This window comes from Pontixanthobacter aquaemixtae (assembly GCF_009827395.1).
GTDB lineage: Bacteria > Pseudomonadota > Alphaproteobacteria > Sphingomonadales > Sphingomonadaceae > Pontixanthobacter > Pontixanthobacter aquaemixtae.
Map to the genome: position 1 here is coordinate 795,390 of NZ_WTYX01000002.1, position 110,189 is coordinate 905,578.

Consider the following 110,189-nt stretch of genomic DNA (forward strand, 5'->3'; position numbering starts at 1 on the left):
TCAAATGGCTTACAGGATGGTTCCTGGTGACGACCCTTGATTACACGGTGAGCCGTAGGCTGAATTTCAGCGACTAGCGCCGCGCATAATCACAGCGAACTGTCATAGTTCGCGCGCGGATCGCCCTCTGCCAAGTCGGAGAATTTGGTGATCTTCGCTTCAAACTTCATGCGCACTTTGCCGGTCGAGCCGTGCCGCTGCTTGGCGACAACCAATTCGGCCAGACCGTATATGTTTTCCATCGTGTCTTTCCAACGCTGGTATTCGTCATGCACGCTTTGTTCGTCGGTTTCGGTCGGGAATTTCGGCTCTTTCGACGCGACGTAATAATCCTCGCGATAGATGAACCAGACCATGTCGGCGTCTTGCTCGATCGAACCGGATTCGCGCAGATCGGACAGCATCGGCGTCTTGTCTTCGCGCTGCTCCACCGCACGGCTGAGCTGCGACAGGGCAATCACCGGAACTTCCAGCTCTTTCGCAAGGGTTTTCAAACCGCGGCTGATTTCCGAAATTTCGTTGACGCGGTTGTCCTGCGCACGGCCAGAGCCTTGCAGCAGTTGCAGATAATCGACCACGATAAGCCCGATATTGTGCTTGCGTTTCAACCGCCGCGCGCGCGTGCGCAGCGCAGCGATGGTAAGAGCGGGCGTGTCGTCAATATAGAGCGGCAGATCGGCGAGACGCTGGCTCGCAAAGCTCAGCTTCTGGAAATCGTCGCGGCTGATTTTGCCCATCCGCAAGGCTTCGGAAGAAATCTCTGCCTGCTCTGAAAGGATACGCGTGGCGAGCTGGTCTGCGCTCATCTCCAGACTGAAAAAGGCAACACCGGCGCCGACCGATTCTTCGATCCCGTCGCGCTGATCGCGCAAAAAGCGATCGGCGCAATTGAACGCGATATTGGTAACCAGCGAGGTTTTGCCCATGCCCGGACGGCCCGCCAGAATGATCAAATCGGAATCGTGCAGCCCGCCGATCTTCTGGTTGAGGCTGGTCAGGCCGGTGGTCTTGCCGGAAATATTGCCGCCCGAATTGATCGCCAGTTCGATCATCCCCAGCGCCTTGTGCGAAGCGCTGCCGAAAGAGGATGCCTCTTTCTGGCCAGCGGCCCCCTCGGCCACTTTGAACAAAGCAGCTTCAGCGTCTTCGATTTGCTGCATCGGGGCAACATCTTCGGATGTGTCGAGCGCGTCTTCCACCAGTGTCCGCCCGACGGTCACCAGCTCGCGAAGCAAGGCGAGATCGTAAATCTGCTCGGACAATTCGCGCGGGGCGAGCAAGCCTTGCCCGTCAGCGGTCAGCTTGGCGAGATAAGTAATTCCGCCCAGTTCCCTGAGCGCTTCGTCGGCTTCGAAATAGGGTTTCAGAGTGACCGGTGTGACAACCGCATTGCGATCCAGCAATGTCAGAATGCGTTCGTAAACGCGCTGGTGGACCGGTTCGAAAAAATGCTCCGGCCGAATCGGTGTGGGCAGTTCTTCGATAACCCGGTTGTCGATCAATACCGCGCCAAGAAATGCGGCCTCTGCCTCGATATTGGCGGGAAGCTTGCGGCCTTCGGACGGGCCATTGTTCTGTTCGGAGGGCGTCATATCATCGGGGCGGACTAAAAGATCATCTTCGGACATCACACTCTAATGCGGAGATGGATGCGATGCGTAAAGCCGGTTTCCGGACAAGCGACGGGACAGCTTTGTGGAAACTGCATTATTTATTTTCGTTGCACAAAAGAAGCGCGTCTTCCGCTTTTGCGCGATCGGTGAAAGCGCGTGCTTGCGCAGTGCCCCATTGATCTGCGAAGGCGGAGTCCTGATGCCCGATTACCGTATCGCCCATATTGCACTCGATGAGGACACGATTCTGTGGCGCAATGCCGATATCGAGCAAGAACGCCGCGTGGCTATCTTTGACCTGATCGAAGAAAACAGCTTCAAACCCTTGCGGCTCGCGGCGAAAGGGCATGAAGGCCCCTATAATCTCAAACTCGCGGTGCAGGACGGGCGGCTTGCAATTGCAATGATGCAGCCCGGCGGGGATGGCGAAGAGGATACTATCCTTGAAACGCTGATTTTGGGGCTGGCCCGTTTCCGCCGCCCGATCCGCGAATATTTTGCGATTTGCGACAGCTATTATCAGGCGATCCGCAAGGCCACGCCTGCCGAAATCGAAACGATCGATATGGCGCGGCGCGGGGTCCATAATGGGGCAGCCGAATTGCTGATGGAGCGTCTGGAAGGGAAAGTCGAAACGGACTTTGCCACGGCGCGCAGGCTGTTCACGCTCATCTGCGTTTTGCATATCAAAGGGTGATCAAGGGCAATGGCGCGCAGAAGAAAATCGGCGGGTTGGGGGATTCGGATTGCCGGATTTCTGCTGCTTGCCGGGCTCGCTGCTGGCGCATGGTTCTGGTGGGACTTGCAGAAATGGACGCCTTCCGAGGATGCCTATCCCGATCAGGGCGTGTTGATCGGCCAAGGCAATGGCGCGGTCAATTTCAACACGCTGGCCGCGCTTGGGGCAAATTTTGTCTATCTCGAATCGAGCATTGGCAATCATGGCCTCGACCAACGCTTCGCTAAAAACTTTGCTGCGGCAAAGGAAGCGGGGCTGGAAGTTGGCGCTGTGCACCATTTTGATCCCTGTGCATTGGCCGACGGCCAGTCAGCCAATTTCTTCACCATAGTCCCGCGCGAAAGGGGCTTGATGCCACCGGTCATTGCTCTGGCAGAAACGGCGGAGAATTGTGAAAAGCGGGTCAGTGACGCGGCGGTTGAAAGCGAATTGATGACGCTGATCAACCAGATCGAAAATCACACCGGCAAGCCTGCGATTCTGAAAGTCGATCCTGCATTCGAGGCAGCTTACGAAATCTCTGCGCGGCTGGAGCGCAATCTGTGGGTCACCCGAACCCGCTTTGCGCCGACTTATGCGCGCAGGCCATGGCTGCTATGGTCGGCGAACGAGGCTTTGCGGAGCGAAGCGTCGGAACAGCCGGTGGAATGGGTGGTGGTGCAACCATGAGTAACGACAAAGATTCTGACCTGATTCAGGCCGCGCGCGATGCCGCGGGGCATTCCTATTCGCCCTATTCCAATTTTGCGGTCGGCGCTGCGCTTCGTTTCGCAGATGGCAGCGTGGTCACCGGAACCAATATCGAAAATGCGAGCTACGGCCTGGCGCTCTGTGCAGAGACCGTGGCCGTGTCCAAAGCGATGGCAGATGGCGTACGTGGCGGGCTCGAAGCGGTTGCCGTGACCGGTCCGGGAAGCGATCCGATTACACCATGCGGCAGATGCCGACAGGTCTTGAACGAATTGGCACAACTGGGCGGCACCGATCCCGAAATTCTCTGCGTCGGACCGGATGAAGTGAAGCGGGTAAAGCTTTCAGTGCTCCTGCCCGAAGCCTTCGGGCCGGCCAGCCTTGAATGACTGACCGCCGCAGCGTTCTTGCCGGAATTGGCCTTGCCGCCGCCGCCGGATTTATTCCCGCGACCGCTTTTGCTCGCGATCGCGCAAGGCCCGCCCGGCTGCGGCTCGGCGACACGGTTGGGCTGATTGCCCCGGCCAGTGCCGTGTCAGCCGAACAGGTCGAGTTTGCGCAGAACAATATTCGCGGGATGGGTTTGGTGCCGAAGATCGGCCGCCATGTCCGCGCCGTTCATGGCTATCTTGCCGGAACCGACGCGCAGCGTGCTGGCGACATCAACGAAATGTTTGCCGATCCGCAGATCCGCGCGGTTTTCTCCATTTCCGGCGGCTGGGGCTGCGCGCGATTGCTGTCGCTGATCGACTGGGAGATCATTAGATCCAACCCGAAACTGCTGATCGGATATAGCGATATCACCGCTCTGCACTGCGCCTTTGCCGCGCGGGCGGGCTTTGCCACCATCCATGCGCCCAATGCGGCAAACACATGGCAGGCGTCGAGTTGGAACAATCTGTGGTGGATGGCCTTCGCCGGGATCAAGCCGCTGCTTGGCGGGACAGAGGAAGAAGAGCAATCCGGCCGGATCGGGCGCACGATCCAAGGCGGGAAAGCGGTTGGCAGGTTGATTGGCGGAAATCTCACCGTTGTTTCGACGCTGATGGGAACGCCGTGGCTGCCCGATATGCAAGGCGCGATCCTGTTTCTCGAAGACGTCAACGAGGCGCCCTACCGTGTTGACCGGATGCTACAGCAGTTAAGCCTGTCGGGTATTCTCGGGTCGCTTGGCGGCGTGGTGTTCGGCCAATGCTCTCGCTGCAACAAGCCGACGCATGAAGGGGTGGAACTGGGTTTCGGGCTGGACGAGATCGTCGATCACCATTTCGGCCCGCTCGGCATACCGGCTTTCACCGGAGCCAATATCGGCCATGTCCGCAACCAGCTAAGCGTGCCGGTGGGCGCGACCGTCAAGCTGGATGCCGATGCGCGGACGATAAGATTGGCAGAAGCCTTGGTGGCCTAGCGACCGGCGATTACGCCGTTTCAAGAAACTCCAACAACGCCGCCAGGCAATCGCGGCCCAGGACCTTGCACCGTTCGGGTGACCAGTTCTGTTCCGGGTCGGGCAGGTCGTCATTGTCCTTATAGGGCATTTCCAGTGTCATCGCGGGGCAGCGGAAACGATGCGCGATCTGGGTCGTGCACATCGTCAGATTGGCTTTGCCGGGCGTCGCCTTGGGATAGCCCTTTGCCGTCTGGAAATCGGGCGTGCGGCGGTTGAGGATATCCTGATAGGTGGTGAAGCCGGCATAATGCTCCTCCGTCAAATCGGGGATGCCTTCATATCCGGCAAGGAATACCGCCGGGATCGCCTCGTCCCCATGGACATCCATGGCGAAGTCGACACCGGTTTCATCCATCTTGTTGCGGATCGCGAGCACTTCGGGAGAGCGTTCTGCGGTGGGGTTTTCCCATTCGCGGTTCAAATTGGCTCCGCATGCATTTGTCCGCAGATGCCCGCGGCGCGATCCATCGGGATTGCAATTGGGCACGACGTGGAAAGTGCATTTCTGGCGAAGCGCGCGGGCGACGGAATCGGACGGATCGGTGAGGCATTCAAGCGCCCCTTCCATCCACCATTCGGCCTGCGTTTCACCCGGGTGCTGGCGGCCTGTCAGCCACACTTGCGTATCGCCTTCACCGAAAGTGAGATAGTCGAGCGGCTGGCCATCAAGAGTTTCGCCAAGCCGTTGGTAAGTTACGCCTTCGCTGGCGGCGCATTCGGCGACCAGATCGTGGTGCCGTTCCATCGAATAGGGCGCGAAATAGGCGAAATAGGCAATGTCGGTCGACGGAGTGTAGCGGATCGTCAGCACGCCGTCGCTTTCCTCTGCATCGTAAGTCGACGCGGCGGTGCCCCAATATTCGCGGTCTTCGCTGACGCGGGCGTTATAGTCGGGCCAGCCCAGCGGATAGGCTGAATCTTTCAAGCGGTCGATTTTCAGCTCGATCTCGCGGCCCGCCATGCCGGAGACGCGAAAGTGGAACCATTGCTTAAATTCGGATTCGTTATCGTGGCGGATGGCCAGACGCGCGGTTGCGCCATCGATGGACAATATTTCGATATTGCCGCTGTCGAATGCGGCATCAATCTGGATGTTGGAACTCAATTGCTGACCCTTACTTCTACGGTTTCGCCATTATTGCCGGGAAACTCGCTGAATAATGCATCGGCGATTACCGACGCGTTGGCGCTGCTATCGGCATAATCTGAATTATCGCTTACCGAAATTGACGCGCGACCTTCCCAGATAACGTCGTTCGATGCCTTGTCGCGGATCATCACGCCCAGATCGGTGCCGATCATTTCGCGCTGACCGCCGCCAAGATTGATCCCGATGCCAAGCCCCAGTCCAGAACCATAGGTACCTGTCGATCCGCCGGCACCCACCGAAACGGGGCTGCGGCTGCGTTCGGGCTGGCTGACATAGCGTTGAACGCGCACTTGCGCGATTTGCGACGCCTCGCTGCGCGGAACTTCGCGATAGCCCAGTTCGGCCAATTCGCTCGCAATCGCGGCCTTGAAAACAGACAATTCGGCGGCATCGACTTCATCGCCCGGCGCATTCTCGACAAAGATTGTGCCCGACCCGAGTTGGGAAACAGCACCGCTTTGATGAAAGCGGGTAATTTCGACAGGGCTGACGCGCGGGCCGGCAACACAAGCTGACATCGCGCAGGCAAGACCCGCCGTGACTGCCAGCTTTGCTAAATTTGTGACTCTCATGGCCGTTTCCTCCTTGGCAAAGGTACAGCTAATGAACTGCGCGCGAAACCTAACGTTCCGGGATTGAATAGGCCAGAGGTAGTTTCACATAAAACCAACTCCGGCGTTAACCATTCTCTTGCGCGAAAATGATAGCGCGATAAGCATGCCCAATATGTCCAAACCATCCATTCTTGTTACCGGCGGTGCCGGCTATATCGGAAGCCATGCTGTGCTCGCTTTGCGCGACGCCGGGTGGCCAGTCGCGGTGATCGACAATCTGACGACAGGTTTCAAATTTGCGGTTCCCGATGATGTGCCGCTTTATGAAGGCGATATTGAGGACGGGGCACTGCTTGCCAGGATTTTCGCGGAGCAAGACACCAAGGCGATCATGCATTTCGCCGGATCGATCATCGTGCCGGAATCGGTCGAAGATCCGATGAAATATTATCATAACAACACCGCAAAAAGCCGCGCCTTGATCGATGCAGCGGTGAAAGCTGGCGTGCCGCATTTCATTTTCAGCTCGACCGCCGCGACCTATGGCGTACCCGAAGTCGAGGCGGTTACCGAAGACACACCCCAGCGCCCGATCAATCCCTATGGCTGGTCCAAGCTGATGACCGAACAAATGCTGTCGGACACCGCCTTTGCGCATGATTTCAACTTTTGCGCGCTGCGCTATTTCAACGTTGCCGGTGCCGATCCGGAGGCACGCAGCGGGCAATCGACGGCGGGCGCAACGCATTTGATCAAAGTCGCGGTGGAGGCAGCTCTCGGCAAACGCGATCATGTTGCGGTGTTCGGCACTGACTATGACACCAAGGATGGCACGGGCGTGCGCGATTACATCCATGTGTCCGATCTGGCGGCGGCGCATGTTCTGGCGCTGGAAGCCTTGATGGAGCAACCCGATCGCTCGCTAACGATGAATTGCGGATATGGCAGCGGGTTTTCCGTGCTCGAAGTTCTCGATGCGGTTGACCGCGTGACCAATCGCACGATTGATCGCCATTTCGAGCCGCGACGCGCAGGCGATCCCGGATCGCTGATTTCTGATCCGGCGAGAATTCGCTCGACATTGCCGTGGAAGCCCAAACATGCCGATCTGGACGATATAATTGCCCACGCGTTGCAGTGGGAACGCAAATTGGGCGAGATCAGGGGCGAGTAGGCGGCGAATCGCTTGACTTAGGCGCGCCGCGCGCCTAACCGCGCAGCTTGAAATTCCGGCATCGGAGACGCCTCCGGTGCCCTTATTTTTGGAAAAGAGACCGATGAAAGTTCGTAACAGCCTCAAGTCGCTGAAAAACCGTCACCGCGATTGCCGCGTGATCCGCCGTCGTGGCCGGACCTATGTGATCAACAAGACCAACCGTCGCTTCAAAGCCCGCCAAGGCTAAGCTGGCATTGACCAGAGCATGGGGCGGCCTGCGATCGGCCGCCTTTTGCGCTTCTGGTGCCCACGGCCGTCAAGGTCGCTGCGCTCCGGTTCTTAAAGTTGACTATTTGCAACTCGCCCAGCACCCGCTCGGGCGAGTTTTCTGTTTTGGAACGGAGACGGAGCGATGTCGCAGCCACAGGTAAAAGCCGCCGTGTTCGATGTTGGCCGGGTGATCGTCCAATGGGACATCCGCTTGCTTTATGCCAAGCTGATTGACGATGCAGACCGACTCGACTGGTTTCTCGCCAATGTTGTTACCGAGCCATGGCATATGCAGCATGATGCGGGGCGCCCGATCGCAGAGATGGTCGAAGAGCGCAAAGAGCTCTTTCCCGACTACGCGTCGCTGATCGATCTGTACCAGCACCGTTTTCTCGAAACCATTCCTGCCCGCGTTCCCGGCACGGCCTCTCTGATCGAGCGGCTGCATGAAAGCGGCATTCCGCTCTATGCCATTACCAATTTCGGTGCGGATTTCTGGGCTCAATTCCGACCGACCGAGCCGCTTTTTGACCTGTTCAGGGATATTGTCGTTTCTGGTCAGGAACATATGGTCAAGCCATCGCCGGAAATATTCAGGCTGGCCGAAGACCGCTTCGCCATGCCGGCGTCTGCGATGCTGTTTATCGACGACAATGTGGACAATATCGCAGCTGCGGACGCGCTTGGCTGGTGCACGCATCATTTCCGGAATGCCGCCTTGCTCGAGCGGGATCTGGAAGCGCGCGGACTGATTGGATAGCCAAACAAAAAAGGCCCCCGGACGGATCCGGAGGCCATCAAGTGCACCCAATCTGGAGATAAGAGGGTGTGGGTCTACTGTCAGCTCGGCCGGATCAACCGTTGCACTTTGCCAGTTTTTCGCCGACCAGCTCTTCGCCCTTGGCGGTGAAGGCGGTCACTTCGCCCAGCTTGTTGGCCAGGCGCTTGCACGTCATCACGGGGCGTGAATTGCCCTTGGCTGCGCGGCACGATGTGCCTTCACAATGCCACACCATGCCTTTGATGATCGTCCGCGCTTCTTTGGCGGGAGCGGCCAGTTCGGCGGTGTAGTAAACGGCTTTGCCGCGCGCCTCAGCGGGGGAAGGTACGGTCAGCGCACCGAAGGTCAGCACCGTATACAGCAGGGCAAGCGTCACTGCGCCTGCATTGCGGAAAAAGGAGGGGCGAAAGGATGAGGGGGAGAGGGTCATCTGTCTGTTCCTGTTTTTCAATCAACGTTGGGTTTCGCAATTCAGTTGCATTTGACAACCAGTTGCGAATCACTACCTAGTTAGATAGATTGCAAGTTGCAACTTAAAACTTGGTTTTAATTTTGAGTAGGCGGGGTTTTGCCGCTAGGTTGCGCGCTGAAAGAGGATAAATATGGGCGATCTAAGAGAACCGCTGAAAGAGCTGACAGAGTGCGGGCTGCCGCAAGCTTTGGAAGTCATGGGCGAACGTTGGTCATTTATGATCCTGCGTGCGAGCTTCAATGGGCTCCATCATTTCGAAGAGTTTTTGAACGAGCTCGGCATTGCGCGAAACATCCTTTCAAACCGCCTTGCCAAATTGGTGGAGCACGGAATTCTCAATCGGGAGCCATGCCCCGATGACAAGCGCCGGATCGAATATCGGCTGACCGAAAAAGGTTTCGATTTGCTGCCCGCAATGTTGGCGCTGCGCCAATGGGGCCAGAAATACGGGGTAGAGTTTGAAGAGAACCCGATTCTGGTCGACGAGAATGACCGATTGCCGATTGGTCCGGTATCGATATTGGCGCATGATGGCCGTATTCTTGATCATACCGATCTATGGCTAATCGCGCGGGAGAATGTCGGTATCCGCGCTGACGGTTCGCACGCTCAGCCGTCGAAGGCATTGGCACCCGGCGATCACGCCTTTCGCGGCGCCGATTCAAAACGGGCGGCAAACAGCTGAGCGCCATTTATACTCTGCGGAAATTCCAGACCGCGTTGAGAACGAACATGGCCAGCCCGGCGATTACCGAGACCACAATCCGCGCTGCCAGATAGTTAATCGGGGTGTGTTCCAGCAGCAGCGCCATCGATCCCATGGTAATCGCAAGGCCAATCCCGCCATTGATCAAAAAAAGCGCGTAACCGCTTGCCACACCGCGATCCGTGCCGCGAAAAATCCAAGTACGCCCGAAAATGTAATGCGCGGTGTTGGCCGCGACAAAGCTGATCCCGGTGGAAAGCACCGTATCCATCCCGCCTTGCTCTACCAGCAGCCATAACAGGCCCAGACCGAACACCACGAAAACGCCGGTGCTGACCACCGTATTGCGCAGCAGCATCCAGCCGACACGCGGCCTTAACAGGCGTGACACCAAGTTGCCGCCAGGGAGATTGTCATGTGCCACAGGCTCGCGCATCAGGCGGCGGCAATCCGCGGTCTGTTGCTATAACGGTCGGGGTCCACCTCCCCATCGTCGGCCCAATCGGTGCGCCGCTTGACGAAGGGATTGAGGAACAGCAGCGGCAGTTTCAGCGCCAGCAGTTCTGAATGGATGAAGGTGTCCACTGCGCGCTCCCACCATTTGTGCTCGCGCTTGGCATGGTCGCGCAGCCAGCCTTCATAGGGCGCCCAGTGGCTCGGTTCGTCCTTTTTGATGATCTCGAATATCTTGATCAGCGCCGGATCGCTTTTGACGAAGCGATGGGCGAGCAGCACCTCTACCTGCTTATAGCCGCGCTGTTCGGTTAGCGAGATTACCCGGCAAAGCCGTTCGAACAAATGGTCGTTGTCGATCACTTCCTGCGTGTCGAGCCGGTCGATGGTGCGGCGGAACATGATCTCGATAAACCGGTCAATATGGCCAAAATGCCGGTCGAGATGCATCGGGCGTTTGCCCTGCAATTCGAACCAGCGTTTGAACATGACATAATGTTTGCGCTCGTCCGCCCTGTGCTGTTCGATTGCCGCGATCAGGGCAGTGTCATCGGGGGAGCGCACCCGCACAGCTTCGAGAACCCGGTCGATCGCAGTATATCCGCGATGTTCGTTATAGATGTAAATCGAACCCAGCAGGTCGAGATAGCGATTGCGGAACCAAGTTAGCATGGCAGCCCTCCCGCTCCGCAGAATAGAACAGCTGCCGCAGGATTACCAATTCTTGCGGGGCCCCGCTCGTAGGTTAAAGAATACATGTTTGCGCGCCCCAAGAATTGCCGTTGCAAAAATTGCAAAGTGCAATTCCATTTGTGCGATGGCTTCGCCGGCCGCCCCGAACTACCGCGATTGAGTTCCTGGGCACCTCCCAGTTCAGGTGCGTGAACCTCTTCCAACAGGTTAGCTAGCCGGCGCCCCGAAACGGGCGTCGGCACTTTTTTAAGAGGGAACGGCGGTGCTTACCAGCTGGCGGGAGTCCTTGAGCGCTTCCTCCAGCACCCATTCGCGAAACCATCCCAACGCCCTGATGCTGCCAGAGGCGGGCTGTGTATCGAGGCAGTAGCTATAGGGCGTCGGCGCGCTTTCGCCGAAGGGGCGGGTGACTTTCGCGCGGTTGGGATAGAAATTCACCATGTCTTCCAGCACCACAGCAATCCCGAGCCCGTTTTCCGCTGCGGAAACCAGCATCGCGCCATCATCGTAATGCTCAATCCGTTTGATCTGCGGATTGTCGAGACCAATGCCCTGAAGCCAGCTCGGAAGCATTTCGGGCAAGCCGCGATGGAGCAACAACGTATGTTCCTGCAGCACTTTGCGCATACCCAGCCTGATGTCGACAAGGCCGGGCGCAGCGACTGCAAAGGCCCTTTGCGGTCGGAAAGCGTTTCCGCTTTCTGATTGCTGATCCTGATTGGCGAAGTAGATAATCGCATCAAGGCTCAGCCCCAGTTTCGCCTTTGGAGAGCCGGAGGAATCGAGGTGAAGCTCCACATTGGGAAATCGCGAGCGGAAGGCATGCAGGCGCGGCATCAGCCATGCGGTTGCGAATGAAGATGGCACCCCGATATGCAAATGGTGGTTGTTGGTGTCGGTCACTTCTTCCAGCAGCAGACTGAGCTGGTCGAATACCGGTTCCATCCCGGAGAAAAGCTGCTTTCCAGCCGCGGTGAGTTGGAATTCATGGTGGCGCCGCGCGAAGAGCGGTTGCCCGACATAGGCCTCGAGCGCCTGAATGCGGCGGCTGAGAGCGGATACGGACAAATTCAGGTCCTCTGACGCAATACGGAGCGTGCCGCCGCGAGCCGTGGCGAGAAACGCTTCGAGAGCGCCTGTCGGTGGCAGCCGCCTCATATCCGAAAACCCTGAAACATCTTGCAATCAATCCGTTCTGTTCAAGCCATGCCCCGCCCGATCGGAACCCATGCCACAAGTAATGCTGCAACGCACCATTGAAAGCTTCTCACCCGGGTGATTAAGAGAAATCGTCAGGCGAGTGGTCTTATTAAATATTTGAAATAACGCTCTATAATCATTCCATTGCAAAATACGCAATGCGAATTTCCAACGCTGCGATAGCCGAATGATCCGATTTAGCGATGCTGCACTGCGTCAACATCGAAAGGATTGGCCCATGAAGAAACTCACTCTCGCAATTCTCGCCGCCACATCGCTTGCCGTCATCGGCGCTCCTGCTGCGGCGCGCGCCGGTCACGCCGTGAAATTCACCTATAAGGAACAGGAACTCAAGACCGAGAAATCGCGCGCTGCGTTGCTTGCCCGCATGGAAGCGACAACCACCTCCGCATGCTCCGGCGCCAAAGCCAAAGCCTATCTTAGCGCGATGAAGTGCAGGGAAGATCTGGAAAGCCAATATCTGGCAGCGATCGACCACCCGCAACTTGCCTCCGAATATGAATATAAGATCGTACAGATCGCCGGCAATATTCGCTAAGAAATCGCAATCCGTGGCGGGGATCAGGGCAGCTGCTGGCTGTCTTGGTCCCCAATTGTATGTGCCGGCATCACGCCCTCGGTGCTTGCCGCCGATAGCTTAGCGCCTCGGCCACATGGATGCGGCCCACTCCTTTTGCTCCTGCCAGATCGGCAATCGTCCGCGCCACTCGCAGCATTCTTGTGTAACTGCGCGCTGACAGGCGCATGGCGTCTGCTGCTTGCAGCAGCAATTTGCGCCCTTCTTCATCGGGTGTGGCGTGGGCTTCCAGTGCATCGCCTTCAAGTTCGGCATTGGTTCTGGCCCCGGTTTCCGCTGCGCGCCCGGTCTGGATATCGCTGGCCCTTGCCACTCTTGCGGCAACTTCCGCGCTGCCCTCTGCGGGCGGCGGCAAAGCCAGGTCCATCGCGCTGACGGGATCGACTTCGACATGCAGATCTATCCGGTCGAGCATCGGTCCGCTGACTTTGCTTTGATAATCAGCCGCGCATTTGGGCGCTCGGCTGCACGCCAGGGATGGATCGCCCAGATGCCCGCAGCGGCACGGATTCATCGCCGCGATTAGCTGTACTCTGGCGGGAAAGCTGACATGCGCATTGGCGCGCGCAACATCGACTTTGCCAGTTTCCAACGGTTGCCGCAAAGAATCGAGCACGGCACGCTGGAATTCGGGCAGTTCGTCGAGGAAAAGCACACCCAGATGGGCGAGGCTGACTTCACCCGGTTTCACTTTCAATCCGCCGCCGGTCAGCGCGGCCATGCTTGCTGAATGGTGCGGTGCGCGAAACGGGCGCGCGCGGCTGATCCGCCCGCTTTCGAGCGTACCCGCAATGGACTGCACCATAGAGACTTCCAACGCTTCTGATGGCGTCAAGGCGGGCAAAATCCCGGGAAGGCAGGATGCGAGCAGACTTTTGCCCGCCCCTGGTGGGCCGTTCATCAGTAGATTGTGCCCGCCTGCCGCCGCGATTTCCAATGCCCGCTTGGCGGTTTCCTGCCCTTTGACCTGTTTCAGATCGGGGCCGTGATCGGGCTCTTCCACTTCGCCCTTTGGTGGCTCGGGCAGTTGAGATGTGCCTTTGAGATGGTTGAGCAAGCTAACCAGATCGGGCGCCGCGCACACGGGAATTCCACTGGCCCAGCGTGCCTCAGCCCCTTGCGAGGCCGGGCACATCAGGCCCGCCTCCTGCTCGCTCGCGTGAAGCGCGGCCAGCAGAACGCCGGGCGAGGCCACCACGCGCCCGTCGAGCGCCAATTCCCCCACGGCAATCCAGTCCCCCAATTGCTCCGCATCGGTCACTCCCATCACCGCAAGCAAGGCCAGCGCAATGGGCAAGTCATAATGCGACCCCTCTTTGGGGAGATCGGCGGGAGAAAGATTGATTGTGATCCGCTTGGGCGGCAGCGCCAGGCCCATGGACGACAGCGCAGCGCGCACACGCTCTTTGCTTTCGGCTACCGCCTTGTCTGCCAAACCGACCACATTGAATTTGGGAAGCCCCGGGGCAAGCGAGCATTGCACTTCGACTGCGCGTGCCTCCAGCCCGAGATAAGCAACCGTCCTGACCAATGCGACCACGCGCATCACCCCCCATTAGACTGGTCCTCACCACCTGCAGATGTGGCGGGTATTCGGCGCGATGTCGAGAGTGCTGTCGAATGCGGCCCTATCGAGTCCTAGCCATGGAGAAGGCTTCCGATTAGACAGAACCGCAAGGGGAGGCTGTGCGGAATGTTCAAAAAGACCGCAATTGTTGCTTTGGTGTTGGCGCTGATTGTCGGCGTTTGGGCGGCCAACGATTTGCGCACCGACCCCAAATTCCGAGGCTCGCTGGCGGACCATGTGGCGGATATAGAGCCGCAGCCTGGAACCGCCGGAATGATCGCAATGATCGCCGAAGTTGATGATCATCGCGGCGGTTCGGTGATTGGCGGCTGGTATGCGGAACTCGTCCGGTGGCTGAACGGAAACCGCGCCATTGAAAACGAAGCGGATGCGCGCAGGGCACTCAAAATCGCGCTTCGCCATTTGATGCATGGCGACACACAAGATGCGCTCGATGGGCTTCACGCAATCGAAGGTCAGGCGCAGAGTGGCGCGCTCCCGACCGAAGTTCAGGCCGAGATCGAGCAGTGGATTGCGCTCTCTTACCTGCGGCTTGGCGAACAGCAGAATTGCTTTTTCAATCCGCATGCCTCCGCCTGTATCATCCCGCTCGACACGCAAGCGATCCACCAGCTGCGCGAGGGGTCTACGAAAGCGATCGCATATTATGAAGACAAAGTGCTTGCTCGCGACCCTGAGGACTACAACGCCAAGTGGTTGCTCAATATTGCCTATATGACGCTGGGCGAATATCCCGAGGGCGTCCCGCAGGAGCATTTGATTGGCATGCCCGGCCTGATCGAAGCCTACGAAGGACCGGCTTTCGCCAATGTCGCGGACTTTGCGGGGGTTGATGACATGAACCTGTCGGGCGCGGCGGTGGTCGATGATTTCGACAATGACGGGCTGCTCGATCTGTTCACGACCGAATGGCAGAAAGACGGCCTGATCCATTTCTATCTGCGTGACGAAGACGGCACGTTTCGGGAAGCAACCGAGGAGGCCGGGCTTGCGGGCTTGCGGGGCGGCCTCAATGCCATCCATGCCGATTTCGACAATGACGGCCACACCGATATCTATCTGATGCGCGGCGCGTGGGGCGGTCCGTTTGGATTGGTCCCGAATTCGTTGCTGCGTAACAAGGGCGATGGCACTTTTGAAGATGTGACGGTTGATGCCGGATTGCTCGAGTTTGAGCCAACGATCACTTCTGCCTTTGCCGATCTCGACAATGATGGCTGGCTGGATCTGATTGTGGCCAATGAGAAGCAGGGCCAATTGCGCCCTGACGGCGTCATTGGCATTTTCATGAATAACCAGAAGGGCGGGTTCGCGCCGTTGCCCGAAGAGCGCGGCATCAGCATCGCTTGCAATCCCAAAGGCGTGGCGATTGGCGATTTTGACGCGGACAATGCGCAGGACATTTATATATCCTGCCAGAAACGCTCCAACTTGCTGATGCGCAATCTCGCAGCGGACAATGGAGGAATGGTCGCATTCGAAGACGTGACCGAGGCCGCAGGTGTCGGCCTGCCCGAATACAGCTTCTCGACCTGGTTCTTCGATTACGACAATGACGGGCGGCAGGATCTGTTCGTGGCGAGCTATGACTTTGCCGACAATGCCGGGTCTGCAGGCGCGATGGGGCGCAGCTATGCCGGGTTGGAGGGCAGCGACAGACGGCCGGCGCTCTTCCGCAATTTGGGGGGTGGTCGTTTCGAAGACGTTACCGGTCAGATGGGATTGAATTCTGCCAGCTACACCATGGGGGCGAGCTTCGGCGATTTCGACAATGATGGCTGGCTCGACATGTATTGGGGCACTGGCGCGCCGCCCTATGATGCGGTCTATCCCAATACCGCATTACTCAATCGCGGGGGGAAGAGCTTTCTCGATATCACTGCATCATCGGGTCTTGGCCATATCCAGAAGGGGCATGGCATTGCCTTTGCCGATTTTGACATGGATGGCGACGAAGACATTTTCGCGCAGATGGGTGGTGCGCAACCCGGCGATACGTTCCAGAATGCATTGTTTGAAAACCTTGGCGAAGATCGCAGCGCAGGCAATACATGGATCAAACTGCGGCTTGAGGGGAAGCGCAGCAATCGCAGCGCAATCGGCGCGCGCATCCGTGTCGACGTAACTGAGGAAGATGGATCGGAGCGTTCACTCTATCGTGTGGTCAATACCGGCGGGAGCTTTGGCAGCAATCCGCTGCTGCGGCATATCGGCCTCGGCTCCGCGGAATCGATCAAAAGAATTGTGATCGAATGGCCTGCTTCTGGAATCACCCAGCCGATGACCGGGTTTGAACCCAATTCGGCCTATCATATTGTTGAAGGGCGGACCCCGTTCGCCCGCCTTCCGGTAACCACCAAGAAGTTCACGCGGGCATCGAACCGCCGGGAGCACGATCACGCCGCTATGTGAGGCCAACCTGCAGGTGGGCCAGTCCGCAGATGTGCCAAACCGCGAGGAGGCGCGCGTTTGGTAACCTGAATTAAACTCTATCGCTTCGCACTTATCGAAGAAACTGTCTTGCATAGAGACACTATGCGAAGCGTCGTAAAAACCTTTATCCTGTTTCTCAGCCTGATTGCAGCGCCTGCCTCTGCGCAGCTGCTTTCGGTCGAGACCTATGTTGAGGAATGGAACGAAGCCCAGCAGAAATGGGTGCGGGTGGAAGACGGCGCCGATCGTCTTGCCTCCGGTGCCCTTTCCGCTCCCGCACACTCCGCGCCAGAGAGCGCAGCCATTGCCAGCTACGGCCCGTTTCGCGTGATCGATGATGCGCATGCGGAACTGGTCGGCGTGACTGACCGTTCCTCGCCAACCGATTTTGCAGCGATGTTGCGCGATTTTCCCGGTTTGAAAACTCTCAAACTTGTCGAGGCACCGGGCACCGATGATGACCGCGCCAATATGAAAGTCGGCCGGATGCTGCGCGCTGCGGGCATAGATACGCATGTGCCCAATGGCGGTTCGGTCCGCTCGGGCGCTGTCGAACTGTTTCTGGCCGGTGCGAATCGCCGCATCGATGACGGCGCTGAGTTTGCAGTCCATTCCTGGATCGACGGACAGGGCCGGCAGCCAAGCGACTTTGCGATGACTGCTGCTCCTAACCTGATGTATCTGAACTACTACCAAGAGATGGGCATGACGTCTGCCGAAGCGACCGCATTCTATGCCATGACCAACTCGGTTGATTTTGCGGATGCCAAGTGGCTGACCGCGCAGGATATGCGCGAGTGGCTGGGGCAGAAGGATCCGGCTTCAGCTGCTGTCCAGGCTGAGGTCACCACGATTGCAACCCAGGGCGAAAAACGCGCCGAACCGCGCATTGCCTATCTTGACTTGAGCGCATTGCTCCCGTAACTGGCCGCTCCATACAGGAGGCCGCCTCTTTTGGTGGCCCTTTTTTATTGATACCCGAGGTAATTATGAAGCGTACTTTCCAGCCAAGCAATCTCGTGCGTGCACGCCGTCACGGCTTCTTCGCACGTAAGAAGACTGTAGGTGGCCGCAAAGTTCTTCGCGCGCGCCGCGCACGTGGCCGCAAGAAGCTCAGCGCCTAATTCCAGAATCGATTGACGATTCGCGCCTCTCTCGCTAATTCGCGCGGCTTCTGGCAGACATCTGCCGTTTCCGAACGAACCAATTGAAGAACTCTGGCCGCAGGAAAGCGGTCTGACAAAGGATTAACATGGCTAATACACGGCAAGCCCGCAAGCGTATCCGCCGCAACAACCGCCGCGCTGAAATCAATGGCGCGCGCATGACCCGCATTCGCGGCTTCGTGAAGAAGGTCGAAGCTGCTGTTGAAGGCGGCGACAAGAAAGTTGCAGCCGAAGCTCTTAGAGCAGCACAGCCAGAACTCGCACGCGGCGTTGCGCGCGGCGTTCTGCACAAGAATACCGCTTCGCGGAAATTGTCGCGCCTCTCCAAACGAGTTGCTGCGCTCTGATTCGTTTTTCGGCGGAGCGATTCGCTCCGGCTTGAAGATCAAAAACAGCTAAGGGCCGGTGCCGATGGTGCCGGCCTTTTTTGTTGCAGCGCAGCGATTGCCCCGAATCCTCAACGTGGATTTCAGAAACCCTAGGATAGTCCACGATTCGCAAATGTTGCTTTGCAAAAATGTAAGAGAAACAGGCTGTTGAACGGACGCCTGCGGCATGCAGCGAGTCAACCATTTTATTTCAGATTTTTTACAGTTTTCCCCCTTGCTTCAAGCACCGACAAGTCCATAAATGGCTGCGTGCTCGGGGCTGGACAGCCTGGGCTTTTAGAAATTTGTGTTTGGGGGATGTCCCGGAAACTCGCTTCCGGGAGATGGCAGTGCTGTGCCTGATCTGAACCTGAAATTTGGGGCAGGAACAACCGGTTTGTGGGCCGGTTCATTTTTTGGGGTTTGGACGAGTCAGATGGCGACGAAGAAGGACGGCGTGGAAGATATCGAAGCGGTAAATCTGGCGGCAGACTGGTCTGACATCAGTCAGGGTTTGCGCAAGGATCTGGGGCACCAGCTTCACAGCCAGTGGATCAAGCCGATTCAAGTGGGCGGTTTCTGCAAAGACACCGGAACGCTCGATCTGTTTCTGCCGACCGAATTCTCTGCAAACTGGGTGCAGGATCGCTTTGCCGACCGCCTTTCGCTCGCCTGGAAGATTGCCAAGAGCGATATTCGCAATGTCCGCATTCAAGTTCATCCGGGACGCCGCAAAGTTCCCGATATGAATCTGGGCAGCGATTACGGAAGCGGGCCAAGCGCAGCCAATGATGGCGCCGATTCGTCGATGATCGCTGTCGCCGCCGGTACAATCGGCGAGCAGGGTTTTACCTCTTCGGTCGGGCTGGACCCCTCGCTGACCTTTGCCGCCTTTGTGACCGGCGAAACCAATATTCTCGGCTGCAATGCCGCGCAGCGTATGGCGGCTACCGAAACGCCGCAATTCAGCCCGCTTTATCTCAAAGCGGCTACCGGTCAGGGCAAGACCCACCTGATGCATGCGATTGGCCATGCCTATCTTGCCGCGCATCCGCGTTCGCGCATTTTCTACTGTTCTGCAGAACGCTTCATGGTCGAATTTGTCCAGGCGCTGAAACAGAATCAGATGATCGAATTCAAGGCCCGCCTGCGCAGCTTCGATCTGTTGCTGGTGGACGATATACAGTTCATCATCGGCAAGGCGAGCGCTCAGGAAGAGCTGCTCTATACGATCGACGCGCTGCTGGCCGAAGGCAAACGGCTGGTCTTTGCCGCGGATCGTGCGCCGCAAGCTCTGGACGGTGTTGAACCGCGCTTGCTCAGCCGTCTGTCGATGGGCCTTGTCGCAGATATCGCTGCAGCCGACATCGAACTGCGCCGCAAGATTCTCGAATCGAAACTAACGCGCTTTGCGCCGCTTGAAGTGCCTGCCGATGTGATTGAATTCCTCGCGCGCACTATCACGCGCAATGTTCGCGAATTGGTCGGCGGGCTTAACAAGCTGATCGCCTATGCGCAGCTCACCGGACAAACCGTGTCGCTGCAATTGGCCGAAGAACAATTGACCGATATTCTCTCGGCCAATCGCCGCCGGATCACGATTGACGAAATCCAGCGGACGGTATGCCAGTTCTATCGCATTGATCGCAGCGAGATGAGCAGCAAGCGCCGCGCGCGTGCTGTGGTTCGCCCGCGCCAGGTTGCGATGTATCTGTCAAAGGTCCTGACCCCGCGCAGCTATCCGGAGATCGGCCGCAAATTTGGTGGCCGTGACCACTCGACCGTGATTCACGCCGTGCGCCTTATCGAAGATTTGCGCACACGCGATGCGGATATGGATGGCGATGTGCGCAGTCTTCTGCGTCAGCTGGAGAGCTGATTCATTTGTTGAGTCCCTCAGTCGCCGGAGTCTTTTGTTTAGACCCTCAGTTGCCGGGCGCGAGCCATCCGGCTCGCTTGGCTACCTCGCATAAGCTCGGGCGGGCAGTTGCCCTTGCGGTTCGCTAGTGGCGAACCGGACTAGAGCGATACTGCAAAAGCCGGGAATGACTCGGTCCTGCACGCGCGTCGCCCGGTAGGGCGGTAGCCTAAGGGAGCGGGAAGCGAAGCTGAACCACCGAAGGTGGGACAACCGACCGCCGGCGCTTGAGGCAAAGCAAACAGCATCGACAGCCTCTCCACTTCCTGCCAACAGCTTTTCCATGACCCTATCCCCCGAACGCCTTGACCGTTTCGCGCGCCATATCGTGATCCCCGAAGTGGGCGGCGCGGGCCAGGTCGCCCTGGCCGAGGCGCAGGTCACGCTTGTCGGCCTTGGCGGTATTGGCAGCCCGGCGCTGCAATATCTCGCAGGTGCGGGGATCGGGCAGATCCGCTTGATCGATGATGGCGATGTCGAGCTGTCCAATCTGCAGCGTCAAACGATCTATACGCAGCGCGATATCGGCCATTCCAAAGCCGTCGCCGCGCGCCGGTGGTTGGCCAATTTTGACAGCGAGATCGCAGTCGATGTGCGCGATGACAGGGTAACGCGCGAAAATGCTGCGGACTTGCTCGAAGGATCGGGACTGGTCCTCGATGGAACCGATACATTTGCAACACGCCTCGCCGTTTCGGACAGCTGCGTCGCGCTGGGCATTCCGTTGCTCAGCGCTGCGGTCGGCCGCTTTCAGGGGCAGGTTGCCGCCTTTGCTGGCCATTTGCCCGAACACTCTTGTTACCGCTGCTATGTTGGCGATGCCTTCGATGCCGATGATTGTGACACTTGCGCCGATGACGGAATGCTGGGCGCGATGGCCGGATGGGCGGGCAGCTTTGCCGCGATGCAGGCGGTGCGGTTGTTGCTGGAAGGCAAAGCTGCGCTAGGCGATCCGGGCTGGGGCAAGCTGCACATGCTCGACGGACTGAAACCGGCGATGCGTACACTCAACATCGCGAAGGACCCTGAGTGCAGGGCGTGTTCTTAGTTTTGGGCGGAATAGTACCAAACACGGCGGATCAGCGCGTCTTCAAATTCATAAACCACGATTGATGACTGCGATTTCACCGTGCCATCGGCGGCTTGCCAATGCGCTGTTTCGCGCAGGGTCAGGAACCGGCCATTCTCGATCACATCGTCAAATGCGCTCCAAATTTTGGTTGGTGATGCAAAATAGCTTTGCATTTGTTCGGCCAGCGCATCGCGGCCATTGGCGACGATTTCCGAATTGCCGCCTTCGATTGCAATCCATTGGATTTCAGCATGCATCATGGAGCGCATGAGTTCGAGATCGCGGATATTATACGCCGCCACATATTTCGAAACGGTCGTCTCCTGAATGCTTGATTCGCGCGCTGTTGCACTTTCGCTGCCGTGTAGTGCGGAAACAACCAAAGCGGCGGCCAAGCCGAGGCTTACAAAATTGCGCATGTCGATACCTTCTCCAACTACCCCGCTAACACTTCAGCCACCCAGGCGGGAACAACCTCGCTTGCCTTGCCCAGCCGCGATTCTTCAAACCAATTTGAACCCTGGCTCCGTTCCAGATTGAGTTCCAGCGTTTGCATACCCAATTGCCGCGCATCGCGGACAAAGCCTGCTGCCGGATAAACAGCACCCGACGTTCCTATCGATACAAACAGGTCAGCCTGCCGGAGCGCGCCGTAAATCTCCTCCATCCGGTACGGCATCTCACCAAACCAGACGACATCGGGGCGCAGCGCCTTCGCGCCGCAAGCCGGGCAGTCCGGACGGTCGATCAACGGCCCGGTCCAGGGCGAGCGCTTGTCGCAGGCGATGCACCACGCATTCAGGTGCGTCCCATGCATATGCAGAACGTTCTTCGCTCCGGCGCGTTCGTGCAGATCATCGACATTCTGCGTGACAATCAGCACCTCTCCGCCCCATTCGCGTTCAAGCCGCGCCAATGCCTCATGCGCGGGATTGGGCTGCTTGGTCTGGATCGCCTCGCGCCGCATGTCGTAGAAGCGCAGCACCAGATCGGGGTCACGCTGGAACGCCTCGGGCGTGGCAACATCTTCGACTTTATGCTGTTCCCACAATCCACCGCCGTCGCGGAATGTGTCGATTCCGCTTTCCGCGCTGATCCCCGCACCGGTGAGAATCACGATATTGCCAATTTCAGTGCCCAAATGCCCTTCTCCGTTCGCCCTGAGCTTGTCGAAGGGCTGCTTTTCCTTTTACCACGCTAGAAGAAAGTGCAGGGCTTCGACAAGCTCAGCCCGAGCGGAGTTCTACTTATGACAAGGATTGGCATTATCGGCAGCAAAGGCCGCATGGGTGGTGCCCTACAGCAAGCGATTGCGGATGCAGGGCATGATTATGCGGGCGGGGCGGACCAAGGTGATGATGTCAGCGCGCTGGCCGCAAAGGCCGATGTGCTGGTGGATTTCTCTGCGCCCGCAGCACTGCAGGCGAATCTAGACGCTGCCATCGCGGCGGGCGTTCCCGTGGCCATTGGCACCACCGGACTGGATGACACGCATCATACCGCCATCGACAAGGCGGCTCAGCAGATCGCGGTTCTGCAAACCGGCAACACATCGCATGGCGTGACGCTGCTCGCGCATCTGGTCGAACAGGCTGCGTCCCGGCTGGGTGATGATTGGGATATCGAGATTGTCGAAATGCATCACCGGATGAAAGTCGATGCGCCTTCGGGCACCGCGCTGCTGCTGGGTGAAGCCGCCGCCAAGGGGCGGGGCATTGATCTGGCCGCAAACTCCGAACGCGGCAGAGACGGCCAAACCGGCGCGCGCGGGCAAGGTGCGATCGGCTTCGCCAGCTTGCGCGGCGGAACCGTCGCGGGTGATCACAGCGTCACTTTCGCAGGCAATGAGGAACGCCTCACTCTCACGCACAACGCGGAGAACCGGATGATCTTTGCTCGCGGTGCAGTGAAGGCGGCTGAGTGGTTGGTTGGACGCGCTGCTGGCCGTTACACAATGCCGCAGGTTCTCGACCTTTGACCAAGGACCAGATCTTCGAATTCTTCCGGCGTTTGGCAGAAGACAATCCCGAGCCGGAGACGGAGCTGGAATATGGCAACGCCTACCAGCTTGTGGTTGCGGTCGCCTTGTCGGCGCAGGCAACCGATGTCGGGGTCAACAAGGCAACGCGCCGGTTGTTCGCAGAAATTACGACGCCCGAACAAATGGTTGCGCTGGGCGAGGATGGGCTGAAAGAGCACATCAAGACAATCGGCCTGTTCAATTCGAAAGCAAAGAACGTGATCCTGCTCTCGCAGCGGCTGATTGATCATTATGGCAGCGAAGTGCCCGATGATCGCGACGAGTTGGTTACGCTCCCGGGTGTCGGGCGCAAAACCGCCAATGTCGTTCTCAATTGCTGGTTCAAGCAGGAAACCTTTGCGGTCGATACGCATATTCTGCGCGTCGGAAACCGGACCGGATTGGCCAAGGGCAAGACGCCCGATGCGGTCGAGAAGAAGCTCGATAAACGCGTTCCGCAACCTTTTCGCCTGCATGCGCATCACTGGTTGATCCTGCATGGCCGCTATGTCTGCAAAGCGCGCACGCCTGAATGCTGGCGCTGCCAGCTGACCGATCTGTGCAGCTTCCGCAAGAAGGTGCTGGAGAAGCCTAAGCGCTGAGCACGGCTTTCGCGATCCGTGCGTATATCCGCGCAAGGGTCTGCAAATCTTCCATCGCAACGGCCTCATCGCGCTTGTGCATGGTTGCATTGCACAGACCGAATTCGATCACTGGGCATACAGCGCGCAGGAAGCGGGCGTCGGACGTTCCGCCCGTCGTCGAAGGCTCTGGATCGAGGCCGGTTTCGGCTTTCACCGCTTCGGCGACTATCCGGCTGAAGTCCCCCGGCGGCGTCAGGAACGGTTCGCCCGAGATGATCGGCTTCGCTGCGCCCCCGTGCCTTTCCGCAATCGCGCCTACCAGTTCCGACAGAGACGCGCCGCTATGCGTATCGTTAAAGCGGATGGAAATGCGCGCGGTGGCTTTGGCCGGAATGACATTATGCGCGGGGTTGCCCACTTCGAGATCGGTGATTTCAAGGTTGGATGGCTGGAACCACTCGGTCCCCTCATCGAGCACAAGCGCATCGAGCTCCGCCAGGATCGCGACCAGTTTCGGCAGCGGGTTGTCGGCCAGATGCGGGTAGGCGACATGCCCCTGCGTCCCCTCAACCTCGATCCAGATATTGACCGAACCGCGCCGCCCGATTTTGATCATATCGCCAAGCTGGTTGACCGAAGTCGGCTCGCCCACAAGGCACAGATCGGGCGTATCGCCGCTTTCCTTCATGAAATCGATCAGCGCGCGTGTGCCATAGACTGCGGGGCCTTCTTCGTCGCCGGTGATGATGAAGCTGACTGTGCCTGCATCGGCAGGGACATCCGCCATCGCCGCGACCATCGATGCAATCGAGCCCTTCATATCCACCGCGCCGCGCCCATAGAGAAGATCGCCGCGCTGTTCGGGAGCGAAGGGGGCGCTGGTCCACCCTTCGCCGGGGGGAACCACGTCCAGATGCCCGGCAAAGGCAAAGTGTTTCGACCCTTCCGGCCCGCGCCGGATGGCGAACAGGTTTTCGACCGGACCATCGGGCTCTTCGCCTTTTACAAAGCGATGAACCTCAAAACCGAGCGGTTCCAGCATTGCTTCCATCACATCGAACACCAGCCCAGTCGCAGGTGTTACACTGGGCGCGGAGATCAGCTTTTCGGCAAGGTCTATGGCGTTGTTCATCACCGTCTGGTTAAACCACACCGCAACCCGTTACCAGCCGGAGAATCCTGCCATGCCCAAACTTGATCTTGAAGCGATCCCCCAGACCAACGCGACAGGCTATCCGTCGCCATTTGATAGAGAGGTCGAGGGACGCTGGTATCGCAGGCTTGCTCCGGCGGCGGGATTGACCAAGATGGGCGCGAGCCATGTCACGCTGAAACCCGGCGCTTGGTCGTCGCAGCGGCATTGGCACAGCGCGCAGGACGAGTTGCTGGTGATGATCAGCGGTGAAGCGCAGCTGGTCGAGGACGACGGCGAGATAACTGTCGGGCCGGGCGATGTGCTGAGCTGGGCGGCGGGCGCGAAGAACGGGCATCATCTGGTCAATCGTTCCTCCAGCGACTGCTGCTTTGTCGTGGTCAGCGCGGGGCCCCGCGAAGAGGATTCGGGCGAATATCCCGACATCGATATGATGTTCGATGCTGAAGGATATGCGCGCAAGGACGGCACGCGCTACCCCGCCGAGCGGATTCCCTAGCGGGAAGATTCTGGCTCCGGCAGCGGGCCGGGTGCAAAGGCCTGATCGAGCATTGCGGCCATCCTCAGCCCGGCTTGGCGGATCCGCCGCTGCGCCACCGGTATCGCCTCGACAATGTCCTCCTGCGTCAGCGCAGCCTCATCGGGCAAGTCACTGGCGCAGGGATCGGTATTGAAAGCGTTCGGATAGACAAAATCGCGCGCGGCCTGCCAGCTTTCGCGGCCCCAATCGGCCGGTTCGCCGCCGCCATAATCGGCGCGCTCTGCTGCGCTGTAGCGGCGCACCATGGGCCGCTCGGTCGAAGTGATCGCGCGCTCTGCCAAGGCACCGTCCCAGATCCAATGCAGGTTCATATCGGGCACGATGCCATACGCCGTTTTGCGGTCATTGCCGCCGCGATCATCCTTGTCGCCCGAATGCAGCGGCATGTGAATATCGCCCACAAAGTGCACCATAAAGGCGAGCGCTTCGAGGCGGATATGCGCGGGCAGGCTCTCGTCAGCCAGCAAACGCTGGTTGCGTTCGATTTGCGCGGTCACGCAATTGCCACCGCTACAATTCTTCCAAGGCTCATAGGCGTCGCAAACCGGTGTCGTGCGATAATGCCATGCCGCCGTATAGCCCCAACGCCAGCGGGTGCGCCTGACGCAATCGGGCCACACCGTCGCGTCTTCCAGCGTTTTCAATGCGCATTCGGGCGTGCCTAGCTGCTTCTCATATTTGAGCAATTGTTCGAGCGCGCGCCGCGTTTCCGGCTTGATATTGGCCAAGGCAATCTGGCCGGTCGTGCGATGTCCATAGCCGCCCCAGGCAAGCGCCGGTGGTGGCAGCACGCTGGCGCTGATGATCGCAATCGTGGCAACAAGCCGCGCGATTACGCCGAAGGATTGGTCTCGTACTGCTCTAATACCCACTGCTCGTCCTCTGCACTGGCTAGCCAGTGCTGCATCCATTCATGTTCCCACAGCGCTTGCATGTAGGTTTCGGCGAAGGCCGGAACACCGATGCCGTAAGTCAGAAACCGGCTGACCACCGGTGCGTAAAATATGTCGGCCGCGCCGAACGTCCCGAACAGATAGGGCCCGCCCTGTCCAAAGCGCGCACGCGCTTCTGCCCACAGCGTAAGAATACGCACAATATCCCCCTTGGTATTCTCGCTGATGGTCACGCCTTCGAAACGCTTGCGCATATTCATCGGGCATTCGCTGCGCAGCGGAATGTATGAACTGTGCATTTCCGCAACCATAGACCGCGCCATGCCGCGCGCTGTTTCGTCTTTCGGCCAGAACCGATCGCGGCCGACCTTGTCGCCGCAATATTCCATGATCGCCAGGCTATCCCAGATTACGGTGTCGCCGTCCCACAGGATCGGGACCTTGCCCGCCGGCATGATTTCGCCCGATTCCTTTTTAGCCGTGGCCCATTCTTCACCGCCGATATTGACGATAATCTCGTCAAAATGGAGCCCCGATTGCTTCATCGCCAGCCAGCCGCGCAGCGACCAGCTCGAATAGTTCTTGTTGCCGATGATCAGCTTCATCGTTGTTACCTTATTGCCACCTGAAACGTGCCGTAGGCGTTCATCCTTTCTATGTCGAGCCTGAACAGATGGACCACATGGACCACAGTCCTGGGCCAAAATTTCTGGGCCCAAACCCACCCGCGCATTGGGGTTTCGAAGCTGCGCAAGGTAGCTTTTCAGATAGGTTCGGGCTTCGTCCGGGGTCATCCGCAATTCTATGGCGGAAAGTTTCGGAGTAGGAAAATGCCTCTGTCATCATTGCGAAGGCAGGGATCAAGATGGCATCACAATCACCAATCCGCTTGCCAGACGGCATTCTTATGCCGGATATAGCCCTTATCTAGACCCCTGCCTCAGCAGAGGCGACGGAGAATGAGTTGTCCCTACGCCCCTTTCATCTCGCCTTTCCCGTCAATGATCTTGCCGCCGCGCGCGCATTTTACGGCGGCGTGCTTGGTTGCGAGGAAGGGCGCTCCTCGGGCCAATGGATCGACTTTGATTTCTACGGGCATCAGATCGTCACGCATTTGTCCGAGGGCGGAGGCGGCGATGCGCTCAAAAACCCGGTCGATGGCCATGGTGTTCCGGTTCCGCATTTCGGCGTGGTGCTGACGATGGATCAATGGGAAGACCTTGCCGAAAAGCTGCGCGCGGCCGGCACAAGGTTCGAAATTGAACCAACCATCCGCTTCAAGGGTAAGCCGGGCGAACAGGCAACGATGTTCTTCCGCGACCCTTCCAGAAACGCGCTGGAGATGAAGGCATTTGCTGACGACAGCATGCTTTTCGAACGCTAGGCTGGACAATCCCGCGTAGCGGTTACGACCTAAACCCCCGCGTCGCCCAGTACCGCAGCGCGCAGTTCCTCGATCCCCATGCCTTTTTCGCTGCTGGTCAAATGCAGTTCGGGGAAGGCAGCGGGGTGTTTGGCGGCTTCATCGGCGACTTTGGCCGCGACGGCTTCGAGCGCGCTGGCTTTGATCTTGTCGGTTTTGGTCAGAACGATGCGGTAGCTGACAGCGGCCTCATCAAGCATCCGCATCATTTCGCGATCAACTTCTTTAAGCCCGTGGCGGCTATCGACCAGCATCAGCGTGCGGTGCAGCACTTGCCGCCCGCGCAAATAGGTTTTGACCAGCGATTTCCATCGCTCGACCACTTTGACCGGTGCCTTGGCAAAGCCGTAGCCGGGCATATCGACCAGCCGGAACAGCGTCGGGTCACCCACTTCGAAAATGTTGAGTTCTTGCGTGCGGCCCGGCGTCACCGATGTGCGCGCGATACTCCGGCGGCCGGTCAGCGCGTTCAGCAGGCTCGACTTGCCGACATTGGAACGCCCGCAAAAGGCGATTTCGGGCACGGTCGGTTCGGGCAGAAATTTAAGCTGCGGCGCGGATAGCAGGAAGTCGACACGGCCCGAAAACAGCTTGGACGCGCGTTTGGCGAGTTCAGCCCGGCGGGCGTCCTCTTGAGCTTCCAGTTCTTCTTCTGACAAGGCTTTCGTCATTGCGAGCAACCAAAGGTTGCGCGGCAATCCAGAGCATCGCGCTCTGCCGCTCTGGATTGCTTCGCTCCGCTCGCAATGACGAGGGGACAGATCACCCCTTCGCTTCCCGTGCAGCCGCTGCTGCCTTGTCAGCTTTCTCTTTCTCCGCCGCCGCGCGCAATTGCGGGTGACGCGAATAGAGGTAGGTCTGCTGCGCCAAAGTCAGGATGTTGTTGGTTACCCAGTAGAGCAGCAAACCAGCCGCGAAGGGCGCCATAACGAACATCAGCATCCAAGGCATGATCGCGAAAATCTGCTTCTGGATCGGGTCCATCGCGGTCGGGTTCATGCGGAATGTCAGCCACATCGTGACGCCCAGCAGGATTGCCAATGGACCAATCGCCAACAGGCCGGGTACTTCGAAGGGAAGCAAGCCAAACAGATTGAGCACATGCGCCGGATCGGGCGCCGACAGATCCTTGAGCCACAGCGCGAAAGGCTGATGGCGCATTTCGATCGCCAGAATCAGCGTCTTGTAAAGCGCGAAGAAAATCGGGATCTGGATCAGGATCGGCAGACAGCCCGCGAGCGGATTGACCTTCTCCTTCTTATACAGCTCCATGATTTTCTTTTGCTGTTCCTGCTTGTCGTCCTTGTAGCGTTCTTGGATCGCTTTCATTTTCGGCTGGATCGCCTTCATTGCGGCCATCGAGGCAAATTGCTTCTGCGCGATGGGGAACAGGACGAGACGGATCAGAACGGTCAGGCCGATAATCGCGAGGCCGAAATTGCCGACCCATCCGAACAGATGGGTTAGCAGCCACCAGATCGGTTTGGCGATGATCGCGAACCAGCCCCAATCGATGGCATTGCCGAACAGGTTGACCCCGGCGGCTTCATATTCGTTGAGGATCGCGCTTTCCTTGGCCCCGGCAAATAGCTGCGTAGTGCGGGTGACTTGCTTGCCTGCGCCAACTGTAACCGGCTGATAGATCATATCCGCGCGGAAGATCTGGTTGCCGAGCGAGCGGAACTCTGTCTGCGCATCGCTGCCGTCTTCGGGGATCAGCACCGACATCCAATAGATATCGGTAAAGCCAAGCCATGCGGCGCGCCCTTCGGTCCGGCCTTCGGATGCCGATTCGGCCAGATCATCATAATCGGGGCCGAACTGGACCGATTCGTCGAAATTGCCGATCGGGCCGGAATGGACATTGATCATGCCTTCGGCGGCATTGCGATCGGTGCGGTTGATGAAGCTGTAAGGCCGCACCACGATGGGGCCGCCACCGCTTTCGGTGCCGGTATTGGCAACCGTCTGCTTCGCGGTGATCATGTAGTGATTGTCGATCGACAGCTCGATCGTGAACAGCTGCCCTTCGCCATTGTCATAACGCAGCGTTACCGGCGTATCGGGTGCCAGCGCGCTGCCTTCGGTTTGCCACACGGTCTCTGCATCGGGCACGGCCACGCCTTCGCCAATCCAGCCGAATTGCGCGAATTGCTGTGTCGCAGTGCCTTCGGGCGAGAAAATCCGCACCGGGCCGCTGTCTTTGTCGACCGTTTCGCGGTGAGTTTTCAGCGTGATATCGTCAATCCGCGCACCAACATTGTTGATCGTACCGAGCACTTCGGGCGAATCGATTTTGATCCGCTCCGGCGCGGTCAGCGCTTCGTTCAGATCGACAGGTTGCGCAGCGGCCGCCGCTGGCGCGTCAATATTGGCCGGGGATCCAGCGGGCGCCGGTGCCGCATTGTCGCTTTGCACCGTAGCTTCGCTTTGCACGGGCTTTTCCGGCTGCGGGTAGAAATAGTTCATGCCCGCTTCCCAGCCGACAAGCAGGAGGCCGCAAAGCACGACGGCGAGCAGGAGATTACGCTGGTTTTCCAAGATGAACTTTCCGAATTTCTAACTGTCTGGTCATGTCAGGAACGGTGTCACGGCACTGGGTCATGACCATGTCCCCCCCACGGGTGGCAGCGCAATATACGCTTAAGCGCCAACCATCCACCCTTGATTGCGCCATATTTGCCGAGCGCTTGAATCGCATATTCGCTGCAGGAAGGCATAAACCGGCATGTCGGCGGCAAAATCCGCGACGGGCCAAGCTGCCACAGGCGGGCAATCCAGATGAGGATGGTCTTCACTGAAGGGCTAAATAGGCATCATCGGGTGAATTACGAGGGCAATACACCGCCGGCTAGCTCTGTTTGCTCCGCCGGGGCCGTCCGCGATGTTTTCGCGGTGGGTCGCCTTTGCCTGCTGCGGCGCGCGTTAGAGCGGCGGCCAATTCGGTTTGCAGAGCGCCAAAATCGCGCTCAACCCCCGCGTCGCGTCCGATCAGAATATGGTCATGATCGGGCAAGCCAAGTTCGGGCAGAGCTTCCCACAGCAGTTCGCGCAGCCGCCGTTTCATCCGGTTTCGGGTCACCGCATTGCCGATTCGTTTGGTGACGGTAATTCCGTAGCGTTTGCCCAAACCGCCATTCGGGCGGGCCAGCAGAACGAAACCCGGGCGCGCAACACGAATACCGGCATTGGCCGCGAGAAAATCGCGTCTCTGGGAAATGACGGTGGGTTTAGTGTCGGGCATTATTTCTGACATTTAGGACAGTACCAAGTGCTCCGCCCCCCTTGTTCGATCCGCTTGATGATCCCGCCATCGCCGCGATCGCAGGCTTCGCCTTCGCGGCCATAGACTGCGAAACGGGTGGCGAAATAGCCAAGTTCTCCGTCGGGGCGGGCATAATCGCGCAGCGATGATCCGCCATCCTTGATCGATTGTTCAAGCACGGCAACGATTTCCGGGATCAAGCGTGCGAGCATTGGTTTGGACACTTTGCCGCCCGGTTTTGTCGGCCTGATCCCCGCGCGATGCAGCGCTTCGCAGACGTAGATATTGCCCAGACCGGCGACGATCCGTTGATCGAGCAGCAACAGCTTTATCGCTTGCGAGCGGCCGGCGATGGCTTGTTTGAGATGGGCGACCGTCAGATCAGGCCCCAAGGGTTCCGGGCCGAGCGGCGCAATCGACGGCCATTGGTCCAGCTGGTCGCTGGCAACCAGATCAACCCAGCCAAACCGCCGGGGATCGCACAGAGCGAAAATATGGTCTGCTGTTTCGATCACCAGATGATCGTGTTTATCCGGCTCGTCCGGATCGATTCGCCACCTGCCGCTCATCCCCAGATGGAAAACCAGCGTCGAATCGCGATCGGTATGGATCAGTCCGTATTTTGCCCGGCGGCCCAATCCGGTCACTTTCGCGCCGGTCAGCATTTGCACCAGATCCGCGGGAAAGGGCCTGCGCATATCGGGCCGGTTCAGCGTGACGCGCTCGATCCGCTTTCCATCGAGGAATTTGGCAAGACCGCGCACGGTTGTCTCGACTTCGGGAAGTTCTGGCATGCACCGTCCTTAACACCCTTTGCCGCGCCCGCAATTGCTCCTAAGGAACCGCGCATGAGCGAAACAGTTTCTTTCGGCTATGAAGATGTCGACGTATCGGAAAAGACCGCCATGGTCGGCGAGGTATTTTCCAAGGTCGCTGCCAAATATGATCTGATGAACGATGTGATGTCGGGCGGCATGCACCGGCTCTGGAAAGATCGTTTTGTCCGGCGGGTCAAACCGCAGAAGGGCGAGGCCATTCTGGATATGGCGGGCGGCACCGGAGATATTGCCTTTCGCATGGCACCCAGCGGCGCGGAAATCACCGTGTCCGATATCAATCAGGAAATGCTCGATGTCGGGATCGAGCGCGCGCTGGAACGCGGGATAGACCCGGATGAAGGCAGCCTGGTCTGGTCACGGCAGAACGCAGAGGAGCTCAAATTTTCTTCGCGTTCCTTCGATGCCTATACGATCGTGTTTGGTATCCGCAATGTGACGCATATCGACAAGGCGCTGAAGGAAGCGCATCGCGTGCTCAAATATGGCGGGCGCTTTTATTGCATGGAGTTTTCGACCACCGAATGGCCGGGCTTCAAGGAAATCTATGACGCCTATTCGCACAAGGTGATGCCCAAGATGGGCGGGCTGGTTGCGCAGGACGAGGACAGCTATCGCTATCTCGCCGAATCCATCCGCCGTTTCCCGCCAATGCCCGAATTCGAAGCAATGATCCGCGATGCGGGTTTCGCCCGGACCAAAGTCGAACCGATTTTCGGCGGTGCGGTTGCGATTCATTCGGGTTGGAAAGTGTGACCCGGTGACACGCCCTGCAACGCATATCTGGCGGCTTCTGAAATGGGGCCGGACGCTGGCGAAGCATGGCGCCTTGCGCGGGATCGAAGCCGATCCGAATACGCCGCGGCCGGTAAAGCGGCTGGCGCGGATTGCGCGCTTCGGCACGTTCCAGCCCAAGACCCCCGATTATGCCAGCGCCTTTCGCGCGATCGGCCCGGCGGCGATCAAGCTGGGCCAATCGCTCGCCACGCGGCCCGATCTGGTGGGGGAGGAAGCGGCGCTGAACCTGCTTTCGCTGCAGGATGATTTGCCCCCGGTCGGCTTCGACGAAATCCGGGCGGTGATCGAAGGCAGCTTCGGGCAGCCGGTCGACAGGCTGTTTGCCAGCATCGATCCTGATCCGGTCGGCGCGGCATCCATCGCACAGGTCCATCGCGCGGTGACGACCGATGGCAAGGATGTTGCGGTGAAAGTCTTGCGCCCGGGCATCCGCGAAAAATTTGAACGCGATCTGCAAACTTACCACTGGGCCGCCGCGCATCTGGAAGCGATGGGCGGTGAGGCGGAGCGTCTCAGGCCGCGCCTCACCATTGCCAATTTCGAACGCTGGACCAATCGCGAACTCGACCTGCGCCGTGAAGCCGCATCGGCCAGCGAACTTGCCGAAGGCATGCGCGCGGTCGAGAAATATGAAATCCCCGAAATTGACTGGGACCGGACAAATGGCCGGGTGATGACCGTTGCGTGGGTCGACGGAATCAAGATCAGCAAGCGGGACGAGCTGATTGCTGCCGGGCATGACTTGCCCGAACTGGCCAACCGGCTGGTTCTGGCCTTCCTGAACCAGGCGATCAGCGGCGGCTTTTTCCATGCGGACATGCATCAGGGCAATCTGTTCGTGAAAGCAGACGGGACCATCGCCGCGATCGATTTCGGTATTATGGGCCGGATCAACCGCCAGGCACGCGCCTGGCTTGCGGAAATTCTATACGGTTTGACGACGGGCAATTATCAGCGCGTGGCAGAAATCCATTTCGAAGCGCAATATGTGCCGAGCTATCACGATGTTGGCGAATTCGCGACCGCGCTGCGCGCTGTGGGTGAACCGATGCGCGGCAAACCGGTGAGCGAGCTCAGCGTCGGCCAGATGCTCGACGGTCTGTTCGCGATCACGCGCGATTTCGATATGCAGACGCAGCCGCATTTGCTGCTGCTGCAAAAGACCATGGTGATGGTCGAAGGAATCGCGACCCAGCTCAATCCCGAGATAAATATGTGGGACACATCGGCGCCCTATGTTCGCAGCTGGATCCGCGACGAACTTGGCCCCGAAGCGGCGATTGCCGACCGGATCAAGGAAGATACCGACACTTTCCTGCGGTTGCCCGCGCTTATTCGCCGGATAGAGGACCGCTTCCCGCCCAAAGGCGGCGCGCCAGAGCAGGCACCGCTGCCCGATGTCCCGTTGATGTGGGAGAAGCGCGTGCCCAAACGCCGCAGCTGGCTGGGCTATGCTTTTGCCGCCGCGGCGGGTGCCGGCGCCATTATCGGCGCAAGCTGGATGGGCTGGATCGGTTAAAGATCAGTCGCGTGTTTGCTGTGCGGCAATACGCGCGATGCAATCAGCAACACGATCACGGTGACCGCTTCGATCGTCATCGGCAGCCAGAAGCCTTCTACCGTTCCGTCAGAAAGCATGCTGATAATCCGGCCAAGCAGCGCAATCCCGAACAATCCGGCAGGAACCAGCAACAGGTCGCCATTGCGTTTCCATGCGCCAATCAACATGCAGATAGCGGCGATTACGAAGAACGCCGTGAAATCGGCGCGCATAGCGGCAAGCCCGCTGCTGTCGGTTGCGTTCAAGCCGAAACCGGCCCCGGCTTCCGCCGGATTGAACAGGAAGTTCATTCCCGTGATGAAGAAGAACAGCCCGCCTACGAAAATCAGTGCGGTAAGACCCAAGCGCATAATTCACTCCCCCTTTTGCCAAAGGTTTATAGGCAGATAAGGATATTCGGCCAGATAAAACTTAATCCTGCGCATGCAGGGCTGGCAGCTTTGGGATACGCGCGCTAGTCTGGCGTTAATGATGAAGATGAGGGTTTTTCAATGAGCGCGGGGAAAACACCCAAAGTCTTGCTCGTTATCGGCGGGGGGATTGCCGCTTATAAAAGCTGCGAACTGGTCAGGCTGATCCGTAAGGGCGGCGGCGATGTTACCTGTGTGATCACCAATGGCGGGCAGCAATTCGTAACTCCGATGGCGCTTGCCGCGCTGAGCGAAAATCCGGTTCACACGACGCTGTGGGATCTCAAGAACGAAGCCGAGATGGGGCATATCCAGCTCAGCCGCGAAGCCGATCTGGTGGTGGTATGCCCGGCAACGGCCGATCTGATGGCCAAGATGGCGGCGGGAATTGCGGATGATCTGGCCACCACTTTGATCCTCGCAACCGACAAGCCGGTGATGGCGGTTCCCGCGATGAATGTGCGGATGTGGCAGCATGAGGCGACGCAGCGCAACGCGATGTGGCTGCGCCAGGCCGGTGTGAATGTGGTCGATCCCGATGTCGGGGCGATGGCGTGCGGCGAATTTGGCCCCGGGCGCTTGCCCGAACCGGAAATGATCTGGTTGGAAATCGCGAGCATGCTCGGCATTGATCCGGGCGATGTCGGCGCGGCGGAAATTGCCGAATTTGTCGAAGAAGCTGATCCGGAACCGAAAGGCGGATTGGGCGGCTTGTTGTCATCGCTCATCCCGCGCTCCACACCCAAGCGGACCGAGCATGAGATCGAAGCGCAATGGTCTGAAGAACAGGTGCAAGAACAGCCGGGCGAAGTGGATGAGAGCGAGGGACCGGTGCTCGCCACCAAAGGCAGCGCCTCTTCCGCGCCGCCGACCGATCCCGAAGCGACCAATCACACCGTCAAAACCGGTGCAGGCAATGCCGCGCCCGAACCGATTGAAGGCGATGCGCAGCCCGTGGCGGTTGGTGGTGATCCGTTGGAAGGCCAGCCCGATTTTGACGAAGACCCAGAGCACCGCCCGCTTTATGGCAAGCATGTGCTGATAACAGCCGGGCCGACGCGCGAAGCGATCGATCCGGTGCGCTACATCGCCAATCGCTCTTCAGGCAAACAGGGCTTCGCCATCGCTGGTGCAGCGGCGGCGGCGGGCGCGCGTGTGACCTTGGTGGCGGGCCCCGTCTGGTTGGAAACGCCGCCGGGGGTCGACCGGATCGATGTCGAATCGGCGCGCGATATGGCGGATGCGGTCAAAGGCGCGCTGCCCGCCGATGCGGCGATCATGGTTGCCGCGGTTTCCGACTGGCGGAGCAAGGACACGTCGGAGGAGAAAATCAAGAAGCGCGGATCGGCCCCGCCGGCGCTGATGCTGACCGAGAACCCCGATATTCTGGCGAACACCGCAGCGGGCGGAAAACGGCCCCGGCTGTTGATCGGCTTTGCCGCGGAAACGGAAAATGTGATCGAAAACGCCAAAGCCAAACGCAAACGCAAGGGCGTCGACTGGATTGTTGCCAATGATGTCTCCTGGACAGACGGCAAAAGCGTGATGGGCGGCGCGGAAAATCGTGTGCATATCGTCACCGAACATGATGTCGAAAGCCTCGAAGAAATGCCAAAGGCGGATGTCGCGCGCGAATTGATTGATCGCGTGGCGCAGGCTTTGGATGACGAGGATGATGATGAGTGAATCGGTTGGTGTTCGGCTGAAGCGATTGCCGCATGGCGAAGGGCTGGCGCTGCCGGCTTACGAGACATCGGGCGCGGCTGGGATGGATGTCCTTTCTGCCGAAGATGTGACGCTGGAGCCGGGCGGACGGCATGCGGTGGCGACAGGTTTGTCGATGGCCATTCCTGAAGGATATGAAATCCAGGTGCGTCCGCGCTCGGGCCTCGCTTTCAAATTTGGCGTCACCGTGCCCAACACGCCGGGAACGATCGATTCAGACTATCGCGGCGAGCTCAAAGTGCTGATGATCAACCACGGGCCGGACCCGTTCCCGATCACACGCGGCGACCGCGTGGCGCAGCTGGTGCTTGCGCCGGTAACGCGCGCTCAGTGGCAAGAAGTCGAAGAGCTGGATGAAACCGTCCGCGGCGAAGGCGGCTTCGGCTCGACCGGACTCTGAGCATGGGCGGTATCGGCCCCGGCGTTGCGCTTCTGGCTGTAGCGGCACTGCTCGTGTGGATCGTCCTGCTGGTTTGGCTGGCACAGCGCATTTTGCGGTTCATCGGATTGCGGACCGGCTGGGGGCCGCTTGACCCGCGCAATATCGGCGTGACTTTCGTGTTGCTGGCGGGCGCTATCCACTTGGGCAACTATGCGCTCGACTGGCTTGGCGGCAGCGGTGTTGCATCGCAAGACGGTGCAGTGTCATTCCCCACCGCGTTTCTGATCGGCTCGGTTGCGATCGGAGTCGGCATCGCGGCGATCAGATGGCACCGCCAGCAGAAGCCCAAAGACTAAGCGCGCGCTCTGGGTTCAATAGAGGATTGGGCGGCGGACCGTCGCCAGCCCGCCTTTCTGGTTTTCAATACGTTCAGCTACCCGATCAATCGACCCGGCGTACTTTGGTCTCTTCGGGCTTGATCGAAATGCGCAGCGTCTCGCCCGAATTGCCGGGGAAATCGGTGAACATCGCCTCGACCAGATTGGGCACCAGATATTGCAGGCGGTTCGAGGTCGAGATCGCCTCGGCCTTACCTTCAAACAGGCGGCGGCCATCCGCAGTGCTGTCGATCTTCATATCCACGCCGCTAGTATAGACGGTGTAGCTGCGGACTTCGGGGCCGCCGAACCATGGATCGTAGAAACCGTAACCCCATGCGCGCGACCGGCGGAAACTAGGGTAGTATCCGATGCGGCTGCGATAGCGTGATCGGTAATAGGGACGCCACGGCCCCCAAGCGCTATAGAATGGGTCGTGAAAACCGGTGGTGCGGACACGCTCGCGCCCCTTGTCGACGCCATAATCGAAGCGGACCAGCATATCGGCGGTTTCGGGTGTGCCCTGCACATAGCCGAGCCGCGCCATCTGCGCTTCGACCATATCGGCATAGAGCGAGAATTCGAGCCCGCCGGCAAGCGCCGGATCATCGGCAACCACGGCAAATGTTTGCCCTTGCGGCGCCGGCAGCTGGCTTTGGAAGCGCGATACGTCGGCATTGAAGCCCGTTGTTGCGCAAGCGCTCAAGCTGGCAAGAAGCAGCGGAACCGCGCTGAGCTTGGCAATGCGGCGGAATGACGAAGTCTTGATAGACATGATGCGACCTTTCGAATCGTGGCGAGACAGCTCAGCGTCCCCAACGCACATCAGGCTGTCATCTGCGCGCGCCATTGTAAAGATCGCGTCTGAACGGTCTTTGAATGGCGCGGCGTAAAAAGTTGTGACTTTTCAGTGCGATTACCCGCGAACGAGGCCCAGTGCTGCATAGGTGCGCGCCAATGTGTCGCTGCCCAGCTCGCGCGCTTTGGCGGCCCCGCGGGCGAGAATCGCGTCGAGCGATTCCCGATCTTCTTTCAATTCACGAAAGCGCGCGGAGATCGGGCTGAGTGTTTCGACCAGTATTTCACCCAGCGCGGGTTTGAACTTACCAAAGCCCTCGCCGCCATATTGGCCCAGCACCGCATCCACGCTTTCGCCCGTCACCGCAGCATAGATGGTCACCAGATTGAGCGCTTCTGCGCGGCCTTCCAATCCGCCGGCTTCGGATGGCAAGACATCCGCATCCGACTTTGCCTTCTTGACTTTCTTCATGATCGTATCGGCATCGTCGGAAAGGTTTATCCGGCTCATTTCGGACGGATCGGATTTGCTCATTTTGGCGCTGCCATCGCGCAGGCTCATGATCCGCGCAGCCTGCGGCGGGATATAGGGCTCTGGCAAGGTAAAGACGGGCGCGTCCTCGGTGCAGAAATCATTGTTGAATTTCTGCGCAATGTCGCGCGCCAGTTCGAGATGCTGCTTCTGGTCATCGCCAACGGGAACGTGGGTCGCCTGGTAAAGCAGCACGTCGGCGGCCTGCAGAACAGGATAGCTGAACAGCGCGATGCTGGCGCCTTCACGGTTCTTGCCGGACTTGTCCTTGAACTGCGTCATTCGGTTGAGCCAGCCCATCCGTGCAGTTCCGCCCAGCAGCCATTGCAGCTCGGCATGGGCGGGCACTTGCGCGTGATTGAACAGTACCGATTTGGCCGGATCGATTCCGCACGCGACCAGCGCGGCGGTCATTTCCAGCGTTGCAGCTTTCAGCTCCGCCGGATCATGCGGCATCGAAATCGCGTGCAAATCGGCGAGGAAAAACAGGCATTGGCTGCCGTCTTCCATTTCGTCCTGCATCCGCACCCAATTGCGGATCGCGCCCAGATAATTGCCGAGATGAAGATTGCCGGTGGGCTGTATGCCGGACACTACACGCATGATGCTAAGGCGCTTTCTTGTTTGTCAAAGCGCGGATCCGTTGCCGGTCGATAGCACCGACTGCGAAAGCCACGCCGAAATATACTATGGCTGCGGCGGCGACGAGCGCCGCCAAAGCGAAGAGCCGCGCAAACAGGCCCGCCGCGAAATAATCGGTTAGCAGATCGCGCGCGTACCACAATGCCGCGCCCATCGCAGCGGCAGCGACCAGTTGGCGCAATATCCGCAAGACCAGCATCCCCGGCATGCGGTAATGCCCGCGTACCAGCAGCGTGATATAGAGATAGCTGATATTGATCCACGCGCCGATCACGCTGGCGAAGGCAACGCCCATCACTCCGAAACGCTGCAGGAATGCAAGGTTGAAAGCGATAAATACGCCCAGCGATATAAATGCGGCGTAGACCGGCGTCTTGGTATCGGCCCTGGCATAGAAATTCGGCACGATGACTTTGACCAGCACGTAAGCGGGAAGGCCCATCACCAGAACGGCAAGCACATTTCCGGTCACCGCTGCATCGGCAAGGTCGAAGCGGCCGCCCTGAAAAATCATGGTGACGAAAGGCGTCGCGCAAATTGCCAAAGCGACCGCGGCGGGCACGGTGAGCAGCATCGAAAGTTCGATCGCGTCCGATTGCACGCGGTCCGCACCTTCCTTGTTATCGCCGCCGACAAATTTCGAAAGCGTCGGCAGGATCGCGGTCGACAGCGCAATGCCGATGATGCCCAGCGGCAATTGGTTGAGCCGGTCGGCATAGTTCATATAGCTGACCGATCCGCTCTCAAGCTGGTTGAGGAAATAGAGCTGGACCAGCGTGTTGATCTGGTAAGCTCCGCCGCCGATCGCCGCGGGCAAGGCAATGATACCCAGCCGCTTTACCTCTGGCGTCAGGCGCGGCAGGCGCATTTTGACTTCGAAGCCTTCAACCTTGACCCAATAGAGCAGCCACAGGAGCTGCAACACGCCAGCACCGGTCACGGCCCATGCGATGGAATAGGCGACCTGTTCTATCGTCGCGCCACTCGCCAGCCAGTTCTCGCCGACCAGCAGTGCCGCGATCAGCACCAGATTGAGAATGATCGGAAAGCTCGCCCCCGGGGCGAAGCGCGAAACCGAATTGAGCATGCCGGTGAACAGGGTCACCAGCGACACCAGCACGATATAGGGGAACATGATCCGCGCGAAATCGACCGCCATGTCAAACTCGCCCGGATTTATGGGCTTTTCGGCCAGCAGCCAGATAACGCCGGGCATCGCCAGTTCGAGGACAATGCACACCGCGATCAGGACGGGCAGGAAAACGCTCAGCACATCGGCGCTGAAACTGCGCGCCTGCTCCATCCCGCTGCCGTCTTCATTGCCGCCGTGAAGCCGCTTGGAAAACATCGGCACAAAGGCAGCAGAGAACGCGCCTTCCGCGAACAAGCGGCGGAAAACATTGGGAATGATGAACGCTTGGAACCACGCATCGGTTACCGCATTGGCGCCCAGAACGCGCGAGAAAATCATTTCCCGCGCCATCCCGGCCACACGGCTGAGCAATGTCAGCCCGCCGATCGTCCCGACATTTTTGAGCAGGCTCATAGCGTGGCGCCCGCCACCATTGGTTCGCTTACGCTTCGCCAGCAGGCGCGTCTGCGCCGCCGCCAGCAGCCGCTTCCTGCTCTGCCTTTTGCTGCAATTGCTGCATGTACAGGCCGTTGAAATCGACCGGATCGAGCATCAGCGGAGCAAAACCGGCATCACGTGTCGCATCTGCAATAATGCTGCGCGCGAAGGGGAACAGCAGGCGCGGGGCTTCGGCAAACATGAAAGCGTGCTTGCGGTCATCGGGCATATTGCGCATGCCCAGCAGGCCGCAATAAGCGAGCTCTACCAAGAACACATTGCCCTGTTCGGTTTTCGAAGTGACGTTGATCTTCAGTTCGACTTCCTGAATTTCGTCGCTTACTTCGCGGGCGCCGATGTTGAATTGCAGGTCGATATGCGGCTTTTCGCTCCACTGGAAGCTGTCGGGCGCATTGGGGTTTTCGACCGAAAGGTCCTTCACATATTGCGAGATTATTCCCGCCACTGGCGCAGTGTCTTCGCCGTTGGGTACAGGATCCATATCGAGGTCGGTGAGTACGTCGCCTTCGTCGGCCATGATCATCAATCTTTCATAGTAAGGTTAGGAGTGCACGCCCTTGCACAGGCATGCATGGATGTTTCGCCGCGCGCCTAGCACCGCTGCGCATTGCCCGCAACTTGAGACATCGGGTGCCATATTCAAGGGAAACGGCGCGAATTTACGCGTTGTCCATTTGTGTTCAGTCACTATTTAAGGCAGGAATGATATAGAACATCGGACAAGCGCGGTTTGGTTACCCGAATTCGCGCATCCGAATTGTCGCAAAGCAGGTATTTATCGTGTCCGGAACTATTGTTGAAATCGTCATCCTCGCCATGGTTGCAGCCTTTTTGGGCCTGCGCCTCTACTCGGTGCTGGGTCGCCGGGCCGAGCATGGGGAAGAATCGATTCCAACCCGCTTTGATCCAAAGCGGCCAACCGCTGACTCAGAGCCTGACGAAGGCGGCCCTGCGCAACCTGCCCAGCAATTGGAGCAGATGCCTGCGGTTCTTCCTGCGGTCGAGCGCGGCGTGCGCGACATTGCTGCGGCTGACCGCCGGTTTGAAATCCTTGGCTTCCTCGAAGGCGCGAAAGCGGCTTATGGCATGGTTCTGGAAGCATTCTGGAGCGGTGACCGCGAAACGCTCAAAGAGCTATGCGATGATGATGTCTATGAAAGCTTCGATGCCGCAATTTCTGCGCGCGAAGATGCCGGTGAGACATTGCAGAACACGCTGATCCGGATCGAAGAGGCGGTGATTGACCGTGCTTCGCTCGACGGATCGATGGCGCGCGTTGCGGTGCGCTTCGTGGCCGACATCGCCGCCGTGACCTATGACAAGGACGGTACAATGATCGCCGGTTCGCTCGATGATGCGGTTGAAAGCCGCGATATCTGGACTTTCATGCGCGATGTGAATTCAGCCGATCCAAACTGGCTGCTCGACGAAACCGACGAAGGCTGATCCCGCAGTGGAACGGCGGATGAGCGCACTGGCAAAATCTGCAATTGCGCTTTGTTCGCTGGCTTTGCTTGCCGCTTGCGGCCGGATTATTCCGGAAAGCACACCTACCGCACCGGCCGATCCCGCCAGCTTTACCAGCGCGCTGATGGCAGGTGTCACCAGCGGTCCCAGCGTTGCCGGTCTGCGGATCGGGAGCGAGGACGCGCGCGCAGGCCTACGGTCTTTCGTCGAATCCTGCCCGTCTTTGCTGCGCCGGGACGACGCGACCGGCCTCACCCGGCAAGAAGATTGGCGCGCGGCATGCGATGCTGCCCGATCCTATGGCGGCGCACCGGAAAGTTTTTTCGAAACCTATTTTGAAACGGCGCGCATCGGGTCTGGCGAGGCCTTCGCCACCGGATATTTCGAACCGGAAATCCGCGGATGCCGCACGCGCAAGCCCGGCTGCGAGGTTCCGGTCTATGCTCTGCCCGATGATCTGACGCGCGCCTGGCCCGCGGATATGCCCGAAAGCGAGCGAACCGGCCGCCCGCCGCTCGGACGCTTCGATGACGAAGGCAATTTCGTTCGTTATTATGACAGGACCCAGATCGAGGAAGGCGCGCTGGAAGGGAGCCGGCTGGAGCTCGCCTGGGCGGCCGATCCGGTCGAGATGTTCTTCCTCCAGATCCAGGGCTCTGGCCGGTTGGCGCTCGATGACGGCACCGTCATGCGCATCGGCTATGCCGGGCAGAATGGCCACGGCTATACCGGCATTGGCGGGGTGATGCGCGAGCGCGGGCTGCTCGGCGATGGTCCCGGACAATATGCCGGCTCGATGCAGGGCATCATGCAATATATTCGTGAAAACCCCGAAGAGGGCCGCGATTTGATGCGGCTCAACAAGAGCTGGATTTTCTTCACCGAGCTAACCGGCGATGGTCCGCTTGGCTCGCTCGGCATACCGGTGCGGCGCGAAAGCTCGGTGGCGGTTGATCCCAAATTCGTTCCCTATGGCGCTCCGGTGTGGCTCGATCTCGACCGCGATGTCGCGGACGGGCTGTGGATCGCGCAGGACACCGGCGGCGCGATTAAAGGCGCAAACCGCTTCGACACGTTCTGGGGCGCGGGCGAGGACGCGCGGACAATCGCCGGCGGGATGAGTGGGCGTGGGACAGCTTATATCTTGTTGCCCAAGGGCACCGTTGACCGCCTCAATTCGCAATGATTGATCCGGCATGAAACTCCCGCGCGGATTGACCGCAGAGGAGGAAGCCGCCTGGGCCAAACTTGCGTCATCGGTCGAGCCGATGGAAGGGCGGGTGGTTCCAAAGGCGAGTAGGATTGTCACAGGCTCCGCCGCCTTGAAGAAAGGGTCGGGGCCGGGATCGCAGCGCAAGCCTACCCCACCAAGTCCGCCAACTCGCCCTTTGTCCCAACGAAAAGGGTCAATCCCGCCACCGCGCCAGTTCGCCCATCGCAGCCTCGATTCGCATTGGGACAAGAAATTGAAAAGCGGAGCGATCGCGCCCGATTATACGCTCGATCTGCACGATCATTTCGTCGATGCGGCATATGAGCGACTAGATCGCGGGATGCGGCAAGCGCGCGCCATGGATGCGCGTTTGGTGCTGGTCATCACCGGCCGCCCGCGTCCGGTCGAAGCGGCAGATCGCGGCTCAAAACGCGGCGTGATCCGCGCAAAAATGCTCGATTGGCTCGCCGCAAGCGACCACGCCGACGCCATCGCCGCCATCCGCAAGGCCCACCGCAAGCATGGCGGTGAAGGCGCGCTGTATGTTGTGTTGAGGAGAGCGCGCTAGGCGGTCACGCCGAAGCCAATTCCTTCGCCGGTTCCGTGCGGATCAAATAGTCGAACGCGCTTAGTCCGGCTTTCGAGCCTTCGCCCATCGCGATTACGATCTGCTTGTACGGCACCGTCGTGACATCTCCCGCCGCGAATATGCCGGGCAAATTCGTCGCAGCTTTGTCGTCGATCACGATTTCGCCGTGCTGGCTCAGTTCGACGCCGCTGTCTTTGAGCCATTCGGTGTTGGGGACCAGACCGATCTGCACGAACACGCCGTCGAGTTCGACCGATTTGCCCTCTCCGCTGGTGCAGTCGGTATAGGTCAGGCCCGTTACCTTCGCGCCGTCGCCGGTAACTTCGGTGGTCTGTGCCGAGACGATCACATCGACATTGCCGAAGCTGCGCAGCTTGTCTTGCAGCACCTGGTCGGCGCGCAATTGGCTGTCGAATTCGATCAGCGTCACATGGCCGACAATATTGGCGAGGTCGATTGCCGCTTCGACGCCCGAATTGCCGCCGCCGATCACGGCAACGCGTTTGCCCTTGTAGAGCGGGCCGTCGCAGTGCGGGCAGTAGGCCACGCCCTTGTTGCGATATTCGTCCTCGCCCGGAACACCGAGTTGCCGCCAGCGCGCGCCGGTGGTGAGGATCAGCGAACGCGCTTTGAGCGATGCACCATTGCTGAGCTTCACTTCATGCATTCCGCCAGCCTCCTTCGCCGGGATCAGCTGCTGCGCGACAGCGCGATCCATCAGATCGATGTCGTATTCGCCAACATGCTGCTGCATCTGCGCAACCAGTTTCGGGCCTTCGGTATAGGGCACCGAGATGAAGTTCTCGATCCCCATCGTATCGGCCACTTGCCCGCCGAAACGCTCAGCTGCGATGCCGGTGCTGAAGCCTTTGCGGATGGTGTAGATCGCCGCTGCATTGCCCGCGGGGCCGCCGCCGACCACCAGAACTTCGAACGGCTTTTTGTCGGCCAGTTTTGCCGCAGCCTTCTCGTCCGCGCCGTTATCGAGCTTGGCGAGAATATCGCGCGCATCCATCCGGCCATTGGCGAAGGGTTCGCCGTTCAAATAGACCGCTGGCACCGCCATCACTTGGCGCTGTTCGACCTCGTCCTTGAACGCGCCGCCTTCGATCAGCGTGGCCGAAATGCGCGGGTTGAAGATCGACATCAGCGTCAGCGCCTGCACCACGTCGGGGCAGTTCTGACAGCTAAGCGAGAAATACATCTCGAAGTCGAAATCGGCGCTCGTGTCCTTGGCTAGTTCCTTCACCTGCTCAAGAATATCGGCCTCGACTTTGGGCGGATGTCCGCCCGCCCACAGCAGCGCGAGAACCAGCGAAGTGAACTCGTGGCCCATCGGCAATCCGGCAAAGCGGACGCTGGCGTTGTGATCCGACGCGCGGCGGACTTCGAAGCTCGGCACATGCTTTGCATCGCCATCGAAGCTTGCGCTGACCATGTCGTGCAGCGAGGCAATTTCCTCGAGCAGCACGCGGGTCTTTGTCGAGTTCTCGTCATCGCCCAGCGTGCCGACAAGTTCGATCGGCTCGCGCAGATTGGCGAGATAGGTTTCGAGCTGTTGCTGCATGGCTGAGCCGAGCATGGGAATCTCCGAATATAGAAATGAAAAGGCCCGGAGCCGGAGGGAGGGGGAGGGTGGCTCCGGGCCTTCAAGCGACCCGGATCGATCCGGGTTCTTTAGGTCAAATTGTGGTGCGGCTTAGATCTTGCCCCAAATTAGATCTTACCAACCAGATCCAGCGACGGTGCCAGCGTTTCTGCGCCTTCTTCCCACGCGGCAGGGCAGACCTGGCCGGGGTTTTCGCGGACGTATTGGGCCGCCTTGATCTTGCGGACCAGTTCGCTGGCGTTGCGGCCAACGCCTTCGCAGGTGATTTCCATGATCTGGATCACGCCGTCCGGATCGACCACGAAGGTTGCACGATCGGCAAGGCCGCTGTCTTCGCGCAGAACGTTGAAGTTCTTCGACAGCGTGTGCAGCTGGTCGCCAAGGAACGGGTACTGGATGCCGCCGATCTTTTCGGACGTATCGTGCCATGCCTTGTGGCTGAAATGCGTGTCGGTCGAAACCGCGTAAACGTCTACGCCTAGCGACTGCAGGTGGTTGTACTGCTCACCAAGGTCTTGCAGCTCGGTTGGGCAGACGAAAGTGAAGTCGGCGGGGTAGAAGAAGAAAACCGACCAACGGCCTTCGAGGTCCTTTTCGGTGACGTCGAAGAAGTCTTTGCCAGCCTGGAATGCGGTGGCTTTGAACGGTTTGATTGTGCTTCCGATAATACCCATGATATCTCCATATGGTGTGTTGGGTTGATGTTCAGTGTTGAACGAAACTTGCTTGCAACCCACAGATAGGAATTGCTGCGTTGCAGTAAAGTGGTATGTTGCGATTGCGAAGATCGACAAAACCGATCAATGCCCAACCGGCCCCGTGACTTTTGAAAAATAGAGCGATTTCAGCAGAGATCGCGCGAAATCAGCACTTCCTTGCGGGGGCTAGCCGCATTGTGCGCGGTGCAGCAATTTGTGGTCTGCGAGCACCAGCGCCATCATCGCTTCAACCACCGGGACACCGCGGATGCCAACGCATGGATCATGGCGGCCCTTGGTGCGGATTTCGGTTGCTTCGCCATCTGAGGTGATTGTCTCGACCGGTGTCAGGATCGAACTGGTTGGCTTGAAAGCGACACGGCATGTGACCGGCTGCCCTGTGCTGATCCCACCCGCGATGCCGCCGGCATGGTTGGACAGGAATTTCGGTTTGCCGTCGGCGTCCGGCCGCATGGCATCCGCATTGGCATCGCCCGTGGTCATTGATGCGGCAAACCCGTCACCAATCTCCACGCCCTTGACGGCATTGACCCCCATCATTGCGGCGGCAAGATCGGCGCTTAATTTGCCATAGACCGGCGCACCCCAGCCCGCCGGAACGCCCTCGGCCCAGCAGGCAACTTGCGCGCCCACCGAATTGCCCGATTTGCGCGCTTCGTCGACCACCTTTTCCCATGCGGGCACGGTCTCGGGATCGGGGCAGAAGAACGGATTGCGGGCAATTTCCTGCTCGTCAAAGCGCGAATAGAGCACCGGCGTCTCAGCGATCTGCTCTACCCAGCCGAGAATCTTCACTTCCGGAATAATCAGCCGGGCAATCGCCCCCGCCGCCACGCGCATTGCGGTTTCGCGCGCCGAACTGCGCCCGCCGCCGCGATAATCGCGGAAACCGTATTTCGCGTCATAAGCGTAGTCGGCATGGCCGGGGCGAAAGGCTTTGGCCACTTCGGAATAGTCTTTGCTGCGCTGATCGACATTCTCGATCATCAGGCTGATCGGTGTGCCGGTGGTGCGCTGTTTGCCATCGGGGGCCTCGAACACGCCGGACAGGATACGGACCTGGTCCGGCTCCTTGCGCTGCGTGGTGTATTTGGACTGGCCGGGCCGCCGCGCATCAAGGAAGGGCTGGATATCCGCTTCGGTAAGCGCGATTCCCGGCGGGCAGCCATCGACCACCGCACCAATCGCGGGTCCATGGCTTTCGCCCCATGTGGTGAATCGAAGCACGCGGCCGAATGTGTTGACGCTCATGGGCGGAGCTTTGGCGCAAGTTTGCTGGCGTGTCCAATGGTGGTGAGCGTAGGATTTGTTGGTTCACACAAAGGCGCAAAGGCACGAAGATGTCACGCTTGCGGCAAAGCCGCTCTCCAAATCGCATGGTTCTACTTTCGGCCAGGGCCGCAGTTTTGATGCGGCGTCGCCGCTGGCACGCCATCTTCGCGCCTTAGTGTCTTCGTGCGAAACCAATCTGCTAAACGCTTTCCTACGGGCGGTCCGCTGTGCAAAAAGATCGAATGCGTGCGTACCTCACCCTATTCGATCGACTCGTTTTCCGCCCACGCCAGCAATTGCATGGACGGGAGGGGCGGGGGCGTCCCTCAGAACGCGGTGCAGCGTGAACGAGGTAATACTGCTTTATAAACAGACATTTAAAGAAATTCCCCTCGGTTGACAGGGTGTCGCCTTTGTCAACCATCTGTCACCCGATGCGCAGGATGACGATAACGCCAATCTGGTGCTGGCCAAACCGGTTGTTCTAAGGCAAGAACAAACCATGATCGCAAAGCTAAGAGGATTGCTCGACGAAACCGGTGAAGACTGGGCGGTGATCGACGTGCAGGGCGTCGGCTATCTGGTCCATTGTTCGACCAAGACGCTGGCCGCGCTGGGCGAAATTGGCGAAGCGTGTACGATCTACACCGATTTGCAGGTGAGCGAGAACGATATGCGTCTGCTGGGCTTTGCCGAAGCGGCAGAGCGTGACTGGTTCCGCTTGCTGACGCAGGTTCAGGGCGTGGGCAGCAAAGTCGCGCTGGCAATCCTCTCCGCCCTGTCGACCGCCGAAGTGCAAACCGCCTGCGCCAATGGCGATGCGGCGATGGTTGCGCGCGCCAACGGCGTGGGGCCGAAACTGGCAGGCCGGATCGTCAATGAGCTGAAGGACAAGGCGGGCGCGCTTCCTGCCTCTGCCGATGGTGTTGCAGGCGTTGCGGTCACGCCGGCAGGCGGAGCAAGCGCCGATGCTGTCAGCGCGCTGGAGAACCTAGGCTTCAAACCCGCTGTGGCCGCGCGCGCCGTGGCGGCTGCTTTGGGGGAGCTTGGCGAAGATGCCAGCGAAAGCGATCTGATCCGCGTGGCATTGAAGAAGGCAGCGGGATGACGGAAAGAAAAGCATCATGCCAATGCGGAGCGCTCTCCGCCACTTGCCGGGGCGAACCGGTGCGCGTTTCGGTATGCCACTGTCTAAACTGCAAAAAGCGCAGCGGCTCGGCATTCGCGGCGCAGGCCCGTTGGCCGGCTGACAAGGTGAATACACAGGGAGAGGACCGAGTCTGGCATCTGACTGCGGATAGCGGCGAAGTGAGCGAGCATCACTTCTGTCCCACTTGCGGTTCGGAAGTGTGGTATGTCGCACGCCCGCACCGTGACCTGATCGCTATTCCTATCGGAAATTTCGCCGACCCATCGTTTCCGCCGCCGTCCTATTCGGTCTACGAAGACCGTCAGCATGACTGGGTGGCGGTGGTAGGCGAGGAGATAGAGCACTATGATTGACCGGAGTGACTATGCTGCGGCGCCTTGGGGGGTAATGGCATGAAATTCATTGGTTTTCTGCTGATGGTCTTGTTCGCGGTTCCCGCCGCGGCGCAGGATATGTCTATGTTCAAAACCGGCCCTGTGTTCGAGGATTTTGGCCCTCATGCACCGGTTGAAGGCGTGGATTCGGTTCCCGCCGACACCGAGTTTTCCGTCGCGTTTGATGTCGCCAAAGCTGCCGAGGATGGCACGCGCAATCGCGGCTTTGAAAGCGCGGCGCGGTTTATCAATATGCATGTCGCGGCGGGCGTCGATCCGGACAATATCCGCATTGCGGTGGTGGTGCATGGCAAGGCTTCGCTCGACCTGCTCGATGACGCCGCATGGGCCGCGCGCCAGCCGGTGGGAGAAGAAGAGGAAGCGCCCGACAACCCGTCCAGCGCGATGATCCGCGCCATGCTCGATCACGGCGTCCGCTTCATCCTCTGCGGGCAAAGCGGCGCGGCGCACGGGATCAAGCAGGAGGACCTGATCCCCGGCGTCGAAACCGCCCTGTCCGCGATGACCGCGCATGCGCTGCTGCAACAAGGCGGCTATACGGTGAATCCGTTTTGATGGGGTCGACCAGCTCTGCGGTCGTAGCGGCTCTGGCTGCCCTTCTAGGTGCAGTTGCAGCGGGAGCTGTGCAGGCAATCCTTCGCTGGCAAGACCGGAGTAAGGAGATCGAAGCGATCCGAGCTGCTTTCGTAACGGAAGTTGCCGAGATTTGTCGACTAATTCGATTTCGCAAGTACGCCGAAACCACTCGGCAACTGGTGAACGATCTCAAGCAAGATCAAGAACAAACTGGCGTAATGGTCGCAGATTTGCGGGAGGATTACTTCTCAGTTTTCCATGCACTTGCCCCACAACTTGGAAAGCTGGAGCCTGATGAGGCAACACAAATCGTTAGGTTCTACATGCTTTGCAAATCTGCCAAGGACAGCATTATGCCCGATGGCGTGATGGTAGAAAATGAGGATCATGATCTGGCTCTTGAGAACGCTCTTCAGTTGCTGACTCTAATGACGGAGGCGCTACGTTTGGGTGATCAGATCGCACAATGGATTCCCCAGATTGCGCCCCTTCGGACCACAAAATGACCGATAACCCCGACCTTTCCCCCGAGCGCCAGCCGGAAGACCAGGACGCTGCACTGCGCCCCAAATCGCTTGACGAGTTTGTCGGGCAGGAGGCCGCGCGCGATAATCTGCGCGTGTTTATCGAGAGCGCCAAATCGCGCGACGAGGCGATGGATCATGTGCTGTTTTTCGGGCCTCCCGGCCTCGGCAAAACCACGCTGGCGCAGATTGTCGCTAAGGAACTGGGCGTGGGATTTCGCGCCACCTCGGGTCCGGTAATCGCCAAGGCTGGTGATCTGGCGGCGCTGCTGACCAATCTTGAAGAGGGCGATGTCCTGTTCATCGACGAGATCCACCGGCTCAATCCGGTGGTCGAGGAAGTGCTCTATCCCGCGATGGAGGACCGCGCGCTCGATATTATCATCGGCGAGGGACCGTCCGCGCGCAGCGTGCGGATCGATTTGCCGCCCTTCACGCTGGTCGGTGCGACCACGCGGCAGGGCCTGCTGACCACGCCTTTGCGCGACCGGTTTGGCATCCCCGTCCGGCTCAATTTCTACACCGAAGAGGAGCTGGAGCGCGTGGTGACGCGCGGGGCGAAACTGCTTGATATGGCAATAGAATCCGCGGGCGCGCGCGAGATAGCGCGGCGCGCGCGCGGGACGCCGCGCGTTGCGGGCCGGTTGATGCGGCGGGTGCGCGATTTCGCCCATGTCGCGGGCGATGGCGTCGTGACTGCGAAGATCGCCGACGAGGCGCTCACCCGTCTGGAAGTCGATCGATTGGGGCTTGACGCAATGGACAGACGCTATCTGCATATGATCGCGGATATCTACAAAGGCGGTCCGGTCGGGGTGGAAACTCTGGCCGCCGGCTTGGCCGAGCCGCGCGATACGATCGAGGAAGTTGTCGAGCCATTCCTGATCCAGCTGGGCCTGGTTGCCCGTACGGCACGCGGGCGCCAGTTGAATGATCGCGGGTGGGAGCATCTGGACTTGAAACCACCTGTTCAAAGCACCAATTCGGGCGGCGAATCGGCGAATCACGGCCAAAGTGATTCGGATCCAGAAACGCTCCAAACAGGCTTGTTCGACAAAAAAAGTTAATGCCGCGGTAGGGTTTACGGCGATTTCGGTTCCATTGTGGGACAGGTCGGCCAAACGCGCCGTTCATCGCGCAGAAATTTTCGCGAAAGGCGGATTTTGATGGTTAATTTGATTGCCGCTTAAGGGGTGGTGGCGTTTCTTGTTGTGACAGGGATGTGAATGGAGGCGGACCCGCTGCTCTCCAGATATTCCAGAAGTAACAAGAGAGTTTGCCCATGTCGGTAAAAATGGCCCTAGCGAAATTGTCTGCGACTGCAGCAGGCGGCGCGCTTCTAGCAGGTGGTGCAGTGCATGTCGCTGAACCACCGGTAACAGATGCTCCGCAGTATAAATCGGTGAAACAGCCGGTTGTAAAGCGCGCGCAGCCCGTACGCTATGTGAAGGAACGCCCGACCACGCGGAAGCGTGTCGTTCGCACAGAACCACGCACGCGCCGTATCGTGCGCCGAGAAGTTGAATGTGTGCCGGTAACCGGCAGCGTTGCTTACGGTCCGAACGGACAACCTATTCACGGCGGTGGCATTGGTGCCATTGGCGGCGCCTACGCGGGTGGTGCAGCCTATGCCGGTCAAACTCATTATCGCGGTACGGGGGCTCGTGCCGGCGCAGATTACGCTGATGGTTGCGCGCCAGCCTATCAGATGGCGCTCGCCGCTATTCCGGCCCCTTATGCACCACCACCACAGCCACCCATTACCGGCGGTGGCAGCGGCGGCGTAACCGTTATCGGCGGTAGCGGCGGCTTCGGCGGCGGATTTGGTGGAGGCTTCTTCGGCGGCTTCTTCGGCGGTTCGGGCGGTTCAGGCGGCAGCGTTGTTGTCAGCTCGACCACCACCACTTCGGGCGGTACGTCATCGGGCGGCTCATCGTCTGGCGGCGACATCATTATCGATATCGATAACAGCAGCGGCGGCAGCGGCGGCACCAGCACAAGCACCGGCGGTGTAACCAGCACCACCGGCGGCAGCACCACTGGCGGCATCAGCAGCACCTCGGGCAATGTCTCTTCGACATCAAGCTCCGGCGGCAGCAGCACGACCACCGGCGGCGTCAGCACATCGACCGGCGGCATTTCGACTTCGACCACAACCGGCGGTGTCTCGACTTCTACCGGTGGCGTTTCGACATCAACGGGCGGTGTTTCGACATCGACCGGCAGCGTCTCGAGCTCGTCGGGCAATGTCTCCAGCTCTTCGGGTAACGTATCGAGCTCGAGCGGCAATGTTTCGAGCTCCAGCGGCAACGTGTCGAGCTCTTCGGGCAATGTTTCCAGTTCGTCTGGCAATGTCTCCAGCTCGTCCGGCAATGTGTCGAGCTCGAGCAGCAGCTCGTCCAGCTCGAGCAGCTCGTCATCATCTTCGAGCTCCTCGTCTTCGAGCGGCAACACAACCGGCGGCATGTCGTCCAATGGCGGATCGAACGGCTCTAGCGGTTCATCCTCTTCGAGCAGTTCTTCGTCTTCGAGCTCCAGCTCGTCATCGTCGGGCGGTTCGAATGGCGGCTCGAACGGTGGATCGGGCAGCTCCAGCAGCTCGTCATCCAGCTCCAGCTCGTCCAGCTCTTCGTCTTCGGGCGGCAGCAATGGCGGCACCAGCGGTCACCCAGGAACCACTACCGGTGGTTCGGGCGGCTCGAGCAGTTCCTCGTCCTCTTCGTCGAGCAGCAGCTCTTCGTCTTCGTCGGGTGGCAGCAATGGCGGCACCAGCGGGATGACTTCGACTGGCGGTTCGACCGGTTCTAGCTCGAGCAGCTCTTCGTCATCATCCAGCTCCAGCTCTTCGAGCTCGGGTGGTAGCAATGGCGGCGCAACCTCGAGCGGTTCGTCTTCGAGCAGCTCTTCGTCTTCCAGCTCCAGCTCTTCTTCGGGCGGCAGCACGGGCGGCGCAACGTCGAGCGGTTCTTCGTCCAGCAGCTCTTCGTCGAGCGGCAGCTCGTCATCGTCGGGCGGTACATCGGGCGTGATCACAAGCTCGACCAGCTCGTCGTCATCTTCGTCGAGCAGCAGCTCATCATCGTCCAGCAGCTCTTCTTCGAGCAGCTCTTCGAGCTCGGGTATGACCTCGACATCGAGCGGTACGCAGGTTCCTGCACCGCCAATGATGATCCTGTTCGGTATGGCTGCAGCAGCAGTTCTCGGACGCCGGAAGTTCAAACTCAAGAAAGCCGCGTAACAGCGACTTTCGGAACTTCAGACCAAAAGGGCGGCCTCTCAACGGGCCGCCCTTTTTCTTTGTCCGGAGATTTCGCCGCTGCGTTCAGCTGTCGCTTGCAGTATCCGCGCTGACCCAGTCCACATCGCTGGTCGGCACGACATCAGCCAATTCCCACACATTGGTATAGCCATAACCGTGGAGGTTGATGAATGTCGGGATGTTCAGCGCGAGCGGCGCCCGCTTGCTGACGACCGGCGCAACGTTGTCGCTGAAATTGTTGTTGCAGTAGATCAGGATCGGCCGGTTGGTATCGGTTCCCAGCACTTTCGCCAGCTTTTCGTCAGTGAAATCGGAAAATGGCAGATTGATCGCGCCTTCAATATGGCCGTTCTTGAAGGCCGCGGCCGATCTTGTGTCGAGCAAGACTGCGTCACCTTCCTGCAACTTGGCTAGGAAGGCATCGAGCGAAAGCCGGTGCTGCTCACGCGTTTCGGCAAGCTCGATCGTCAACGCTACGAAGCCGTCATAGTCGATCTGCGGATTGGCATCTTGGGCGGATAGCGGGGCCGCGGCGAGGATTGCCGCGCAGGCTGTGCTCAAAGCGAAAGCGCGCATCATGGTCTCCCTTGCAAAATTCGAAGGGAAATCTGCGCGAGCGGCTCTTTACGATCGCTGAATAAAAAAGGGCCCCGCCGGAGCGGAGCCCTTTCATGTTCGGTTGAACGCTGCCTTATGCAGCGAGCTTGCGCAGAACGTAGTGGAGGATGCCGCCATTGCGGTAATATTCCATCTCGTTCGCAGTATCGATCCGGCACTGCGCGGTGAAGGTGAATTCCGAGCCATCGGCGCGAGTCACTGCCACTTCGACATCCTGACCGGGGGTCAAATCAGCCAGGCCGAGAATGCTGAAGCTGTCATCACCCGTCAGACCCAAAGACTGGCGTGTGTCGCCATCCTTGAACTGCAGCGGAAGCACGCCCATGCCGACAAGGTTCGAACGGTGGATACGCTCGAAGCTTTCGACGATTACAGCGCGGACACCCAGAAGGATTGTGCCCTTCGCTGCCCAGTCACGGCTGGATCCGGTGCCATATTCCTTACCGCCAATGACGATCAGCGGCGTGCCGTCGGCTTTGTGCTTCATCGCGGCGTCGTAAATCGCCATCTGTTCGCCTTTGTAAGTGGTATAACCACCCTCGACGCCCGGAACCATTTCGTTCTTGATCCGGATATTGGCGAATGTGCCGCGCATCATCACTTCGTGGTTGCCGCGGCGCGAGCCGTAGGAGTTGAAGTCTGCCTTGGCGACCTGATTGCTCATCAGATATTCGCCGGCCGGGCTGTCTTCCTTGATTGCGCCGGCGGGCGAGATGTGATCGGTGGTGACCGAGTCGCCCAGAACCGCCAGCGGCTTCGCGCCGTTGATGTCGGTGACCGGAGCCGGAGTCATATCCATGCCTTCGAAATAGGGCGGGTTGGCAACATAGGTGCTGCCCGGACGCCACTGATAGGTGTCCGATCCGACCACGTTGATCGCCTGCCAATGCTCGTCGCCTTTATAGACGTCGGCGTAGCGCGCTTCGAACATCGCGCGGTCGATGGCACCCGAACGGATTTCGGAGATTTCCGCATTGCTCGGCCACACATCCTTCAGGAACACGTCATTGCCATCCTGATCCTGACCCAGCGGGGTCGTGGTGATGTCTTCGGTGACAGTGCCTTTAAGCGCATAGGCCACTACCAGCGGCGGCGATGCGAGGAAGTTGGCGCGCACGTCTGGCGAGACGCGGCCTTCGAAGTTGCGGTTGCCAGACAGGACCGATGCGGCAACGATATCATTGCCATTGATCGCCTTGCTGATCGGCGGGGCCAGCGGGCCGGAGTTGCCGATGCAGGTGGTGCAGCCATAGCCGACCAGATCGAAACCGATATTGTCGAGTTCGCTCTGCAGACCGGCCTTGATCAGATAGTCGGTAACCACCTGCGAACCCGGTGCGAGTGAGGTTTTCACCCATGGCTTCGGCTTCAGGCCTTTCTCATTGGCTTTCTTGGCAACCAGACCGGCGGCAATCAGCACGTCCGGGTTCGATGTGTTGGTGCAGCTGGTGATGGCAGCAATCACGACGTCGCCGTCGCCGATGTCGTGATCCTTGCCTTCTACACCGGTGCGGACCGGCGCATCTTTCTTGTAAATCGATTTGAGGTCGCCGTTGAACAGTTCGTCCACTTCGGGGAGGATGACCTTGTCTTGCGGGCGCTTGGGGCCGGCCAAAGAGGGGACGACCTCGGAAACATCCAGTTCGAGCGTGTTGGTGAAGACCGGTTCGTTTTCCGGAGTGAACCACATGCCCTGCTCTTTGGAATAGGCTTCCACCAAAGCGATGTCTTCTTCCGGGCGGCCGGTAAGGCGCATGTAGTCCAGCGTCTTGTCATCCACTCCGAAGAAGCCGCAAGTGGCGCCATATTCGGGAGCCATATTGGCGATGGTCGCGCGGTCGGCAAGGGTAAGCTCGGCTACGCCCGGGCCGTAAAATTCGACAAAGCGGCCAACCACGCCGACTTCGCGCAGCATCTGGACGCAGGTCAGCACCAGATCGGTGGCGGTGACGCCCTCGGCCATTTTGCCAGTCAGCTTGAAACCGACGACTTCGGGTACCAGCATGGATACTGGCTGACCCAGCATGGCCGCTTCGGCTTCGATACCGCCAACGCCCCAGCCAAGAACGCCAAGACCGTTGATCATGGTGGTGTGGCTGTCGGTGCCGACACAGGTGTCGGGATAGGCAACCGTCGCGCCGCTCGGGTCATTGGTGGACCAGACACCGCGGCCGATATGTTCAAGATTGACCTGATGGCAGATGCCGGTGCCGGGTGGCACAGCGGAGAAGTTTTCGAAGCTCTTCGATCCCCATTTCAGGAAGTCATACCGTTCTGCGTTGCGGGCATATTCCAGCTCCACATTTTTCTCGAACGCTTTGGGGTGACCAAACTCGTCCACCATGACCGAGTGGTCGATCACCAGGTTCACCGGAACTTGCGGGTTGATCTTTGCGGTGTCGCCGCCGAGCTTGCTGATCGCATCGCGCATGGCGGCCAAATCGACGACGCAAGGTACGCCGGTGAAATCTTGAAGCAAGACACGCGCAGGGCGGTACTGGATTTCGTTGCCGGTGCTGGGGTCCTTCTGCCAATCGGCGATCCCCTGGATATCGTCGGTCGAAACGGTGAACCCGCCATCTTCGAAGCGCAGCAAATTCTCGAGCAGCACTTTCATTGAAAACGGCAGCTTGCTGACATCGCCAATCGTCTCCGCCGCTTTGGCGAGCGAGTAGTAAGCGTAATCCTTGCCGCCTACGGTGAGAGTGCTGCGTGTGCCGAGGGTATCCTTGCCGACCTGAGTCATCTGGTGGAGTGTCCTTTTTCCGAGAATGGGACCCGCTCGGCAACCCGATTTGATCGTGGAAACGGCGGGTGAATTTTCAATGCTGCACCTGCTCTCTCAGGCGCGGTTGGTCAAGTGCGTAAGGCGGCCAAACAGAGTTTTACATGTGTTTACTGGCCCGATTTTACAAATTTGGTTAGCGGTTGGTGAAACGGTGCTTCGGCACAGAGAGGGGAAGTGATGGATCAGCCGGCAAAGAATAACTCGCAAACCGCCGGATCGAACTCGCAAGCGCTGACACAATTGCGCATGGGGCTGTTGGGCACAGCAAGCGCAATTATTTTGTGCTTTGCAGCCGCATTCGCATTTTCAGGCACCTCAAGTCAGGCAAACGGGACCGAAGCTTCTTCATCCACCACCGATTAAAGAAGCGTCTGGTCCGGGCCTCTTCGGGTCGCGAGGAGGCATCCGGAAACGATCATCATGGCCCCAGCAATGGTGGTTATGGTGATCGTTTCTTCAAAGAACATCCACCCGAACAGTGCGGCCCAAAGGAAGCCCGAATATTCCATCGGCACCAAAGACTGTGCCTCCGCCCGGGCATAGGCCCATGTAATCGCGAATGCCCCGATCAGCGTCAGAATGGCCGCAGCGGTTATGTCAACAAAAGCCCCGGCGGCGGGCATCGCAAAGAACCACGGAGCAAAGACAGCCAACACCAAACCGCCGACCCCGCTGTGAAATGTGGTCGCTTCGGTCGGGCTGGAGACCAGGGCCTGTTTGCGAATAATGATGAAATTGACCGCGTATAGGAGCGTCGAAAACAGGATCGCGGCGAGGCCTTTGAGCGTTTCGGTGTCGAATTCCGCCGCGCCCATGCGCCCGCTGACGATGATAATTGTGCCGACCAATCCCAAGACAGACGCACCGATAGCTTCGCGCCTGATTTTTTCGTCCAGCCAGATCGCGGCAAGATACAGCGCGATCAGCGGCGCAATAAATGAAATCGCGATTGCTTCAGCGATGGGCAATTTGGTCAGCGCGTAGAAAAAGCTCAGCGCCATAAATGTCGACACCGTTCCGCGAAGAATGTGTAGGTTTAGAATCGCGCGCGTAGGCCAACGTCCGCCGCTCCCCAGCCAGACGGGGGCGATCAAAACCGTCGCAATTACAGAGCGTAAAACCGCGGCGCTGTAAGCCCCGGCGGCAAGCGCAGCGCCTTTCATGAAGGCGTCCATCAGCGAAAGCGCACACACCCCAAGCAGCGCGGCAAGAAAGGGAAACAAGGCGCGCCGTTCGGACATAAAGGCGCGCATAGAGCGTGTGTTGCCCATCGTCACTATCTTGTGATGATTCAGCCCCCAGTCAGCGATGATGCTTGATGCGCGGTAAAGGATAAGGCAAAATAACATCGTGTTGGGCGATGCGCGGAAATTCCGCCGCAAGCTGCCCGATGCGCAAGAATAATGGGACACGACGTGAAGAGTATGAAGACAATTCGCATTTCATTGATGGTGGCGGCTTCAGCATTGCTTCCTGCAACGCTTGCCGCGCAATCTGCACCTAATGACGCAAACGGGCCGGAAAACCTGATTCCCCAGCCCGCTGAAATTGTCACCCAGCCGGTTGAAGTCGATGACGAGGCGGTTGTGTCCACCACGGTTGTCGATGCAATCGACGCGATGGCGGAGCGGGAGAAGCCACTGGCCCAGAGCTGGAGCCTGGCCAACGCGCGCGCGCTAGCCGCAATTATCGAAGGGATTGGCGAAGATGGCCTTGTTCCTTCGGACTATAATCTCGCGGGCTTGCGCTCGGCTATCGCGGCTGGTGCAAATCCGCAGCTTGATGCCGTGGCGAGCAAGAGCTTCCAGTTTCTGGTAGAGGATCTGCGCGACGGGCGCACACCGATGGATGGCCGCAAGCAATGGTTTGTGTTCGATCCGGATCAAGACCGTTATCCGACAAAAGAATTGATGTCGGACGCGCTGGAGAGCGGCGATATTGCCGGTGTGCTTGCGCGGATCATGCCCGAGCACCCCGACTATTTCCGTTTGAAACAGGAACTGGCCAAGACCCCGGCATCCAACACCGCGCGGAAGAAGCTGATCCGGGCCAATATGGATCGCTGGCGCTGGCTCGCGCGGGATCTGGGCAGCCAGTATCTGATTACCAATGTGCCCGAATATCAGCTGCGGCTGACGGTCAATGACAAGATTGTTCGGACCTATCGCACCGTTGTCGGCAAGCCCGGACGCACCGCGACACCGCAAATTGCCGAAAGCGTCGAAGGCGTGATCTTCAACCCGACCTGGACCGTGCCGCAGTCGATTGTGAAAGGCGAAGGTCTGGGCGCACGCGTGCTCGGCAATCCGGCATGGGCGCGCTCAAAAGGGTACACCGCAACGCGCGGCGCGAATGGCTGGGTCAATGTTGTTCAGCAGCCGGGCCCGGGCAACTCGCTCGGCCTGATGAAGCTCGACATGCCCAACCGCCACGCGATTTTCTTCCATGACACGCCGTCGCGGCATTTGTTCAATAGTGCCCGCCGCGCGCTGAGCCATGGCTGTATCCGCACCGAGCGGGCGACCGAACTCGCGATCACTCTGGCTATTTTGCAAGGCGGACTGACCGCCGATGAAAGCGTCGCCAAGCTGAAATCGGGCAAATATACCAAAGTGCCATTCAACAAGACGATGCCTGCCTACATCACCTATTTCACGATGGCGCAGGACATTGACGGCAAGCTGCGGACATTCCCCGACATTTACGGCCGCGATGCCGCAGTTTTGGACGCGATGGACGCACCGCGCAAAGCCAACCGTTCACGCGTGACCGGAGAGCAAATCATTCCGATCGAGAATGATCCGCGCGATCTGGTTTGATTGTCTGAAATTGGGGCCGGCCCGGGCTAGAATACGTCCGGGTTCAACCGTTCGGCCGTTCCGATAGGGTTTTCGCGCCGGAGCGTTTCGGCGTCGCCTTGTACGGGCAAGCCCGGTGTGGGCGGCGCGACAATCGAACCATCCTCCTGCAAGCCGTAGCTGTCTGCGTGGATCACGCGCCCGCCGCCCAATTGCAACAGTGCCAGCTTGAAATCGGCATCGCCCATTGCAAAGCAGCCGTTCGAGCGGCCCAAACGGCCCCATTTTTCGACATGCGACTTTTCGGCATAGCGGGCGCGGTGCATCACAATCGCACGATCGAGCGCGTTGTCATTGGTTGAGTCCAATCCTTCCAGCCGGATCGAAGTGCCAAAGCGTCCCGTGTACCAGCCGAAGGTCGCATAGGTGCCCTTGCTGGTGCAGTGCGAATTGTGTTCGTTGGAGAAGTGGTTGAGCCAACCATCATGTTCCGGATCGGACCCATCGCCATGGCTGACAAGGAAGGATTCGACCTGCCCCGTCACCATATTCACAAAGTGAAACCGCGGGACCGACGAACGCAGGCCGAAATCGGCAATTCCGACATAATCATCGCGCCACAACATTTCCCGAGCGCGCGCTTTCGCTTGGGCCATTTTGGCGATTTCCATCAGTTTGGCATCGCGCGCGAGGCCGGATCGTACCTGCGCCGGCACCACCCGGGGGAGCGACAAAGCCGCCCCCGTTGCCAAAGCACCACAAAGAAGATCACGTCTGTTCATATTATGTGCTATAACACCGCAAAGGTTGGATGATTGCTGAATGGCATGAAAGAACCGAATATCCAAGCGCAAGGGAACGGGCGATGCAAAGTTGGACAGGATTGAAGTTGCTATCTGGTGCAGCCGCCCTGGCGCTTTGCAGCGGCCCGGCTGCGCTTGCGGATGAACCGGTGCGCGGGGATGAAGCGCCAGCCCATTCGGCCAAGACCCTGCTGCGCCTGAAACAGAATTCGGGCATCACTTTGCAATGGATCGATTGGGACAGGCGCGGCCAGGCTGCCCTTCGCGAGCAGAACGGCACATTCTACCTATCGGGCGGGCAGATTGCATCGGATGGCGCGGGGACGCTTTGGCTTGATGGAGAAGTTGTTTCGTCTGGCGATGACCACTTCATTTTCGAAGGGCTGATCCGCATCGCAAACACGCCGGGCAACGGACGGATTTGCCAGGACACCAAACGCTGGCGTTTCGCGATCACTCAGAACCGTAAATATTACCGCTTGCGTGAATTTGAATGGTGCGATGGCCTGACCGACTATATCGACATTTATTTCTAACGATATCGGCTGCTTAGCTCGATTTCCAGATCATCCTGTCACGCTCGATCTCGACCGATTTGATCTGCGACAGGAAAGATTGGCCGAGCAGAGAGACTTCCAGCCCTTCGGGAATGACCACCGCCCGCACATTGCGCTGGGTGAACCCGCCGATTTCCACCTGGTCGATCATCACCGGCACGCCGTAAACCGCGCCGCTGGCGCCGCTGCCGATTGGCATGATGTCGCTGCTGCTCCATGTCAGACCTGCGGCCTGAGCATCGGGGCCGGTCAAGGCGATGATGCTGGCCCCGGTATCGACCAGAAAATGCGTCGAAGCCCCCTGCACAGTACCATTGGCATAGAAATGCCCGTCAGATTGACGCTGCAAGGTATGCCCACCGCTGTTCCAGCTGGAAGAACCGGCGTCGCTATTTTGGGCCCTTCGGCTGCGCAACTCGGGACGACCGGTCTGTTTATGGACCTTGGCGCCGGTATCGTTCCAGTCAGAGGTGTCGACTCCGCGTGGTTCGCTGCTTTGTGTTTGCTCAGCCGCGCTTTCGCCCCCCGAAGGGAACGCGGTGATAACTGCGAACACCAAAACGCCGCTGAAGATGACAAACCGGTTCATGCACCGGCATCATAGGCGGGGGACCTTAAGCGCCGGTAAAGCGCAACAATTCGTCAAAAATGGCGTCTTCGCTGTGCGATGCGGCGTTTCGCCACGTTTTGGCCGTGTCGGCGTTGAGCACTTTGCCCAGCGGCGACAGAATGATCACCGTCGGTGTTCCCTTCACCTCGATATCAAACCGCCGCGCGATATCGAGATTATGCCCATCGCCTGTTTGCGGCATGCCGACATTGACGAAAACCAGCTCGTAATGCTCGGCAATGAGCTGCTGAAAACGCGGTTCCTGCGTCCAGCCGGCAAATGCCCGGCTATCGTGGCACCAGTTTGCGCCGAGCACGAGCAGCACGAGCCGACCATCGGCCTCTGCCCTAAGGATGGCCGCATCGACATCGCTCTTGGCGTCGCGCGATGCGTCATAGAGGCGTGCTTCGGGGTGCTTTTCTTCCTCATCGGCCACGGGCATTGCTGCTACGGCTGCCTCGATAAAAGTCATCCTCTCAGCTGGCGGTCGGACGATGGTACTCGTTGTTGAGCATCCTGCCATCAGAAGCGTGCCTGCCAAGACTGCAAAGCCGAGATTCCTCATCGTTCGATATGCTCCGCACGAGCCGCCTCGGCGAGCCGTTGCACACCCGGCATTCCGACCGCAATCGCTTCCGAAAACCCGCCCATCACCGCAAGGCGCGTATCGCCTGCCGCCATCATCTTGGCCATTGTCGTCCCAGTCGGATCGAGCCGAGCCTTTGACAGCCATGCCGCGATCTTGGGGTTTTGCGACCACGCGCCGCGATTGATGAAATTGTTGAGGAAGCTCAACGGGAAAGTGTTCGGCGTATCGGTCAAGGGTGAGGGGATGCCGAGCGCGTTCTTGGCCTCGTCATCGTCGAAATTTGCCTCGAGAAATGCAGTCAGAGCCGCGCTGAATGTCACCAGCGGCGCATGCAGTGGTTGCAACACGATCCGGTCTTCGCGGAATTGCGGGCCATGCACGCGGCTGTCGCTGAAGGGCACCGCGCTGGCGGTGCAATCGATGAACAGCGCATCCTCGGGCACGCTTTCGATCGCGCCCTCGAAAGTCATTGTGCCCGGCGCAATCGCCTGCACCCGGCCATGGCGGATCACATTGGTGATTGTGCGCAGCAATTCGACCTCGCCTTCGGAAATGGTTGCGTAGTGGAACATCTCCGGCTTCACGCTTTCGTCGATCCGCAGCATATAACCATCGCGCCCGAGAATCTCGAACATCTCGTCGCCTGTCTCCGCCTCGGCGGCAGCGCGGAGCATCGCGATCTGGTTCTGGACCACGTCCTCAAAAAAGTCTGGCCCCGGCTGGGTATAAAGCCGGTTGATGATCCACGAATCGCGCGAGCGTACCCAGCTGATCGCAGAGGGATCAACTCCTGCCTGCAGCAGCCACACGCCTGTATCCATCGCGGTCTTTCCCGCGCCGACGATGACATAATGGCCGGGCAGATCATCGGCCTTCATCCACAAATCGGGCAGATCGCCCGGGATCGCGAAAGGTGTGCCGCCGGCAATCTCAAACTGCGCCTTGTGCGTGGCAGGGACGGAAGTCTGGTAAAATGTACCGTCCACGACCTTGCGGCGCACAGTTACGCCTGTTTCCTCGCCCGACAGGATCGACCGGAATGTCGCTTTGCCATCGCCAGCCTGCGTTACCTCGGACAGCGGATGGTACGAAACCCGTCCGCTGGGCAGGAAGCGCCGGTTCATCAGATGCGAGAAATAGGCCAGCACTTCAGTTCCACTGGCGAGCGGATAGAGGCCTTTATTCGGTCCGTGATCGTCAATCACATCATCGCCAAACTCCATCGAGTTGACGCCGTAAAAGGCGCTCGGCTGGTGGAGCGCAACGAAGGAATAGGCATCGTTCCAATGTCCGCCCGGTTTGGCATGCTTGTCGACTATGGTGATATGGCAATCGGGATCTTCATCGAGCAGCGTATCAACAAACGCCAATCCCACCGCACCCGCACCGATTACGAGATAGTCGGTTTCGATAGTGGCCATCGCGTACGGTTACTCCAATTCGTCCAGTGGTTTGCCGTCGAGCAGTACTTCTTCGCCCTTATCTCTAGCGTTGCTTCCCCGGCGGGGTTGAGGCTCCCTCCCCAAGGCGAAGATAATTGCCTTGCTGATCACTGAGCCAAGAAATATCCCGCCAAAACTGACACCCAATAGAGTGCCTGCGGAAAGCAAAAAGGATGCTTGTTGGATGGTGCCAGATGTTACCCTGAATGCGACAAAAAGCGGCAAACTCAACGCGAAAAAAGTCAAAATTTTGGCGTAGAATGGTGCTTTCCGACCTCGTTCAACGGGGCGGTAGACTTTGATCAAAGCAATCAGAACAATGTTAAGCAGCCAAAAGACCAAGACCCAAACCAAAGGGACGGTCAGCAAAAACTCCCGTGTGTTCATTCTGCAGCTTCGGTTGCGTGCGGATCGAAGGCCGTAGCGTTCCCGGCTTCGATTTCCGCCGCTTTCGCCTCAACCAGCTCGACAATATGATCGAGCATATCGTCGCTCTGCACCGTGTGGTCGGTCACACCCGAAAGATAGACCATATGCTTGCCATTGCCGCCGCCGGTCAGGCCGATATCGGTTTCGCGTGCCTCGCCTGGGCCATTGACCACGCAGCCGAGGACCGAGAGCGAAAGCGGGGTTTTGATATGTTCGAGCCGCGCTTCGAGCGCCTCAACCGTGCGGATCACATCGAAGCCTTGGCGCGAACAGCTGGGGCAAGACACTACGCGGACGCCGCGTGTCCGCAGGCCGAGCGCTTTGAGCATTTCGAAGCCGACTTTGACTTCCTGTTCCGGCTCGGCAGAGAGTGAGACGCGGATCGTATCGCCGATTCCCGCCCACAATAGACTTCCCATACCGATCGAGCTTTTGACCGTTCCGCCGATCAGCCCGCCCGCTTCGGTAATGCCCAGATGGAGCGGGCAATCGACCGTTTCGGCGAGCGCGTGATAGGCGGCGACGGCGAGGAACACGTCGCTTGCTTTCACCGCAACTTTGAATTCGTGGAAATCGTGATCCTGCAGCAGCTTGATATGGTCGAGCGCGCTTTCGACCAAAGCCTCCGGACAGGGCTCTCCGTATTTCTCCAGCAAATCCTTTTCCAGACTGCCGGCGTTGACGCCGATACGGATAGAGCAGCCATTCGCTTTCGCCGCGCGGACCACTTCGGCCACGCGTTCGGAGGATCCGATATTGCCCGGGTTGATCCGCAAGCAGGCGGCCCCTGCATCGGCGGCTTCCAATGCGCGTTTGTAGTGGAAGTGGATGTCGGCGACGATGGGAATGCGTGCCGCCTTGGTGATCTTGCCAAAGGCTGCTGTCGCTTCCTCGGTCGGGCAGGACACACGGATAATATCTGCGCCGGCATCTTCGCAGCGGCGGATCTGGTCAAGCGTCGCCACCGCATCTTCGGTTGGCGTGTTGGTCATGGTCTGCACCGTGATCGGCGCATCGCCGCCAACGGGCACGTCGCCAACCATGATCTGGCGGCATTGTCGCCGCTCAATCGTGCGCCAGGGGCGGATTGCATTCATTGATTATGCCTATCAAACGCGCGGGGTTCCTCCCGCCTATATGAAGGCTTTCAGTAGCTTTTGCGACAGCTTTTGTCTGCCCGTGACTTCACGCGCGTTTGCGCAGCGCCGAACTGGCCTGCGGGGCAGGAGAGACCTTGTCGACAATGTCCTGCGCTTCGCCGGGTTCGACAAGGCCCAGCAACCATTGCTGCGCGCGTATAACCGGCAGAGGCTTGCTGAAATAATATCCCTGCCCGTAGTTGATCCCGAGGTCCTTCATAACGCGAAGTTCCTCCTCGGTCTCGATACCTTCTGCAACGATCAGGCAGCCGATTTCATGCGAAAACGCCACCATCGCGGCGGCCATCGCGCGCCGCGCCGGATTGGTGTCAATATCGCGCGTCAGGCTCATATCGAGCTTGAGAATATCCGGTTCCAGATCGACAATATGGCGCAGACCGGCATAGCCCGACCCGACATCGTCAATCGCAATTCGTGCTTTGGGGCTGATCCTTTTGAGCGCTGCTGCAAGTTCGGAATAGCTCTGTACTTCGTGGTGCTCGGTCACTTCAATGACCAGCCTCTGGCCGTCGCAGGCCTCCAATGCCTGTTCCAGAGCACCGGACATGATCGTTTCCGGCGATGCGTTGACCGACATGTAATGGCCTTCGGGAACGTAAGGCAGCGTTGCGATGGCGCTGCGCACCGCCAGCATTTCCAGCTCGATCCCGAGACCGACCTCGTCCGCTTCGTCAAACCACTTGTCGGGCCCGCGTTCGCCAGCATCGGGGAAGCGTGCGAGGCATTCGACCCCAGATGGCAGGCCGGTTTCCAGCGAATGGATCGGCTGGTGCATAATCGTCAGCTTCTCGCCCGCGATCAGTTCTGTGATCGTGCGCGACAGGGCCGATGCGCGCGCATCGGTTTCCAGTTCGCCCTCGATATATTCGGCGGCCAGTGTGGCAAAGGCGCGCAAAACGCCCAGATCGCGTTGGGTCATCGACCGGTCAGGTGCACGGCTTAGCGCGCAGAAGCTGCCATAAAGCGACCCGTCCTTGAGCCGTAGCGGCACGTTGAGATGGCAGCCCACTGGAAGCATCTCGGTTATCGCGAACTCTTTGGTGAAAGGATAGTCGGCTGGATCCTGGATCAATTCAGGCAAGCGGCCATGCGCCACATGCCAACAATAACCATCCTCTACAGGCTCGCGGTATCCGGGGCCCATGGGCAATTCCAGATCGCTGCTGACATGCGTCAATTCGCGCATCCCGTCATCGAATTTGGTGACGAAGGCGATTTCCACCCCGAGATGGCTGCGCACAGCTTCCAATATCCGGTCAACACGCTCGTTGGCGTATAGCTCGAAATTGTTCTTCGGTTCGGTCAGGAACGGCGCGATCGGAGAGGGCTTTGTCATGGTACTGCTATCGCAAAAATTGGCTAAAACCCGGTAAACGGCAATTTACCATCGCAGCAGCCGAGGCAGGGCGTAGCGCCCGATAATCGCGCCAGCCACAACGGGGGCAACGTGCCACAAGCCCAGATGAACCACTCCGTCGATCGGGCAGGCGAGGCCATAGGCGACCGATCCCAGCGCGGTTGACGCCACACCGACATGCAGCCCGGCCAGATTGGGCGATACCGGCGCACCTTTGCGGAGCCAGTAAACCAGCGCGCCGGCGGTCGCCGCAGCGGCCCACAAGCCGCCGACGAAGCAGTCGAGGCCGTAGGGGTCATTGAGCAAGGATGTGCCATGATCGTGGCCGATCAACGTAACGAAAGCAGCCAGCGGCAACACTGCGGCCATCGCCATCGCCCATTTCGGGCCATCATGCGAATTGCCAACTCTTGGCGCTGCCATTTTGAGAGCGCTGCTGACGCTGGCGCAACCCAGGATCAGCAAAAGCCCATTGGTAATGACGAAAAATGCCGACGCACCACCCGACAATCCATTGAACCAAAGCCCTTTGATAAAATCGACACCAAGAATCGTGACAATAATGGCCAATGTGACGAGGATCAGCCCGTCGCGAAACCTGATCGATCGCACGGGCTGCAAGTCAGCCGCCATTTGTTCGATAAGGGGGTTGGGGGACACCCTTTTCCGCTCGCTGTTCATTTTACTCGGCCTTCTCAACTATCGCGGACAGTTTCTTGAGCCCGCGGTGGATGTTTACTTTGACGGCAGATTCAGACTGCCCGGTTCTTTGTGCGGCCTCCCTGATCGAAAGCCCTTCGATTTTGACCATCTCGATCACTGCGGATTGTTTGACCGGTATATGGACGAACATCCGCTCGAGACTGAGCCGCGCCAGTACGGCTTCTTCATCGCTATCCTCTGGCGCGTCATAATCTTCCAGCCCGTCTTCCGCCTGACGATAGACCTTTCGTAGATGATCGACCCAGCGATAGCGCGCAATCGCGGCCAGCCATGGCAGAAACGCACGGTCAGGGTCGTATGCGGCGCGTTTGTTGTGCAGCGCCATCATCACTTCCTGAACCAGATCGTCCAGCTGGGCCGGAGGGCAGCGGCGGCGGAAATAGCGTTCCAGCCACAGCTGCACCTCGGTCAGCAGAACGGTGTAGGATTGCTGATCACCCTTTTGCGAAGCGACCATCAGGCGGGCCAAAGTCTGTTCGTCTGCAATCACTGACCCTCTCCCTTCGCGTTGTTGTGCCTGGCTTTGCAGATGGTTCGGTCAGCCATGCGGTTTGGTTACACGGTTTGATATCGGTGCATCGAGGGAAAGGACACCCGCGCCGCGTGAAATCAAGATCGCCGCCAGCGCGATGATCGTTATTGCCCAGCCGAAGAAGTGTTCGGAGGTGGGGAAAACGAAAATCTGGATGACCAGCGCCATCACCATCAAGGCCGCAGCCGAAAACCGCGTTGCCAATCCAAGCACAAGCAGGATCGGGAACAGAAATTCCGCATAGGTCGCTAGCTGCACCGATATGTTCACCGGCAATGGCAGGCCCGTAAATTCGCTCTCGAACAGGAAATACTGCACTTCGTCGATCTGGAACCAGGTGCCATCGACAATCTTGGTTTTGTAAGATCGCCAGAACACGCCCGCCAACGCAAGGCGGGTGAGCAGCAGTGCAACACTTTCGATCACGCGTCCGGAAAGGAGCCCGGTTGTCCGGTCAAATAGGGAAACGATGCGCTGCATGGCTCACCTCACGCTTGCTGGTGGTTTGGATCAACGCTTGATTGGCTTCAGCGAACCATTGCCTTTTGGCGTCTTGATTTTGACGCAGGTGCCTTTGTCGACAAGCTTCCACGCATTGCCCTGATAATCGCGGGTCGATGTGCCCGAGCAGCTGGTGCCAGGGCCGGCAGCACAATCATTTTTGCCCGCTTTGGCTACGCCATAGCATTTTTCCTTACCGCCGCTTTGGGCCGCAGCCGGTGTCATTGTGAGGCCGGCGGTGATGCCCGCGGCCAAAGCGATCCCTGCGATGCGGGCTACGTTGCTTTTGTTCATGTCAAATCTCCGTTCAAAAAGGTGAGAGTCCTAGGGGGGACTGTTGATCAGGCCCCGCTGCTGGCGAGGTCTGCGAAGGAGTTCGGAGAGGCGGGACACAAAGTTACAACGCCCGAAATAAATCCGTGCTGTAACCTTTGATCACAAGCGCGCGAATGGCCCCATGTCCCGCGCGGACAACCAAACAATGCGACATTCTTCATAGAGGATTACCCAAATGAACAAGAACATCACTTTCGCTGCAACAGCAGCCGCTCTCGCTCTTTCTTCCGCAACAGCATTCGCCGCTGATGCCCCGGCCGGCAGCAAGGGCCGGGCAATCAATGCCAATGACACCGTCCATTGTTACGGCGTGCACGAGTGCAAGGGCAATGCCGACTGCGCGACAACGGAAAATGCCTGCAAAGGCCAGAACGCCTGCAAAGGTCACGGTTTCAAAGCGATGAAGGCCGGAGAATGCCTGACCGCTGGCGGAACAATTGGCGATCTGGGTTAAGCCCCGCCGCTTTGTGGCCAGCCTATTGCCTTAGGCTGGCTTGATTGAGCTTCTGTTTGATCAACTTGGGCGGCCCGGCGGGGCTCCAACCCCTCCCCCAATACCTGCCGGGCCGCTTGCTTTTTCGGATCGAGAATTTTCCATGGCCCTATCCGGCTCCCTCATTGACAACCCGCTGACAGGCGATCCGTTTTCCGGCTTCGGTCTGGGACTGCGGCGTGCGCACTATGCGGATTTTCTTGAAAGCGATGTTGCCGTTGATTTCGTCGAGATCATCTCGGAAAATTACATGGTGGAAGGGGGCAATCCGCTGCGCGTTCTGGAACAAGTGCGCGCGAAAATGCCGGTTATCATGCACGGTGTTTCGATGTCGATTGGTTCTGCCGATGGCCTCGACCGTGACTATCTGGCGAAATTGAAAGCTCTGGCAGACCGGATCGAGCCGCTGTGGGTCTCCGACCATTTGTGCTGGACGCGAACCAGCGCGCATAACAGCCATGACTTGCTGCCGATGCCCTATACGCATGATGCGCTCGATCTGGTGTGCGACAATATCGACCATGCGCAAAACGTTCTTGGCCGAACAATGCTGTTCGAAAATCCCTCCAGCTATATGACCTTCCCCGAAGACGAGATGAGCGAATGGGAATTTATCGCCGCGATGGCGATGCGAACCCGCTGCTATCTGCTGCTCGACGTCAACAACATCTATGTCAGCGCGCATAATCACGGGTTTTCAGCGACGGACTATCTTGATGGCTTGCCACTTGATCGCGTGCGGCAGGTGCATCTGGCGGGCCACACAGAAGGCACAATCAAGATCGACACCCACGATCAGCCGGTGTGCGATGGCGTTTGGGATCTCTATGCGAAGGCGATGCAGCGGCTGGGGCCCGTCGCCACCATGATCGAACGCGATGACCGGATCCCGCCGCTGCCCGAACTGCTTGTGGAGCTCGATAGAGCGGCACAGATCGCCGAGGCTGCTCGCCAGCCGGTCGCCGCGTGATGGTGGCGGCTGCCCCGCATCAATCGCTTGCAGACAAACAGCGCGAGTTTATGGCGCAGCTGCTCGATGAAGAGCGGGCTCTGCCCGAAAGTTGGACCGACCGCCACGCGGCGGGGATGGATATCTACCGCAATGCCTATCGCGCGCGGCTGGTTGATGCGCTGCGCGACACCTATAATCGGACCGCGAAATGGGTGGGTGAAGATGCCTACCGCCAGGCAGCCGCGCACCATATCATCACCCGCCCGCCTAACAGTTGGACGCTGGACCACGCGGCGGACGGTTTTCCCGATACTTTGCGTGAATTGTTCAGGAGCAATCCCGAAGTGGCCGAGCTCGGCTGGCTCGAATGGGCGATGCATCAGGCCTTTGTGGCCGCCGATGCCGAGCCGCTCGATGCAGCCGGTTTGGGAGAGATTGCGGCGGGTTTTGCTGAAGAAGACTGGGCCAATATGCGGCTGACTTTCCTGCCCGGTACCGATCAATTGCCCATCGCGCATGACATCGGCGTGTTGTGGCGCGCCTTGGGCGAGGATTCTCGCGAAGAGGACGGCGAAAGTCCCGATTTCTCGGCCGCAGAACCGCTCCACTGCGTCGTCTGGCGCGAGGGTATCAAACCCGTCTTTATGCAAGTCAAAGATGCGGAGGGCCGCGCGCTACAAATGATGCGCGATGGCGCAACTTATGGCGGAATGTGCGAAGCGCTGATTGAAATGCTGGGGGAAGAAGACGCGGTTGCACGGGCCGGCGCGATGTTGGGCCGGTGGCTGCATAACGGGCTGATCGCTTCGGTTTCGAAATAGAACTGGCTTGACGCCCACCCCGGAACCCGCTTCTCTCGTGTCAAAGGGAGAACAGCTGTGAGCACATCATTTACCGAACTGCGTTTCGCCAAACCCAGCCTGCGGATGCGGCTTGGCGAATGGATCATCTCCAAAAAGCCAAGCGAATTCGGCGATGCCGAGAAAGTTCGCACAGAAGTGCCCAACAGAAAATTGCCGCAAGATGCGCCGATGCCGGAGAATTTCCATCGCAAATTCACGGTCGAAGATTGGGAGGCCGAGGGGCAGAAAGTTGTCACCGTCCATCCCAAAGCCGGGAAAGGCGAATGGCACATCATCTATTTTCACGGCGGCGGTTATTTCATGCCGATGTTCAAGGAGCATTGGCCGCTGATCGAAGCGATGGTCTATGCCACCGGCGCGAGCGTTTCCGTGCCGCTTTATGATGTCATACCCGAGGCGAGCTATCACCGCGCAAATGCCCAGGCAGACGCAGTGTACGAGAAAATCGCGGCGGAATGGGGCGATGATAAGATGGCGCTATGCGGCGACAGCGCGGGCGGAAATATGACGCTCGCTCTGGCTTTGCAGCGACGCGATGCGGGCAAATCGCTTCCCGCGCGGCTGATCCCTTTCTCGCCTTGGCTCGACATGGATATGAAAGACCCCGCCGCCAAAGATGTCCAGGAAAAGGATATCATGCTCAATATCGAAGCGATCCGGGTACTGGGTGAATGGTGGGCGGGTGACCGCGGCGTCGACAATCCCGTCGCCAGCCCGCTTTATTGCGATCCGGCCGGTCTGCCGCCGATTGCGATATTCCAGGGACGGCATGATGTGTTCCTGCCCGATGCACGGAGCTTTGCGGCCAAGGCAAATGCAGCAGGCGTGCCAACCAAACTGTATGAATATGACGGCGGCCCGCATGTCTATATGGCGCTTACTTTCACTCGCGAGTCCAAAGATACTCTGCGCTTGGTCAAACAATTCCTCGACAACGGCTAGGCGGGTTAATTTCCGATGCCGCGCAACTAGGTAGCCGTACCTAGGGCCCCATTGACCTAACTTCATCTCCTGACCGCCATAAGAGGATGGCTAATAGGGAGAATGTCGATGAAGAATATTGCCACTATCGCTGCGCTGATCGGTGCTGTTTCCTTTTCCAGCCACGCGGCTGCGCAAGATATTACGATGGCCGGTACGGTGATCAGTTCATGCGTGCTGACTGTGCCGACGCCGGGCGTACTTGTGCCCGCGACCGATGGCACAAGGATCGGTACGGAAGAGGGGGTTGGCGGTTTGCCCGCGACGCTTACTGTCGTGGCTCTCGGTTCAACACCGACGGTAAACTTTGCCGCACCAACGGTGGCCGGGCCAGCAGGCGCTACCGGCCTGACATCGGAAGTGGCCTACACATCCGCCGGGTCCGGCGCGAACCAGGCCTATACAAGTTCACCGAGCTCCGCCTCGTCGGACCTGCTTGACAGTTTCACGGTGCAGGGGCGTGTTTCGGGGAGCAACGGGTTTCCGCAAGGGCTCTACACGATGACGGTAACCGTCACTTGCAGCCAGTCATGATGCGGGGGCGCGCCGCCATTGCTTTGCTTATGGCACTGGCGGCCGCCCCGGCGGTCGCCGTCGGCCTCAGCCCGCTGGAGAAAGGCGGGCTGACCGACAGTGCGAGCAAGGCGTTCTATCTGACTGTTATCAACCCCTACAACGACGTGCGCGAATTCAAGCTGTACGTCGAAAGAAGCGATGGCTCTCAGGTTGAAATACGGCCGCAGCGGCTGCGAATTGCGGGGCAAAAACAAAGGCGGGTTCTGGTCATTCTCAATGACCTCGCGCCGGGAGAGGCCAAAACGGTGCGCGTTTGCGCGTCGCTGGCCAAGCAACAGGGGATTATCAATGCGCGTGTCTGTTCAGATTTGTCTGCTCGCCGTGTCGATCGCCGGGCTGTCGAGCCCGGTGATGGCAACTGACGGAATATTCCTGCCAGCGGCCCCGCGCGGTGCCGGGGGCGAGGATTCGATTGAAACGGCTGAGGGGACGCGTTGCCGCCAGTCGATCAATAGCAATGGTTCCTATCTCGATCTGGGACTGACCGGGCGCGCTTCGAAGCCGCTTACGCAGCCGCAGGCGCTGAACTTGCCGTTCCTGCTCTCGCAGGATCGGGACAGTGAAATGCTTGCCTATGCGCGGGTGACGATACCGCTGGGCAAGAAGCCCCAGCGGATCGATTGTTCACGGCTCTACGAATTGGAGATAACCCGGTTAAAGCGCGAGCTGGAACTTTTGCGGCTTGCTGCGGAGTGACCGCGTTCCAGCTTCGGTTCTAATAGGCGAATTTCTGACCGACCATTTGCTCGGAAATCGCCCATAGCTCGTCGGCCTTGGCGGGATCGAGCGCGTAGGATCGGACACCCGATTTCTCGTTCTCGTCGTCAACTGCGGAGACGTTGCAGTCTTCCAGATAGACGCCGCCTTTGCCCGCAAGATCGCTTGCCGTCGCCGCGACGCATGTGGTTGCGGCACCTTGCGGGATGGTTTTGAAACCCGAGGGTGTTTCTCCATCGCTTTCGCCAGCGCTTTTCTTGAACCGCGACATCATCCATTCGCGGTCCTCGTCGGTCATATGCCGGCCAAGATTGGTCAAAATCCCGCCGGGATGCACGGCATAAGAATGGATGCCCTGATCCGCAAGGCGGCTTTCAAGACCGACGGAGAACTGGATATTGGCGGTTTTGGACTGCCCGTATGCAGCCCATTTTTCATATTCGCGGCTTTCGTAATTCGGGTCATCGTGGTGAACCTCGTCAAAGAAATGGCCGCGTGACGACAGGTTGACGATGCGCTTGTCGGTTCCGGCCAGCACCAGCGGCATCAGCAGATTGGTCAGCAGGAAATGGCCGACATGATTGGTGCCGAACTGCATTTCGAAGCCGTCGGCGGTGCGCATCAAGGGGCAAGCCATGACCCCGGCATTGTTGATCAGCAGATCAATCTTGTCGAACCGCTCGCCCGCTTCCTTGGCACATGCACGCACGCTGTCGAGCGAGGCAAGATCGCACAGGATGGTCTCGACCTTTTCGTTGCCGCTACCCTCTTTGATCGCCGCGGATGCTTCATCCAGCTTGGCTTGGTCGCGCGCGGCGATAACCACATGCGCGCCTTTGGCTGCCATGGCCCGGGCGGTTTCCTGCCCGAGTCCTGACGCACCGCCGGTGATGAAAGCGAGTTTGCCCGATAGATCGTGTCCCTCAAGGGCCTCATCGGCAGTGGTGGTTGCTCCAAACGTGCTCATCGTGCTCTCCCTCAACTGGATCCAATCGCCCAAAGAAGAGGGGCGCAGGATTTCACCCCTACGCCCCTAACTTCTTTCAGCCCTCGATTGAAGGGCCGAGATGAATGCCGGTTATTTCTTCTTGTCCGACTCTTCCAGTTTTTTGGCCGCCCAATCGCGTCCGCCCAAGCCGAAAGCCAGTGCGCCGGCAACTGCCGTGCCGATCACCAATGCGCCGAAGGCCATGGCGACGATTTCCTCGCCGACACCCATGTAGCTCAGACCCATGAAAGTGAAGATCAGCATGGTCGCATAGCGTACCAATTTAGACGCTGTGCTGCCTTCGCTGGCGCCGGCAACGAAGCTGCTCACCAAATTGGCGATCAGGAAGCCAACGCCGATGATGACTGCGCCGAAAACCACACTTCCACCCAGTTCGAGGATCTTATTGATGATCTCCGTCAGTTCAGGGAAGCCAAGCAGTCTGGTTGCGGCGATGGCGAAGAACAGAATGATTGCAACCTGCGCAACGCGGGCGATCACTGTCGATGCGCTTGTCCCTGCCGGCAGCAAGCCGGTCGCTTCTACCGATCGGTCAATGCCAAGTCCGGACAGAAGATCGGTTAGAATACCGACAACGAAGCGGCTGATCAGGAAACCAATGCCCAGCAGCAGGCCAGCAGCGATGATGTTCGGAATAGCTGCCAAGATCATGCTCAGCATTTCCGTTGCTGGAACCGAAACGGCTTCGATTTCAAGAATGCCCAACGCGCCAATCGCAACCGGGATGGCGATAAACACGTAGATGATCACACCCAGTGTCTTGCTTATCGTATTGTTGCCGGTGACGTTCTCGACGCCGCCTTTGGATGCCCATTTGTCGAGATCGAGCGTTTGCATCGCGGTCACCGCGATATCGCGCACGATGCCTGCGATCATCAGGCCGATGAACAGCAGCAGGCCCGCACCAATCAGATTGGGCACAAGCGCCATAACATTGTTCAGCAAACTGTTGATCGGGCCGGCCACGCCATCAAGTTCAAAGACCTGAAGGATGCCGAGCAGACCGAACAGCCAGATAAACAGCGATACGATTTTTCCCAGTGACATGCCGACGGAGTCACCGCTCGAAGTATCGCGCTGCAGCAGCGTCACGTTGTCTACCAGTTTCGCAAATGCCCATTTTGCGGCTTTTGCAAGAGCCCAAGTTACAATCAGGATGGCGATTGCCATCAAGATATCCTGCGCAATATCCATCGCCAGGACTTGGTCGAACCTGTAATTTCCTAGTTGCATTGTTCATATCCCCCAAAGAGCTATGCCCCAGCAATAGCATGTTCGGCGCGCAAACCGAAATTGTAAATTTGTAAACACTTGAAAAGTGGCGCGCGCAGATTGGGTCTGGCGCGCGCCGGAGTGCCTGCTAATTTGGCAGCATGCGCTATTTGACCACCCTGTTCGCCTTTGTCGCCGCCGCCATGGCGCTCCCCGCTTTTGCCCAGGATCAGGGCGAAAATCCGAAATGGTCGATCGCCATTCATGGTGGCGCGGGCACGATGGACAAGGACACAATGACGCCAGAGCAGCAGGCCGAATATAGAGCGGCGCTGCAGAACGCGCTCGATGCGGGGGCAGAAGTGCTCAGGAACGGCGGCACAGCGATGGATGCGGTGAAGGCCGCTATCATGCCCATGGAAGATGATCCCAAGTTCAATGCCGGGCGCGGATCGGTATTCACTTGGGAAGGCGCGAATGAAATGGACGCCTCGATAATGGATGGCGCGACGCGTGAGGCAGGCGCGGTCACAGGCGTTCGCACGATCCGCAATCCGATCCTGCTTGCTGACGCGGTGATGCAGGATGGCCGCCATGTGTTCCTGAGCGGACTGGGCGCGGAAGAATTTGCCGATGGTGTCGGGCTGGAGCGCGCGGGCCCCGAATGGTTTGCCACTGAACATCGCAAGGAAGCGCTGGAGCGGATGAAGGCGCGCCAGCTCAGCGCTGCGGATGTGGACGCGAAGTTCGGCACAGTCGGCGCGGTTGTGCTCGACACGCATGGCAATATGGCAGCGGGCACTTCGACCGGTGGAATGACCGGCAAACGCTGGGGCCGGATCGGCGATTCACCGATAATCGGCGCGGGCAATTATGCCGACAACCGCAGCTGCGCGGTCTCTGCGACAGGGTCGGGTGAGTATTTTATTCGCGTGGGAGTGGCGCAGGAAATTTGCACGCGGCTGCGGATGGTTCGCCGCCATGCGTTGTTTGAAAGCGGCGGCAATCCAGAGCACGTTAAATGGTTGCAAGGCGAGAATTACGAACAGGTCATCGCCGATGCGGTGATGGCAGAAGTCAAAGAGCTGGGCGGGAGCGGCGGGATCATTCTTGTCACCCCCGAAGGAAGAGCGATCTTCAGTTTCAACACGCAGGGGATGTATCGCGGGAGAGCGTCGAGCGAAGGCGTGAATGAAGTCGCGATTTTTGGGGAAGCTGGGGCTACCGCCAGCCCTGAAGAGAAATAACCATCAGAGTTCCCGGCTCATGCACAGGCTGAATTCATCCGAAACATAGTTCCCGAATGCGGGGCATTTGGAAAAGCCGTGCTTTTCATAAAGGCGTTGCGCCGGGAGAAATTCCTTGGTCCCGCCGGTTTCCAGCCCCAGCCAGCAATAGCCGCGCCGCTTTGCTTCGCTGACAAGATACAACAAAATGGCTTCGCCCGCGCCTTTACCGCGAAAGTCAGGGGCGGCGCGCATTGATTTGAGCTCTCCGCGATTGTCGCCAAGCTGCTTGAGCGCCCCGCACGCAGCGAGCGTTCCATCGGACCACGCCGAATAGAATGTGACATCGGCCTCGCGCAATCGCTCCACCGGCATGGCGTGGACCTGGCAGGCGGGCGACCATTGATACATTTCTTCAAGATGCAATGTCAGCAATGCATTGACCGCTTCGCCGGTTAGATCATCCTCGATAATGGTATAATCGGTGGTCACGAGAATTTGTCCGCTTTGCGATTGCCAAACCGCATGCCGGTTTCCAGCCGGGCGCGCAGCTGTCCGTAAAACGCCTCTAGGAATGCGCGTTCATCACCAGCGCCGGCGTTCCAGCCGATCTTGTAGCAAATGGTTTCGGCCACCGCCTGCAGCGCTTCGGGCCGTCCGTCGCGCAAGACGCGTTCAAGCGTTTGCAGTTCGTATTCGCCATAGACCGAGAGTTCTTCGTCGCCAAAGCGGTATTCCGCACCGGTGATCGCGCTCGATCCATGTGCGACCGCGCCTTCGGTGGAAAGTGTCGCAGCCAGTTTCTGCTTTGGCGCATCGAGCACCCATGTGCCCGCGATCAAGTCTCCGGCGCGCATCGAATCCTTGTTGAAAAACGGGAACAGCATGAAGACGAGGGACCACAGCAGGCCCGCCCACCCGGCGGCCCCGCTTTCCCCGCTCGGCGCCAGCAGCAACAGCACCAGTGGCAGGAACAGCTCGATATCGCGTAGCAGGTTGCGCGCGACAATAGCCTCCGGCGTTAAACGCCCGCCATCGCGCGAGGCAACGCGGATGCCCGTGAGCCGTTTGCCCGGCGTTGCGCCGCGCGGCCCCATTTCAAACAGCATGAAATAGCCGTTCCACGCGAAGAACCACATCAGCGACCAGACGACGAACAGGAATTCTCCCGAACCTGGCAGCCCGTTCACTTCCTGCTCGACAAAAGTCCCTGCAGCGATCCAGATCAGGATCAATGTCAGCGTGATTGTCGTGACCGACAGAATCGTAAAGTCTAGCATCAGCGCGCCCGCGCGCGACCCGCGCGAGGCAATCGTCAGCGGCAGAGACACTCCCTCCGGTGTCACCATCAAGCGCTGCTTGCGCGCCTTGCGTTCACGTATTTGCGAGGGGAGGTAGGCAGAGCTCATATTTCGGCCTCCTTCTTCTCGCGGCCGAATGCGAAGAAATAGGTGATCCAGAAAATCAGCATGAACACGCCAATGATTGCGCGCGCTTCCGTTCCGGCCAGTTGACGGGGGAAGGCTTCGAGAAGCGCGGCAAAGACCAACATCAACACGACGCCGATCATAACTTGCGCCGCGCGTTGCCCGCTCTCTGCCGCTGCTGCGACAATTGATTGATGGCCCGGGAAGGCCATTTTGCGCCCGATATGCATGCCCGCAGCCCCTGCAAGCAGGATGGCGAACAGCTCGGTCGTGCCGTGCACGCTGAGCCATGCGACGAATTCCCATGCCAGGTCCTGACTGGAAAACAGCCACAGCATCGCGCCAAGCACCGCCATGTTGTGAACCAGCAGCATCAGCGATGGGATGCCAAAGGCAAAACCAAGCGCGAAGGCAAGGATCGAAACGCCCGCATTGTTGGTGAAAAGCTGCGCTGCGAAGGCGGACATGCCGCTGGCGCTGTCTTCTACCTTCAAGCTTTCGAGCAGCACTTCGCGGCTGGCCCCGGGAACGCGCGAGTCAGCAAATTGTGTGGGGACCAAGGAATAATACCATTCCTGGTCGCGCGACACCAAGAGCCAGCCGGTAATCGTGCCAGCCACCATCACAAATAGAGCGATGCAGATATCCAGCCAGATTTCCTGAATCGCCCGGCTGAGATTGCCGCCAAGGAATTTGCGCAGCCATGCGATCAGGCCCTGGCGCGGGCCGTAAACTTGAAACCATGCCCGCTGGACCAGCGATTCAAGATAGCTGAGCGTGGCTGAATCGAGCGATGTCTCTCGCGCCACCGCAAGACTGGACGCGGCCATCCTGTATAGCGTGGGTAAGGCCAGCACATCTTCGTCCGACAATTTGCGCAATCGGCCCTTTTCCAGCCGGGTGAGAATATCTTCGAGCCGCTTCCATTCGCTTTCGCGCTGTAGCCGGAATTTGTCGGACCTAAGCGCAGCGGCTTCGATATCGGGCGCGGCGTCGATTTCCGGCTTGCGGCTGAACATGCTGAGCGTTGGCGCTTTCATCCGATTGCTCCCCGCCGTTTTATGTCGAGATAGGAATCGATCAGCCGGTACCCGATCTGGTCCCAAGGCGCTTCGATAATGTCGACTCCCATCTGGCGAAGCCGCTGCAAGACCAGCGCACGCTGCCGGTTTAGCGTATCGGCGGTTACCGCCACTGCCAGACTGTCGAGCGTGTTGGGTTCGGCCTGCGCCAGCTCGCTGAGCTCTGCGTCTTCGATTGTCACGAACAGAACCAGATGTTTCTCGACCAGACGGCCCACGCTTTCGATCATCATTTCCGCACCGGTCGGGTCGGTGAAATCCGTGAACAGGATGATCAGCGAGCGGCGCTGAAGCCGCGCGGTGAGCGATGCGAGAGCCAGCGTGAAATTGGGCTCTTCAGAGTGGTAGTCCAAACCCGCTGCGGCCGATTGCAATTGGTAAAATGCGCGCGTGTCGCCCACAAAGGGGGTCATCACTTCGGGGCGCTGGGCAAATCCGAACAGCGATACCCGGTCGCCGCCTTTGAGCGCGACATAGGATGCGGTGAGAGCTGCTGTGACCGCACGATCAATGCGCGGCAGGCCTTCCACCGGTTCGCACATCGACAGGCCGCAATCGAAAGCGAATACGATCTGGTTGTTGCGCTCGCTTTCATTTTCGCGGGCGTAAAGATTGGTATGGCGCGCGCTGGCTTTCCAGTCGATCCGGCGGCGATCCATGCCCGATTCATACTCGCTCAAGGCTTCGAATTGGGTGCCTTCCCCGCGAATACGCCGCGCGATCAGGCCGAATTGCGCATCGCGCAGATAGTTTTGCAATTCGGGTGACCGGATCGGTGAAAGATCGGGCCAGATGCGCACTTCCTGATCCACATCATGCGTGATTTGCCGTGCGCCCAGCCCAAGCGGACCTGTCCAGCGGAGCCACATCTGGCTGATTTGCGCGGTTCCGCGCCGTGTCGGAACGGGTTCGGCGACGCCGTGCCAGCTATCGGTTGCACGATCAAATTGTAGCGCGGTTTCAATCCGCCCGTCTTCTTCCAGCCGGGTGTCGACTTGCACCGCGGCTTCAGGAGCGGAATTGCTTGCGCGTCCGGCAAATTCTGCGGCCACCACCAGCTTTGTCGGTTCGCCGATCTCGCAATCGGATTCGGCCAAAACGCTCCAGTCCTTGAGCCTTCCTGCGAGCGCGCCATCGAGCACCACCAGCACCAGCAAAGCGACTGCCGCTGCGGGTACAAACAGCCATGCATCGGGCGCGGTTGCGGCGATGACAATCGCGACCGGCGCGGCCAGAGCCGTCAACCATGCCGCGCGGGCTGTGGGGAGGATGGGGAAGGTCAAATTGCTATCCTGGTTCGCCTATTCTCGGTGTGTGCTCAGCGCGGCGCTTCGGTGTTTTCGACCAGCTCGCCGACCAGTGCTTCCATCTCGCGGCCCTCGATTTCGGCAGCGGGGCTGAGCGCGAGGCGGTGGCGCAGCACCGCAACTGCCAGCGCTTTCACATCATCCGGGATGACATAGTCGCGCCCGGCCAATGCGGCGCGCGCGCGCGATGCACCGGCCAGCAGCACCGCCGCACGCGGGCTTGCCCCGCTCGACAGATCGGCGTTTTCGCGGGTGGCGCGGATCAACCGCACGATATAATTGGTGATTTCATCGGACACGGTGATCGCATTCAATGCTTCGCCAGCCGCAGCGATTTTTGCCGCATCGACCACTGGCTTGATCCCGAAATCGCTGGCGCTTTGCGGGCCGCGCTTGTCGCCAAAGCGGGCAATGATCGCTGTTTCCTCTTCCTCGCTCGGGTAATCGACCAGCAGCTTGAACAGGAAACGGTCGAGCTGCGCTTCGGGCAACGGATAGACCCCTTGGTTCTCGATCGGATTTTGCGTTGCAACCACCATGAAGCGATCCGGCAGCGCGTGCGTTTCACCATCCAGCGTGACGCGGCGTTCCTGCATCGCTTCCAGCAAGGCAGCCTGCGTTTTGGGCGGTGTCCGGTTGATCTCGTCAGCCAGCAGCAATTCGCAAAAGATCGGCCCGCGCGTCAGCGTGAATGTGCTGGTCTGGAAGTTGAACAGGTTGGAGCCGAGAATATCGCCGGGCAGAAGGTCGGGCGTGAACTGGATGCGCCCAAAATCAAGGCCGAGTGCGTGGCTGAAACACTGCGCGAGGAAAGTCTTCGCCGTTCCCGGCGGGCCTTCGAGCAGAACGTGCCCCTGGCTGAGCAAGGCGATCAGCAAGTGATCGACGGTTTCGGTCTGTCCGACCACCGCCTTTGCAACCTCGCCGCGAATGGCATCGGCCAGATTGCGGACATCGTCGAGCGCCATGGCGCCTGTTGTCTCGGTCATTTGTTCAGCATCCTTTCAATGGATTTCAGCGCGGCTGCTGCGCGCAATATCTCGTTCGGGTGTCGGGCAGCGCGCAATTGCCGGGCGCTGGCGGAAAACAGGGGCGCACCGGGTACACGCTTGTGCAACGCGGCATCGATGGCATCATCATCGGGCTTGCGCAGCGCGAGCGCGTGGACGATCCTTTCGCGCATCATGTCGGCATAGGGCTGCGACAATAGATGGAGCCGCTTGCTGCGCTGGATGAAGCCCGCGCTATTCTTGACGAGCCGTGCTTTGCCAAAGGCGATGGCGCGGCCTTCGCTCACCGGCGGGCCGAACCGGCGGAAGGCACGCCATGCAATCACGATCATCGCCAGCATCAAACAGAGCGTCGCGGCCAGAAATGGCGGCGTAAAAGCCAGCGTCAGCAGGTTTTGCGAAGCGCCGAGGCCGTTCAATGTCAGATCGAAAACAATCGGCAGATCCTCTCCCTCCATCGCCGTTTCGATCAACGCGGAAGCCAGTTGCGCGCGGGCGCTGTCGGCAAGGCCGTAATTGTTGAGCAGGTCGGGTTCGACGACAAAGGTCACTCCCCATTTGTCTGAATCGAGATAGTCCCCATCGCCAGAGGGAACACCGGCGGCTTGCGCGAGCACCGGATAATAACCATCATCGTCGGCATATCCGGCCAGTATCGCGCCGCCCTGTCCGCGAACCAACGGGACCAACATGCCCGATTGCGAGCCCATTGCCACTTTGGGGTCAGGCAATCCGCCTGAAAGTCCCAATCCCGACCAGCCAGTCGAACTGTCGCTGATCGACGGATCAAGTTCGAAATCGAGTTCGCTCGACCAAGCGGGCACCGAACTGCCCGACAGGATAACCCAACCCTCTTTTGCGTCGCTGCCAAATCTCACAGGGGCTTGGAATGCATTCCATTTGGGCAGGATGACCAAAGTTGGCCCTGACCAGCGCCGGTCATTGATGATCTGGGACAATTCTTCCGGGTCGGCAAAAGTGGGCGGGGTCAGGATCAGCAGGCTGTCGGTTGAAAGCGTGCTTTGGGTGCGGGACCGGCTGACTGCGTACCCCTGTTCTTCGAGCATACCGGCCAATGCGGCATAACCGTTGAGCCCTTTGCCGCCGGCATGCCCGCCACCATCATTGGTGTTTCCACCCGTTTGGCCCGACCCGATGAGGTAAAGCATCGCGACAAACGCAAGCGCGCCAAACAGAAGCATGGCCAAAACAACTTTGGGATTAAACGCGTTTCCCGAACCTGAGCCGGTGCGGGCCATCAGATTTCCTCCACCAGACGCTGCAGCGCAAAATCGGCATAGGCGCTTCGCGCTGCCTTCCAGTCATCCGCGCCCAATTTCTTGAGAGCAAACAGGCTGCGCTCGACCCGATCTGCAATTGTAGAAAAGGCTGCGCGGGCGGGGGCCGGTAGCGCGGGTAGCGATGCCAGTTCGCGCGCGGTGCTCGATGGCTCGACCCAGCCCGGGCGCACAGAGGAAATCTGGCTGACGCTGCGCTTTAACAGCAGATGGGTGGCCTCGTCATAGCGACCTTCAGCGGCCAGCCGGTCGGCATCTTCGAGCAGCGCGAGAGCTTCCTCTTCGGGCGGAACCCAATCATCTTCTTCTTGCGAGCCGTCCTTGGCCGCCAGGTCGAGCACCGGAGCGAGCAATTTCCACAGCAGATACAAAACCATCAATACCGCTAACGCGATCAGGACCCATTTCACAACCGGCCAAGACGCACCGAACATTCCCCCAACCGGTTCAAAAATTTCACCCAGCCAGCGAAAAACATCGTCGAGCCAGTTCGGGCTGGGCGGGTCGCGTTCAGGTATCTCGATCGGAGCATATTGTATTGAATCGTCGGCGCGGACGCTTTCCCAGCCATTTGCCGGTGCACCCCCTGCATCCGTTTCAATCTGAACTGGCGCCGTAGTCACTTCTACGTCGTGGCAGAGCGCGCCGCACGGCGCAAGCGTCTGTCGGCGCTAACTATCTGAAACACGCAGAAAGTGCGCGATTTCACGCGGTTCCGCGCGCGCGTGCCTGTCGGTAGCTGCCAAGAATGCGCAATTCCTTGCAATGAAATGCCAGCTCTTCGAGCGCGCGATCAACCGCAGGATCGCCCGGGGTGCCGACAATATCCGCATAAAACATCGTCGCCGCAAAACTCGCGCCTTTCTGATAGCTTTCCAGTTTGGTCATATTGACGCCATTGGTCGCAAATCCGCCCATCGCTTTATACAGCGCGGCAGGGATGTTCTTCACTTCAAACACGAAAGTTGTCATCGCGGTTTCATCGCCCAGACTCTTCGGGTCGAGCGCCTCTTTCGCGAGGATGACAAAGCGCGTCATGTTGTCATGCGCGTCTTCGACTTTGTCTTCAGCAATTTGTAGGCCGTAAAGATCAGCGGCCAGCTTGGGGGCGATGGCGGCGATCGTGGGATCGCCGCGTTCGGCAACATGCGCTGCCGCGCCTGCGGTGTCTGCATAACTCAGCGGGACAATACCCCGTTCGCGCAAGAAATGCCGCGACTGACCCAGCGCTTGTGGATGGCTATAGGCTGCGTCGAACGGGCCCAGTGTTCCGTCCTCATGCGGGATCGCCATCAGCGCGTGGGTGATCGGCATGAAATATTCGCCGACAATCGCCAAGCCGCTTTCGGGCAGCAGAAAATGGATATCAGCCACACGGCCATTCTGGCTGTTTTCAATCGGGATGATCGCGCAGCCCGCAAGATCCTGTTTCACCGCATCCAGCGCGTCTTCAAAGCTGAAGCAGGGCAGCGGAAGAAAATCGGCGGTGGCCTGAGTCGCGGCATAATGCGAATTGGCACCGGGCGATCCTTGCAGCGCAACCGCGCGTGCAGGGTCGGCAGCAGCGGCTTTGCGCATTTTTTCGACGATATCGTGGGCGGGTTTAGGAAAGCTATGCATTGCCTGTTGCGCCTAACCGCGTGGTGAGCGCTGTTCAATGGTGTAAATCAGGCAACAATTGATGCAATCGCGGCTATTGCAGTCTGCCGGAGCAATCACTAAGGCGACGCGCATACACGCTAATCTTAAATTTCGCGGATAGTTTACGCATGGACGATCGTTTTAACACAGCAGCCGGTTGGGTACTTTTTTCCGGAATCATTGCATTGGGCCTGTCGATCATTAGCGGCATGTTCTTCGATACGCATCGGCCAGAGGCGATGGGCTATCCGATCGAGGTTGCAGATGCCGAAGGCGGCGCGGACGCTGGACCCGATTTGGGAACACTGCTCGCCAGCGCAGATGTTGCAGCAGGCGAATCCGAAGCAGCGGGCCGGTGCGGAACCTGCCACACTTTCAATCAGGGCGGCGCTGCGGGCACAGGCCCCAATCTTTACGGCGTTCTGGGCAAAGGCTTTGCATCTAACCCCGGCTTTGCGAATTACAGCGGTGACCTGAAGGGCGCAGGCGGAACCTGGGATTGGGAAACGATGAATCGCTGGATTCTAAACCCCAAAGGCTTGGTACCCGGAACTACCATGGGCTTCGCCGGACTGAAAAATGACCAGGCCCGCGCCAATATTCTGGCTTACCTTAACAGCCTTGGTTCGAATCTGCCGCTCCCCGAGCCGGTGGTTGCCGAAGAAGCTGATGAAGGCGACGCTGCAGAGGGTGAAGAAGCAACCGAAGGCGAAGCGGAAGCAACCGAAGGCGAAGCGGAAGCCGCGGATGGCGAAGCTGATGCCAGCGAAGAGACTGCAGAAGCAGAAGAAGCAGCAGCAGAGTAAGTTTCGCTTTTTTCGCTGGGGCGTTAGTCGCGCCCTTTGAATCCCTGCGCCACCACATACCATTCGGATGAGCCCTTGCGGCTGGCCGGCGGCTTGGCGTGCTTGACTGTTTTGAAATGCTTTTTCAGCAGGTCGAGCAATTCCCTGTCTGTGCCGCCCGCCAGAACCTTTGCGATATAGGTTCCGCCTTCGGATAGTGTCTCTACCGCGAACCACGCACCGGCTTCGACCAGCCCCATTGTGCGCAAATGGTCGGTTTGCTTATGGCCCACGGTGTTTGCGGCCATATCGGACATCACCAGATCGGGCGGCCCGTCGAGCGCATTTTCCAGCGCGGCGGGCGCATCATCATCAATGAAATCCATCTGGAAGATCGTTACCCCGTCAATCGGTTCGACTTCGAGCAGGTCAATTCCCACAATCGCCGCCTTGGGCGCCACTTTGCGGACGACCTGGCTCCAACCGCCTGGTGCAATGCCCAGATCGACCACGCGCTGAATCCCTTTCAGCACTTTGAATTTTTCGTCGAGTTCGATCAGTTTGTAGGCCGCGCGGCTTCGATAGCCGTCAGCCTTGGCCTGCTTGACGTAGGGGTCGTTCAACTGGCGCTGCAACCACAGGGTCGATGATTGTGTGCGCTTCTTGGCTGAACGGACGCGTTTATCCGGATTCTTTCCTGACCGGCTCATTTGGCATTCCGGATTTCTAGGCCGCGCATTTCCATCCGGTGCCGCTCACCTTCTGCATCGGCCGCCATCAGGCTGCGCAAGATACCCTCGCGAATTCCGCGATCCGCCACGCCCAGACGTTCGGCCGGCCAGATGTCCAGAATCGAATCGAGGATCGCGCATCCGGCCACCACCAGATCGGCCCGGTCAGGCCCGATACAGGGCAGCTCCCCGCGTTCCTCCAGCGACATGCCCGAAAGGCGCGTGCTGATATCGCGCATGGCCTGCGATGGTACGATCAAGCCATCAACTTCGCGCCGGTCGTAATGGGGCAGCTCAAGATGCAGACTGGCGAGCGTGGTCACCGTGCCGCTGGTCCCCAACAGCCGGATTTCCTCGCCCTGATTGGCATGTTTGGCGATACGTTTGGCAAAGGGGGCAAAGCTGCCTGCAACGACGCGCCGCATTTCGGCATAACGCTCCAGACGTTCTTCGCGCGTGCCGGTGCACCGGCCAACCGTATCGGTTAGCGAGACGACACCCCACGGCACGCTCTGCCAGTCAATGATACGCGGAATTTTGCCGCCCGGTTCGATCAGGATCAATTCCGTGGAACCGCCGCCAATATCGAAGATAACCGCTTGGCCTTCGCCGCCTTCCAGCAGGATGTGGCAGCCAAGGACTGCGAGGCGCGCCTCTTCCTCCGCCGTGATAATATCCAGAACTATGCCTGTTTCTTTGCGGACCTGTTCGATAAAGGCGGGGCCGTTTGAGGCGCGGCGGCAGGCTTCGGTGGCAACCGACCGGGCCAAATGGACATTGCGGCGGCGCAGCTTTTCGGCGCAGACCTTGAGCGCGCCCAGCGTTCGTTCCATCGCCTCGTCGCTCAGCCTGCCCGACATGGCGAGCCCTTCGCCAAGCCGGACCACGCGGCTGAAGGCATCGATCACGGTGAAATTTTCGCCCGATGGCCGGGCAATCAGCAGGCGGCAATTGTTGGTGCCCAGATCAAGCGCGGCATAGGCTTGCCTGCGGTGCGCGGGTTTTCCGCGGGCCGCCTGAAAGGATGGCTTCGTGCTGGTGCTGTTCGGTTTTTGCCCGTTACGCGCGTCGCCAAGCGAGCGTTTTGCAGACGGCGTTTTGGACTGTGAGGGGGGACGATAGCGAAAATCTGCTACCTTGCCGGACTTCTCGACCCCTCTTTGGTCAGCCCTGTTATTGTTGTCCGGCGGAGAAAAGTCCGCCATTTCAGTACTTTCTATTTCCTCTCACGATTTATTCGTGAGGACCTGACGCCAATGCTAACGGTGAAGCGGTGTTTGGGCAAGCATCGCATGCAGATTGCGGCCTTGACCTTGGATGCGCGCGAACCTACTTGCGCCACCGCGCGGCGAGCCTCCACCGATTCCCGCGCTGGCTTGGTGCCCCGTCGTCTAATGGTAAGACTGCGGACTCTGACTCCGTCAATTGAGGTTCGAATCCTCACGGGGCATCCATACTGCGCTCAGCAATCACCGGCTTGTGCCGTGCTCTTTCAAGCCGTATCGCTTGCGTATGACAGATAAAAAAGACGACCACGATCTGGGTGATCGTAAATTCTATCCCGCTGAACAGGAACAGAAGTTCTACGAAGCCGGACCCAGAAGCACTCCGCAAACAGAGCATCCCGCATACAAGCTGGCGTTTCAGGATCACGACTTCCTGCTGCGCGACGAACTGCGCCCGGTGCGCTTCCAACTGGAGCTGCTTAAGCCCGAGATGCTGCTTGACGAGGCGGGCGTTGGATCGACGCTGGTCATGTATGGTTCGGCGCGTATTCCATCACCCGATGCGGCAGAGGACCTTGTCGCAAATGCCCCGGAAGAGGGGAAACAAGTCGCCAAGAATCTCGCGGCCAAAGCAAAATATTACCAAGAGGCTTTCAATCTGGCGAAAATGGTCAGCGAGAAAGCGATTGTCGAAAACGGCAAACGCCAATTCGTTGTTACATCGGGCGGCGGCCCGTCGATCATGGAAGCGGCCAATCGCGGTGCTTCTGAAGCAGGTGCGGAATCGATCGGCCTCAATATCATCTTGCCGCATGAGCAAGCGCCCAACGCCTATGTGACACCTTATCTCTCGCTCAATTTCCACTATTTCGCATTGCGCAAGATGCACTTCCTGTTGCGCGCGCGTGCGGTGGCGGTTTTCCCTGGCGGATTCGGCACATTTGACGAATTTTTCGAACTCCTGACACTGATCCAGACGGGCAAGATGAAGCGCATTCCCATTGTGTTGTTCGGCAAGGATTTCTGGACGCGGGTGGTCGATTTTGAAGCTATCGCGGATGAAGGGACGATCAGCCATAAGGATCTTGACCTGATCCATTGGGCCGAAACCGCCGAGGATGCATGGGCGCATATCGCCGAATTTTACGAGCTTAATCGCTAGCTAAATCCGCCACGGCGGATAGCGGCGATCTTCTCCGGCTTGATAAAAGCAAATGCGATTGCCGCTTGGGTCGCTGATCCAGCATTCGCGCCAATTCCAGCCTTGATCAACCGGCTGCGGGCAGGCGATCCCTTGATCGCGCAGCTGGCCGGTGATGGCATCGACGTCGAGACATTCGAAATAGACGGACGCCCCGCCGATTTCGCCATGTCCGGTGGAAACTGACAGCGTCGCGCCGCCGGGGCTTTCAAAGCGCGCATAGCCATTGGAAGGGCTGTCGACGATCTGGACCAGGCCGATGGCGCGATAGAACAGCACGGCTTCTTCATAATTGCCGACCGGTAGAGTTATCTGGTTGAGCCGCGGCTCGCCCGTGAGATCCATCCGCACCGCCTGATGGCCAAGCGGACCGGCCATCGCACCATAACCGGGCGCATCGTGCAGCGCCAAACGAACGAACTCGCGTGCTCTACCGACGGCATCTTTCAAGGACAGACCAAAACCAAGAAACGTCGCGATCGCGCTAGAAAGCGAACATCCGGTGCCATGTGTATGGCGCGTGGCAATCTTTGGCGCGGTCCAGATGCAATCATCGACCCCCGGGCGGACAAGCCTGTCGGTGACCATTTTGGCGTCAACGTCTCCGCCTTTTGCCAGATGGGCGATGTCGCGCGCCGCCAGAGCGCCGCTTCCCCCCAAAATTTCGAGCTCTGCCACATTCGGGGTGGTCAGCGTGGCCATTGCCATCAATCGCTCGAACGCTGCGATGGTTTGTTCGTCCGCCAGCGCCGATCCGCTGGTCGCGACCATTACCGGATCGAACACTATCGGGACGTCCAGCTGTTCCAGCCGGCCTGCGACCACATCGGCAATCTCTGGCGATCCCAACATGCCGATCTTTACCGCATCGACGCCGATATCGGTCAGGCAGCTATCGATCTGTTGGCCGACAAATTCGGCCGAATGCGTTTCTTCCGCCTGTACGCCCAATGTGTTTTGCGCGGTGACCGATGTAATGGCGGTCATCGCATAGCCGCCAAGCATGGTAGTGGTTTTGATGTCGGCCTGAATGCCAGCGCCGCCCGAACTGTCCGATCCGGCGATAGAGAGAATCCTTGGTGGTTTTTTCGCCACGGCCAATCCTATCGGTTCATGCCTTGAATTTCCGTTCGGTGCTCGCCGGATATTTCTGTTGCAAGGCCTTTGAGCGCGTAGGCCGGTCCATCAGCTCGCCGCCGCAATTGGAGCAGATATCGTCAAGATCATCGGCGCATTCCGCACAGAATGTGCATTCGAAGCTGCAGATAAACGCACCGGGCGCATGGGCGGGCGTATCGGCGCCGCACCGTTCGCAATCGGGGCGCATTTCCAGCATTATGCCGCCTCTTTTACAGCGTCGCAGATCCGGTCGACGATGTTTTCGACCTGCGCTTCGTCATCGCCTTCGGCCATCACGCGGATCACCGGCTCGGTTCCCGAAGCGCGGATCACCAACCGGCCGTTCCCGGCGAGCTCTCGCTCCGCTTCCGCAATAACCGCTTTGACTGTTTCATTCTCCAGCGGCGCGCCGCCTTGATAGCGAACATTTTTCAGCAATTGCGGCACCGGGTCGAACAGATGCATCAACTCGCTGGCTTTCTTGCCCGATCGGACCAGACCCGCAAGAACGCGCAAAGCGGCGGTCGTGCCATCGCCTGTCGTTGCATAATCGAGCAGAATAATATGGCCCGACTGTTCGCCGCCGACATTGAATCCGCCCTCGCGCATTTTCTCCAGCACATGCCGGTCACCCACTTTCGCGCGTTCCAGCGTCAGGCCGATCGATTCCAGATAACGTTCAAGCCCGAGATTTGACATCACCGTTGCGACCAGACCGCCACCGGTTAGCTCCCCCTTTTCCGCCATGCGGGTGGCGATCAGCGCCATGATCTGGTCGCCATCGACCGTCTGGCCTTTCTCGTCGATCACGATCAACCGGTCCGCGTCGCCATCCAGCGCGATCCCGATATCAGCCTTCTCCTCGACGACTTTGGCTTTGAGCGCATCAAGCGATGTGGATCCGACGCCGTCATTGATGTTGGTACCATTGGGGGACACGCCCAATGCAATCACTTCTGCGCCCAGTTCCCAGATAGCGGAGGGCGCAACCTGATAGGCCGCGCCATTGGCGCAATCGACCACCACTTTCAGATCGTCAAACCGCGTTTCGTCGGAAACCGACTGTTTGACCGCGTGGATATAGCGGCCCTGCGCATCGTCGATCCGGCGGGCGCGACCGATCCCGGGGGCAGGGGCCAATTCCTGCTTGCCCTCGATGGCGGCTTCAATTGCAAGCTCGTCCTCGTCGGACAATTTGAACCCGTCGGGGCCGAACAGCTTGATCCCGTTATCTTCATAACGGTTGTGGCTTGCTGAAATCATCACGCCCATGTCAGCGCGCATCTCTTTGGTCAGCAGTGCAATTGCGGGTGTTGGCAACGGTCCGGTCATGATCACATCCATGCCGACACTGGTAAAGCCAGCCACCAATGCGCTTTCCATCATATAGCCTGACAGCCGCGTATCCTTGCCAATCACCACGCGGTGCCGGTGGTCGCCGCGCATGAAATGCCGCCCGGCTGCCTGGCCAACGCGCATTGCGATATCCGCCGTCATCACGCCCTGATTGGTGCGTCCCCTGATGCCATCAGTACCGAAAAACTTGCGTGCCATAATTGAGATTCTTGCCCCTGAGATTTGCCACAGGCTTCTGGCGCGATTACGCGGGCTTGTGAAGGGCCGCGACGCTAATTCGCAGTCAAATCTGGTAAACAGGGGCAATCAGTTGAATGACACTGCGCATGAGCCGCTAGAGCTGGTCACTATCAAGCTGCCCGTCTGGTGGACATTTGGTGGGTTGATCGCGGGCCTCACCACCGGCCTTTTGCTGGCTGACACAGCATTTCTGGAATCGGTTGCCAAACCGGTCAATCTGGTCGGCACATTGTGGCTGCGCGGTTTGCAGATGACGATCATACCGCTTGTCGCGGCGCTGCTGCTTCTGGGCATTTCGCAAATGGCGCAAGCCGCCAGGGCGGGCGCAACCGCACGGCGCATGCTGCTGCTGGTTTTTGCTGTTCTGGTGTTGAGCGGTGTGGTTACGGCGATCTTCATGCCCATGTTGCTGGCCGCGTTTCCGATCCCCGACGCTGCCTCTGCAATGCTTGTCGCCGATGAAGTTGAAAAACAGCAGGTCCCCGAGATCTGGCAATTCCTTGAATCGCTGATCGCGCCGAACCTGATCGCCGCTGCGGCAGAAACGGCGATGTTGCCGTTGACCATTTTCTTCGCCTTGCTTGCAGTCGCCATAGCCCGTTTGCCCGAAGTGCAGAAAAGGACGCTCATCAGTTTCTTCCACGCGCTTGCCAATGCAATGCTCACCATTATCGGCTGGGTCTTGTGGCTTGCCCCGGTCGGGGTGTTTGCGCTGGCTGTCGGCGTGGCGGCGCGTAGCGGCGGCGGGGCCTTTGCAACCTTGGCGCATTACATTTTTGCGGTATCGGCAATGGGCGCATTGGTGCTGATGGGGGCCTATTTTCTGGCGGTAATCGGCGGACGAAAATCGCCGCTGCAATTTGCGCGTGAAATGGTCCCTTCGCAGGCTGTGGCAATTTCGACGCAAAGTTCGCTCGCCAGTCTGCCGGCAATGCTGGCCAGTGCGAAGAGATTGGGAATTCGTGACGCTACCGCCGATTTCGTTCTGCCGCTTGCGGTGGCTATCTTCCGCGCCACCAGCCCGGCCATGAATATAGCGGTGGTGATCTATGTCGCGACTTTGGCCGGCGTGTCGCTGACCCCAGCGTTGCTGATCGCAGGGATCGCTGTTGCTTTCATCATCAGCGTAGGCTCGGTCAGTTTGCCTGGATCGATCAGCTTTGTGGTTTCCATCGGCCCGATTGCTTATGCAATGGGAGTTCCGGTGGAGCCGCTGGCCTTGTTGGTCGCGGTGGAAATGCTTCCTGATATCATGCGCACGCTGGCCAATGTGACGATGAATGTGGCGGTCACCGCGACGGTAGATCGCGGCGAAACACAGTGATTGGGAAAATTATGCAACGCTTTCGGCTGCTATGCGTTAAAGAAGCAACCAACCGATTCTAACCCACAACAGAGGGAAAAATTATGGCTTTCACACTACCCGCTCTGCCCTATGCAGATACTGCGCTTGATCCGGCTGTTTCGGCCGAAACATTGTCGTTTCACCACGGCAAGCATCACCAGGCCTATATCGACAAGATGAATGGCGCGATCGAAGGCACTGATCACGCAGATGCTTCACTGGAAGACATCATCGCGGCGTCGCGCGGTACCGACCAAGGGCTGTTCAACAACGCTGCGCAAAGCTGGAACCACGCGTTCTATTGGCATTCGATGGCGGCGGAAAGCACCAGCGCGTCTGATGAGCTGACATCGATGATCAACGATGCATTCGGTTCGCTCGATGGCTTGAAAGAACAACTTGCAGCGCGCGGTCTGGGCCATTTCGCCAGCGGCTGGGTGTGGCTCGCAGAGAAAGACGGCAAGCTTTCCATCGAGGAAACGCATGATGGCGACACTCTGGCGGACAGCGATTTCAATCCGCTGCTGACCATCGATGTGTGGGAGCACGCTTATTATCTAGATCACCAGAACAAGCGTCCGGCTTATCTTGAAGCAGTGCTGAGTTCCAAACTGAACCTGGCTTTCGCTTCGGAAAATCTGGCGCGCGGCACCACGTGGAAGTTTGCTGACGCGTAAGGCTGCCCGTCATTTACGGGAATTGAAGCCCGCCCTGCATCGAGTGGGGTGGGCTTTTTCCTTTGCGCCTCAGGCGGAGTGATCCGCTGCGCTGTCTTCGGAACCAAGCCCCATCAGATTTGTCGCGAAAAGCGGTTCGCCAAATATGAATCCGACCAGATTGGGTTTGCCGACATGGTCGAAAAATGCGGTCAGCATCAGCAAGATCGGGATAGACAATAGCGCGCCGAACACGCCCCAGATCCAAGAGAAATAACTCAGCGCAATCAGTATCATGACCGGGTTCATGGTGAACCGCGCGCCGAGAATTGATGGTGTGATCACGTTGGATTCGACCGTGTGCAGCGCAAGATAGGCCGCTGCCGGGATAAGTCCCAACAGCAATGTCTCTGCCGTTCCGATCCCGAAAAGTGCCAGTACGGCTGTCATGATCAACGGGCCGATATAGGGCAGGAAATTGAGCAGTGCGGCGAGGCCGCCCCACATGACCGGCGCTTCCACACCCAGCATCCACGCACCCAGCGCAACCACGATTCCGACGCAGCCATTTATCCAGGCAACGGTCAGAATATAGGCGGCAACGCGGTCTTGCACTTCGCGAAGCACGCGCGCCGCCTTGATGCTGGTGCCATAGGATGAAGCACGGTCGAACAGCAGATGCCGCCGCAGCCGGACGCGCGCCTCGATCATGAAGAATGCCATCAGCAGCGTGAGAAGTGTTTCCAGCAGCAAGCTGGGAGTGGCGAGGGCAAGCTGCTCGATAACCGAGGGGCCAGCCAAGACCACTTCGCTAGCGCCCGATTGCCCCATCAAGTCCGAAATCCGTTCATTGGCCATCGCGATCCATGCGAATTCTGCCTGCAGTTCAGAAAAGCGTTCGCCCGCCGTTTCAAACATCTGGGGAAGGCTGTCGAACAAAGCGGTGGCGGGCTGCAGGATCAGCGCCAGCGCCAGAATCAGAATTGCGAAGAAGGCGAGCAAGGCAATGAACGATGCAAGGATGTTGGGTACACCCCAGCCGGCAAGCTTGTCAGCCAATGGCGAGAGAATAATTGTAAGTATGATCGCCGTGGTAACCGGAAGAAACACCACGGACCCGATAGATAGAACAAAAGGCAAGGCGAGAAACAGGCCAAGGCCGATGAGCAATACAAGTGCAGAGATCAGCCGCAATTCCTGCTGGGCAAAGGCCATTCTCCGGCTGGGCTGGGTGGATTCTTGCCCTGACTCTGGTGGTTCCGCGATCATTGATCTCTTTGTGGTGCCATTCGGCTGATTGGGCAAGCTAAGTGCGCAAAATCACTGAAAAGAGCTGTAACTCTATGCTTTTGCGGTAACTCCTTTGCCTGCGGCAACATCGTCGAGCTCTTCCAAGATTGCGCGATGGGCCCGCTCATCGTCGGTTGAACGCTGGGGGATGTCGCCATCTTCGAGCATCGAGGTGAGCGCCGCGCGCGCGCGGCCAACGCGGCTTTTGATCGTGCCCACCGCGCAGCCGCAAATGTTGGCTGCTTCCTCGTAGGAAAATCCGCCCGCACCAACCAACAGCAACGCTTCGCGCCGCTCGGGCGGAAGTGTCAGAAGCGCACGGTGCATATCGGATAGGTGGATCGGTTCTTCTTGGCCGGCAGGGGCAGTCAGAACACGCTCTGCGACACCTTCATCATACTCGCCGCGAAACCGGTTGCGGCGCATATCGGTAAGGTATGCGTTCCGCAGGATCACAAATGTCCATGCCCGCATCGATGTTCCAAGCTCGAAACGATCCTGCGCGGCCCAGGCTTTGAGCATGGTCTCCTGCACAAGATCATCGGCAACATCGGGTCTGCCACACAAACCGCGCGCAAACGCACGCAGATGCGGTACCACCTCGGTCAGCTGGCGCTTGAAATCGGCCTTTTCGGCGGCCGTCCGCTCTTGCTTGGCCATCAGGAAGGATCGTCTAGCTTGGCCAGCAAATCTGCAAAGCTGTCGGGCAGCGGTTCGTCGACTACAGAATCATAAATCTCGCGCAATCCGTTGGCCCATGCCGGTTCGGATTTCGCGTTTTTGGTTCCAGCCTTGGCGGCCGTATCCTTGTCATTTGCCGGAGCTTTGTCAGCCGTCATCGATCGGTATGGCCTTTCTGCCAAAAATCTTCGCACTACTTTGCGCCGGAACGGCGTATAGCGTTAGCGTGCGTTGTTAAAAAGGGGAACGAAGCGTGCGCTTCTTTGTTCCCATTTTTAGGGCGTGGATGAGCGGTGGCAACAGGCTACGATGAATGAATGCAGGAATGTTCCTGCACCTTTTTAATGGCGAGGTGGACAGATTGGCACAACAAGCGCCCAGCGAACGCCGCGCCCGCCTGCTGCTGGTTGACCACCCGCGCGCAGTCCCGGTGGCGATTTTCCTGCTCATTGCAGCGATTACCGGACTGGGTGTTTTTGCGATCGAGAATGGCGAGCACCAGCGGGAGAACGCCGAACTGCGCGAACGCGCGCAGGCGGTTGCCTCAGCATTGGAACGGCGCGGCGGAACCACCGCATCCTATTTGCGCGCAGGAGCCGCTTTTTTCAGTTCGGTGGCGGAAGTGTCGCGGCCGCAATTCAACCGTTTCGTCAGCAATCTGCGGGTCGATTCCGACTATCGCGGGGCGGAGGGTATCGGTTGGGCCGCGCGCGTCAGGCCAGATGATCTGGGCGCTTTTGAAGAGGCCTATGGTTTGGCCGAAGGGCAGTCGATATCGGTGTTTCCGGTGCCAAGCAGTGACCAGTCCCAGATCGTCCCTGTCACTTATCTGCGACCAGACACTGAACGAAACCGCCGCGCTATCGGCTATGACATGTATTCCGAGCCTGTCCGTAGGGAAGCGATGGATGCGTCTGTACGGATATCGGGGCCGATAGCATCCGGGCGGTTGGTCTTGCGGCAAGAGGGTGTCGGATCCGATCCCGGCTTTATCATGTACATGCCGGTCTTCCAGGACGGCCGCTCACCGCGCCGGCTCAAGGGGTTTATCTATAGCCCGTTCAATGCGGCCGAATTCCTTTCCTCTGCCCTCGAGCTGGAAACCCGCGGTGAGAAGGGGCTGCGACTCTATGATCAAGATGTCACGCCCGAACGCCTGCTGGCTGAGCTTCCGCCAGCGCAAAAGACTGGTCTGACGGTGACTGAGCCGGTGACCGTAGCCGGGCATGACTTTGTTCTGGAAGTGGAGTCAGCGCGCGGGAACACTCTTTCCAAACTGTCGCTGCTGACCCTGCTGTTTGGCGCCTTGGTTGCCGTATTGCTGATTGTGGTCGCGCGCCTGCTTACGCGTCAGGTGATTGAAGATCGCGCATCGCTAAACTGGTTAGAAGAACAGAACTCGATCCGCAATGTTTTGACGCGGGAGCTCAACCACCGCGTCAAGAATACGCTGGCCAATGTGCTTTCGATCATCGCTCTAACCCGGCGCAGGACGGATTCGCTTGAAGGTTTCGCCGATGCTCTCGACGGGCGCATCCGGGCTCTGTCGGCAACGCATGACTTGTTGACGCAATCGGAATGGGGAACCACGCCGATCCGATCGCTGGTGGAAGCAGAAATGGCGCCTTACGCCAAGCATTCCGACCGTTTGCTGGAAATGAGCGGACCGGATGTTGAATTGGCACCCAACGATGCACTCTCGTTGGGATTGGCTATCCATGAACTGGCCACAAATGCCGCGAAATATGGTGCGCTGAGCCAACCAGGCGGAAATGTCAGTGTCAAATGGGAGCTGCTCAGCGACGAGCTTGCCAAGATCACTTGGCTAGAATCCGGTGGTCCTCCGGTTCCGCAACAGCGATCGGCAGGGTTTGGCACAAATTTGATCGAAAAGATTGTCGCGCATGAGCTGAGCAATCCGGTCGACCTTCGTTTCGATCCATCGGGTGTCCAATGCACTGTGATCGTGCCACTGAGAAAGCCCAGCGAGTTCGCGATCCGCGCAGCACAGAATAGAAAATAACCGGGCCGTGCGGTCAAATCCTATCAGGCTTTGATCGCGCCCTCGTTCATGAACAAAGCTTGGCTGATCACGGTACGGACCGTCGATTCCTGAAACGGCTTGGTTACCAGATATGTCGGTTCCAGCCGGTCGCCGGTCAGCAGTCTTTCAGGGTAGGCGGTGATGAAGATGACGGGGACGTCGCCCATGGCAAGAATGTCATCCGCCGCATCCAGACCCGAAGACCCGTCTGCCAGCTGGATGTCGGCAAGAACAAGGCCGGGCCGGGTTTCGCTGGCCAGCTCCTTTGCTTGCGTCCGCGTGGCTGCGGTGCCGCAAACCTCGTGACCCAGCGAAGTCACAAGATCTTCCAGCTGCATTGAAATAAGTGGTTCGTCTTCGATAATCAGAACAGTGGTGGACGCTTCGGCTTCGATTTTCGCAATTGCCTCTCCTATCAGGCTTTCTACATCCGCAGCCGGAATATCCATGATTGTGGCAGCTTCCGAAACGCTAAAATTCTCGAGCGAGGTCAGCAGCAAGGCCTGCCGGTTGAGCGGTGTGACTTTGCTTAGCTTGCTATGCGCGACAGTTTCCTGGCGAGTGGAGCCCGCCTGGCGATTATCAGCTTCAGTATAGGCACTTGCCCATAGCTTGTTGAATGCGCGGTAGAGCGGCACGCGGCCTTCCTCGAGGCTGTTCTTCAAGTCCTGATCGGCGATGGCCGCTTCCAATGTCGCGCGAACATATGCGTCGCCCGAGGCCTGCGAACCGGTCAATGCGCGCGCATATCGGCGAAGAAAAGGCAGGTTTGCAGCAATTTTTTGTCCCAGCGACATGTGTAAGCATCCTAGAAAATTTCAATTAGGCGGCGGTACTCGGCATGGCGGTGGTTCCGCCATGTATTCTTTCACAGGGTATATGTCGGGTGCGGGCACTCGTCAAAGCAAAGAACGGTATAATGGGAAAAAGAAAAAACGTCTATAAATCAAAAATATATGTCAAAAATGGCGTTTTTCTCGATTATGTTGGGAACCGCATCACATGCCGGGCATTTTCTCTATATCACCGGCCAAGACCCCCCCTCCGTCCTATCGGCTGGTGATACGATCCCGAGAGGCTCCTGACCCCGAATAGGGGCAGGAGCCTTTCAAATTGTAGCGAGGACGGTTTGCAAATTTTCACAAGACTTCAGCTTGAATTGGGCCGGTGATCCGATCAGGCTTAGAGCCGTTCAATCCAGCAATGGCTTTTCATAGATTAGATATTCGCGGTTGATGGTGCTTTCGATAGCTTCGGCGATCGCGACCATCCCCTGATTGTCGTCCAGGATCCAGCCGACTTCTGCTCGCTGGGTATTGAATTTTGCATGCGCATCGCGGCGGATACCGTCGATCATCATGAAAGCCAGCTGACTTGCCAACCGTGAATTGTGATGTTTTTTCAGCACTCCCATCAGCGGGACGCGCATGTCGCTATCCACCGGGTTTTTGGACCATCTGAGCAGTTTGAACCAACCGAAGGGGAGCAATTTGCCGTCTATCTCTTTCAGCACTTTGTTCACATCGGGCAGCGTGATCATGAAGGCGGATGGAACGCCTTCGAGTTCGACAATGCGGACAATTTCCGAATGGACAAGCGGTTTGAGCTTCTTCGCGGCATAGGCGATTTCGCGGTCTGTGAAGGGCACGAAACCCCAATTGTCCGACCACGCATCGTTGAGAATATCCAGAATGATGCGGACTTCGCTGGCGAAATTATTCTTGTCAGCGCCGCGCATCACGATTTTCGGATTGCGTTCCCCCGATTTGACGATGCGCTGGATTAGCGGGGAAAATTCCTTCGACGTGTCGAGGTGATAAGTCAGCAGGCGTTTGGCCGCCGAGTAGCCGTAATTTTCGATCCAGCCCTGATAATGCGCAGGATGGTGACCCATCATAATTGTCGGCGAATGGTCATGCCCGAAAGTGAGCAGGCCGGGCTCTTCCCAGATCGACATCGATATCGGGCCGAGGACACGCGTCATTCCTTCGCTGCGGAGCCAATCTTCGGCCTTGTCCAGCAGCGCGCGGCCCACAGTTTCGTCCTCGGCATCGAAATAGCCGAACATGCCGGTTCCGGGACCCATGCCTTGCTTGGCTGGAAGTTTGAGAGCCAATTCATCGATCTGTGCGGAGATACGGCCAACGGGCCGTCCCGTACGGTGCGCGATGAACAGCGCGACGCGGGCATGTTCGAAGAACGGGTTTTTGGCCGGATCGATAAGCTCCAGCATCTCGCCGCGTAATTGCGGGACGCTGTGAGGTGTGCTGGCGGCGAAACGCATCCCCAGATCGACAAAGGCTTTGCGGTCAGCCTTGCTGACGACAGGGGTAATCACTATCTGGTCATCAGGCACAATCACACCTCTTTGCATCAATTCCGGCATTGCTGTTCAGCTTGGGTAAGCCCTTTCTGTGCAGTAACGCCTTTGTCAAGCGAGCGCCCACTGGCCTGCCCCTGGCAGGAGCAAACGGGTTGGGGCTGTCGCTGGCGCCATTTCTGCGGTAAAGCCCGCACCGGAACACGATTATGAACGTCGAGAACACGATAGAAGCGGTCGCAGCCGCCGCGAAGCCAGCCAAGATCGCGGATGACAAGGACATGCTGCGCGCGGCGCGCGATCTGACCAAGGATATTTCGGAGGCCAAGCCTTCGGTTTATTGGACCGATCTGTTGCTGTCGGCCGGGGTCGGCTATGCCGCGCTCGCCGGTGCCATTCTGGCTCCTGGCGTTCCCTTGGCGATAGCGTTGGGGTTGGTCGCGGTTTTGACGCTTTACCGCGCGCTTTTGTTCAACCACGAGCTGGCCCATATTCATCGCAATGCCTTGCCCGGGTTTCGCCTGGCGTGGAACGCGTTGGTGGGTATCCCGATGCTGACACCATCCTTTATGTATGAAGGGGTGCACACGCTGCACCACAAGCGCACCCAATATGGCACCATCGAAGACCCCGAATATCTGCCGCTTGCGCTGATGAAGCCGTGGTCGCTTCCGGTATTCGTATTGATTGCGTTGTTGGCACCTCCGGCTTTGGTGCTCCGCTTTGGCGTGCTGGTCCCGCTTGGTGCGATCATCCCGCCGGTCCGCAATCTACTATGGCAGCGGGCCTCTTCGCTCTCGATCAATCCCGATTTTCGCCGCCGGCCGCCGGAAGGCGACATGAAACCGCGCGTTTTTTGGCAAGAGCTGTTCGGTATGCTGTGGGCATGGGTGCTGATCGCCAGCGTGTTTGTGCTCGGGTGGAAACCCATTTTGGTTGCTCTGGCTGTGTTCTCTCTCGTTGCGGTGCTCAATCAGCTGCGCACTTTGGTCGCACATCTATGGGAAAATGATGGCGAACCGATGAGTGTTACTGCGCAATATCTTGACTCGGTCAATGTACCGCCGCCGGGCCTGATGGCAGAGGTTTGGGCGCCTGTCGGCCTGCGTTATCATGCGCTGCACCATCTGATGCCAAGCATCCCTTATCATTCATTGCCAGAGGCGCATCGGCGGCTGACCAGACATCTTGGTTCGGGTTCGACCATCGATGGCGCGAACCATCCGGGCATGTGGCATCTGGTCGGCCGGATCGCGCGAAGCACGATGATCATGCGCTGAGCTGATCCAGAAACCGTATCATCGCGCACCGGCGTTCGCGCGGCATACCCAGCGCAACTGCAGCTTCCAGCGATTCCGCCAGATGCGTGCGACCTTCGAAATTCTCAACTTCGACAAAGCCATGCCGGGCATAAAATGGCGCATTCCAAGGAATGTCCCGGTACGTGTTGAGCGTGATCGCGTGAAAGCCGTTATTTCTTGCGTCGACCGCCAACGCTTCCAATAAGCCCGCGCCGATCCCTTTGCCCTGCTGGCTCCGCGCGACGCTGATCTCGTTTAGATGAAGTTCCCGGCCCACCGGACCGCAGGCGGCGAAGCCGACAACTTCTGAGTCCGCTGTGGCGGTCAAACAATAACCCTTGGCGATCATTGCTCGATATTCGGCTGCGCTGGTCGAAGGCGGTACCGGTATGCCCGTAAGCGAGGGTTCCTCGCGCAGAAGGCTTGCCGCGTCATCCTCCACCGCGTGGAAGCTCTCCGCGTCTTCGCGCCGGGCAAGACGCAGCGACCAATCGCTCATTCCTCTGTCCGGATCAGGACCGTCTCACCGATAAGCAGGAACAGGAAGAACGGGGCCCATGCGGCAAGCAGCGGGGGATATCCGCCAAAGCTGCCCATCGCCAGCGCGGCATTATCGACCACGAAATAGGCAAAGCCCAGCGCCATGCCGATGATCGCGCGGACGAACAACTGGCCTGACCGTGCGAGACCGAATGCGGCAACTGCGCCCAGCAAGGGCATAAGAAAGGCGGATAGCGGGCCGGAAATTTTGTGCCACCACTTGGCGCGAAGCTCGGTTGTGCGCCGTCCGATCGCTTCATAAGCATCGATCGATCGCGACAATTCGAAAAAGTCCTGCGTTTCGGGATCCACGCTTTCCATCTCGATCTGCGCGATAGTCAAACCTTTGCCGACCACGAGGCTTTCAACCGTTCGTGTATCGGCGGCTGACACATCGAATTGTTCGACATTGGAGAGCTTCCATCCCGGATTGGCAAAGCTTGCGCTTTCCGCACGCAATTGTTCGGAAATCATTCCGTTCGGATCGCGGCTGTACCAGGTAACACCCTCCATACGGGTGTTGCTGCCTTTGCCGGTGAGCGTGGTCGCGGTCAGGATATTGGCGCCGTCGGTCAAGTAGACATTGCTGCGCACCCCCGGGTCGGCCGGGATTGGCCCATAGTCGTTGGCTTGCCATGCTTTGAGTGTAGCGGTGGCGCGTGTTACCACCCGCTCGTTGAATGCAAAATTTGCCACCGAGACGAGGGCTGCTGTCAGCAGCAATGGCGCCAGCACCTGATGCGCGGAAAGCCCCGCTGCCTTCATCGCCACGACTTCGCTGTTCTGGTTGAGAGTGACCAAAGTGATCAGCGTAGCCAGCAACACCGAATAGGGAAGGAAGCGTGCAATCAGCTGCGGCACTCTTAAGCCGATATAAGTCAGCAATTCACCCTGACCGTTTCCGGGAACCGCCAGAATTTCACCGGTCCGGCTCAGCAGGTCGAGCGCCATCAGGACGATAACCAGCATCACCAACATCGCGAGAATGCGCGTGATAAACAGCTTCGCGAGATAAAGGGTCAGCGAGCGCGACGGGAAGAAGTCGAATTGCATCAATTGCTCTCTCCCTATTCCGCCGGCGCTGTTTCAAGGCCGCGTTTCTTGCGGCCGAAAATCTTCGACACGCGCTTGCCAATTTTGGAAGCGGCGGTTTCGAGAGCGCCGATCGCCTGTCCGCCGGGAACAAAGGCCACGCGGTAATACATCCACAGGATGATCGCTGCGAACACCACAAACGGTCCCCACAAGGCGATTATCGGGTCGATCCTGCCGAGAGCGGCAACATCCTCCCCATATTGGTTTACCTTGTGATAGGAGACGACCATCACGATCGCGACAAACACCCCGAGCGCGGATGTCGATCTCTTGGGCGGGATCGCCAGAGCCACAGCGAGCAGCGGCATCATGATCATCATGACCACTTCGACCAAGCGGTAGTTGAAACTGGCCTGGCTGGCATCGCGCTTGGTTTCGGTGGTTTCTGCAGACCATCCGATCCGCAGCAATTCAGGAAGAATATATTCGCGTTCCGCGTCACCGCGCCCGCGAAATTCCTCGATCTTGGGTAGGTCGATCGGCAGATCGTGCCGGGTAAAGCTGAGCACGCGCGGGGTTTGCGTGTCCCCGCCGGTATCCTGAACAATCGTCCCATCGGTCAAACGCAGAATGATTGTGTCTGGACTGTCTTTGGTGGCGAGGAAATTGCCTTCGCGCGCAGAGATCGAGAGGACCTCTCCCTTGGTATTGGCGACCCTTGCGAAAATGCCTTTGAGCTGGCGGCCCTGATCCGCGCTTTCTTCGATCCGGAGCGCCATCCGGTCCTTCAGCGTGGTGAATTCGCCAACTTTGATCGATGCGCCAAGTGCACCCGAGCGCAGCTGATATTCAAGCTGGGCGTAAGTGTAACGCGCAACCGGCTGGACATAGAATACCAGCGCCACATTCGCGGCCATCAAAACACCGGTCAAAATGAAGGGAATGCGCAGCAACCGGGTGTAGCTCAGCCCGACCGCACGGAAAATGTCGAGCTCGCTCGACGTTGCAAGTTTGCGGAACGCCAACAGCACACCCAGCAATAGGCCCAGCGGGATCGCCAGACTTGCATATTCGGGAAACAGGCTGGCCAGCATTTTGAAAACGATGCCGACCGGTCCGCCTTCGGTCGCGACGAAATCGAACAAGCGCAGCATTTTCTCGAGCAACAACAGCGACGCGGCAAGCGCGAACACGCCCAGCATCGGGACGATGACCAATTTAAAAATATAACGGTCGATTGCTGGAATGAATTTGAACACGCTTACGCGATTTCGCTCGATCTAGTGGACGTTCTGACCGCCCTAGCGCGAAAAACCGTGCGGGTCATGTATTGTTGTGTGTCACCGAAACAGCTTGCCCCGGGGCGCCTTAAGCTTTTTCAAGCGTGCATTGCAGCGGGTGCTGGTTTTCCTTGGCGAAATCCATCACCTGATTGACCTTTGTTTCGGCCACTTCGTAGGAAAAAATGCCGCAAACGCCGACGCCTTTCTGGTGAACATGCAGCATGACCCGCGTGGCCTGTTCCATATCCATGCGGAAGAAACGCTTCAGGATCACCACCACAAATTCCATCGGTGTGTAATCATCGTTCAGCAGCAGCACTTTGTACTGGCTCGGCTTCTTCGTTTTCGCCTTGGTCTTGGTCGCGACGCCGGTTTCGCTATCGCTGCCCGATTCATCGCCATCGTCGGAAGATGATCCGGCTGCGGCGAGGAGAGGATCCGTCGGCAGGGTTGCGGGGATGCGGTAAGGTGTCATTGAGGCCTTAATATCGGAAGCATTGCGCCCTTCGCAAGAGGGATTAGCGACTGATTGCAGCATAAGTCTTAACGCTGTTGAAACGGGCGGTGCCCCGCAAAGAAAAACGGGCCAGACGGCATTGCCGCCCGGCCCGTTTCTTAGTCTCGCCGGAAAAGGAGGGAGAGAAACCGGCAGAGAACGAAAGGTTTTAAGCGCTAGGCTCAAGCAGCCTTGCGGATCTTGTCCATTGCAACGCTGGCGCGGCTCGAAAGCGGTGCGAAAGCGTCGTTAGCGAGCTTGACCCATGCTTCGGTGTTCTTCGAAACAGCGGCAACAGTCGCGTCGACGTTACGACGGGCAATCTTGCCTTGCAGTTCAACGAATTCCGAAGGTGATTTCACAGCAGCAACCTCTTTGACGTCGGCAGTTGCGACTTCGACAGCTTCCTTCACGTCAGCAACATAGGCTTTGCCCATGTCCTGCACGCCGGCGGCGAGGATCTTGCCAGCTTCGACAACAGCTTCGGCATTGGCTTTGTTGAATTCGCCCATTTCGGAAGCAAACTCGGTGCCTTTGTCATAAGCAGTCTTGGCGCGCTCTTGCAGATCGGCGAAGCCTTCTTTGACTTGAGCTGCGTAGTCGGTGGTTTTTGCTTTTGCTTTGGTCATGATAGTGTCCTTTGCAGTAGATTTCGTGGTTGGTTTGGAGACGGCGGTTTTGCGTTTCGCGGGGCGCTTCGCAGGGGCCTTCTTCGTGGCAGTTTTCTTGGCAGTCACTTTCTTCGGCGCTGCTTTCTTTGGCGCGGCCTTCTTTTTGGCCGGGGCTTTCTTCGCGACAGCTTTCTTGGCCGCAGGCTTTTTCTTCGCCGGGGCTTTGACAGCTTTCTTTGCTACGGCTTCTTTTGCCGGAGCTTCTTTGGTCAGCGAAGCTTTGTCCGCTTCAGCCGCCTTGTCTGTTGCAGCTTTCTTGGCAGCCGCTTCGGCATATGCCTTCTCAGCAGCAGCATCGATTTTGCTAGCATTGGTAGCCATGATCAAACCTCTTAACTTCGCGGGTGCAGCACCCTTTTGTTGCAGTGCACAAAATAGGCATTGCAACTTCGAAGTCAAGTGTTTTTTGTGCAGTGCAACATAACGTTGCAAGTATCTGTTTTATCTGGTTTTAACGTAGCTTCCTGGCGCGTCTTCGAGCACTTTGTCTCCGCGCCCGCCCGGCTTTCTTTTGCCTTTCGCGGGTACTTTCGCACTATCCAGGCTCTCCAGCCACTCGATCCAATCGGGCCACCAGCTTCCCGGTGTTTCGGTTGCGCCCTGCTTGAATTCCTCGAGCGAGGAAACGGCTTTGTCATTGGTCCAATATTGGTATTTGCCTGAACTGGGTGGATTCACCACGCCGGCAATATGGCCCGATCCGGCAAGCACAAAGCGCAGCGGGCCATTGAAGTGCTTGGTAACTTCCCACACGCTTTCGGCAGGCGCGATATGATCTTCCTTGCCGGCTTGAACATAGGTGGGCGTTTTAACTTTGGTGAGATCGATCGGAGTATTGTCTGCAGCCAGATTATCGGGCTGGACCAGCTTGTTGTCCCGGTAAAGGTCTCTCAGATAGTCTTGATGCCATTGCGCGGGCAAATTGGTCACATCGCCGTTCCAGTGGAGCAGGTCGAATGCGGGATAGTCTTCGCCCAGCAGATAGTGATTGACCCAATAGTTCCAGATGAGCCCATTGCCGCGCAACAGATTGAAAGCAGCGGCCATATACCGGCCGTCCAGATAGCCCTTGGGTGTGAGCGTTTTCATTCCATCCAGCTGTTGGTCATCGATGAAGTGCAGCAGCTCGCCCGCTTTGCCGAAATCGACCTGAGCGGTGAACAAAGTCGCGCTTTTGACCATATCTTCCTGACCGCGGCGGTGCAGGATCGCCAGCGTCGCGGCCAGCGTGGTTCCAGCAACGCAATATCCGATCGTATGGACTGACGGGACTTTAAGCCGGGTGCGGATATGCTCGATCGCGTCTATTTGCGCGAGGATGTAGTCATCCCACACCACATCTTTCATGCTTTCGTCAGCCGATTTCCAGCTAACCACAAAAGTTGTCACGCCCTGTTCCACCGCCCAGCGGATGAAGCTGTTCTTGGGATTCAGATCGAGAATGTAGAAGCGATTGATCCATGGCGGGAAAATCACCAGCGGTGTTTCCAGTACCTTATCCGTGGTCGGGGTGTACTGGATCAGCTGATAGAGCGGGGTTTCGTGCACCACTTTGCCGGGCGTGGCGGCAATGTTCTCTCCCAATGTGAAAGCATCGGGATCGGTATGGGTCAGCTGTCCCTTTTTCAGGTCGGTGATCAGGTGCTCCATACCTTTGACCAGATTTTCGCCTTTGGCTTCCATCGTCCGTTCCAGAACGATCGGATTGGTCATGGCGAAATTGGCCGGGCTGCTGGCGTCGATCATCGCTTGCGTTGCGAAGCGCAGCTGCTCGCGCTTGGCGTTGTCAAGTCCGGGCACCTCGTCCACCATTGCATTGAGGTGCTCGGCAACCAGCAGATATGTCTGGTGGATCAGCGCAAAGGCGGGCTGATCGCTCCAGCGGCGATCAGCGAAACGGCGATCCTGCCGCGGCAGATCCTTGTCTTCCTCGCTCATAGCATCGGGCCCGATGCCATATCTGCCGAGCACCGTTTGCCATAATTGCAAGCTGTCTTCCCACAGCGCCTTTTGCTTGGCGGGCTCTGTCAGCGGCATTTGTTGGGACCAATCATGCATCACGCTGATCCACTGCATTGGATCAACGACCGCAATGGGCGCTTCGCCGGAGAGTTTTTGTTCGTTCTGAAAATCGAGCCACATCTTTTGCAGCTTGCCGCTGATTTCGGCCCATTCCTGAAAGTCTTGCGGCTGTGTTATTGCGCCAAGCGTTGACGGGTTGAACATGCCGGCCATTGCTGTGCCCAGCATGGGCGACCCCATCATCGGCGATGCCATGCCTTGTCCGCCAGGCATAAACTGACCGAACAATTGCTGCATCATCTCGGTTTGCTTTTGGACGGCATCACCAAACAGGTCGGTCGGATCGCTCTTGTCACTCATCTGGCTTTGGTCCCGGCTTGGGGTTTAAAATTACATCTTCACAATAGCGAAGATGATCGGCAATTGCACCTGAGACGTGATTAGGTCACAACCGTTACAATCTCCCGTTGAATACGAATTTTCAGGATCGAAAATGAACACCGACTTCTACCGCATGAAACGACTGCCGCCTTACGTGATTGCAGAAGTGAATGCGATGCGCGCGGCGGCGCGGAAGGAAGGGCGCGACATTATCGATCTGGGGATGGGTAACCCCGACCAACCGCCACCGCAGCATGTCATCGATAAATTGTGCGAAGTGGCGCAGAAATCCGACGCGCACGGCTATTCGCAGTCCAAGGGTATTCCCGGCCTGCGGAAAGCCAAGGCGAATTATTACGGGCGCCGTTTTGGTGTCGATCTCGATCCTGAAACCGAAATCGTCGTGACGATGGGATCCAAGGAAGGGCTGGCCAGCCTTGCCAATGCGATCACCGCGCCCGGCGATGTCATATTGGCACCGAATCCGTCCTATCCGATCCACACATTCGGATTCATTATCGCGGGGGCGACGATTCGCGCGGTTCCGACAACGCCGGATGAGGAATATTGGCGGGCGCTGGAGAATGCGATGGCATTCACCGTCCCTCGTCCCAGCGTGCTGGTGGTCAATTTCCCTTCCAACCCGACCGCAGAAGTGGTTGATCTGGCGTTTTACGAACGGCTGGTGGCATGGGCCAAAGAGAACGAGGTCTGGATCCTTTCCGATCTCGCCTATTCGGAACTCTATTATGACGGCAATCCGACGCCTTCGATTATGCAAGTGCCGGGGGCCAAGGACGTGGCGGTTGAATTCACCTCTATGTCGAAAACCTACTCGATGGCCGGATGGCGGATGGGTTTTGCAGTCGGCAATAAGGAACTGATCGCCGCGATGACGCGGGTGAAATCCTATCTCGACTATGGGGCATTCACACCGATACAGGCAGCCGCCTGCGCGGCGCTCAATGGTCCGCAAGATATCGTCGAAACCAATCGCGCTCTCTACCAGAAGCGCCGCGATGTCATGGTCGAATCATTTGCGCGCGCCGGTTGGGATATTCCGCCACCGCCTGCATCGATGTTCGCCTGGGCCCCTTTGCCGCCTGCTTTGAAAGACATGGGCAGCCTCGAATTTTCCAAACAACTGTTAACCCACGCAGAAGTCGCGGTCGCGCCGGGCGTTGGCTATGGTGAAATGGGCGAAGGATTTGTCCGGATCGCAATGGTGGAAAATGAACAACGGCTTCGCCAGGCGGCTCGCAATGTAAAGCGCTACCTTTCGTCTCTGGGCGCCTCGGGCGAATAGGTAAAAGCAGCCAGTCTGGACCTAACTATGCTTCGATTCGTTGCGTCTCGCCAAACAATGATTTATTAAGGCCTCGATGAGGGACATGATCCACCCATGACTGTTGCGACCGCGCCTTCGATAACTGACCGCCAGCGAGACGTGCTGGAGCGGATCGATCGGCGCGTTCCGATCAAAGTTATCGCTGCCGAAATGGGGGTATCCGATGCGCGGATCAATCAACATATCCGCGCGCTGAAGGACAAGTTCGAAGTCGAAAGCATGGGGGAACTGGTCGAGCTTTATCGCGCGACCCCGGACTATGAGAACACCCGGAGTTCATCGACTGAAGAGCCCTATAGAAATTCTCTATACAGAAATTCTCAGCTGCCCGATCAGCCGGATTTCCCCGATCAACGGGATCGGGTCGACCCTGGTGAGATCATTCTTTCCGATTCGCATCACGTCCTCATCGATGCGCCTTGGCGAGAACCCCGGGAACCAGTGGTCGTCCCATCCAAACTCGATGGCGACAATGCTGTCTTGTACAGGCTTGCCGCAATGGTCGGAATAGCTTTCGGCGTGATCGCTATGGTTGTTCTGGTTGTTACGGCCTCTTTGAGTTTGAGTGCGGCCATCGAAGGCAAAGCCGAGGTCCGCGTAGACGAAACCGGACGGTCCTATTGATTTGAGGCCCGTCAAAGCAAGGGCACAAATTATGACCAACACAATCCAGAGCGATGCTCAAAATATCCGCAAACTGATCCGCGAGGCCGAAGGCCTGTCAGATGAATTGCTTGTCGCTTGTGCAAAGCTGAAACAGGCAATGCTTGTTGCGCGTCAAAACCCTTCGGTCCAGTTGTCGACCGGGCAGAAGGCCCTGATGCGGCTTGTCGAAGCCGAAAGCCAGGCTATTGGTGTTTCCAGCAATCTGTTCCGTGTCCATGGCGAACTCAATCGCGTTGGACGTGAAACAGCCGGCTTCGAAGATGGTCACGTGACGCCGCTCGAAGGGCATCTTGTCGCTGATCCGGCGGAGTCTGTCGCCGCCTAGGAGGAACCTCTGCAGATATTCGAGCTTTTCTGGACGAACAGGCTTGAAGTCCAATACGCCCTCGTAGCACTTCTCTTTCTCGCGGCCCTTGCCAAAGGTGCGGGGCCCGAGAAAGCCTGTGCCACGACATTCGTGATGATGATCGTCGTTGATCGGGCGTATCACTGGATCATCGATGCAGGCGGATTGATAGACCAAACAGATCCCGTCCATTTTGCGATCGACATATTTGCACTGTTTTCACTGGGAATCATCGCACTGCGAGCCAATCGGAACTACCCCTTATGGCTAACCGGATTTCAGATTGTTGCGACCGTTGCGCATCTGGCGAAGGCATTGATGCAGCAGATTTCGCCGACTGCCTATGCGGTCATGTACATTGCTCCGTCCTATTTTCTGATCATCATTCTGGGGTTGGGGATCTGGTTCCATCACAGGCGAGTGAAACGCTTCGGCATGTACAGGTCCTGGAGGGACAGGCCCCTGACAGCGGCGCAGCGCAGGTCGCCCAGCTAGCGGGGCAGCTATGCGCGCGATTCTTCGCGGGACGGGCTTTCCCGGCAAACGCCAAACGTCTTGGCCGCCGAAGGTCGATGGTTGATCCGCGCGACATGACATTCTTGACCTATCTGCGCGAGCGGCTGTGCCGCGGTGCGAAAGAACATCTGCTGGTAATTTTCTGCGACCGGCAAGGCCGCTATCTCGAAGATGCGGAA

Annotated in this window: 124 protein-coding genes and 1 tRNA gene (2 of these 125 cut by a window edge); 57 read left to right on the forward strand and 68 right to left on the reverse strand. The window is 58.6% G+C overall.

The annotated features are described in order from the left end of the window. A protein-coding gene (locus GRI41_RS12780; RefSeq protein ID WP_160605425.1) for a phospholipase D-like domain-containing protein crosses the window boundary here: on the forward strand, positions 1-77 show its 3' end. Its footprint begins 1,096 nt before the window's first position; the window shows 77 of its 1,173 coding nt (coding positions 1,097-1,173); its start codon lies off the left edge, out of view; it ends in the stop codon at positions 75-77. 12 nt (positions 78-89) lie between these two features. On the opposite strand, the gene GRI41_RS12785 is transcribed toward GRI41_RS12780, so the two are convergent. Then, entirely contained in the window at positions 90-1,592 is a 1,503-nt protein-coding gene (locus tag GRI41_RS12785) for a replicative DNA helicase (protein ID WP_235901274.1), read from the reverse strand. 220 nt (positions 1,593-1,812) lie between these two features. Between GRI41_RS12785 and GRI41_RS12790 the strand changes: the two genes are divergently transcribed. Genes GRI41_RS12790 through GRI41_RS12805 form a run of 4 tightly spaced genes read left to right on the forward strand, consistent with a single transcriptional unit; the run spans position 1,813 to position 4,450 of the window. Further along, positions 1,813-2,310 (forward strand): UPF0262 family protein, encoded by a 498-nt coding sequence (locus GRI41_RS12790; protein WP_160605429.1) that lies wholly within the window; start codon positions 1,813-1,815, stop codon positions 2,308-2,310. 9 nt (positions 2,311-2,319) lie between these two features. Beyond that, positions 2,320-3,021 carry a glycoside hydrolase family 25 protein gene (locus GRI41_RS12795; RefSeq protein ID WP_160605431.1) on the forward strand — a complete coding sequence of 234 codons (702 nt, stop codon included), beginning with the start codon at positions 2,320-2,322 and terminating at the stop codon, positions 3,019-3,021. Then, entirely contained in the window at positions 3,018-3,431 is a 414-nt protein-coding gene (locus GRI41_RS12800) for a cytidine deaminase (RefSeq protein ID WP_235901229.1), read from the forward strand. Before GRI41_RS12795 ends, GRI41_RS12800 begins: the two co-directional genes overlap by 4 nt. Next, positions 3,428-4,450: a S66 peptidase family protein gene (locus GRI41_RS12805; protein ID WP_160605435.1), complete on the forward strand. Its 1,023-nt coding sequence runs from the start codon at positions 3,428-3,430 to the stop codon at positions 4,448-4,450. The genes GRI41_RS12800 and GRI41_RS12805 overlap by 4 nt, the downstream gene beginning before the upstream one ends. Before the next feature lie 10 nt (positions 4,451-4,460). On the opposite strand, the gene GRI41_RS12810 is transcribed toward GRI41_RS12805, so the two are convergent. Further along, positions 4,461-5,597: a M14 family metallopeptidase gene (locus GRI41_RS12810; protein ID WP_160605437.1), complete on the reverse strand. Its 1,137-nt coding sequence runs from the start codon at positions 5,595-5,597 to the stop codon at positions 4,461-4,463. After that, the gene (locus tag GRI41_RS12815) at positions 5,594-6,214 is read right to left on the reverse strand and encodes a DUF4136 domain-containing protein (protein WP_160605439.1); all 621 of its coding nucleotides are present in this window, start codon (positions 6,212-6,214) and stop codon (positions 5,594-5,596) included. The genes GRI41_RS12810 and GRI41_RS12815 overlap by 4 nt, the downstream gene beginning before the upstream one ends. Before the next feature lie 154 nt (positions 6,215-6,368). Here GRI41_RS12815 and galE point away from each other — a divergent pair, with 154 nt between their 5' ends. The 3 genes from galE (at position 6,369) to GRI41_RS12830 (ending at position 8,382) form a co-directional block, all read left to right on the forward strand. Next, a complete protein-coding gene (gene galE, locus GRI41_RS12820; RefSeq protein ID WP_160605441.1) occupies positions 6,369-7,370 on the forward strand; it encodes a UDP-glucose 4-epimerase GalE in 1,002 nt (333 codons plus the stop codon). Positions 7,371-7,473: 103 nt separating this feature from the next. Next, entirely contained in the window at positions 7,474-7,599 is a 126-nt protein-coding gene (ykgO, locus tag GRI41_RS12825; protein ID WP_011415100.1) for a type B 50S ribosomal protein L36, read from the forward strand. A gap of 165 nt (positions 7,600-7,764) precedes the next feature. Then, positions 7,765-8,382, forward strand: coding sequence for an HAD-IA family hydrolase (locus GRI41_RS12830; RefSeq protein WP_160605443.1), 618 nt, complete (start codon positions 7,765-7,767; stop codon positions 8,380-8,382). 94 nt (positions 8,383-8,476) lie between these two features. Here the strand turns inward: GRI41_RS12830 and GRI41_RS12835 are convergent, their stop codons facing one another. Then, the gene (locus GRI41_RS12835; protein WP_235901230.1) at positions 8,477-8,833 is read right to left on the reverse strand and encodes a CC_3452 family protein; all 357 of its coding nucleotides are present in this window, start codon (positions 8,831-8,833) and stop codon (positions 8,477-8,479) included. Between the two features lie 172 nt (positions 8,834-9,005). On the opposite strand from GRI41_RS12835, the gene GRI41_RS12840 reads away from it, so the two are divergent. Then, a complete protein-coding gene (locus tag GRI41_RS12840) occupies positions 9,006-9,560 on the forward strand; it encodes a winged helix-turn-helix transcriptional regulator (RefSeq protein ID WP_202388812.1) in 555 nt (184 codons plus the stop codon). A 7-nt stretch (positions 9,561-9,567) separates the two neighbouring features. Here GRI41_RS12840 and GRI41_RS12845 read toward each other — a convergent pair whose 3' ends face one another. The 3 genes from GRI41_RS12845 to GRI41_RS12855 form a co-directional block, all read right to left on the reverse strand. Continuing rightward, positions 9,568-10,017 (reverse strand): GtrA family protein, encoded by a 450-nt coding sequence (locus GRI41_RS12845; RefSeq protein WP_160605445.1) that lies wholly within the window; start codon positions 10,015-10,017, stop codon positions 9,568-9,570. Next, positions 10,017-10,706 carry a ferritin-like domain-containing protein gene (locus GRI41_RS12850; RefSeq protein WP_160605447.1) on the reverse strand — a complete coding sequence of 230 codons (690 nt, stop codon included), beginning with the start codon at positions 10,704-10,706 and terminating at the stop codon, positions 10,017-10,019. The genes GRI41_RS12845 and GRI41_RS12850 overlap by 1 nt, the downstream gene beginning before the upstream one ends. Before the next feature lie 267 nt (positions 10,707-10,973). After that, positions 10,974-11,885 carry a LysR substrate-binding domain-containing protein gene (locus GRI41_RS12855; RefSeq protein WP_160605449.1) on the reverse strand — a complete coding sequence of 304 codons (912 nt, stop codon included), beginning with the start codon at positions 11,883-11,885 and terminating at the stop codon, positions 10,974-10,976. A gap of 280 nt (positions 11,886-12,165) precedes the next feature. On the opposite strand from GRI41_RS12855, the gene GRI41_RS12860 reads away from it, so the two are divergent. Further along, complete coding sequence (locus GRI41_RS12860) at positions 12,166-12,486, forward strand: UrcA family protein (RefSeq protein ID WP_160605451.1); 321 nt, start codon at positions 12,166-12,168, stop codon at positions 12,484-12,486. A gap of 70 nt (positions 12,487-12,556) precedes the next feature. Here GRI41_RS12860 and GRI41_RS12865 read toward each other — a convergent pair whose 3' ends face one another. Beyond that, a complete protein-coding gene (locus GRI41_RS12865; RefSeq protein WP_160605880.1) occupies positions 12,557-14,065 on the reverse strand; it encodes a YifB family Mg chelatase-like AAA ATPase in 1,509 nt (502 codons plus the stop codon). 153 nt (positions 14,066-14,218) lie between these two features. Here GRI41_RS12865 and GRI41_RS12870 point away from each other — a divergent pair, with 153 nt between their 5' ends. The 6 genes from GRI41_RS12870 to GRI41_RS12895 all read left to right on the forward strand — a co-directional run bounded on the left by GRI41_RS12870 (position 14,219) and on the right by GRI41_RS12895 (position 21,046). After that, complete coding sequence (locus GRI41_RS12870) at positions 14,219-16,525, forward strand: CRTAC1 family protein (protein ID WP_160605452.1); 2,307 nt, start codon at positions 14,219-14,221, stop codon at positions 16,523-16,525. Between the two features lie 123 nt (positions 16,526-16,648). Further along, a complete protein-coding gene (locus tag GRI41_RS12875) occupies positions 16,649-17,470 on the forward strand; it encodes an alpha/beta hydrolase (protein ID WP_160605453.1) in 822 nt (273 codons plus the stop codon). A gap of 65 nt (positions 17,471-17,535) precedes the next feature. Next, positions 17,536-17,670: a 50S ribosomal protein L34 gene (rpmH, locus tag GRI41_RS12880; RefSeq protein WP_067784371.1), complete on the forward strand. Its 135-nt coding sequence runs from the start codon at positions 17,536-17,538 to the stop codon at positions 17,668-17,670. 128 nt (positions 17,671-17,798) lie between these two features. Continuing rightward, positions 17,799-18,059, forward strand: a complete 261-nt coding sequence (gene rpsT / locus GRI41_RS12885; protein ID WP_160605455.1) for a 30S ribosomal protein S20 — start codon at positions 17,799-17,801, stop codon at positions 18,057-18,059. Positions 18,060-18,516: 457 nt separating this feature from the next. Then, positions 18,517-19,959, forward strand: a complete 1,443-nt coding sequence (gene dnaA / locus GRI41_RS12890; RefSeq protein ID WP_160605457.1) for a chromosomal replication initiator protein DnaA — start codon at positions 18,517-18,519, stop codon at positions 19,957-19,959. A 322-nt stretch (positions 19,960-20,281) separates the two neighbouring features. Further along, a complete protein-coding gene (locus GRI41_RS12895) occupies positions 20,282-21,046 on the forward strand; it encodes a HesA/MoeB/ThiF family protein (protein ID WP_160605459.1) in 765 nt (254 codons plus the stop codon). Here the strand turns inward: GRI41_RS12895 and GRI41_RS12900 are convergent. Both GRI41_RS12900 and GRI41_RS12905 read right to left on the reverse strand, forming a co-directional pair. Then, positions 21,043-21,489, reverse strand: a complete 447-nt coding sequence (locus GRI41_RS12900) for a nuclear transport factor 2 family protein (protein WP_160605461.1) — start codon at positions 21,487-21,489, stop codon at positions 21,043-21,045. The genes GRI41_RS12895 and GRI41_RS12900 overlap by 4 nt on opposite strands. Positions 21,490-21,506: 17 nt before the next feature. Further along, positions 21,507-22,211: an NAD-dependent deacylase gene (locus GRI41_RS12905; protein ID WP_160605463.1), complete on the reverse strand. Its 705-nt coding sequence runs from the start codon at positions 22,209-22,211 to the stop codon at positions 21,507-21,509. Between the two features lie 108 nt (positions 22,212-22,319). Between GRI41_RS12905 and dapB the strand changes: the two genes are divergently transcribed. Then, complete coding sequence (gene dapB, locus GRI41_RS12910) at positions 22,320-23,048, forward strand: 4-hydroxy-tetrahydrodipicolinate reductase (RefSeq protein WP_160605465.1); 729 nt, start codon at positions 22,320-22,322, stop codon at positions 23,046-23,048. Then, positions 23,045-23,692, forward strand: coding sequence for an endonuclease III (gene nth, locus GRI41_RS12915; RefSeq protein ID WP_160605467.1), 648 nt, complete (start codon positions 23,045-23,047; stop codon positions 23,690-23,692). Before dapB ends, nth begins: the two co-directional genes overlap by 4 nt. On the opposite strand, the gene dapE is transcribed toward nth, so the two are convergent. Then, positions 23,682-24,806: a succinyl-diaminopimelate desuccinylase gene (gene dapE, locus GRI41_RS12920; protein ID WP_160605469.1), complete on the reverse strand. Its 1,125-nt coding sequence runs from the start codon at positions 24,804-24,806 to the stop codon at positions 23,682-23,684. The genes nth and dapE overlap by 11 nt on opposite strands. Positions 24,807-24,858: 52 nt before the next feature. Between dapE and GRI41_RS12925 the strand changes: the two genes are divergently transcribed. Then, the gene (locus GRI41_RS12925) at positions 24,859-25,326 is read left to right on the forward strand and encodes a cupin domain-containing protein (protein ID WP_160605881.1); all 468 of its coding nucleotides are present in this window, start codon (positions 24,859-24,861) and stop codon (positions 25,324-25,326) included. On the opposite strand, the gene GRI41_RS12930 is transcribed toward GRI41_RS12925, so the two are convergent. Beyond that, positions 25,323-26,240 (reverse strand): S1/P1 nuclease, encoded by a 918-nt coding sequence (locus tag GRI41_RS12930; protein WP_328600558.1) that lies wholly within the window; start codon positions 26,238-26,240, stop codon positions 25,323-25,325. The two genes, GRI41_RS12925 and GRI41_RS12930, sit on opposite strands and share 4 nt — an antisense overlap. Then, positions 26,201-26,866 carry a glutathione S-transferase family protein gene (locus GRI41_RS12935; protein ID WP_160605473.1) on the reverse strand — a complete coding sequence of 222 codons (666 nt, stop codon included), beginning with the start codon at positions 26,864-26,866 and terminating at the stop codon, positions 26,201-26,203. Before GRI41_RS12935 ends, GRI41_RS12930 begins: the two co-directional genes overlap by 40 nt. A 359-nt stretch (positions 26,867-27,225) precedes the next feature. Here GRI41_RS12935 and GRI41_RS12940 point away from each other — a divergent pair, with 359 nt between their 5' ends. Further along, positions 27,226-27,645, forward strand: coding sequence for a VOC family protein (locus tag GRI41_RS12940; protein ID WP_160605475.1), 420 nt, complete (start codon positions 27,226-27,228; stop codon positions 27,643-27,645). A 29-nt stretch (positions 27,646-27,674) separates the two neighbouring features. Here the strand turns inward: GRI41_RS12940 and yihA are convergent, their stop codons facing one another. From yihA to mutM, 5 genes are all read right to left on the reverse strand, one after another. Beyond that, positions 27,675-28,355 carry a ribosome biogenesis GTP-binding protein YihA/YsxC gene (gene yihA / locus GRI41_RS12945; protein ID WP_160605477.1) on the reverse strand — a complete coding sequence of 227 codons (681 nt, stop codon included), beginning with the start codon at positions 28,353-28,355 and terminating at the stop codon, positions 27,675-27,677. 91 nt (positions 28,356-28,446) lie between these two features. Next, on the reverse strand, positions 28,447-30,225 hold the full coding sequence (gene yidC / locus GRI41_RS12950) for a membrane protein insertase YidC (RefSeq protein ID WP_160605478.1): 1,779 nt from the start codon (positions 30,223-30,225) through the stop codon (positions 28,447-28,449). A 47-nt stretch (positions 30,226-30,272) separates the two neighbouring features. Continuing rightward, entirely contained in the window at positions 30,273-30,482 is a 210-nt protein-coding gene (gene yidD / locus GRI41_RS12955; RefSeq protein WP_160605480.1) for a membrane protein insertion efficiency factor YidD, read from the reverse strand. 53 nt (positions 30,483-30,535) lie between these two features. Further along, entirely contained in the window at positions 30,536-30,928 is a 393-nt protein-coding gene (rnpA, locus tag GRI41_RS12960; RefSeq protein ID WP_160605482.1) for a ribonuclease P protein component, read from the reverse strand. After that, complete coding sequence (mutM, locus tag GRI41_RS12965; protein WP_160605484.1) at positions 30,928-31,743, reverse strand: bifunctional DNA-formamidopyrimidine glycosylase/DNA-(apurinic or apyrimidinic site) lyase; 816 nt, start codon at positions 31,741-31,743, stop codon at positions 30,928-30,930. Before mutM ends, rnpA begins: the two co-directional genes overlap by 1 nt. 54 nt (positions 31,744-31,797) lie before the next feature. On the opposite strand from mutM, the gene GRI41_RS12970 reads away from it, so the two are divergent. After that, entirely contained in the window at positions 31,798-32,541 is a 744-nt protein-coding gene (locus GRI41_RS12970; protein WP_160605486.1) for a class I SAM-dependent methyltransferase, read from the forward strand. A 4-nt stretch (positions 32,542-32,545) separates the two neighbouring features. Continuing rightward, positions 32,546-34,102, forward strand: coding sequence for a 2-polyprenylphenol 6-hydroxylase (gene ubiB / locus GRI41_RS12975; RefSeq protein WP_328600559.1), 1,557 nt, complete (start codon positions 32,546-32,548; stop codon positions 34,100-34,102). Here the strand turns inward: ubiB and GRI41_RS12980 are convergent. Then, entirely contained in the window at positions 34,099-34,494 is a 396-nt protein-coding gene (locus GRI41_RS12980) for a DUF4345 family protein (protein WP_160605490.1), read from the reverse strand. The two genes, ubiB and GRI41_RS12980, sit on opposite strands and share 4 nt — an antisense overlap. Positions 34,495-34,635: 141 nt before the next feature. On the opposite strand from GRI41_RS12980, the gene GRI41_RS12985 reads away from it, so the two are divergent. From GRI41_RS12985 to GRI41_RS12995, 3 genes are read left to right on the forward strand one after another with little or no spacing between them, the layout of a single operon-like run. Next, on the forward strand, positions 34,636-36,240 hold the full coding sequence (locus GRI41_RS12985) for a phosphopantothenoylcysteine decarboxylase domain-containing protein (RefSeq protein WP_160605492.1): 1,605 nt from the start codon (positions 34,636-34,638) through the stop codon (positions 36,238-36,240). After that, positions 36,233-36,679 carry a dUTP diphosphatase gene (dut, locus tag GRI41_RS12990; protein ID WP_160605882.1) on the forward strand — a complete coding sequence of 149 codons (447 nt, stop codon included), beginning with the start codon at positions 36,233-36,235 and terminating at the stop codon, positions 36,677-36,679. The genes GRI41_RS12985 and dut overlap by 8 nt, the downstream gene beginning before the upstream one ends. Positions 36,680-36,681: 2 nt before the next feature. Further along, positions 36,682-37,017: a hypothetical protein gene (locus GRI41_RS12995; protein ID WP_160605494.1), complete on the forward strand. Its 336-nt coding sequence runs from the start codon at positions 36,682-36,684 to the stop codon at positions 37,015-37,017. A gap of 85 nt (positions 37,018-37,102) precedes the next feature. On the opposite strand, the gene GRI41_RS13000 is transcribed toward GRI41_RS12995, so the two are convergent. The 4 genes from GRI41_RS13000 to secB all read right to left on the reverse strand — a co-directional run bounded on the left by GRI41_RS13000 (position 37,103) and on the right by secB (position 41,118). After that, complete coding sequence (locus GRI41_RS13000) at positions 37,103-37,813, reverse strand: DUF4136 domain-containing protein (RefSeq protein ID WP_160605496.1); 711 nt, start codon at positions 37,811-37,813, stop codon at positions 37,103-37,105. A 141-nt stretch (positions 37,814-37,954) separates the two neighbouring features. Beyond that, complete coding sequence (trpS, locus tag GRI41_RS13005; protein ID WP_160605498.1) at positions 37,955-38,971, reverse strand: tryptophan--tRNA ligase; 1,017 nt, start codon at positions 38,969-38,971, stop codon at positions 37,955-37,957. A 4-nt stretch (positions 38,972-38,975) separates the two neighbouring features. Further along, on the reverse strand, positions 38,976-40,556 hold the full coding sequence (gene murJ / locus GRI41_RS13010) for a murein biosynthesis integral membrane protein MurJ (protein WP_160605500.1): 1,581 nt from the start codon (positions 40,554-40,556) through the stop codon (positions 38,976-38,978). A gap of 28 nt (positions 40,557-40,584) precedes the next feature. Beyond that, the gene (gene secB / locus GRI41_RS13015) at positions 40,585-41,118 is read right to left on the reverse strand and encodes a protein-export chaperone SecB (RefSeq protein WP_160605502.1); all 534 of its coding nucleotides are present in this window, start codon (positions 41,116-41,118) and stop codon (positions 40,585-40,587) included. Between the two features lie 299 nt (positions 41,119-41,417). Between secB and GRI41_RS13020 the strand changes: the two genes are divergently transcribed. The 3 genes from GRI41_RS13020 to GRI41_RS13030 are packed head-to-tail and all read left to right on the forward strand — an operon-like array spanning position 41,418 to position 43,849. Beyond that, positions 41,418-42,047, forward strand: coding sequence for a Tim44/TimA family putative adaptor protein (locus GRI41_RS13020; RefSeq protein ID WP_160605883.1), 630 nt, complete (start codon positions 41,418-41,420; stop codon positions 42,045-42,047). A gap of 19 nt (positions 42,048-42,066) precedes the next feature. Continuing rightward, positions 42,067-43,254 (forward strand): murein transglycosylase A, encoded by a 1,188-nt coding sequence (mltA, locus tag GRI41_RS13025; protein ID WP_160605503.1) that lies wholly within the window; start codon positions 42,067-42,069, stop codon positions 43,252-43,254. Between the two features lie 10 nt (positions 43,255-43,264). Further along, positions 43,265-43,849: a Smr/MutS family protein gene (locus GRI41_RS13030; protein ID WP_160605505.1), complete on the forward strand. Its 585-nt coding sequence runs from the start codon at positions 43,265-43,267 to the stop codon at positions 43,847-43,849. A gap of 4 nt (positions 43,850-43,853) precedes the next feature. On the opposite strand, the gene ahpF is transcribed toward GRI41_RS13030, so the two are convergent. From ahpF to aroC, 3 genes are all read right to left on the reverse strand, one after another. Then, entirely contained in the window at positions 43,854-45,452 is a 1,599-nt protein-coding gene (gene ahpF, locus GRI41_RS13035; RefSeq protein WP_160605507.1) for an alkyl hydroperoxide reductase subunit F, read from the reverse strand. Positions 45,453-45,586: 134 nt separating this feature from the next. After that, a complete protein-coding gene (gene ahpC / locus GRI41_RS13040) occupies positions 45,587-46,153 on the reverse strand; it encodes an alkyl hydroperoxide reductase subunit C (RefSeq protein WP_160605509.1) in 567 nt (188 codons plus the stop codon). Between the two features lie 210 nt (positions 46,154-46,363). After that, positions 46,364-47,449 (reverse strand): chorismate synthase, encoded by a 1,086-nt coding sequence (aroC, locus tag GRI41_RS13045; RefSeq protein ID WP_160605511.1) that lies wholly within the window; start codon positions 47,447-47,449, stop codon positions 46,364-46,366. Between the two features lie 523 nt (positions 47,450-47,972). On the opposite strand from aroC, the gene ruvA reads away from it, so the two are divergent. From ruvA to ruvB, 5 genes are all read left to right on the forward strand, one after another. Next, a complete protein-coding gene (ruvA, locus tag GRI41_RS13050) occupies positions 47,973-48,578 on the forward strand; it encodes a Holliday junction branch migration protein RuvA (protein ID WP_160605513.1) in 606 nt (201 codons plus the stop codon). Beyond that, on the forward strand, positions 48,575-48,973 hold the full coding sequence (locus GRI41_RS13055) for a GFA family protein (RefSeq protein ID WP_160605515.1): 399 nt from the start codon (positions 48,575-48,577) through the stop codon (positions 48,971-48,973). Before ruvA ends, GRI41_RS13055 begins: the two co-directional genes overlap by 4 nt. Before the next feature lie 39 nt (positions 48,974-49,012). Next, the gene (locus GRI41_RS13060; protein WP_235901232.1) at positions 49,013-49,570 is read left to right on the forward strand and encodes a DsrE family protein; all 558 of its coding nucleotides are present in this window, start codon (positions 49,013-49,015) and stop codon (positions 49,568-49,570) included. A gap of 200 nt (positions 49,571-49,770) precedes the next feature. Continuing rightward, positions 49,771-50,097, forward strand: a complete 327-nt coding sequence (locus GRI41_RS13065) for a hypothetical protein (protein ID WP_160605517.1) — start codon at positions 49,771-49,773, stop codon at positions 50,095-50,097. Then, positions 50,094-51,182, forward strand: coding sequence for a Holliday junction branch migration DNA helicase RuvB (gene ruvB / locus GRI41_RS13070; RefSeq protein ID WP_160605519.1), 1,089 nt, complete (start codon positions 50,094-50,096; stop codon positions 51,180-51,182). Before GRI41_RS13065 ends, ruvB begins: the two co-directional genes overlap by 4 nt. A gap of 667 nt (positions 51,183-51,849) precedes the next feature. Here ruvB and GRI41_RS13075 read toward each other — a convergent pair. The 4 genes from GRI41_RS13075 to acnA all read right to left on the reverse strand — a co-directional run bounded on the left by GRI41_RS13075 (position 51,850) and on the right by acnA (position 56,738). Next, on the reverse strand, positions 51,850-52,773 hold the full coding sequence (locus GRI41_RS13075; RefSeq protein ID WP_202388814.1) for a hypothetical protein: 924 nt from the start codon (positions 52,771-52,773) through the stop codon (positions 51,850-51,852). Between the two features lie 6 nt (positions 52,774-52,779). After that, on the reverse strand, positions 52,780-53,340 hold the full coding sequence (locus GRI41_RS13080; protein WP_160605521.1) for a hypothetical protein: 561 nt from the start codon (positions 53,338-53,340) through the stop codon (positions 52,780-52,782). A gap of 97 nt (positions 53,341-53,437) precedes the next feature. Continuing rightward, positions 53,438-53,953 carry a rhodanese-like domain-containing protein gene (locus GRI41_RS13085; protein ID WP_160605523.1) on the reverse strand — a complete coding sequence of 172 codons (516 nt, stop codon included), beginning with the start codon at positions 53,951-53,953 and terminating at the stop codon, positions 53,438-53,440. 112 nt (positions 53,954-54,065) lie between these two features. After that, the gene (gene acnA / locus GRI41_RS13090; protein ID WP_160605525.1) at positions 54,066-56,738 is read right to left on the reverse strand and encodes an aconitate hydratase AcnA; all 2,673 of its coding nucleotides are present in this window, start codon (positions 56,736-56,738) and stop codon (positions 54,066-54,068) included. A gap of 219 nt (positions 56,739-56,957) precedes the next feature. Between acnA and GRI41_RS13095 the strand changes: the two genes are divergently transcribed. Beyond that, a complete protein-coding gene (locus GRI41_RS13095; RefSeq protein WP_160605527.1) occupies positions 56,958-57,143 on the forward strand; it encodes a hypothetical protein in 186 nt (61 codons plus the stop codon). Here GRI41_RS13095 and GRI41_RS13100 read toward each other — a convergent pair. Then, complete coding sequence (locus tag GRI41_RS13100) at positions 57,140-58,129, reverse strand: DMT family transporter (RefSeq protein ID WP_235901233.1); 990 nt, start codon at positions 58,127-58,129, stop codon at positions 57,140-57,142. The two genes, GRI41_RS13095 and GRI41_RS13100, sit on opposite strands and share 4 nt — an antisense overlap. Before the next feature lie 75 nt (positions 58,130-58,204). Here GRI41_RS13100 and GRI41_RS13105 point away from each other — a divergent pair, with 75 nt between their 5' ends. After that, on the forward strand, positions 58,205-59,599 hold the full coding sequence (locus tag GRI41_RS13105; protein WP_160605887.1) for a L,D-transpeptidase family protein: 1,395 nt from the start codon (positions 58,205-58,207) through the stop codon (positions 59,597-59,599). 26 nt (positions 59,600-59,625) lie between these two features. Here the strand turns inward: GRI41_RS13105 and GRI41_RS13110 are convergent, their stop codons facing one another. Then, the gene (locus GRI41_RS13110) at positions 59,626-60,360 is read right to left on the reverse strand and encodes a murein L,D-transpeptidase catalytic domain-containing protein (RefSeq protein ID WP_160605529.1); all 735 of its coding nucleotides are present in this window, start codon (positions 60,358-60,360) and stop codon (positions 59,626-59,628) included. Between the two features lie 83 nt (positions 60,361-60,443). Between GRI41_RS13110 and GRI41_RS13115 the strand changes: the two genes are divergently transcribed. Continuing rightward, on the forward strand, positions 60,444-60,917 hold the full coding sequence (locus tag GRI41_RS13115; protein WP_160605531.1) for a hypothetical protein: 474 nt from the start codon (positions 60,444-60,446) through the stop codon (positions 60,915-60,917). Between the two features lie 13 nt (positions 60,918-60,930). Here GRI41_RS13115 and GRI41_RS13120 read toward each other — a convergent pair whose 3' ends face one another. The 10 genes from GRI41_RS13120 to GRI41_RS13165 form a co-directional block, all read right to left on the reverse strand. Next, positions 60,931-61,527 (reverse strand): retropepsin-like aspartic protease family protein, encoded by a 597-nt coding sequence (locus GRI41_RS13120; protein WP_160605533.1) that lies wholly within the window; start codon positions 61,525-61,527, stop codon positions 60,931-60,933. A 25-nt stretch (positions 61,528-61,552) separates the two neighbouring features. Then, positions 61,553-62,020, reverse strand: a complete 468-nt coding sequence (locus tag GRI41_RS13125; RefSeq protein WP_160605535.1) for a thioredoxin family protein — start codon at positions 62,018-62,020, stop codon at positions 61,553-61,555. A gap of 89 nt (positions 62,021-62,109) precedes the next feature. After that, complete coding sequence (locus tag GRI41_RS13130; RefSeq protein WP_160605537.1) at positions 62,110-63,558, reverse strand: NAD(P)-binding protein; 1,449 nt, start codon at positions 63,556-63,558, stop codon at positions 62,110-62,112. A 9-nt stretch (positions 63,559-63,567) separates the two neighbouring features. After that, complete coding sequence (locus GRI41_RS13135) at positions 63,568-63,966, reverse strand: hypothetical protein (RefSeq protein ID WP_160605539.1); 399 nt, start codon at positions 63,964-63,966, stop codon at positions 63,568-63,570. Next, on the reverse strand, positions 63,963-65,105 hold the full coding sequence (ispG, locus tag GRI41_RS13140) for a flavodoxin-dependent (E)-4-hydroxy-3-methylbut-2-enyl-diphosphate synthase (protein ID WP_160605551.1): 1,143 nt from the start codon (positions 65,103-65,105) through the stop codon (positions 63,963-63,965). Before ispG ends, GRI41_RS13135 begins: the two co-directional genes overlap by 4 nt. An 88-nt stretch (positions 65,106-65,193) precedes the next feature. After that, positions 65,194-66,504, reverse strand: a complete 1,311-nt coding sequence (locus tag GRI41_RS13145; RefSeq protein ID WP_160605553.1) for a sensor domain-containing phosphodiesterase — start codon at positions 66,502-66,504, stop codon at positions 65,194-65,196. 45 nt (positions 66,505-66,549) lie between these two features. Beyond that, the gene (locus GRI41_RS13150; RefSeq protein ID WP_235901234.1) at positions 66,550-67,158 is read right to left on the reverse strand and encodes an NrsF family protein; all 609 of its coding nucleotides are present in this window, start codon (positions 67,156-67,158) and stop codon (positions 66,550-66,552) included. Positions 67,159-67,207: 49 nt separating this feature from the next. Further along, positions 67,208-67,738, reverse strand: coding sequence for a sigma-70 family RNA polymerase sigma factor (locus GRI41_RS13155; RefSeq protein ID WP_160605557.1), 531 nt, complete (start codon positions 67,736-67,738; stop codon positions 67,208-67,210). Positions 67,739-67,786: 48 nt separating this feature from the next. Next, positions 67,787-68,260 (reverse strand): DoxX family protein, encoded by a 474-nt coding sequence (locus tag GRI41_RS13160; RefSeq protein WP_160605559.1) that lies wholly within the window; start codon positions 68,258-68,260, stop codon positions 67,787-67,789. A 30-nt stretch (positions 68,261-68,290) separates the two neighbouring features. Next, on the reverse strand, positions 68,291-68,575 hold the full coding sequence (locus GRI41_RS13165) for a BufA1 family periplasmic bufferin-type metallophore (RefSeq protein ID WP_202388815.1): 285 nt from the start codon (positions 68,573-68,575) through the stop codon (positions 68,291-68,293). A gap of 217 nt (positions 68,576-68,792) precedes the next feature. Here GRI41_RS13165 and bufA2 point away from each other — a divergent pair, with 217 nt between their 5' ends. The 7 genes from bufA2 (at position 68,793) to GRI41_RS13200 (ending at position 73,178) form a co-directional block, all read left to right on the forward strand. Further along, positions 68,793-69,071, forward strand: coding sequence for a BufA2 family periplasmic bufferin-type metallophore (bufA2, locus tag GRI41_RS13170; RefSeq protein WP_160605561.1), 279 nt, complete (start codon positions 68,793-68,795; stop codon positions 69,069-69,071). 175 nt (positions 69,072-69,246) lie between these two features. After that, positions 69,247-70,080, forward strand: a complete 834-nt coding sequence (gene bufB / locus GRI41_RS13175; protein WP_202388856.1) for an MNIO family bufferin maturase — start codon at positions 69,247-69,249, stop codon at positions 70,078-70,080. Beyond that, positions 70,080-70,883, forward strand: coding sequence for an HvfC/BufC N-terminal domain-containing protein (locus tag GRI41_RS13180; protein WP_160605565.1), 804 nt, complete (start codon positions 70,080-70,082; stop codon positions 70,881-70,883). Before bufB ends, GRI41_RS13180 begins: the two co-directional genes overlap by 1 nt. 57 nt (positions 70,884-70,940) lie before the next feature. Continuing rightward, positions 70,941-71,867, forward strand: coding sequence for an alpha/beta hydrolase (locus GRI41_RS13185; RefSeq protein ID WP_160605567.1), 927 nt, complete (start codon positions 70,941-70,943; stop codon positions 71,865-71,867). 108 nt (positions 71,868-71,975) lie between these two features. Next, entirely contained in the window at positions 71,976-72,440 is a 465-nt protein-coding gene (locus GRI41_RS13190; RefSeq protein WP_160605569.1) for a hypothetical protein, read from the forward strand. Then, entirely contained in the window at positions 72,437-72,844 is a 408-nt protein-coding gene (locus GRI41_RS13195; RefSeq protein WP_160605571.1) for a hypothetical protein, read from the forward strand. Before GRI41_RS13190 ends, GRI41_RS13195 begins: the two co-directional genes overlap by 4 nt. Then, entirely contained in the window at positions 72,834-73,178 is a 345-nt protein-coding gene (locus GRI41_RS13200) for a hypothetical protein (protein ID WP_160605573.1), read from the forward strand. Before GRI41_RS13195 ends, GRI41_RS13200 begins: the two co-directional genes overlap by 11 nt. Positions 73,179-73,197: 19 nt before the next feature. On the opposite strand, the gene GRI41_RS13205 is transcribed toward GRI41_RS13200, so the two are convergent. Both GRI41_RS13205 and GRI41_RS13210 read right to left on the reverse strand, forming a co-directional pair. Beyond that, positions 73,198-74,166 carry an SDR family NAD(P)-dependent oxidoreductase gene (locus GRI41_RS13205; RefSeq protein WP_160605575.1) on the reverse strand — a complete coding sequence of 323 codons (969 nt, stop codon included), beginning with the start codon at positions 74,164-74,166 and terminating at the stop codon, positions 73,198-73,200. Positions 74,167-74,277: 111 nt separating this feature from the next. Next, the gene (locus GRI41_RS13210) at positions 74,278-75,441 is read right to left on the reverse strand and encodes a mechanosensitive ion channel (RefSeq protein ID WP_160605577.1); all 1,164 of its coding nucleotides are present in this window, start codon (positions 75,439-75,441) and stop codon (positions 74,278-74,280) included. A 140-nt stretch (positions 75,442-75,581) separates the two neighbouring features. Between GRI41_RS13210 and GRI41_RS13215 the strand changes: the two genes are divergently transcribed. Further along, a complete protein-coding gene (locus GRI41_RS13215; protein WP_160605579.1) occupies positions 75,582-76,667 on the forward strand; it encodes an isoaspartyl peptidase/L-asparaginase family protein in 1,086 nt (361 codons plus the stop codon). A 3-nt stretch (positions 76,668-76,670) separates the two neighbouring features. On the opposite strand, the gene GRI41_RS13220 is transcribed toward GRI41_RS13215, so the two are convergent. The 8 genes from GRI41_RS13220 to GRI41_RS13255 form a co-directional block, all read right to left on the reverse strand. Next, positions 76,671-77,138, reverse strand: coding sequence for a GNAT family N-acetyltransferase (locus GRI41_RS13220; protein WP_328600561.1), 468 nt, complete (start codon positions 77,136-77,138; stop codon positions 76,671-76,673). Further along, entirely contained in the window at positions 77,135-78,055 is a 921-nt protein-coding gene (locus GRI41_RS13225) for an RDD family protein (RefSeq protein WP_160605581.1), read from the reverse strand. Before GRI41_RS13225 ends, GRI41_RS13220 begins: the two co-directional genes overlap by 4 nt. Further along, on the reverse strand, positions 78,052-79,113 hold the full coding sequence (locus GRI41_RS13230) for a stage II sporulation protein M (RefSeq protein ID WP_160605583.1): 1,062 nt from the start codon (positions 79,111-79,113) through the stop codon (positions 78,052-78,054). Before GRI41_RS13230 ends, GRI41_RS13225 begins: the two co-directional genes overlap by 4 nt. After that, positions 79,110-80,438 (reverse strand): DUF58 domain-containing protein, encoded by a 1,329-nt coding sequence (locus GRI41_RS13235; protein ID WP_160605585.1) that lies wholly within the window; start codon positions 80,436-80,438, stop codon positions 79,110-79,112. Before GRI41_RS13235 ends, GRI41_RS13230 begins: the two co-directional genes overlap by 4 nt. A 35-nt stretch (positions 80,439-80,473) precedes the next feature. Then, complete coding sequence (locus GRI41_RS13240) at positions 80,474-81,430, reverse strand: AAA family ATPase (protein WP_160605890.1); 957 nt, start codon at positions 81,428-81,430, stop codon at positions 80,474-80,476. A 17-nt stretch (positions 81,431-81,447) separates the two neighbouring features. Further along, positions 81,448-82,731 (reverse strand): DUF4350 domain-containing protein, encoded by a 1,284-nt coding sequence (locus GRI41_RS13245; protein ID WP_160605587.1) that lies wholly within the window; start codon positions 82,729-82,731, stop codon positions 81,448-81,450. After that, positions 82,731-83,393, reverse strand: coding sequence for a hypothetical protein (locus tag GRI41_RS13250; RefSeq protein WP_160605589.1), 663 nt, complete (start codon positions 83,391-83,393; stop codon positions 82,731-82,733). Before GRI41_RS13250 ends, GRI41_RS13245 begins: the two co-directional genes overlap by 1 nt. Before the next feature lie 82 nt (positions 83,394-83,475). Further along, positions 83,476-84,390: a prephenate dehydratase gene (locus tag GRI41_RS13255; protein WP_160605592.1), complete on the reverse strand. Its 915-nt coding sequence runs from the start codon at positions 84,388-84,390 to the stop codon at positions 83,476-83,478. Between the two features lie 149 nt (positions 84,391-84,539). Between GRI41_RS13255 and GRI41_RS13260 the strand changes: the two genes are divergently transcribed. Beyond that, positions 84,540-85,217, forward strand: coding sequence for a c-type cytochrome (locus GRI41_RS13260; RefSeq protein ID WP_160605594.1), 678 nt, complete (start codon positions 84,540-84,542; stop codon positions 85,215-85,217). A 23-nt stretch (positions 85,218-85,240) separates the two neighbouring features. Here the strand turns inward: GRI41_RS13260 and GRI41_RS13265 are convergent, their stop codons facing one another. Both GRI41_RS13265 and GRI41_RS13270 read right to left on the reverse strand, forming a co-directional pair. After that, positions 85,241-85,906, reverse strand: coding sequence for an RlmE family RNA methyltransferase (locus tag GRI41_RS13265; protein ID WP_160605596.1), 666 nt, complete (start codon positions 85,904-85,906; stop codon positions 85,241-85,243). Beyond that, entirely contained in the window at positions 85,903-87,132 is a 1,230-nt protein-coding gene (locus tag GRI41_RS13270) for a Ppx/GppA phosphatase family protein (RefSeq protein WP_160605598.1), read from the reverse strand. The genes GRI41_RS13265 and GRI41_RS13270 overlap by 4 nt, the downstream gene beginning before the upstream one ends. Positions 87,133-87,307: 175 nt before the next feature. Here GRI41_RS13270 and GRI41_RS13275 point away from each other — a divergent pair. Further along, positions 87,308-87,381 (forward strand) — tRNA-Gln (locus tag GRI41_RS13275). A 58-nt stretch (positions 87,382-87,439) separates the two neighbouring features. After that, positions 87,440-88,315 (forward strand): LOG family protein, encoded by an 876-nt coding sequence (locus GRI41_RS13280; RefSeq protein WP_160605600.1) that lies wholly within the window; start codon positions 87,440-87,442, stop codon positions 88,313-88,315. Here the strand turns inward: GRI41_RS13280 and thiD are convergent, their stop codons facing one another. The 3 genes from thiD to glmM are packed head-to-tail and all read right to left on the reverse strand — an operon-like array spanning position 88,316 to position 91,027. After that, positions 88,316-89,449: a bifunctional hydroxymethylpyrimidine kinase/phosphomethylpyrimidine kinase gene (gene thiD, locus GRI41_RS13285; protein ID WP_160605602.1), complete on the reverse strand. Its 1,134-nt coding sequence runs from the start codon at positions 89,447-89,449 to the stop codon at positions 88,316-88,318. A 16-nt stretch (positions 89,450-89,465) separates the two neighbouring features. Next, complete coding sequence (locus tag GRI41_RS13290; protein ID WP_160605604.1) at positions 89,466-89,690, reverse strand: DUF1272 domain-containing protein; 225 nt, start codon at positions 89,688-89,690, stop codon at positions 89,466-89,468. Continuing rightward, on the reverse strand, positions 89,690-91,027 hold the full coding sequence (gene glmM / locus GRI41_RS13295; RefSeq protein WP_160605606.1) for a phosphoglucosamine mutase: 1,338 nt from the start codon (positions 91,025-91,027) through the stop codon (positions 89,690-89,692). Before glmM ends, GRI41_RS13290 begins: the two co-directional genes overlap by 1 nt. A 112-nt stretch (positions 91,028-91,139) precedes the next feature. Between glmM and GRI41_RS13300 the strand changes: the two genes are divergently transcribed. After that, positions 91,140-92,393, forward strand: coding sequence for a dicarboxylate/amino acid:cation symporter (locus GRI41_RS13300; RefSeq protein ID WP_235901236.1), 1,254 nt, complete (start codon positions 91,140-91,142; stop codon positions 92,391-92,393). An 83-nt stretch (positions 92,394-92,476) separates the two neighbouring features. Beyond that, positions 92,477-93,091, forward strand: coding sequence for a superoxide dismutase (locus tag GRI41_RS13305; RefSeq protein ID WP_160605610.1), 615 nt, complete (start codon positions 92,477-92,479; stop codon positions 93,089-93,091). Positions 93,092-93,160: 69 nt separating this feature from the next. Here the strand turns inward: GRI41_RS13305 and GRI41_RS13310 are convergent, their stop codons facing one another. From GRI41_RS13310 to GRI41_RS13320, 3 genes are all read right to left on the reverse strand, one after another. Beyond that, on the reverse strand, positions 93,161-94,339 hold the full coding sequence (locus GRI41_RS13310) for an AI-2E family transporter (RefSeq protein WP_160605612.1): 1,179 nt from the start codon (positions 94,337-94,339) through the stop codon (positions 93,161-93,163). A gap of 72 nt (positions 94,340-94,411) precedes the next feature. Beyond that, positions 94,412-95,020, reverse strand: coding sequence for a sigma-70 family RNA polymerase sigma factor (locus GRI41_RS13315; protein ID WP_160605614.1), 609 nt, complete (start codon positions 95,018-95,020; stop codon positions 94,412-94,414). Further along, positions 95,020-95,199 (reverse strand): NepR family anti-sigma factor, encoded by a 180-nt coding sequence (locus GRI41_RS13320; protein ID WP_160605616.1) that lies wholly within the window; start codon positions 95,197-95,199, stop codon positions 95,020-95,022. The genes GRI41_RS13315 and GRI41_RS13320 overlap by 1 nt, the downstream gene beginning before the upstream one ends. Positions 95,200-95,402: 203 nt before the next feature. Here GRI41_RS13320 and GRI41_RS13325 point away from each other — a divergent pair, with 203 nt between their 5' ends. Next, a complete protein-coding gene (locus GRI41_RS13325) occupies positions 95,403-97,064 on the forward strand; it encodes a CHASE domain-containing protein (RefSeq protein ID WP_235901237.1) in 1,662 nt (553 codons plus the stop codon). A 23-nt stretch (positions 97,065-97,087) separates the two neighbouring features. Here GRI41_RS13325 and GRI41_RS13330 read toward each other — a convergent pair whose 3' ends face one another. Together GRI41_RS13330 and GRI41_RS13335 are read right to left on the reverse strand one after the other, a co-directional pair. Continuing rightward, entirely contained in the window at positions 97,088-97,882 is a 795-nt protein-coding gene (locus GRI41_RS13330) for a response regulator (protein ID WP_160605620.1), read from the reverse strand. Positions 97,883-98,277: 395 nt separating this feature from the next. Then, the gene (locus tag GRI41_RS13335) at positions 98,278-99,459 is read right to left on the reverse strand and encodes a GNAT family N-acetyltransferase (RefSeq protein WP_160605622.1); all 1,182 of its coding nucleotides are present in this window, start codon (positions 99,457-99,459) and stop codon (positions 98,278-98,280) included. Between the two features lie 155 nt (positions 99,460-99,614). On the opposite strand from GRI41_RS13335, the gene GRI41_RS13340 reads away from it, so the two are divergent. Further along, a complete protein-coding gene (locus GRI41_RS13340; RefSeq protein WP_160605624.1) occupies positions 99,615-100,685 on the forward strand; it encodes a fatty acid desaturase family protein in 1,071 nt (356 codons plus the stop codon). Here GRI41_RS13340 and GRI41_RS13345 read toward each other — a convergent pair. From GRI41_RS13345 to GRI41_RS14360, 5 genes are all read right to left on the reverse strand, one after another. Next, positions 100,675-101,205, reverse strand: a complete 531-nt coding sequence (locus tag GRI41_RS13345) for a GNAT family N-acetyltransferase (protein WP_160605626.1) — start codon at positions 101,203-101,205, stop codon at positions 100,675-100,677. The two genes, GRI41_RS13340 and GRI41_RS13345, sit on opposite strands and share 11 nt — an antisense overlap. Then, a complete protein-coding gene (gene lptG, locus GRI41_RS13350) occupies positions 101,202-102,299 on the reverse strand; it encodes an LPS export ABC transporter permease LptG (RefSeq protein ID WP_160605628.1) in 1,098 nt (365 codons plus the stop codon). The genes GRI41_RS13345 and lptG overlap by 4 nt, the downstream gene beginning before the upstream one ends. Positions 102,300-102,313: 14 nt before the next feature. Then, a complete protein-coding gene (locus GRI41_RS13355; protein ID WP_160605630.1) occupies positions 102,314-103,540 on the reverse strand; it encodes an LptF/LptG family permease in 1,227 nt (408 codons plus the stop codon). 109 nt (positions 103,541-103,649) lie between these two features. Next, positions 103,650-104,039, reverse strand: coding sequence for an ATP-dependent Clp protease adapter ClpS (gene clpS / locus GRI41_RS13360; RefSeq protein ID WP_235901238.1), 390 nt, complete (start codon positions 104,037-104,039; stop codon positions 103,650-103,652). A 203-nt stretch (positions 104,040-104,242) separates the two neighbouring features. Further along, positions 104,243-104,689: a phasin family protein gene (locus GRI41_RS14360; RefSeq protein WP_235901239.1), complete on the reverse strand. Its 447-nt coding sequence runs from the start codon at positions 104,687-104,689 to the stop codon at positions 104,243-104,245. Between GRI41_RS14360 and GRI41_RS14365 the strand changes: the two genes are divergently transcribed. Then, on the forward strand, positions 104,688-105,155 hold the full coding sequence (locus tag GRI41_RS14365; protein WP_235901240.1) for a hypothetical protein: 468 nt from the start codon (positions 104,688-104,690) through the stop codon (positions 105,153-105,155). The genes GRI41_RS14360 and GRI41_RS14365 overlap by 2 nt on opposite strands. A 17-nt stretch (positions 105,156-105,172) precedes the next feature. On the opposite strand, the gene GRI41_RS13370 is transcribed toward GRI41_RS14365, so the two are convergent. Beyond that, on the reverse strand, positions 105,173-107,113 hold the full coding sequence (locus GRI41_RS13370) for a PHA/PHB synthase family protein (RefSeq protein ID WP_160605634.1): 1,941 nt from the start codon (positions 107,111-107,113) through the stop codon (positions 105,173-105,175). Between the two features lie 133 nt (positions 107,114-107,246). Between GRI41_RS13370 and GRI41_RS13375 the strand changes: the two genes are divergently transcribed. The 5 genes from GRI41_RS13375 to GRI41_RS13395 all read left to right on the forward strand — a co-directional run. After that, the gene (locus GRI41_RS13375) at positions 107,247-108,440 is read left to right on the forward strand and encodes an LL-diaminopimelate aminotransferase (RefSeq protein ID WP_160605636.1); all 1,194 of its coding nucleotides are present in this window, start codon (positions 107,247-107,249) and stop codon (positions 108,438-108,440) included. Positions 108,441-108,536: 96 nt separating this feature from the next. Continuing rightward, positions 108,537-109,106 carry a helix-turn-helix transcriptional regulator gene (locus GRI41_RS13380; RefSeq protein ID WP_160605638.1) on the forward strand — a complete coding sequence of 190 codons (570 nt, stop codon included), beginning with the start codon at positions 108,537-108,539 and terminating at the stop codon, positions 109,104-109,106. 31 nt (positions 109,107-109,137) lie between these two features. After that, positions 109,138-109,473, forward strand: coding sequence for a hypothetical protein (locus GRI41_RS13385; protein ID WP_160605639.1), 336 nt, complete (start codon positions 109,138-109,140; stop codon positions 109,471-109,473). A gap of 135 nt (positions 109,474-109,608) precedes the next feature. Continuing rightward, entirely contained in the window at positions 109,609-109,989 is a 381-nt protein-coding gene (locus GRI41_RS13390; RefSeq protein ID WP_160605641.1) for a hypothetical protein, read from the forward strand. A gap of 95 nt (positions 109,990-110,084) precedes the next feature. Further along, positions 110,085-110,189 carry the start of a JAB domain-containing protein gene (locus GRI41_RS13395; protein WP_160605644.1) on the forward strand. The gene runs 252 nt beyond the window's last position, so the window shows 105 of its 357 coding nt (coding positions 1-105); it begins with the start codon at positions 110,085-110,087; its stop codon lies beyond the right edge, outside the window.

Bases quoted from the DNA above. Each gene is read 5' to 3' on its own strand.
- GRI41_RS12815 (WP_160605439.1), bottom strand. From the start codon at position 6,214: ATGAGAGTCACAAATTTAGCAAAGCTGGCAGTCACGGCGGGTCTTGCC.
- GRI41_RS13085 (WP_160605523.1), bottom strand. From the start codon at position 53,953: ATGATGCGCGCTTTCGCTTTGAGCACAGCCTGCGCGGCAATCCTCGCC.
- rnpA (WP_160605482.1), bottom strand. From the start codon at position 30,928: ATGCCCGACACTAAACCCACCGTCATTTCCCAGAGACGCGATTTTCTC.
- mutM (WP_160605484.1), bottom strand. From the start codon at position 31,743: ATGCCAGAACTTCCCGAAGTCGAGACAACCGTGCGCGGTCTTGCCAAA.
- GRI41_RS12790 (WP_160605429.1), top strand. From the start codon at position 1,813: ATGCCCGATTACCGTATCGCCCATATTGCACTCGATGAGGACACGATT.
- acnA (WP_160605525.1), bottom strand. From the start codon at position 56,738: ATGACTCAGGTCGGCAAGGATACCCTCGGCACACGCAGCACTCTCACC.
- GRI41_RS12970 (WP_160605486.1), top strand. From the start codon at position 31,798: ATGAGCGAAACAGTTTCTTTCGGCTATGAAGATGTCGACGTATCGGAA.
- GRI41_RS13100 (WP_235901233.1), bottom strand. From the start codon at position 58,129: ATGTTATTTTGCCTTATCCTTTACCGCGCATCAAGCATCATCGCTGAC.
- GRI41_RS13380 (WP_160605638.1), top strand. From the start codon at position 108,537: ATGACTGTTGCGACCGCGCCTTCGATAACTGACCGCCAGCGAGACGTG.
- GRI41_RS13110 (WP_160605529.1), bottom strand. From the start codon at position 60,360: ATGAACAGACGTGATCTTCTTTGTGGTGCTTTGGCAACGGGGGCGGCT.
- GRI41_RS13130 (WP_160605537.1), bottom strand. From the start codon at position 63,558: ATGGCCACTATCGAAACCGACTATCTCGTAATCGGTGCGGGTGCGGTG.
- lptG (WP_160605628.1), bottom strand. From the start codon at position 102,299: ATGCAATTCGACTTCTTCCCGTCGCGCTCGCTGACCCTTTATCTCGCG.
- GRI41_RS13290 (WP_160605604.1), bottom strand. From the start codon at position 89,690: ATGCTGGAAATGCGCCCCGATTGCGAACGGTGCGGCGCCGATACGCCC.
- GRI41_RS13210 (WP_160605577.1), bottom strand. From the start codon at position 75,441: ATGCAACTAGGAAATTACAGGTTCGACCAAGTCCTGGCGATGGATATT.
- rpsT (WP_160605455.1), top strand. From the start codon at position 17,799: ATGGCTAATACACGGCAAGCCCGCAAGCGTATCCGCCGCAACAACCGC.
- GRI41_RS13020 (WP_160605883.1), top strand. From the start codon at position 41,418: ATGGTTGCAGCCTTTTTGGGCCTGCGCCTCTACTCGGTGCTGGGTCGC.
- secB (WP_160605502.1), bottom strand. From the start codon at position 41,118: ATGGCCGACGAAGGCGACGTACTCACCGACCTCGATATGGATCCTGTA.
- GRI41_RS12900 (WP_160605461.1), bottom strand. From the start codon at position 21,489: ATGCGCAATTTTGTAAGCCTCGGCTTGGCCGCCGCTTTGGTTGTTTCC.
- GRI41_RS13315 (WP_160605614.1), bottom strand. From the start codon at position 95,020: ATGGCCAAGCAAGAGCGGACGGCCGCCGAAAAGGCCGATTTCAAGCGC.
- ruvA (WP_160605513.1), top strand. From the start codon at position 47,973: ATGATCGCAAAGCTAAGAGGATTGCTCGACGAAACCGGTGAAGACTGG.
- GRI41_RS13195 (WP_160605571.1), top strand. From the start codon at position 72,437: ATGATGCGGGGGCGCGCCGCCATTGCTTTGCTTATGGCACTGGCGGCC.
- dut (WP_160605882.1), top strand. From the start codon at position 36,233: ATGAGTGAATCGGTTGGTGTTCGGCTGAAGCGATTGCCGCATGGCGAA.
- rpmH (WP_067784371.1), top strand. From the start codon at position 17,536: ATGAAGCGTACTTTCCAGCCAAGCAATCTCGTGCGTGCACGCCGTCAC.
- GRI41_RS12855 (WP_160605449.1), bottom strand. From the start codon at position 11,885: ATGAGGCGGCTGCCACCGACAGGCGCTCTCGAAGCGTTTCTCGCCACG.
- GRI41_RS13375 (WP_160605636.1), top strand. From the start codon at position 107,247: ATGAACACCGACTTCTACCGCATGAAACGACTGCCGCCTTACGTGATT.
- GRI41_RS13335 (WP_160605622.1), bottom strand. From the start codon at position 99,459: ATGCAAAGAGGTGTGATTGTGCCTGATGACCAGATAGTGATTACCCCT.
- yihA (WP_160605477.1), bottom strand. From the start codon at position 28,355: ATGACGAAAGCCTTGTCAGAAGAAGAACTGGAAGCTCAAGAGGACGCC.
- GRI41_RS13260 (WP_160605594.1), top strand. From the start codon at position 84,540: ATGGACGATCGTTTTAACACAGCAGCCGGTTGGGTACTTTTTTCCGGA.
- GRI41_RS12925 (WP_160605881.1), top strand. From the start codon at position 24,859: ATGCCCAAACTTGATCTTGAAGCGATCCCCCAGACCAACGCGACAGGC.
- GRI41_RS13385 (WP_160605639.1), top strand. From the start codon at position 109,138: ATGACCAACACAATCCAGAGCGATGCTCAAAATATCCGCAAACTGATC.
- dnaA (WP_160605457.1), top strand. From the start codon at position 18,517: ATGGCGACGAAGAAGGACGGCGTGGAAGATATCGAAGCGGTAAATCTG.
- GRI41_RS12800 (WP_235901229.1), top strand. From the start codon at position 3,018: ATGAGTAACGACAAAGATTCTGACCTGATTCAGGCCGCGCGCGATGCC.
- bufA2 (WP_160605561.1), top strand. From the start codon at position 68,793: ATGAACAAGAACATCACTTTCGCTGCAACAGCAGCCGCTCTCGCTCTT.
- GRI41_RS12785 (WP_235901274.1), bottom strand. From the start codon at position 1,592: ATGACGCCCTCCGAACAGAACAATGGCCCGTCCGAAGGCCGCAAGCTT.
- murJ (WP_160605500.1), bottom strand. From the start codon at position 40,556: ATGAGCCTGCTCAAAAATGTCGGGACGATCGGCGGGCTGACATTGCTC.
- GRI41_RS12985 (WP_160605492.1), top strand. From the start codon at position 34,636: ATGAGCGCGGGGAAAACACCCAAAGTCTTGCTCGTTATCGGCGGGGGG.
- GRI41_RS13145 (WP_160605553.1), bottom strand. From the start codon at position 66,504: ATGACAAAGCCCTCTCCGATCGCGCCGTTCCTGACCGAACCGAAGAAC.
- GRI41_RS13095 (WP_160605527.1), top strand. From the start codon at position 56,958: ATGGATCAGCCGGCAAAGAATAACTCGCAAACCGCCGGATCGAACTCG.
- ispG (WP_160605551.1), bottom strand. From the start codon at position 65,105: ATGAATGCAATCCGCCCCTGGCGCACGATTGAGCGGCGACAATGCCGC.
- GRI41_RS13120 (WP_160605533.1), bottom strand. From the start codon at position 61,527: ATGAACCGGTTTGTCATCTTCAGCGGCGTTTTGGTGTTCGCAGTTATC.
- ahpC (WP_160605509.1), bottom strand. From the start codon at position 46,153: ATGGGTATTATCGGAAGCACAATCAAACCGTTCAAAGCCACCGCATTC.
- aroC (WP_160605511.1), bottom strand. From the start codon at position 47,449: ATGAGCGTCAACACATTCGGCCGCGTGCTTCGATTCACCACATGGGGC.
- GRI41_RS13225 (WP_160605581.1), bottom strand. From the start codon at position 78,055: ATGAGCTCTGCCTACCTCCCCTCGCAAATACGTGAACGCAAGGCGCGC.
- GRI41_RS13370 (WP_160605634.1), bottom strand. From the start codon at position 107,113: ATGAGTGACAAGAGCGATCCGACCGACCTGTTTGGTGATGCCGTCCAA.
- GRI41_RS13030 (WP_160605505.1), top strand. From the start codon at position 43,265: ATGAAACTCCCGCGCGGATTGACCGCAGAGGAGGAAGCCGCCTGGGCC.
- GRI41_RS13125 (WP_160605535.1), bottom strand. From the start codon at position 62,020: ATGACTTTTATCGAGGCAGCCGTAGCAGCAATGCCCGTGGCCGATGAG.
- GRI41_RS12860 (WP_160605451.1), top strand. From the start codon at position 12,166: ATGAAGAAACTCACTCTCGCAATTCTCGCCGCCACATCGCTTGCCGTC.
- ykgO (WP_011415100.1), top strand. From the start codon at position 7,474: ATGAAAGTTCGTAACAGCCTCAAGTCGCTGAAAAACCGTCACCGCGAT.
- mltA (WP_160605503.1), top strand. From the start codon at position 42,067: ATGAGCGCACTGGCAAAATCTGCAATTGCGCTTTGTTCGCTGGCTTTG.
- GRI41_RS13345 (WP_160605626.1), bottom strand. From the start codon at position 101,205: ATGAGCGATTGGTCGCTGCGTCTTGCCCGGCGCGAAGACGCGGAGAGC.
- trpS (WP_160605498.1), bottom strand. From the start codon at position 38,971: ATGCGTGTAGTGTCCGGCATACAGCCCACCGGCAATCTTCATCTCGGC.
- GRI41_RS12795 (WP_160605431.1), top strand. From the start codon at position 2,320: ATGGCGCGCAGAAGAAAATCGGCGGGTTGGGGGATTCGGATTGCCGGA.
- GRI41_RS13135 (WP_160605539.1), bottom strand. From the start codon at position 63,966: ATGAACACACGGGAGTTTTTGCTGACCGTCCCTTTGGTTTGGGTCTTG.
- GRI41_RS12850 (WP_160605447.1), bottom strand. From the start codon at position 10,706: ATGCTAACTTGGTTCCGCAATCGCTATCTCGACCTGCTGGGTTCGATT.
- GRI41_RS13330 (WP_160605620.1), bottom strand. From the start codon at position 97,882: ATGTCGCTGGGACAAAAAATTGCTGCAAACCTGCCTTTTCTTCGCCGA.
- GRI41_RS13265 (WP_160605596.1), bottom strand. From the start codon at position 85,906: ATGAGCCGGTCAGGAAAGAATCCGGATAAACGCGTCCGTTCAGCCAAG.
- GRI41_RS13245 (WP_160605587.1), bottom strand. From the start codon at position 82,731: ATGGCCCGCACCGGCTCAGGTTCGGGAAACGCGTTTAATCCCAAAGTT.
- GRI41_RS13000 (WP_160605496.1), bottom strand. From the start codon at position 37,813: ATGTCTATCAAGACTTCGTCATTCCGCCGCATTGCCAAGCTCAGCGCG.
- GRI41_RS12870 (WP_160605452.1), top strand. From the start codon at position 14,219: ATGTTCAAAAAGACCGCAATTGTTGCTTTGGTGTTGGCGCTGATTGTC.
- GRI41_RS12935 (WP_160605473.1), bottom strand. From the start codon at position 26,866: ATGAAGCTGATCATCGGCAACAAGAACTATTCGAGCTGGTCGCTGCGC.
- glmM (WP_160605606.1), bottom strand. From the start codon at position 91,027: ATGGCACGCAAGTTTTTCGGTACTGATGGCATCAGGGGACGCACCAAT.
- GRI41_RS12875 (WP_160605453.1), top strand. From the start codon at position 16,649: ATGCGAAGCGTCGTAAAAACCTTTATCCTGTTTCTCAGCCTGATTGCA.
- GRI41_RS13200 (WP_160605573.1), top strand. From the start codon at position 72,834: ATGGCAACTGACGGAATATTCCTGCCAGCGGCCCCGCGCGGTGCCGGG.
- ruvB (WP_160605519.1), top strand. From the start codon at position 50,094: ATGACCGATAACCCCGACCTTTCCCCCGAGCGCCAGCCGGAAGACCAG.
- GRI41_RS13180 (WP_160605565.1), top strand. From the start codon at position 70,080: ATGGTGGCGGCTGCCCCGCATCAATCGCTTGCAGACAAACAGCGCGAG.
- clpS (WP_235901238.1), bottom strand. From the start codon at position 104,039: ATGACACCTTACCGCATCCCCGCAACCCTGCCGACGGATCCTCTCCTC.
- GRI41_RS14360 (WP_235901239.1), bottom strand. From the start codon at position 104,689: ATGACCAAAGCAAAAGCAAAAACCACCGACTACGCAGCTCAAGTCAAA.
- GRI41_RS12895 (WP_160605459.1), top strand. From the start codon at position 20,282: ATGACCCTATCCCCCGAACGCCTTGACCGTTTCGCGCGCCATATCGTG.
- GRI41_RS13230 (WP_160605583.1), bottom strand. From the start codon at position 79,113: ATGAAAGCGCCAACGCTCAGCATGTTCAGCCGCAAGCCGGAAATCGAC.
- GRI41_RS12980 (WP_160605490.1), bottom strand. From the start codon at position 34,494: ATGCGCTTGGGTCTTACCGCACTGATTTTCGTAGGCGGGCTGTTCTTC.
- GRI41_RS13205 (WP_160605575.1), bottom strand. From the start codon at position 74,166: ATGAGCACGTTTGGAGCAACCACCACTGCCGATGAGGCCCTTGAGGGA.
- GRI41_RS12805 (WP_160605435.1), top strand. From the start codon at position 3,428: ATGACTGACCGCCGCAGCGTTCTTGCCGGAATTGGCCTTGCCGCCGCC.
- GRI41_RS13215 (WP_160605579.1), top strand. From the start codon at position 75,582: ATGCGCTATTTGACCACCCTGTTCGCCTTTGTCGCCGCCGCCATGGCG.
- GRI41_RS13305 (WP_160605610.1), top strand. From the start codon at position 92,477: ATGGCTTTCACACTACCCGCTCTGCCCTATGCAGATACTGCGCTTGAT.
- GRI41_RS13340 (WP_160605624.1), top strand. From the start codon at position 99,615: ATGAACGTCGAGAACACGATAGAAGCGGTCGCAGCCGCCGCGAAGCCA.
- GRI41_RS13105 (WP_160605887.1), top strand. From the start codon at position 58,205: ATGAAGACAATTCGCATTTCATTGATGGTGGCGGCTTCAGCATTGCTT.
- galE (WP_160605441.1), top strand. From the start codon at position 6,369: ATGTCCAAACCATCCATTCTTGTTACCGGCGGTGCCGGCTATATCGGA.
- GRI41_RS13060 (WP_235901232.1), top strand. From the start codon at position 49,013: ATGAAATTCATTGGTTTTCTGCTGATGGTCTTGTTCGCGGTTCCCGCC.
- GRI41_RS13310 (WP_160605612.1), bottom strand. From the start codon at position 94,339: ATGATCGCGGAACCACCAGAGTCAGGGCAAGAATCCACCCAGCCCAGC.
- dapB (WP_160605465.1), top strand. From the start codon at position 22,320: ATGACAAGGATTGGCATTATCGGCAGCAAAGGCCGCATGGGTGGTGCC.
- GRI41_RS12995 (WP_160605494.1), top strand. From the start codon at position 36,682: ATGGGCGGTATCGGCCCCGGCGTTGCGCTTCTGGCTGTAGCGGCACTG.
- GRI41_RS13280 (WP_160605600.1), top strand. From the start codon at position 87,440: ATGACAGATAAAAAAGACGACCACGATCTGGGTGATCGTAAATTCTAT.
- GRI41_RS13320 (WP_160605616.1), bottom strand. From the start codon at position 95,199: ATGACGGCTGACAAAGCTCCGGCAAATGACAAGGATACGGCCGCCAAG.
- GRI41_RS13160 (WP_160605559.1), bottom strand. From the start codon at position 68,260: ATGCAGCGCATCGTTTCCCTATTTGACCGGACAACCGGGCTCCTTTCC.
- GRI41_RS12840 (WP_202388812.1), top strand. From the start codon at position 9,006: ATGGGCGATCTAAGAGAACCGCTGAAAGAGCTGACAGAGTGCGGGCTG.
- GRI41_RS13270 (WP_160605598.1), bottom strand. From the start codon at position 87,132: ATGGCGGACTTTTCTCCGCCGGACAACAATAACAGGGCTGACCAAAGA.
- GRI41_RS13255 (WP_160605592.1), bottom strand. From the start codon at position 84,390: ATGCATAGCTTTCCTAAACCCGCCCACGATATCGTCGAAAAAATGCGC.
- GRI41_RS13190 (WP_160605569.1), top strand. From the start codon at position 71,976: ATGAAGAATATTGCCACTATCGCTGCGCTGATCGGTGCTGTTTCCTTT.
- GRI41_RS13115 (WP_160605531.1), top strand. From the start codon at position 60,444: ATGCAAAGTTGGACAGGATTGAAGTTGCTATCTGGTGCAGCCGCCCTG.
- GRI41_RS12845 (WP_160605445.1), bottom strand. From the start codon at position 10,017: ATGCGCGAGCCTGTGGCACATGACAATCTCCCTGGCGGCAACTTGGTG.
- GRI41_RS13165 (WP_202388815.1), bottom strand. From the start codon at position 68,575: ATGAACAAAAGCAACGTAGCCCGCATCGCAGGGATCGCTTTGGCCGCG.
- GRI41_RS13240 (WP_160605890.1), bottom strand. From the start codon at position 81,430: ATGGCGCTCGACGATGTCCGCAATCTGGCCGATGCCATTCGCGGCGAG.
- GRI41_RS14365 (WP_235901240.1), top strand. From the start codon at position 104,688: ATGATAGTGTCCTTTGCAGTAGATTTCGTGGTTGGTTTGGAGACGGCG.
- GRI41_RS13055 (WP_160605515.1), top strand. From the start codon at position 48,575: ATGACGGAAAGAAAAGCATCATGCCAATGCGGAGCGCTCTCCGCCACT.
- dapE (WP_160605469.1), bottom strand. From the start codon at position 24,806: ATGAACAACGCCATAGACCTTGCCGAAAAGCTGATCTCCGCGCCCAGT.
- ahpF (WP_160605507.1), bottom strand. From the start codon at position 45,452: ATGCTCGGCTCAGCCATGCAGCAACAGCTCGAAACCTATCTCGCCAAT.
- GRI41_RS12830 (WP_160605443.1), top strand. From the start codon at position 7,765: ATGTCGCAGCCACAGGTAAAAGCCGCCGTGTTCGATGTTGGCCGGGTG.
- GRI41_RS13390 (WP_160605641.1), top strand. From the start codon at position 109,609: ATGATGATCGTCGTTGATCGGGCGTATCACTGGATCATCGATGCAGGC.
- GRI41_RS12835 (WP_235901230.1), bottom strand. From the start codon at position 8,833: ATGACCCTCTCCCCCTCATCCTTTCGCCCCTCCTTTTTCCGCAATGCA.
- GRI41_RS13150 (WP_235901234.1), bottom strand. From the start codon at position 67,158: ATGGCGGCTGACTTGCAGCCCGTGCGATCGATCAGGTTTCGCGACGGG.